Consider the following 114064-nt stretch of genomic DNA (forward strand, 5'->3'; position numbering starts at 1 on the left):
CAGTGCACGGTGAGGACAATCCCGACCCGGGCCAGCCAATCCGCCTCAAGCCCGAAATCCGCCTGTGTCAGTTGGTTCTCGTCCAGCCAATGTTCCGGGAACTCCACTTCCAGACTGTCGCCATTGGCATGCAGCACCACCTGCGGCATCGCCTGAGTGCCACGAATGTGGTGGAACAGAATCGCAAAGCGCAGCAGCACGCACAGGCGGATCAGCTTGATACCGTCATCGCCGAACTCGGCGAATTTGTCCTTGGGAATGTTGCGGCGGTGGCCGCGAACCAGCAGTGCGAGCATTTGCTGGTCTTCACGGGAGAACCCGGCCAGATCCGAGTGCTCGATCAGGTAGGCGCCGTGCTTGTGGTAGTGATAGTGGGCGATGTCCAGGCCGACTTCGTGCACTTTCGCCGCCCAACCGAGCAGTTCGCGCCAGATACCGTCATCCAGTTCCCAATCCACAGCGACCTGATCGAAGGCGTGCAGGGCTTTGCGTTCGACCCGTGCCGCTTGCTCCAGGTCGACGTGATAGCGCTCCATCAGCGAGGTCAGGGTGCGTTCGCGCACGTCTTCGTGATGATGACGGCCGAGCAGGTCGTAGAGCACGCCTTCACGCAGCGCGCCGTCGCAATGATCCATGCGTTGCAGTTCGAGGGCGTCGAAGATCGCCTCGAGAATCGCCAGACCTGCCGGGAAAATCGCCCGACGGTCAGGTTTGATGCCGTCGAAATCGATCTTGTCGACATCGCCGAGCTTGAACAGTCGGCGTTTGAGCCAGGCCAGGCCTTCGGCATTCACCTCGCCAGTACCATGCCCGCCGGCCTTTAGCGCCAGGCCGATGGCGCGGATGGTGCCCGAGGAGCCGATGGCTTCATCCCAGGTCAGGCGATGCAGGGCGTGTTCGATACTCATGATCTCCAGCCGCGCCGCCGTGTACGCCTGAGCGTAACGGGCCGGGGTGATCTTGCCGTCCTTGAAATAGCGCTGGGTGAAGCTGACGCAGCCCATTTGCAGGCTTTCACGCAGCAGCGGTTCGAAGCGCTGCCCGATGATGAATTCGGTACTGCCGCCGCCGATGTCGGCGACCAGACGCTTGCCCGGGGTGTCGGCGAGGGTGTGCGACACACCCAGATAGATCAGGCGCGCTTCTTCACGGCCGGAGATGACTTCCACCGGATGGCCGAGGATTTCTTCGGCGCGGTGGATGAATTCCAGGCGATTGCGCGCTTCGCGCAGGGCGTTGGTACCGACGATGCGCACGGCGCCCAGTGGCATGCCGTTGATCAGTTGGGCAAAGCGCTTGAGGCAATCGAGGCCACGCTGCATCGATTCTTCGTTGAGTTGGCGTTCATCGTTGATGCCAGCGGCCAACTGCACCTTCTCCCCGAGGCGTTCGAGAATGCGGATCTCGCCGTTCTGGGCCTTGGCCACGACCATGTGAAAGCTGTTGGAGCCCAGGTCGATAGCGGCGATCAGGGACAGATTCTTGGCTTGGGATTGCGGCATGGTCAGGGGGTCTCGGTCGATAACCCCGACATCGTGCCACGATCAAACGCTGACGCCAACGCGCAAGGTACAAACCGTTGATTCAGCGCATAAAAGCTTGAGACCGCGGCGTGGCCATTCGCGAGCAAGCCCGTTCCCACAGGTGACCGCGTTCCAATGTGGGAGCGGGCTTGCTCGCGAACAGGGCATCACAGGCAATGAGGATCCATCAGGCAGTCGCTTCGGCGGTACCAATGAAATTCGCCAGCTCCGCCGTCTGCGGATTGGCAAACAACACCTTCGGATCGCCCACCTCATGCACCTTGCCGTGGTGCATGAACACCAGTTTGTCGCCGACCTCGCGGGCAAAGCGCATTTCGTGGGTGACCATGATCAGCGTCATGCCTTCTTTCGCCAGTTGCCGCACCACGCTGAGCACTTCGTTGACCAGTTCCGGGTCCAGCGCCGAGGTGATTTCGTCGCACAGCAGCACCTTCGGCGACATCGCCAAAGCACGGGCAATCGCCACCCGTTGCTGTTGCCCGCCGGACAGCCGATCGGGGAACGCATCGAACTTCTCGCCCAGACCCACGCGCTCGAGCATCTTGCGCGCCAGTTCCGCTGCTTTGGCCTTCGGCACTTTTTGCACCACTTGTGGCGCAAGCATCACGTTCTCACCGACGGTCAGGTGTGGGAACAGGTTGAATTGCTGAAACACCATGCCGACTTTCTGTCGCAAGCTGCGCAGGTCGGCGCGGGCGGCGTCGAGGTATTCGCCGTCGACTTCGATCACGCCGTCGTTGATCGACTCCAGGCCATTGAGGGTGCGCAGCAAAGTGGATTTGCCCGAGCCGCTGCGACCGATGATCGCCACCACCTGGCCTTCCTCGACGCTGAGGTCGATGCCTTTGAGGACGTGGTGATCGCCGTAGTATTTATGCAGGGCGGAAATTCTAAGCAGAGGCATGCAGTCTCCTTTCCAGGTAGCGCGCACTGAGGGACAAGGGGTAACAAAGCAGGAAGTAGCCGAGGGCGACGAGGCCGTAGACCATGAACGGTTCGAACGTGGCATTGGCGAGCATGCCGCCGGTTTTGGTCAGCTCGGTAAAACCGATGATCGAGGTTACAGCGGTGCCTTTGACCACTTGCACCGAGAAACCCACGGTCGGCGCCACGGCGATGCGCAGCGCTTGCGGCAGGATCACATAGCGCAATTGCTCCAGAGGATTGAGCGCCAGACTCGACGAAGCTTCCCACTGACCGCTGGGAATCGCCTCGACACAACCGCGCCAGATCTCTGCCAGATAGGCGCTGGTGAACAGCGTCAGGGCAATCGCGGCGGCCATCCACGGCGAGATTTCAATCCCGGCCAGCGCCACGCCGAAAAACACCAGAAATAGCTGCATCAGCAGCGGCGTGCCCTGGAACAACTCGATCCAGGTGCGGGCGATGCTGCTCGGCAAGGTGTTTTTCGAGATGCGCATGATCAGGATCAGCAGCCCGACAATGCCGCCACCAATAAATGCCACCAGCGAAAGCGCCACCGTCCATTGCAGGCCGATGAGCAGGTTGCGCAGGATGTCCCAGAACGTGAAATCGCTCATTGGCTGCTCCTCGAAATGTAGCGCCGACCGATCCAGTTCAGCAGTTGGCGGATCAGCAGCGCCATGCACAGGTAGATCAGCGTGGTCAGCGCGTAGGTTTCAAAGGCGCGAAAGTTGCGCGACTGAATGAAGTTGGCAGCAAAGCTCAACTCTTCGGTGGCGATCTGCGAGCACACGGCCGAGCCGAGCATGACGATGATGATCTGGCTGCTCAGCGCCGGCCAGACCTTGCCCAGCGCCGGCAGCAGCACCACATGACGAAACGCCTCGAAGCGACTCATCGCCAGCGCCGCCGCCGCTTCCAGTTGCCCGCGAGGGATTGCCTGGATGCCGGCGCGGATAATCTCGGTCGAATAGGCCCCGAGATTGATCACCATCGCCAGCACCGCCGCTTGCCACTCGCAAATCTGCACGCCGAGCGACGGCAGGCCGAAGAAGATGAAGAACAGTTGCACCAGAAAGGGCGTGTTGCGGATCAACTCGACGTAGACGGCGAAGATCGCCGAGAACGGGCGGATGTTCCACGCCCGCACCAGCGCCCCTACGATGCCCACGCCCACCCCGAGTACCGCGCCGATGGCTGTCAGCTCAAGGGTAAACAGCGCCCCGCGCAACAGCAGGTCGGTGTTCTGCACCACCGGCATGAAATCGAACTGATAAGCCATGAAGGTCTCCCGCGCAGTCGATCAGAGATCGGCCGGCAGCGGCTCTTTCAGCCAGGTTTTTGAGTTCTTTTCCAGCGCGCCGTCAGCCTTGGCGGTGGTCAGGATGTCGTTGACCTTGGTCAGCAGCGCCGCTTCGTTCTTGTTCACGCCGACGTAGACCGGCGAATCCTTGAGCTTCACTTTCAGGGCCGGAACGCGTTTCGGGTTCTTCTCGCTGATGGCGACCATCACCACGTTGCCGCTGGCGATCAGGTCAACTTGCCCGGCCAGGTAGGCGGCGATGGTCGAGTTGTTGTCTTCAAAGCGCTTGATGGTCACGCCTGCCGGGGCAACCTTGGTCAGCTCGATGTCTTCGATGGAGCCACGGGTCACGCTGATGGTTTTGCCCTTGAGGTCATCGAGGTTGGTGATCGCCGCGTCCGGTGGGCCGAACACGGCGAGGTAGAACGGCGCGTAGGCGCGGGAGAAGTCGATGACTTTTTCGCGCTCGGGGTTCTTGCCCAGGCTGGAAATCACCAGATCGACCTTGCCGGTGGTCAGGAACGGGATGCGGTTGGTGCTGTTGACCGGCGTCAGTTCAAGTTTGACCTTCAACTGATCGGCCAGCAGTTTTGCCGTGTCGATGTCCAGTCCGCGGGGCTTCATGTCGGGACCGACCGAGCCGAACGGCGGGAAGTCCTGGGGCACCGCGACTTTCAGTGTGCCGCGTTTGATTACGTCGTCCAGACCGTCGGCGTGGGCGGGGACCTGGCTGAGCAACAGGCTGGAAAACAAGGCGGCGAGGAGGGCGCTGTAACGCTTGGTCATGGACAATCTCCGGATCGGCGGGAAGTGATTTCTGCGATCTGCCACAGCACGGGCCATGCCAATACGCAGGTTTCGTCCCGCAAGACCGCATTTTCAGTGGGTTTGCTCGGTCTTACTGGTCTGAACAGTCAGGATGTTTTTCGCACTCCGATGGCGCATCGGCGCTCAGCACCGAACCCTGCTGGGGCACGACTTGCCGGACTCGGTGAATAGCTTTACAACTAGCCGCACATTGGCCTGGCTCGTCTGAAAAACCATGAACTCGATCTCTCGCGCCGTACCTGAAGTGGCGCTTCAAGCGATTCGCAAACTGATCACCGAGCAGGGCTTCGGCCCGGGCGATGCCCTGCCGTCGCAACGGGATCTGGCATTGCAACTGGGCGTCAGTCGGGCGTCGTTGCGTGAAGCGCTGTCGTCACTGAGCGCGCTGGGCGTGGTCACTATTCAGCCGGGCAAGGGCGTCTTCGTGCAGTCGCCGGTAGAGCTGTCGCGTGGTGAGCATGCACCGGGCTGGTCGTTCGCCGCGCAGGCTTCGCCACTGGATATCTTCCAGTTGCGCTACGCGCTGGAGGGATTTGCGGCAGGGCTGGCGGCGGTGACGTTGAGCACGTTCGATCTGGATGCGCTGGAGGACAATGTCGCGGCGATGCGTGAACAACTGCGTGCCGGCGACTTTGAAGCGGCGGCGAAGCTGGATTTCGAATTTCACCGGCGGATCCTGCTGGCCAGCGGTAATCAGGCGATGCTGAGCATCCTCACGGCCAGTGCGGAGATCTTTCTGGAAAGCCAGAAGCTACCGTTCATCCGCGCAGAACGTGCCATGGAAACCTGGCAGGAACACCGCAAGATCCTTCGTGCGCTTGCCCGTCGGGCTTCTGGTGCGGCGCAAAAAGCCATGCAGGAACATGTGCGCAATGCCGCGCTGCGTACTGGAATCGCCTTCATCGCCCCCGCCACGGCGTGACTTGAGCTATACCCAAACTCATGGGGCACCATAGCAAGACTCAATCATCTGCGGCTTCCTGAACGGAGGAAGGGCGGATATGATGGGCCACGTTTTTTTGCTTACAACCTGGAGAATTCCATGAGCAGCGATCTTATCAAACACGTTAGCGACGCTAGCTTCGAAGCCGACGTACTCAAGGCCGAAGGCGCTGTATTGGTCGACTACTGGGCTGAATGGTGCGGCCCATGCAAAATGATCGCTCCGGTTCTGGACGAGATTGCCGAGACTTACAAAGGCAAGCTGACCGTTGCCAAACTGAACATCGACGAAAACCAGGAAACCCCGGCCAAGCACGGCGTGCGTGGTATCCCGACGCTGATGCTGTTCAAGAACGGCAACGTTGAAGCGACCAAAGTCGGCGCCCTGTCGAAGTCGCAACTGGCTGCTTTCCTCGACGCCAACATTTAAGCGTCGCCGTAAAAGGCCAAAAAAAGCCTCGCATTTTGCGGGGCTTTTTGCGTATTCAGGGCTAGACGCTCCGAAACTCAGGTGGTACATTCGGCCCCGCAATGGTTTCTCCACTGCCCCCTGCTAGCCGTCGCCGACGCACTCCTTTTCGAATAAGTACGCGATCCTGTCGCCTTCTCCGCGGCGCGGCCTCATTAAGCCAAAAGCTTAATTTCCCCCCCTCCATAAATGATTACGTCATTCCTATATGAATCTGACTGAACTCAAGCAAAAGCCGATTACCGAACTGCTCGAATTGGCCGAACAGATGGGCATAGAAAATATGGCCCGTTCGCGCAAGCAGGACGTGATTTTCTCCCTGCTCAAAAAGCACGCGAAAAGCGGCGAGGAAATCTCCGGTGATGGCGTGCTGGAGATTCTCCAGGACGGCTTCGGCTTCCTGCGCTCCGCTGACGCCTCCTATCTCGCCGGCCCAGACGATATTTACGTCTCGCCGAGCCAGATCCGCCGCTTCAACTTGCGCACCGGTGACACCATCGTTGGCAAGATCCGCCCTCCGAAAGAAGGCGAGCGGTATTTCGCTCTGCTCAAGGTCGACACGATCAACTTCGATCGTCCAGAGAACGCGAAAAACAAGATTCTCTTCGAGAACCTGACCCCGCTGTTCCCGACCGTGCGCATGAAGATGGAAGCCGGTAACGGTTCCACCGAAGACCTGACCGGTCGTGTGATCGACCTGTGTGCGCCGATCGGCAAAGGCCAGCGTGGTCTGATCGTGGCACCGCCGAAAGCCGGCAAGACGATCATGCTGCAAAACATCGCAGCGAACATCGCCCGTAACAACCCTGAAGTTCACCTGATCGTATTGCTGATCGACGAACGTCCGGAAGAAGTGACCGAAATGCAGCGCACCGTGCGCGGCGAAGTGGTTGCCTCGACCTTCGACGAGCCGCCGACCCGTCACGTCCAGGTGGCCGAAATGGTGATCGAGAAGGCCAAACGCCTGGTCGAGCACAAGAAAGACGTGGTGATCCTGCTCGACTCCATCACCCGTCTGGCCCGCGCCTACAACACCGTGATCCCGAGCTCCGGCAAGGTGCTGACCGGTGGTGTTGACGCCCACGCCCTGGAGAAACCGAAGCGTTTCTTCGGTGCTGCGCGCAACATCGAAGAAGGCGGCTCGCTGACCATTATCGCCACCGCACTGGTTGAAACCGGTTCGAAGATGGACGAAGTGATCTACGAAGAGTTCAAAGGTACCGGCAACATGGAACTGCCGCTGGATCGCAAGATTGCGGAAAAGCGCGTGTTCCCTGCGATCAACATCAACCGCTCCGGCACCCGCCGCGAAGAGTTGCTGACCGCCGACGACGAACTGCAGCGTATGTGGATCCTGCGCAAACTGCTGCACCCGATGGACGAAGTGGCTGCCATCGAGTTCCTGATCGACAAGCTGAAAACGACCAAGACCAACGACGAGTTCTTCTTGTCGATGAAGCGCAAGTAAGACGAAGCTGTTTAAAAAGAGCGCTCCCGGAAGGGGGCGTTTTTTTTTGCGCTGGATTATCGGTGTACGGGATTGAATTTTACGCGGCTGATAACGGTCTCCCTTTCTGGGTTTGTATCCAAAACAAAGAAAGGGCTTTCATGCATACGTTTGGCAATCGCCGTGATATCGACGGATTACGGGCTCTGGCGGTTATTCCCGTCGTACTGTTTCATTTCGGATTCAATACATTCAGCGGCGGCTTTGTCGGTGTTGATGTGTTTTTCGTCATTTCCGGGTTCCTGATCACGACTATCCTGTTCCGCGAAATCAGCGCTCAGCGCTTCAGCTTCATCGATTTCTGGGCGCGCCGTGCCCGCCGCATCATTCCTGCCCTGACCGTGGTCATGCTGGTGACGCTGGCGCTGGGCTGGTTGCTGCTGACGGCCAAGGACTTCTCCGAGCTGGGCCGAACGGTGCGCTATCAGTCTCTGTTCATCTCCAACATTCTGTTCATGCGCGAGGACGGCTACTTCCAGCCCGCCTCTGATCTCAAACCGCTGCTGCATACCTGGTCGCTGGCGGTGGAAGAGCAGTACTACATCTTCTTTCCACTGCTGATGGCTGCGCTGATCCGTTATGTCCGGCATTGGCGCTGGATGTTGTTCGCGGTGCTGCTGGTGTCGTTTGGCTTGAACATCACCTACATCGAACAAAAGCCGGACTTCGCGTTCTTCTCACTGCCGACTCGCGCTTGGGAGTTGTTGTGCGGCGCGATGCTCGCGGTGATGCCAGCGCCCAAACATGCTGTGCGTCCCTGGCTGTATCAGACAGTGGGTCTCGCCGGTCTGGCAGCGGTTTTGGGCGCGGTGTTCACCTTTGACAAGGCCACGGTTTTCCCGGGCTGGGCGGCGTTGTTGCCGGTGCTGGGCACAACGGCGTTGATCTGGTCGGGCGCGCAAGGGGCTGGTTGGACCGCACGGTTGTTGAGCCTGCCAGCATTGGTTTGGGTCGGGTTGCTCTCTTATTCCCTGTATCTGTGGCACTGGCCGGTGTATGTCTACGCCAACGCTATTTCGATCGACGGCATTCAGCCATTGGAGGCGATTGCCTGGATAGCCTTGGCGCTGGGCCTTGCGTGGCTGAGTTTGCGCTATGTCGAGTTGCCTTTGCGGGAAAAACGCCTGCTTGTCTCTCGCAATGCGGTGCTGGCGGGAGGTCTTGCGGCCATCGTTGTGCTCGTGGCAACGGGATCGGCGATCCGTTCGGCCGATGGTGTTCCTCAGCGCCTGACCGGTAAGGCGCTGGAGTACGCGCAGTCCCGTGAGTGGCATGCAGGGCAGATGAAATGCATGTTGGTCACCCAGGACAAGTCGCTGGACAAGGCCTGCCTGGTGGGTGGCAAGGCGAATGTCCCGGCCACTCAGTTGTTCTGGGGTGACAGCCATGCCGCCGCCTTGCTGCCGGCCATCGAGAGCAATGCCCGTCGCGAGGGGCGTCCGGTATGGCTGTACAGCATGAGCGCCTGTCCGCCGATTCTCAGTGATGACCCGCGTCAGCGCTGCAAGGATTTCAACGAACAGACCATGGAGCGGGTGCGCAGCCTTGGCATCAGGGATGTGGTACTGGCTTCCAACTGGAGCCTTTATGTGTACGGCCGCGAAGACGGTGACAAGAAGGTGCTGCTTAATTCACACGACGATACTGCCCAGGCCGAGCAACGCATGGCCGCTGCGCTGAAGGCGCGCGTGGCTGCGCTGCGAGAGGCGGGGGCGCAAGTCTGGTTGTTCAAGGAAGTGCCGCTGCAGCGCAAAGGCAGCATCAATCGACTGACCAGCCTGGCGCGGATTGGGCGTTCGACCGAGGGGCTTGGTCGTCCGCTGGAGGAGCATCTGGCGCGCCAGCATTTCATCGGTGCCTTGTTCAACGCCATGAGTGCCGCCGACCCAGGGGTGCATGTGATCGATCCAACGCCGCTGATGTGCGCCAGCGGCATCTGCAGCATTGAGGTCAACGGCCACTCCCAGTACAAGGATGAGGATCACCTGTCTGATGTGGGCAGCGCCAGACTGAGTCCCCTGTTTGCGCCATTGCTGCTGGGTACGAGCCACAATTGAGCGATGCCAGACGCTGACGGGCTGCTGTTTGCCCGTCAGAGCAGGTAGGATGTACGCCTATTTTGAGGGTGCCATCGTCAATGAAATTCAAGGATCTTCGGGATTTCGTGCAGCAGCTTGAGCAGCGCGGAGAGTTGAAACGCATCCAGATTCCCGTCTCGCCGGTGCTGGAAATGACCGAGGTGTGCGACCGTACGCTACGGGCCAAGGGCCCGGCGCTGCTGTTCGAGAAACCCACCGGCTACGATATCCCGGTGCTCGGCAACCTGTTCGGCACCCCTGAGCGGGTGGCGATGGGCATGGGCGCCGAGTCGGTCAGCGAGCTGCGCGAAATCGGCAAGCTGCTGGCGTTCCTCAAGGAGCCGGAGCCACCGAAGGGCTTGAAAGACGCATGGTCGAAACTGCCGATCTTCCGCAAGATCATCTCGATGGCGCCGAAAGTCGTCAAAGACGCGGTGTGCCAGGAAGTGGTCATCGAAGGCGACGACGTCGACCTGGCCATGCTGCCCGTGCAAACCTGCTGGCCCGGCGATGTCGGCCCGCTGATCACCTGGGGCCTGACCGTCACCAAAGGCCCGAACAAGGACCGCCAGAACCTCGGCATCTACCGCCAACAAGTGATCGGCCGCAACAAGGTCATCATGCGTTGGCTCAGCCACCGTGGCGGCGCGCTGGATTACCGCGAATGGTGCGAGAAACACCCGGGCAAGCCGTTCCCGGTGTCCGTGGCCCTTGGCGCTGATCCGGCGACCATTCTCGGCGCCGTGACCCCCGTGCCGGACAGCCTCTCCGAATACGCTTTCGCCGGACTGCTGCGTGGCAACCGCACTGAGTTGGTGAAGTGCCGCGGCAACGACCTGCAAGTGCCGGCCAGTGCCGAGATCATCCTTGAAGGCGTGATCCATCCCGGCGAGATGGCCGACGAAGGTCCGTATGGCGACCATACCGGCTACTACAACGAAGTCGACAGCTTCCCGGTGTTCACCGTTGAGCGCATCACCCACCGGATCAAGCCGATCTACCACAGCACCTACACCGGCCGTCCGCCGGATGAGCCGGCCATTCTCGGCGTGGCGCTGAATGAAGTGTTCGTGCCGATCCTGCAGAAGCAGTTCCCGGAGATCACCGACTTCTACCTGCCGCCCGAAGGCTGTTCGTACCGCATGGCCGTGGTGACGATGAAGAAGTCGTATCCGGGGCATGCCAAGCGCGTGATGCTCGGTGTCTGGTCGTTTTTGCGACAGTTCATGTACACCAAGTTCGTTATCGTCACCGACGACGATATCAACGCCCGGGACTGGAACGACGTGATCTGGGCCATCACCACGCGCATGGACCCCAAGCGCGACACGGTGATGATCGATAACACGCCGATCGACTACCTGGACTTCGCCTCGCCGGTCTCCGGCCTGGGTTCAAAAATGGGCCTGGATGCCACCCACAAGTGGCCGGGCGAAACCACTCGTGAGTGGGGCCGCGTGATCGTCAAGGACGACGCCGTCACTCAGCGGATCGATGCCATCTGGAATCAGTTAGGAATAGATTGATGCGTGTAACCCTGCAGCCCTCCGGAGCGGTGCTTGAGATACAACCCGGTGAGCGGATTCTCGATGGAGCGCGGCGCCTGGGCTACGACTGCCCGCAAAGCTGCCGCAATGGTAATTGCCACGTGTGTGCGGCGCTGCTGGTGGAAGGCCGTGTCGAACAGGCCGGCAAGGTGCACGATCATGGCGAGTTCTACACTTGCATAGCCGAGCCGCTGGAAGACTGCGTCCTGTTGTGGGATGGCGTGCTCGCGCTGGGAGAGTTGCCGGTGCGCAGCCTGTCGTGTCAGGTCATCGAATGCCGGGACGTCGGTGGCGACACCTGGCGTGTGCGCCTGCGCGCGCCGGCCGGTAAACCGCCGCGCTATCACGCCGGACAATATTTGATGATCGAGCGCGAGAACGGCGAAAAATCGGCGTTCTCCATGGCCTCGGCACCGCACGGCGGACGTGATCTGGAAATCCACGTACTGGCGCGCGAAGCCAGTGCGTTGAGCCTGATCGAGCAACTGCAACGCAACGCGATGGTGCGCGTCGAGCTGCCAATGGGCGACACCCACCTCGCCGAACTGCCCGACGGGCCGCTGGTGTTGATCGCCGCCGGTACCGGCATGGGCCAGATTCACAGCTTGATCGAACATTGCCGCGCCAATGGCTTCAAGCATCCCGTGCATCTGTACTGGGGCGTGCGCCGTCCGGAAGATTTTTATGACATCGAACATTGGGACGAATGGCTGAAGCTGCCCAATCTGTTTCTGCACAAAGTCGTCAGCGACCAATGCGGCTGGGAAGGGCGCTGCGGGATGCTGCACGAGGCGGTCTGTGAAGACTTTCCGGATCTCAAGCCTCTGCACGTCTACGCCAGCGGCTCACCTGCCATGGTCTACGGCACGCTCGACGCTTTGGTCGAGGCGGGGATGGATGCCCATCAGATGCGCGCTGATGTGTTTGCCTACGCCCCACGTGCCTGAGTCGTTATAACTCGCTATATAGCTGATCGGTATTTATGCAATTACATAAATACCGGTAGGTTATATATCCACCAGGCAATTAATTAAGAACCGTGCCATGGCACTTAAATTGCCTTTAAACATATGTGCCTTATTGTTTCAGCGGTGCGTTCTATTAAGTAATTCATCACCCGCGGGGAGCTGAACGCTATTCGCCATGAGCGCCATTGAAAACGCTTTTCTGAACCTGGCTTACCCTCCGCGGCTCGATCTTGGGCCGCCGCTGACGCACGAACAACTTCTCGCCTCCATGCAATCGACCATGGCGCGCCACAAGGGTGGGCCGGTGTGGCTGTTCGCCTACGGATCGTTGATCTGGCGGCCGGAATGCACAGCGGTGGAGCGCGTGCGCGGGCGTGTGCATGGCTACCATCGTGGCTTGTACCTGTGGTCGCACGAACACCGGGGTACGCCGGAAATGCCCGGATTGGTCTTTGGTCTGGATCGTGGCGGCTCGTGCAGCGGCTTCGCCTATCGGCTGCCGGAAGACAATCTCGACGCGGCGCTGTATGCGCTGTGGAAACGCGAGATGCCGTTCCCGTCTTATCGGCCACACTGGCTCAACTGCCGGCTCGAAGATGGCAGCCAGGTTCAGGCGTTGGGATTTGTTCTGGAGCGACACCTGCCCAGCTATGCCGGCAACTTGCCGGATCATGTGCTGAGCCAGGTGTTTGAAAGCGCTTGCGGACGTTACGGCACGACTCGCGATTATGTCGAGCAGACCGCCCACGCCCTGCGCAGCCACGCCATGCCAGACCGGAATCTGGAGGCGCGGCTCAAGCGCTGTCGATTAAAAGCCGATCAGGCGATGGCTTCGCGGCTCTGACTGGCGACTTGCTTGTGCCAGAGCGTTGGGGCCAGGAAGGCCATCGCCAACAGGCAAGCGCCGACCAGCAGGACGAAACCGCCGTCCCAGCCGAAGTGGTCCACGGTGTAGCCCATCGCGGCACTGGCCGCGACCGACCCCCCCAGATAACCGAACAGACCGGTGAAGCCCGCAGCGGTACCGGCAGCTTTCTTCGGCGCCAGTTCCAGCGCCTGTAAGCCGATCAGCATCACCGGGCCGTAGATCAGGAAGCCGATCGAGAACAGGGCAATCATGTCGACGGTCGGGTTGCCGGCCGGGTTGAGCCAGTAAACCAGTGTCGCGACGGTCACCATCGCCATGAACACCATGCCGGTCAGGCCGCGGTTGCCACGGAAGATCTTGTCCGACATCCAGCCGCACAGCAGCGTGCCCGGAATACCGGCCCACTCGTAGAAGAAATAGGCCCACGAGGTTTTATCCACGGTGAAACCCTTGGCTTCCTTGAGGTAGGTCGGTGCCCAGTCGAGTACGCCGTAGCGCAGCAGGTAGACGAAGACGTTGGCCATGGCGATGTACCAGAGCATTTTGTTGCGCAGCACGTATTTGACGAAAATTTCCTTGGCGCTGAATTCGTCTTCGTGGCTGGAATCGTAGCCTTCCGGGTAATCGTTCTTGTACTTCTCGATCGGCGGCAGGCCGACCGATTGCGGGGTGTCGCGCATGGTAATGAAGGCAAACACCGCCACGCCCAGCGCTACCGCTGCCGGTACATAGAACGCGGCGTGCCAGTCGTTGAACAGGCCCATGCCGATCAGGAACAGCGGGCCGATCAGGCCACCGCCGACGTTGTGCGCCACGTTCCACACCGAGACCACGCCGCCGCGTTCCTTCTGCGACCACCAGTGCACCATGGTGCGTCCGCTCGGCGGCCAGCCCATGCCCTGGGCCCAGCCGTTGATGAACAGAAGAATGAACATCATGGTCACGCTGGACGTCGCCCAAGGCGCGAAACCGAAAACGAACATCACCCCCGCCGACACCAGCAAGCCGAACGGCAGGAAGAAGCGCGGGTTGGAACGGTCGGACACCAGGCCCATGAGGAACTTCGACAAGCCATACGCAATGGCAATCGCCGACATCGCCAGACCCAGATCGCCACGGCTGTAGCCTTCGTCGATCAGATACGGCATGGCCAGGGAGAAGTTTTTGCGCAGCAGGTAATAACCCGCGTAGCCGATGAAAATACCGGCAAAGATCTGCCAGCGCAGGCGTCGGTAGGTACTGTCTATTTTTTCTTCAGGCAATGGAGCCTGATGTGCGGCAGGACGAAAGAAAGCAAACATTCAAGAGCTCCAGATTTCTTGTTTTGACTGCGGATGCGAATGTTACAGTTTCGTTACCGAAAATAGCACCGGTTCGCATTGGCAAAACAGCGGAAAATGTTGGAAGTCGCATGTTCTTTTACGAACCTGTCGCTCAGCTGTAAAAACAGGGCGTTTTTGTCGCGTCCAATACGTTGTGTCTTAGACTCGCCGTCAGTAACCCCCATTGCTTCAGCAGAGTTGAATGATGGCCCTGAAAATTCGCAGGTTGGTGCCCCGATTGTTAGTCGCGATAGCGCTCACTGTTTCGGTGCTGGCGCTGAGTTTCGCGCAGTACCCCGTTGCGCCGGGATTGCGCAATGTCACCGTGTTGATCGTTCGTCATGCGGAAAAGCCTGATGTAGGCAGAGGACTCAATGCTCGAGGCGAGCAACGCGCGGTTGCCTATGCCGACTATTTCACCCCGTTGAAACTGGCGGGCGAAATACTTACGCCCCAGCGCCTGATCGCGGCCGGCGATACCGCTGAGAGTGCCCGCTCGCGCTTGACCCTGACCCCGCTGGCCGAGCGCCTGCAGTTGCCCATCGAGCAGCCTTACGACAATGGCGACTTTGAGCAACTGGTCAAAACGCTGCGCAAGAGCAATCAGGCGCATACGCTGTTGATCGCCTGGCATCACGGTCACATCAATAAGCTGATCGCGGAGTTCGGCGGCGATGGCCCGGCACTCACTGGCCGGCCAAAGTGGCCGGATAACGTCTACGACTGGCTTATCGTGCTGAGCTTCGATGACAAGGGGCGTCTGATCCAGTCGCAAAGTCAGAAAATTCAGGAGCATCTGCTGCCGGGCGACCTCCAAGGCGCGTCCGGCGGCTGACGTCTGCGCAACAGCGTTTAGCGCACCTGCACCACCACCTTGCCCACCGCTTTTCGCTGGCCAAGATCATTGATCGCCTGCGCCGCATTGCTCAGCGGATACACCTGCGACACCAACGGTTTTAACTTGCCTTCGGCAAACCAGCCGAACAACTGCTGGAAGTTCGCTGCGTTGTCTTGCGGCTGGCGCTGGGCGAAGGAGCCCCAGAACACGCCGACCACCGCTGCGCCCTTGAGCAGGGCGAGGTTGACTGGCAGTTCGGGAATGCGGCCGCTGGCGAAGCCGACGACCAAGAGGCGGCCGTTCCAGGCGATGGCGCGCACGGCTTGATCAAAAAGATCGCCGCCGACCGGGTCATAGATCACATCAGCGCCTTGGCCGTCGGTGAGGCGTTTGATTTCGTCCTTGAGGCTGGTTTCGCTGTAGTTGATCAGTTCATCGGCGCCGGCTGCCTTGGCCACCGCGAGTTTTTCCGCGCTGCTGGCGGCGGCGATGACCCGGGCGCCCATGGCTTTGCCGATTTCCACGGCAGCCAGACCGACACCGCCGGATGCACCGAGCACCAGCAGGGTTTCGCCCGGTTGCAGGTTGGCGCGTTGCTTGAGCGCGTGCATCGAGGTGCCGTAGGTCATGCTGAATGCGGCGGCAGTGTTGAAGTCCATCGACGGCGGAATCGGCAGTACGTTGTAGCCCGGCACCGCCACTTGCTCGGCGAAACTGCCCCAGCCGGTCAGGGCCATGACCCGGTCGCCCACCTTCAGATGACTGACCTTTTCGCCGACGGCGCTGACCACGCCGGCCGCTTCACCGCCCGGGGAGAACGGGAAGGGCGGCTTGAATTGGTATTTGCCCTCGATGATCAGCGTGTCCGGAAAGTTGACCCCGGCGGCATGCACCTCCAGCAGGATTTCGTTCTTCTTGGCGACAGGACTGGCGACGTCTTCCAGCACCAGCGACTCGGCAGGGCCGAAGGCTTTGCACAGCACGGCTTTCATCAGGGCTATTCCTTTGGGAGTGATGGCCGATAAGTGTAGGTGTGTCAGTCAACGGGTCAACGAGCATACCCGGCCCTGATAGTCAGCCATAAGCTTGTGCTTGCGCGGCGGGCCGTTATGCTAGGCCGCAAACCGGATAAGGAGCGAATTGTGAAAGCGTGGATCATGTTGTTGCTGGCCCTGTCTCTGCCTGTGGCAGCGCTGGCCGAAGAAGCCAAAGAAGGCGAGGCGCCGAAGGTCAATTACATCACCCTGAGCCCGCCGTTCGTGGGCAACTACGGGTTGGACGGCACGCCAAAACTGAAGGTCTACAAGGCCGACGTGGCGCTGCGCGTAACGGGTGAAGAGGCGACCAAACTGGTCAAGGCCAATGAGCCGCTGATCCGCAATCAACTGGTGGCGCTGTTCGCCCAGCAAACCACCGAGGCGATGGGCAGCATCGATGGCAAGGAAAAACTGCGTCAGGAAGCGCTGAAGCAGACTCAGCAAGTGATGAATGACGAGACCGGTAAACCGGTGGTTGAGGATCTGTTGTTCAATAACCTGATCATTCAGTAAACCATCGCCTCGCCGCTGTTCAAGACGCCAGGCTCTTGCGGAATCGCAGCAGGGCAATGACGAAGAACAGCAGGCCGATGGCCGTCAGCGCCAGCAAGTCCGGCCAGACCACGCTCAGCCCGGCGTCGCGAAACAGTATCGCGGCGCTGAGGCTGACAAAGTGCGTGGACGGCGAGCCCTGCATGACCCACTGCAACCACTGCGGCATGCTGTCCAGCGGCGTGCTGCCGCCCGACAGCAGCAACATCGGGATGATCACCGGAATGGCCAGCAGGCCGAACTGTGGCGTCGAGCGCGCCAGCGTTGCCAGGAAGATGCCCAGCGCGGTACTGGCAAACAGATAAACCGCAGTCACCAGCAAAAACAGGCTCATCGAGCCCGACAAAGGCACGCCCAGTGCCCCTTTGACGACCACCTCCAGCGACAGCCAGGTGCACAGCACCACCACCAGCAGGTTGCTCCATATTTTCGCCAGCATGATTTCCATCGCCGTCAGCGGCAGCACCAGCAAGTGGTCGAGGGTGCCGTGTTCGCGTTCGCGCAGCAGTGCCGTGCCGGTCAGGATGATGGCCAGAATGGTGATGTTGTTGACGATCTGGATCACCGCCAGAAACCAGCCACCCTCAAGATTGGTGTTGAACAGGGCGCGACTGACCAGTTTCACCGGGGCTTTGGCCGCGGCCTCGCTCTGCCCGCCATAGGCCTGCAGTTCACGCTGGAATATCCGGCTGATGTAGCCGGCGCCCATGAACGCCTGGCTCATGGCCGTGGCGTCGACATTGACTTGAATGGCCGGTTGGCGTCCGGCGAGCAGATCGGTCTGAAAGCGCGCCGGGATGTTGATGACGAACGTGTACTGGCCGCTGTCCATGACCGGGTCCAGTTGCGCATAGGGCAGCAGCTCCGGTGTCTGGAACTCCGGCGGTTGCAACGCCTGAGCCAGTTGGCGCGAAAGGGCGCTGTGGTCTTCGTCGACGATGGCCACGCTGGCGTTGTGTACGCCGATCACCGAGCCGGCGGCGGGCATGTAGATCGCCACGGTGAAGGCGTAGAACAGGAACAGCAGCAACACGCTGTCGTGGCGCAGACTGGTCAGCTCTTTGAGTCCCAGGCGCAGGATGTGCGCAAACTTGTGCATCAAACCTCCTGCTTCTTCAGCATGACCAGGCTCAGGCCGGTGAACCCGACAAAGAATCCGAACAAGGCCAGGCATTGCGGCCAGAGCTGGCGCAGATTCAGCGCTTTGGTAAACGTGCCCACCGCGATGTCGAGGAAATGGCCGGCCGGAAACAGCATCCCCATGACCGCCGCCGCCCCTTCAAGCGAAGAGCGCGGCACGATCAGCCCGGAAAACTGGATGGTCGGCAGGCTGGTGATGATCATGGTGCCGAGGATCGCGGCGATTTGCGTGCGGGTGAAGGCCGAGATCAGCAGGCCCATGCTGGTGGTCGCCAACACGTACAGCAAACCACCGAACGCCAGGGTCAGCAGGCTGCCCTTGAACGGCACGCCGAACAGCCAGCGGTTCATCGCCACCAGCACGGCGAGGTTGACCAGACTGATCAGCAGATACGGTGCCTGTTTGCCCAACAGAAATTCCAGACGGGTCAGGGGCGTGGCGTAGAAGTTGGTGATCGACCCCAGCTCTTTCTCACGCACGATACCCAGCGCGGTCAGCATGGCCGGAATGAACGCCAGGATCAGCGCCATGACCCCGGGGCCGATGGCATTGACGCTGACCACATCCTGGTTATAGCGAAAGCGGGTTTGCAGGCTGGCGGCCGGCGGGCGGCTTAACGCCGGACTGCTCTGTTCGGCCAGTTGTTGAAGATTGGCCAGATGCACGGCTTCGACGTAGTTGCGGCTGGTTTCGGCGCGAAACGGCATGCCGCCATCCAGCCACGCCGCCACTTCGGGCTGGCGCCCGGCGTAGAGGTCACGGCCGAAGCCGGGCGGGATCTCCAGCGCCAGTTTGATTTCCGAGCGTTGCAATCGTCGATGCAGCGCTTGAGCGTCTTGAATGGCCGGCTGTTCCTTGAAGTAGCGCGAGCCGCGAAAGGCTTCCAGATAGGCCCGGCTCTGCGGCGTTTGATCCTGGTCGTAAACGGCGAACGCGAGGTTTTCGACGTCCAGGGAGATCCCGTAGCCGAAAATCACCATCATGAAAATCGCCCCCGCCAGCGCAAACACCATGCGTACCTTGTCGCGCAGCAATTCCTTGCCTTCGCGACGGGCCACCGCCAACAAGCGACCGAGGCTCAAACCTTGCTGCTTGACCGGCTCAGTCGCGGCCGCTGGCGCCATTGGCGGTTCGGCTGCGGGGTGCGATTCGGCCTTGCCCTGGGCCTGTTCCAGGCAGGTCACGAAGGCCGCTTCCAGCGTGTCGCCGGCGAACTGACGTTGCAGCGCGGCCGGCGTGTCGCAAGCCAATACTTTGCCCGCGTGCATCAGTGAGATGCGGTCGCAGCGCTGGGCTTCGTTCATGAAGTGGGTCGACAGGAAAATCGTCACGCCTTGATCGCGGGACAACTCGATCAGCAAACGCCAGAAGTCGTCGCGTGCTGCGGGGTCGACGCCTGAGGTCGGCTCATCGAGGATCAGCACTTCCGGGTGATGCAACACCGCCACCGCCAGCGAAAGGCGTTGCCGCAGCCCCAGAGGCAACGCGCCGGACGGCTGGTCAGCGACGTCGAGCAGATTGAAGCGCTGGATCAGCCCGTCAATGCGCTGCGCACTCTCGGTTTTGGGCAAGTCGAACAACCGGGCGTGCAGGTCGAGGTTCTGCCGCACACTGAGTTCGCCGTACAGCGAAAAGCTCTGGGACATGAACCCGACCCGCTTGCGCGTGCCCAGATCCTTGGCGTTCACCGGGTTGCCCAGCAACGTCGCGCTGCCTTCGCTGGCCGGCATCAGCCCGGTCAGGACTTTCATGGTGGTGGTCTTGCCGCAGCCGTTGGAGCCGAGAAAGCCGAAAATCTCGCCGCGACCGATGGCGAAGCTGACGTGATCCACTGCCGTGAAGTCGCCGAAACGCAGGGTCAGGTCATGGGCTTCGATGGCGATGTCGGTGTTGCCCTCGGCGCGGGGCGCAATCACCAGCGGCTGAGCATCGTGATCGCTGTCACCCTGAAAATGCGTAAAGGCGTCATCGAGTTTGCCACTCGGGGTCACGGCTGCCAGTTCATGGCTCAGCCCGGTGGCGATCAACTTGCCGCCATCGAGCATCAGGCACTGTTCGAACTGTTCGGCTTCTTCCATGTAGGCCGTGGCCACCAGCAGGGTCAATTGCGGGCGCTGGCGTCGCACATCGTCGATCAGCTCCCAAAAGCGCCGGCGCGAGAGTGGATCGACGCCGGTGGTCGGCTCATCGAGGATCAGCAGATCCGGTTCATGAATCAGCGCGCAGCACAGCCCCAGCTTCTGCTTCATGCCGCCGGACAACTTGCCGGCCGGGCGATCGGCGAACTTCAGCAGATCCGTGGCGAGCAGCAGGTTGTGCATGCGTTGCTCGCTTTCGGCATTCGACAGGCCAAAGAGTGTGGCAAAGAACTGAATGTTCTCGGTGATCGACAGTTCGGGATACAAGTTGCCGCCCAGCCCCTGAGGCATGAAGGCGATGCGGGCATAGAGCGTGTTGCGATGGTGGCGATCCTGAATCGGGCCGCCCAGGACGTCCAGTTGGCCTTGTTGCAGGGCTTTCACGCCGGCGATCAGTCCCAGCAGACTAGATTTGCCCGCGCCATCAGGGCCGATCAGCCCGCAACGGGTGCCGACCGGCAGGCTGAAGGCAATGTCGCTCAACGCCTGCTGTTTACCGTAGCGGTGGACGATACCGGTCGCCTGAACCGCGCAGTTGCTCATTGCAAATTGGCCGGCCAGGCAATCGGCGCGGTGCGCACATAGCCGGCACCGGGCATGCCGGGTTTGGCCTGCGGCACGGCGCTGGGTTGCACCAGTTGCAGCTTGACGCGGAACACCAGTTTTTGCCGCTCGTCGCGGGTCTCGACCTCTTTTGGGGTGAACTGCGATTTGGCGGCAACGAAGCTGATTGTCGCGGGCAACGGCTTGTCTGGCAGGGCATCGAGCAGGACGCGCGCTTCATCGCCCACCGCCAGGCGCCCAGCCACGGAGGCTGACAGGTAAAGATTCATGTATTGGTCGTTAGGGTCGATCAACAACAACACCCGACCGCCAGCCCCCAGCACCTCGCCGGGCTCGGCCATGCGCAACTGGATCACTCCGTCGATGGGCGCGCGCAAGCTGCTGTCATCGATCTCACTGGTCAGTTGCGCCACTTGCGCCTGCGCCGCCCCGATCGCCGCCCCCACCGCAGACACTTGGGCCCGGGCTGCGTTGACGGCGGCGTTACCGGTGCCGATGCGTGATTGCAACTGATCGATGACCTGGGCGCTGACGTAACCGTGCTTGAACAGCGATTGGGATCGGCCAATCTCTTGCTGGGCCAGCAGCAACTCACTCTGGCGCAATTGCACATTGGCCTGCGCGGCGTTGAGGTTTTCCCGGGCGCGCAAGACTTCGGCTTCGGCCTGGTTGCGCTCGGCCTCGAGGGTGCGGGTGTCCATGCGGGCGAGCAATTGCCCTTTGCTGACCTTGTCGCCTTCATCGACCAGCACCTCGGCCAGGCGGCCGGGCGTCTTGCTGGCGATCTGCACCTCGGTGGCTTCCAGTCGTCCATTGCCCAGCGAAAGGCCTTCGGGCAGGCGGTTGCTCACCGAAAGCCAGTAACCGAAGCCACCCGCTCCCGCCAGCAGAACCAGGAGAGCCCCGGCGTATATGAGTGAAGATCGGCTGTGCGTTGACATGAGGGCATCCTGCGGCTATTGCGTCCAGTCTGACGGTTCAAGCGACGGCGTCGCTTGATGTCAATCAAATGAGCGCCAAGCCTAGCCCTTTTTGCAGGTAAAAAACGGTGACCGAAGAGTTATCAGCGTAATCCGAGTACCGCTGCCCATTGCTGGGGTGTGACGGGCATGACTGAAAGGCGACTGCCTTTTTGCACGAGTGGCATTTCGGCCAGCGCGGTCTGCTGCTTGAGGTAGTCCAGCTTCAAGACCCGGGCAAATGTTTCGACATGGGCGACATCAATCGCGCTCCAGGCGTTTTTCTCTGGTGTGGCCTTCGCGTCGAAGTAATGACTCTGCGGCTCCAGAGCCGTCGGATCGGGGTAGGCCGCTTGAATGATTTTGCCAATCCCGGCAATGCCCGGCTCAGGGCAACTGGAATGGTAGAAAAAGAACTCATCGCCCACCGCCATCGCCCGCAGGAAGTTGCGCGCCTGATAGTTGCGCACCCCGTCCCAGCGCGCTTTGCCGAGTGTCTCCAGGCCTTTGATTGAGAGTTCGTCGGGCTCGGATTTCATCAGCCAATAGGCCATGTGTTTTTCTCCTGGCGGAATGGGTGGGCAAGTTGTCGGGCAATTTTATGACAAACCGACGGTCGGTTGACGTCAGCGTTTGCGCACAGGTTCACGTTGCCGCAAAATGCCGGCCTTTAAAGCTTGACGCTGCTGCACGGCCTACGAACGGAAACCGCTGCTGTCATCGTGATGAGGTGCCTTGAGGGGGGCAATCGATGAAACGCAAACCGGATTTGCTATGGACTTTGGTTATTTTGTTTGGCTTGGGCGTCGTGACCACCGGTTACGCGCAGAGCCTGTGGACCAACAAGACCGACGCACCAATCGAAGTCGCGCAACAGGTTCAACAGTCGACCGCGTTCAAACGCTGAACTGTCTTTTCGACGCCGCTGATCTGCGCGGCGTCTATCGCGCGAAATACCACGCCTTATCGGTGACCGTGCCTTGCAAGGGTACATCCCAGCTCGCCTGCGCCAATCGTTCGACTTTCTGACATTCATGGGCCAGCCCCAGCAGCGTCGGCTTGCGCCAGTTCTTGCGCCGCGCCAGATACGCGAGGCTGCGATCATAGAAGCCGCCGCCCATTCCCAGTCGACCACCGACGTCGTCGAATCCCACCAGCGGCAATAACACCAGATCCAGTGTCCAGATCTTGCGCTGGCGAGCCAGATTGGCGCGCGGCTCGAGAATGCGGAAGCGATTGGGTTTGAGTTTTTCGCCGGGACGGATGCGCTGGAAAACCATTTTGGTGCGTGGCCAGGCGCTGAGCACCGGCAGGTAGGTAGCCTTGCCCCGGCGCTGCGCTTCACGCAGCAGCATGCGTGGGTCGATTTCACCGTCGGTGGGCAGGTACAGGGAAATGTGTTTTGCCCGGCGAAAGTGCGGGTCTTGCGCCAGTTGCCGGAACAGCCCCTTGGCGGCCTGGCGTTGTTCGCCCGGTGTCAGTGAACGGCGTGCCTTGCGCAGCAGGCGGCGGAGTTGCGGGCGGGGCAGTAGCGCGGGTTCGGTCATGGTTCGGCTTCGGCAGGTTGGACGAAAACGTACGCATAAAAAATCCGATGTCGGCATTCACCGACATCGGATTCGAATCAGGCTCCCCGGATGAACCGCTGTCAACTTAGCCCTTGAACCCGAAAGTTCAAGGTGGAAGATGCAGTAGACTTTAAGGCTTTCCGTCTGGCGGACATGCACACCAGCCCAACGTGCAACTTCCAGGGTAGTGCGAATCGGCTCAGGGACATCGTCAACTGGCAAGCACCCCAGGGAGTGCGGCGAGTATACCTCAAGCGGCCTGGCGAATCAGCCTTTGCTGACGTCCGGATCTTCGGCCAGCACCAGATCGACACGATCGAGCAAGTCGCGTACCTGTTCACGGGTCGAGCCGCTGGCCTGAATATCCGGGCGCTCTTCTTTGTGCAAGAGATCGTGGGTGATGTTCAGCGCAGCCATCACGGCAATGCGGTCGGCACCGATGACTTTGCCGCTGCTGCGGATCTCGCGCATTTTGCCGTCCAGGTAGCGTGCGGCACTGACCAGATTGCTGCGTTCTTCCTGCGGGCAGATGATCGAATACTCTTTGTCGAGGATCTGCACGGTAACGCTATTGCTTGAACTCATGAGTCTTGCTCCAGGGCCTTGAGGCGCGAAATCATCGATTCGACCTTACGCCGGGCGATTTCGTTTTTTTCAATGAGGTGAGCGCGTTCCTCGCGCCAGGTCTTTTCCTGAGCAAGTAAGAGTGTATTTTGACTCTTTAGTTGCTCGACTCGGGTAATCAGTCTTTCGAGTCTGGCCATCAGCGCTTGCAGGTCGGTGTCTTCCATTGGGGTTCACTGAGTTCGTGTCTGACGGGAGGTGACAGCCGGACAGCCTTTAATAGTCTTGGCGAGTCTGTCGATGTAGGATACAAGGCCTTCATTCTAGACATAGCGCCGTCTGGCGCCTAGCTGCCCATGACCATTGCCAATTCCCCGTACCAAGCTTTTGCCACCCTGCTGACTGCCAGCGGCCACAACGTCTCGCCTGCCGAACTGCATGGCCTGCTGCTCGGACGCAGTTGCGCCGGTGCCGGCTTCAATGCCGAAGAGTGGCTGATCGATGCCGCCGAACTGCTGGAAAGCGAGCCCCAGGACAACGTCCGCAACGCCCTGATCGGCCTGCAAGAGATGGTCAAGGGTGAGTTGACCGGCGACGACGTGACGGTCGTTCTGCTGCTGCCAACCGACGATGCCCCACTCGCTGACCGCGCTGCTGCACTGGGCCAATGGTGCCAGGGTTTCCTCAGCGGTTTCGGCCTCAACTGCCGCGACAGCAGCATGCTCAGCACTGAAGCCACCGAAGTGCTGCAGGATCTGGCAGCCATTTCCCAGGTGCAAGATGCCCTGGAAGAATCCGAAGACGGCGAGACCGACTACATGGAAGTCATGGAGTATCTGCGCGTCGCGCCGCTGCTGCTGTTCTCGGAAACCAAGAAAGCCGATGTGCCGCCAGCCGCCAAGCCGTCGCTGCATTAATCGCGATCCAGGGAAGACCATCTGCCCATGACCCATATCCCGAAAGCGGAATACAGCCGTCGCCGCAAGGCCCTGATGGCGCAGATGGAACCCAACAGCATCGCGATCCTGCCCGCCGCCGCAGTTGCCATCCGCAACCGCGACGTCGAGCACGTCTACCGTCAGGACAGCGATTTCCAATACCTCAGCGGGTTTCCCGAACCTCAGGCCGTGATCGTCCTGATGCCCGGCCGCGAGCATGGCGAATACCTGCTGTTCTGCCGTGAGCGCAACGCCGAACGCGAATTGTGGGACGGCTTGCGCGCCGGTCAGGAAGGCGCGATCCGCGACTTCGGTGCCGACGACGCATTCCCGATCACCGACATCGACGACATCCTGCCGGGCCTGATCGAAGGCCGCGACCGGGTGTATTCGGCGATGGGCAGCAACCCTGAATTCGATCGGCACCTGATGGACTGGATCAACGTGATCCGCTCCAAGGCGCACCTCGGCGCCCAGCCGCCGAACGAATTCGTTGCTTTGGATCATCTGCTGCACGACATGCGCCTGTATAAATCGGCGGCAGAAGTGAAGGTGATGCGCGAAGCGGCACGAATCTCGGCCCAGGCGCACATTCGCGCGATGCAGGCCAGCCGCGCCGGGCTCTACGAGTACAGCCTCGAAGCCGAACTGGATTACGAATTTCGCAAGGGCGGGGCGAAGATGCCGGCCTACGGTTCGATCGTCGCCGCCGGACGCAACAGCTGCATCCTGCATTACCAGCAGAATGACGCGTTGCTCAAGGATGGCGATCTGGTGCTGATCGACGCCGGTTGCGAGATCGACTGCTATGCCAGCGACATCACCCGCACCTGGCCGGTCAACGGCAAGTTTTCGCCCGAGCAGAAAGCGATTTACGAACTGGTGCTGGCCTCCCAGGAAGCCGCCTTCGCCGAAATCGCCCCGAACAAGCACTGGAATCAGGCACACGAAGCCACGGTTCGGGTGATCACTACAGGTCTGGTGAAACTGGGCTTGCTGCAGGGCGAGGTTGACGAGTTGATCGCCAGCCAAGCCTATAAAGCCTTTTACATGCACCGCGCCGGCCACTGGCTGGGCATGGATGTGCACGACGTTGGCGAGTACAAGGTCGGCGGTGAATGGCGCGTGCTGGAAGTCGGCATGGCGCTGACCGTGGAGCCGGGCATCTACATCGCCCCGGACAATCAGAACGTAGCGAAGAAATGGCGTGGCATTGGCGTACGCATCGAGGACGACGTGGTAGTGACCAAGAGTGGCTGTGAAATCCTGACCCGCGGCGTACCGAAAACCGTCGCCGACATCGAAGCGCTGATGGCGCAAGCACGGACACACGCAGCATGAGTCGGGTCAATCTGGCAATCATCGGTGGCGGCCTGGTCGGCGCCAGTCTGGCCTTGGCCCTGCAGGCCGGAGCCAAGGCCCGCGGCTGGAAAATTGTCCTGATCGAGCCGTTCGCCCCCGGCGACAGTTGGCAGCCAAGCTATGACGCGCGCTCGTCGGCGCTGTCCTTCGGCTCAAGACAGATTTATCAACGGCTGGGCGTTTGGCAGGAAATCTCCCGCCGCGCCGAGCCGATCAAACAGATTCATGTGTCTGACCGTGGGCGCTTCTCCACCGCGCGTTTGTCGGCGATGGAAGAGGGCGTGCCAGCGCTCGGGTACGTGGTGGAAAACGCCTGGCTCGGCCAGTGCCTGTGGCAGCACATAGATAAAGAAGTGATCAGTTGGCGCTGCCCGGCTGAAGTCACGCGGATGGAGCCGCTGCCCGACGGCTATCGCCTGACCCTCAACGATGAAACCACCCTTGAATGCGACCTCGCGGTGTTGGCCGATGGCGGTCGCTCGGGCCTGCGCGAGCAATTGGGCATCAACGTGCGCAAGCGTCCGTACAACCAGAGCGCGCTGATCGCCAACATCACCCCGAGCGAAGCGCACAACGGCATGGCCTTCGAGCGCTTCACCGACGAAGGCCCGATGGCACTGCTGCCGCTGCCGGAAAACCGCTGCGCACTGGTCTGGACTCGTCTGGGCATGGATGCGCAACGGCTGGCCGACCTGAGCGAGCGCGACTTCCTCAGTGAGTTGCAGGGCGTGTTCGGCTATCGCCTCGGCACCTTGAAGCAGGTCGGTGCACGACATTTGTATCCGCTGTCGCTGGTGGAGGCCGAAGAGCAGGTGCGCTCGCATCTGGCCGTGCTTGGCAACGCTGCGCACAGCCTGCATCCCATTGCCGGGCAAGGCTTCAACCTGTCATTGCGTGATGCCGATGCCCTGGCTTGCGCCTTGCTCGGCAGTGACCAACCGCTGGGCGACTTCGCCACGTTACAGGCGTACCGCGAGCGCCAGCGTCTGGATCAAGACCTGACGGTGGGTTTCTCCGATCAGGTCACGCGTTTGTTCGGCAGTTCCCAGCCTTTGGTGTCGTTAGGCCGCAACATCGGTTTGCTCGGCCTTGATCTGCTGCCCCCGGCCAAGCGCTGGTTTGCCCGTCAGGCCATGGGTTTGGGAACGCGTCCGGATGCTTGAGCGGCTGGCCGGCACTTTCACTTTCAGGATCGCGCCGCCAACTGGCGTGGTCGGTAAAACCCTTTACGTGCGGCTCAAGCCGCAAGCGAGACAGGCTTAAAGCATGGAAATGCGCGCAGATCTGCTGATTGTCGGAGCCGGAATGGTCGGCAGCGCTTTGGCGCTGGCGTTGCAGGACAGCGGGCTGGAAGTCCTGCTGCTCGACGGCAGCCCGCTGAGCGTCAAACCCTTCGATGCCGACGCGGCATTTGAACCGCGGGTGAGTGCGCTATCGGCCGCCAGCCAGCGAATTCTCGAACGCCTTGGCGTGTGGGACGGCATCGCCAAACGACGCAGCAGCCCTTACACCGACATGCATGTCTGGGATGGCAGCGGCACCGGGCAGATCCATTTTTCGGCGAGCAGCGTGCATGCCGATGTGCTTGGCCATATCGTCGAAAACCGCGTAGTGCAGGATGCCTTGCTCGACCGCTTGCATGACTGCGACCTGGGCATGTTGGCCAACGCCCGACTGGAGCAGATGCGCCGCTCGGGTGACGATTGGTTGCTGACCCTGGCCGATGGCCGTCAATTGCGCGCGCCGTTGGTGATCGCGGCCGATGGTGCCAACTCGGCGGTGCGCCGCCTGACAGGCGTGGCCACTCGCGAGTGGGATTACCTGCATCACGCCATCGTCACCAGCGTGCGCAGCAGCCAACCGCATCAGATGACCGCATGGCAGCGCTTTACCGATCACGGGCCGCTGGCGTTTCTGCCGCTGGAGCGTGACGGGCAGCAGGATTGGTGCTCGATCGTGTGGTCGACCACGCCAAGTGAGGCCGAGCGTCTGATGGCGTTGGATCAGGCAAATTTCTGCCGCGAGCTGGAACGCGCCTTTGAAGGTCGACTTGGCGACGTGATCAGTGCTGATCCACGCTTGTGCGTGCCGCTGCGTCAGCGTCACGCCAAGCGTTATGTGGCCGAAGGCCTGGCGCTGATCGGCGATGCCGCACACACCATTCACCCGTTGGCCGGGCAAGGCGTGAACCTGGGCTTTCTTGATGCGGCGGTGCTGGCTGAAGTCCTGTTGCAAGCGGCGGAGCGCGGCGAGCGTCTGGCCGATGTGAAAGTGCTGAGCCGTTACGAGCGTCGGCGCATGCCACACAATCTGGCGCTGATGGCGGCGATGGAAGGCTTTGAACGGTTGTTCCAGGCCGATCCGTTGCCGGTGCGCTGGTTGCGCAATGCCGGGTTGAAGCTGGTTGAACAGATGCCGGAGGCCAAGGCGCTGTTTGTACGTGAGGCCCTCGGCCTGACCGGTGATCTTCCGGCCCTCGCCAAGCCCTGAGATTTTCATTGAGGCTACTGCCCCCTTCGCGAGCTTGCTCGCGAAGGGGGCAGAACCGACAGCACAAGTTACAGGCTGCGCAACATCTGGTAACTCCTTGGGAAAGTGTTCGATTGAGAACCTAAATGTGAGTCCTTATCATTTGGCCCACCTTTTCCGACCGAGAGATCACTCCCATGTTGGCACCCAAGCGTCTTCTGACCGCACTGGCCTTGACCCTGATCGGCACCGCCACCGCCCAGGCCGCCGACGAGGTAGTGGTTTACTCCTCGCGTATCGATGAACTGATCAAACCGGTATTCGATGCCTACACCGCCAAGACCGGGGTGAAGATCAAGTTCATCACCGACAAGGAAGCGCCGCTGATGCAGCGCATCAAGGCCGAAGGCGAAAACGCCACCGCCGACCTGTTGCTGACCGTCGATGCCGGCAACCTCTGGCAGGCCGAGCAAATGGGCATTCTCCAGCCGTTCACTTCCAAAGCCATCGATGCCAACATTCCCGCCCAATACCGCTCGTCCACCCATGCCTGGACCGGCCTGAGCCTGCGTGCGCGGACCATCGCCTATTCCACCAAACGGGTGAAACCGGGCGAACTGACCACCTACGAAGCGCTGGCCGACAAAAACTGGGAAGGCCGCCTGTGCCTGCGCACCGCGAAGAAGGTCTATAACCAGTCGCTGACCGCCACCATGATCGAAGTCCATGGCGCAGCGAAGACCGAAGAAATCCTCAAGGGCTGGGTCAACAACCTGTCCACCGACGTCTTCTCCGACGACGTCGCGGTGCTCGAAGCGATCAACGCCGGGCAATGCGATGCTGGCATCGTCAACACTTACTACTACGGCCGTCTGCACAAGCAGAAGCCGGATCTGGCGGTAAAACTGTTCTGGCCGAATCAGGCCGATCGCGGCGTACACGTCAACCTGTCGGGCATCGGTCTGACCCAGCATGCGCCGCACCCTGAGGCGGCCAAGGCGCTGGTCGAGTGGATGACCACCCCTGAGGCTCAGAAGATCTTTGCCGACGTGAACCAGGAGTTCCCGGCCAACCCGGCGGTGGCGCCGTCCGAAGAAGTGGCAGCCTGGGGCAAGTTCGTGGCTGACACCTTGCCGGTGGAAGTGGCAGGCAAGCGCCAGGCTGAAGCGATTCGGTTGATGGATCGTGCCGGCTGGAACTGAGTCTGTTGCTTGCTCACCGTTGATCGTGGCCACGCTCCGGGTGGAACGCAGCCCCCGACGCTGCGCGTCGATTTGCTGAAACCCTGACGCGGAACCTCATAAGATGTGTGCCCACGCAGAGCGTGGGCACAATCATTTAGCCCTCAGAGAGCCAAAAGTGGCCCACCCCGTCCAACGCCGCTGGTATCCCATCGTCTTCGCCATTGCTGCGCTGGTGCTGTTGCCCCTGAGCGTGTTGCTGCTCTCATGGCAGAGCATCGACCAGCAGATCTGGTCGCACCTGTGGCAAACCCAGATGCCGCGCCTGCTGGGCAACACCCTGACGCTGGTGCTGGGCGTCGGTGTCGGGGTGACGCTGCTCGGCGTCAGCCTCGCCTGGCTCACAAGCCTGTGCGAATTCCCCGGGCGACGCTGGCTGGACTGGGCGCTGATGTTGCCGTTCGCCATCCCGGCCTACGTGCTGGCGTTTGTCTTTGTCGGCCTGCTTGATTTCGCCGGCCCCGTGCAAACCCTGCTGCGCGAGTGGTTCGGTTCGGGCCTGCGACTGCCGCGGGTGCGTTCCACCGGCGGGGTGATTGTGGTGCTGGTGCTGGTTTTCTATCCCTACGTTTACCTGTTGGCGCGCACTGCGTTCCTCGCGCAGGGCAAAGGGCTGATGGAAGCGGCGCGGGTGCTTGGCCAATCACCGTGGCAAGCGTTCTGGCGCGTGGCGTTGCCGATGGCGCGTCCGGCCATCGGTGCCGGCGTGGCACTGGCGCTGATGGAAACCCTCGCCGATTTTGGCGCGGTGTCGGTGTTCAACTTCGACACCTTCACCACCGCCATTTACAAAACCTGGTACGGCTTCTTCAGCCTGTCGAGCGCTGCGCAACTGGCCAGCCTGTTGTTGTTGGTGGTGATGCTGGTGCTGTATGGCGAGCGCCGCGCGCGAGGGGCCAACCGGGCGGGCAACGAGCGGCCGCGGGTCAAGGCGTTGTATCACTTGCGTGGGTTGAAGGCGTTCGCGGCAATGAGTTGGTGTGGACTGGTTTTCGCCTGCGCGTTCGTCATTCCGCTGTTGCAACTGATCGTCTGGTTCTGGCAGCGCGGACGCTTCGATCTGGATGAGCGCTACGTCGGACTGATCATTCACACCCTGTACCTGGGGGGGATGGCGGCGTTGATGACCGTCAGCGTTGCGTTGCTGCTGGCCTTCGCCCGGCGTCTGGCACCCACTCGGGCGATTCGTTCCGGGGTGAGTCTGGCCAATCTCGGTTACGCCTTGCCGGGGTCGGTGCTGGCGGTATCGATCATGTTGGCGTTCAGTTATCTGGACCGGGAAATGGTGATTCCGCTCTCCGGCTGGCTCGGTGGCGCAGGCAAACCATTGTTGCTCGGCAGTCTGGCAGCGTTGCTGATGGCGTATCTGGTGCGGTTTATCGCTGTGGCCTATGGCCCGTTGGAAAACAGCCTGGCGCGTATACGGCCCTCTTTGCCCGAAGCGGCACGTAGCCTGGGTGTCAGTGGGCCACGACTGTTTTTCAAAGTGTATCTGCCGTTGTTGTTGCCCGGGACGCTGAGCGCGGCGTTGCTGGTGTTCGTCGATGTGCTCAAGGAAATGCCCGCGACCCTGCTGATGCGCCCGTTTGGCTGGGATACGCTGGCTGTGCGGATCTTCGAGATGACCAGTGAAGGGGAGTGGGCGAGGGCGTCATTACCGGCGTTGACCCTGGTTCTGGTCGGGTTGTTGCCGGTCATTGGCCTGATCAGACGTTCTGCACACAGAAACACTTAGTCGTCAGTCCTGAATCATGCGGCTACAATGCGCGGCATTCGGTGCGGATCGTCTGACAGACCCGTTCGCTGAACTCGGCTGAAAGCCTTCTATTTCAAGGCTTGAGCGCCGTGCAGCGGCTGTCCGCACCTTCGCCACGCCCGGAAGGAGAAACCCATGGGACAGCGTACGCCTCTGTATGACCTGCATCTCGCCCTCGGCGCGAAGATGGTCGATTTTGGCGGTTGGGACATGCCACTGCATTACGGCTCGCAGGTCGAGGAGCATCACGAAGTGCGCCGCGATTGCGGGGTGTTCGATGTGTCCCACATGACCGTTATCGACGTTGATGGTCCTCAGGCCAAGGCCTGGCTCCAGCATTTGCTGGCCAACGATGTCGAACGCCTGCACCGCCCCGGCCGTGCGTTGTACAGCACCATGCTCAACGAGCGTGGCGGCATCGTCGACGACATGATCGTCTATCGCCTCGACGACGGTTATCGCCTGGTGGTCAACGCCTCCACCCGCGATCAGGATCTGGCCTGGATGCAGGCGCAACTGGACGGGTTCGACGTGCAATTGCACGAACGTTCAGAGCTGGCGATGCTCGCCATTCAAGGCCCGCAAGCCCGACACAAGATTGCCGAACTGGTGACCCAGTCCCGCGCCACGCTGATCCAGCACCTCAAACCTTTCGAAGCTTACGCTGACGGCGACTGGTTCATTGCCCGCACCGGTTACACCGGTGAGGACGGTCTGGAAATCGCCCTGCCAGCGGATCAGGCGCCAGCGTTTTTCAACGATCTGGTCGGCGCCGGCATTTCCCCGATCGGCCTGGGCGCCCGCGACACTTTGCGTGTTGAAGCCGGGATGAACCTCTACGGTCAGGACATTCACCAAGACGTTTCGCCACTGGCCTCGAACATGGCCTGGAGCATTGCCTGGGAACCGGCATCGCGTCAGTTCATTGGCCGCGCGGCGCTTGAGGCGGAAAAAGCCGCTGGCATTGCGCAAAAACTGGTCGGCCTGGTGCTGGAAGAACGCGGTGTTTTGCGCGCTCATCAAGTGGTTCGTATCGCCGATGTTGGCGAAGGGGAGATCACCAGTGGTAGTTTCTCTCCTACGCTAAGCAAATCGATTGCCCTGGCGCGTGTTCCGATGGCCACCGCCGATCGCGCCGAAGTGGAAATCCGTGGCAAGTGGTATCCGGTTCGCGTGGTCAAACCGACCTTCGTGCGCCATGGCAAAACTTTGATCTAACCTTTTCCGGCGGGCACGACCGCTGACAATTTCCTGAGGACACCGAGCATGAGCAATATCCCCGCTGAACTGCGTTTTGCCGAAAGTCATGAGTGGGCGCGTCTGGAAGCTGACGGCACCGTTACCGTGGGCATCAGCGATCACGCGCAGGAAGCGCTGGGCGACGTGGTGTTCGTTGAGCTGACCGACGTGGGCAAAGTGTTTGCGGCTGAAGATCAGGCCGGTGTGGTCGAATCGGTGAAAGCGGCTTCCGACATCTACGCCCCGATCAGCGGTGAAGTGATTGCCGTCAACGAAGAGCTGAGCGGCTCGCCGGAACTGCTCAACTCCGATCCGTATGGCGCGTGGATCTTCAAGCTCAAGCCAAGCGACACCGCTGATCTGGAAAAACTGCTCGATGCAGCGGCCTACAAGGCTGTCATCGGCGAGTAAACCAAACGCAATACCCAAAGCCCCGATCCGTCGGGGCTTTTTGGTGGGCGATCGTCAGGCGCCGCCCAACACGGCTTTCACTGCCGCCACCGAGCGCTCGACATCTTCCATGGTCATGGTGGTGAACATCGGCAGCGACACAATCAGTCGCCCGACCCGCTCGGCCACAGGTAGCGTTCCTTCCTTGAAGCCGCGCTCGCGGTACAGGCTCAGCAAGTGGATCGGCGGGTAGTGATAGCCGATGCCAATGCCACGCGCCTGCATCTGCTCCATGAACGTGGCCCGCGCCGGCAAGCCATCCTGGCGCTCCGGCAATACCAACTGAAACAGGTGCCAGTTGCTGTTCTCGAAATCCGCGGGCGGTAATTGCGCGCCATAGGTGGTTTCGAAATCCTCGCCGAAGCATTTGAAATAGTGTCGGGCCAGTTCACGTCGATGGGCGGTCAACGCCTCGATATGGGCGAATTGACCAAGGCCGATGGCGGCGGCGATGTCGGTCATGTTGAATTTGCCACCGAGCACGTCGACGTCCAGACCGTCGAAACCATGGCGGGTCACGCCCTGCAAGCGGTACTTCTGCGCCAGCCGTGCTTCCTCGGGCGTGTTCAGCACCAGGCAACCGCCCTCGGAGCAGGTCACGTTCTTGTTCGCCTGAAAGCTGAACGACACGAAGTCGCCGGTTGCGCCAATGCGCTGGCCATTCCAGCTCGAACCCAGGGCCTGAGCCGCGTCTTCGACAATGCGCAGATTGTGTTGGGCGGCGATGGCGTACAGGCGATCCATGTCCACTGGCAAACCGGCCAGATACACCGCAATCACCGCTTTGGTACGCGGTGTAATGGCGGCTTCGAGTTGATCCAGGTCGATGTTGCGGGTTATCGGGTCGATGTCGGCAAACACAGGCGTGGCGCCGACTTCAAGGATTACATTGGCCGTGGCCACCCAGGAAATCGGTGTGGTGATCACCTCGTCGCCCGGGCCGATGCCGGCAATGCGCAAGGCGATTTCCATGGTACAGGTGCCGGAGTTGAACGTGCGCACCGGGCGCCCGCCAAAGTATTGCGAGAGCTGCGCTTCAAAGGCCTGAACTTTCGGCCCGCTGGTAATCCAGCCGGAGCGCAGCACGTCGCCTACAGCGGCAATCGTTGCTTCATCGATAACGGGTTTGGAAAACGGCAGGAATGGCAGTTGGCTCATGGGGCGTCGATCATCCGCTGGTTGGATGCCTGAGGCAGGCGCGCCACAGCATGGCCCGAAACCGCCGTCGGCGCCAAGCCGTGCGCGTCGATATCGACTGCTATGCTGGTTTGACCGTGTTGCATTGACGCCGAGCGCCAGCCAAGAGAGAGCCCGTCATGTCCCAATTGCCGTCCCTGAGCCAGTTACGTGATCCAGATGCCTTCCTGCGCCGTCACTTGGGCCCCGATGCCGCCGAGCAGCAGGCGATGCTCGACAGCCTGGGGCTCGGCAGTCGGATCGAACTGATCGAGCAAACCGTGCCGCCGAGTATCCGCCTCAATCGTGCGCTGGATTTGCCGCCAGCCCTCGATGAGCAAGCGGCGCTGGCCAGGTTGCACGGTTATGCCGAGCAAAATCAGGTCTGGACCAGCCTGATCGGCATGGGCTACCACGGCACCCTCACGCCGACCGTCATCCTGCGCAACGTGCTGGAAAATCCCGGCTGGTACACCGCGTACACGCCCTATCAACCGGAGATCGCCCAAGGCCGGCTCGAAGCGCTGCTGAATTTCCAGCAACTGACCATCGACCTCACCGGCCTCGAACTGGCCAATGCCTCGCTGCTCGACGAAGCCACGGCGGCAGCGGAAGCCATGGCGTTGGCCAAGCGCGTGGCGAAGTCCAAGAGCAATCTGTTTTTCGTCGACGAAAACTGTCATCCACAAACCCTTTCCGTTGTGCAGACCCGCGCCGAGGGCTTCGGTTTTGAAGTGATCGTCGACGCTGTGGATAACTTGAAGCAGCACCAAGTGTTTGGTGCGCTGCTGCAATACCCCGACACGCACGGCGAGATCCGTGATCTGCGGCCGTTGATCGATCACCTGCATGCGCAACAGGCACTGGCCTGTGTCGCCACCGATTTACTGAGTTTGCTGTTGCTGACGCCGCCGGGTGAACTGGGCGCGGATGTGGTGTTCGGCTCATCCCAGCGCTTTGGCGTGCCTATGGGGTACGGCGGCCCGCACGCCGCGTTTTTTGCCAGTCGCGAGGCATACAAACGGGCGATTCCCGGGCGGATCATCGGGGTGTCGAAAGACGCCCGGGGCAACGTGGCGTTGCGCATGGCCCTGCAAACCCGCGAACAACATATCCGCCGCGAGAAGGCCAACTCGAATATCTGCACCGCGCAGGTTCTCCTGGCCAACATCGCCAGTTTCTATGCGGTCTATCACGGGCCGGAAGGTTTGAAACGGATCGCCCAGCGCGTGCATCGGCTGACCTGCATTCTTGCCGCCGGTCTTGAGCGTCACGGCATCAACCGGGTCAACACACAGTTTTTCGACACGCTGACGCTGGAGGTGGGCGGCGCGCAAACCGCGATCATCGAAAGTGCTCAGGCGGCGCAGATCAACCTGAGGATTCTTGGCCGTGGCCGAGTCGGTCTGAGCCTCGATGAAACCTGTGACGAACGCACCGTCGCCAAACTTTTTGATGTGCTGCTGGGTGCCGATCATGGGCTGATCGTTGACGATCTTGACGCTGAAGTGCTGCTTTCCGGCATACCCGTTCCGCTCCAGCGCAACACGCCTTACCTGCGTCATCCGGTGTTCAACGCCCATCACAGCGAAACCGAGATGCTGCGTTACCTCAAGCAATTGGAGAACAAGGATCTGGCGCTCAACCAGTCGATGATCCCGCTGGGCTCCTGCACCATGAAGCTCAACGCCACCAGCGAGATGATCCCGATCACCTGGTCACAGTTCGCCCACCTGCATCCGTTTGCGCCGCGAGAACAGGCGGTCGGTTACACCTTGATGATCGAGGAGCTGGAGCGCTGGTTGTGCGCGATCACCGGGTTCGATGCAATCTGCATGCAGCCCAACTCCGGGGCTCAGGGCGAGTACGCCGGGCTGCTGGCGATCCGCAAGTATCACGAGAGTCGTCAACAGGGCGCGCGGGATATCTGCCTGATTCCGTCCTCGGCCCACGGCACTAACCCGGCCTCGGCGCAGATGGCCGGGATGCGCGTGGTGATCGTCGAGTGTGATGACGCGGGTAACGTTGATCTGGAGGACTTGAAGGCCAAAGCCGCCGAGGCGGGGAATAAGCTGTCGTGCCTGATGGCGACCTATCCGTCGACCCACGGCGTGTACGAGGAGGGCATCAGCGAGATTTGCGAGGTTATCCACCAGCACGGCGGTCAGGTGTACATGGATGGCGCCAACCTGAATGCGCAGGTTGGACTGACGCGGCCAGCAGACATCGGCGCCGATGTCTCGCACATGAACTTGCACAAGACTTTTTGCATTCCCCATGGCGGTGGCGGGCCGGGTATGGGGCCGATCGGCATTCGCGCGCACTTGGCGCCGTTCGTCGCCAATCATCCGGTGGTGCCGATTGACGGGCCAATGGCGCAGAACGGCGCCGTGAGCGCGGCGCCGTGGGGCAGTGCGAGCATTCTGCCCATCAGTTGGATGTACATCGCGATGATGGGGCCGCAACTGGCGGACGCCAGCGAGGTGGCGATTCTGGCGGCGAATTATCTGGCCCAGCATTTATCCGGTGCTTTTCCGGTGCTGTACACCGGACGCAACGGTCGGGTAGCCCATGAATGCATTCTCGATCTGCGGCCACTCAAAGCGCAGACCGGTATCAGCGAGGAAGACGTCGCCAAGCGTTTGATGGACTACGGCTTCCATGCGCCGACCATGTCGTTCCCGGTGCCGGGTACGTTGATGGTTGAACCGACCGAGAGTGAATCCAAGGCTGAACTGGACCGCTTCATCGGCGCGATGCTGAGCATCCGCGCCGAAATCAACGAAGTGCAAAATGGCAACTGGCCGGCCGAAGACAATCCGCTCAAGCATGCGCCGCACACGTTGGCGGATGTCACCGGGGTGTGGGAACGGCCCTATAGCATCGAGCAGGGCATCACCCCGGATGCCCATACCAAAGCGCACAAGTATTGGCCGGCGGTGAATCGGGTGGACAACGTTTACGGGGATCGCAACCTGTTTTGTGCCTGCGTACCGGTGGACGACTACCGCTGAACTGACGGTTGAACCGGATCCACTGTGGGCTGGCTCGCGAAAGCGGTGTGTCAGTCAGTAGAGATATTGGCTGGGTTGACGCCTTCGCGAGCCAGCCTGCTCCCACAGGGTTCTATGGTGAATGTGAAATAGCGAGCAAAAAAATGCCGCCCAATCGAGCGGCATTTTTGTGGGCGAAAGGCTTATTCGGAAGCCACGGCGTTCTTCGCCAGAATCGCATTCGCCAATTCCATGTCCGTCGCTTGCAGGCCCGGGTTGTCGGCGCGGACTTTCTGCATCGCTGCTTCCAGATACGGACCGCGAATGCCGCCGTCACTGGCAACGAAACTGCCGGCATCGTCCTGTGCCGCGACGATCAATTTGTGATCCTTGAAGGTCAGGTAAGTCGAACCGGTGGTGGCACCGGACGAAATGACGTTACGCCAAAAGCTGTCCGCCATGGCCGAACCAACGGGAAGGGACAGCAAGGCCAGCGTGGCGACAGCAAGTTTGAGACGCATGATGAGGTGACTCCTGGGGGTTAACTACGGCGTTGGATCGTCATTTTCCCGATCCGGTTCCGTACGCAATCATTCGGCACGCTCAACCAACAAAATCGCGCCTTGTTGCCCGGTCACGCGAACACGCTCGCCAACCGGTGTATCAGGCCCTCTGGCGATCCACACGCCATCAGCAACCTTGATCTTGCCGTGACCGTCGGCAATCGCTTCGCTGACCACGAACACGTTGCCGATCAATTCCTGCCCCCGCAGGTTCAGGAGTGGTTGATCACTGCGACGCACCGCGGTGCGTTGGCGTCGCCACCAATACAGCGCGGTCAGGATCGAAAACAGCGCAAACAGCACCAGCTGGATTTCCCACGGCAGCGTCGGCAAGACAAACGTTGTGACCCCGACAGCGGCAGCCGCCATGCCGATCCACAACAGATAGCCGCCAGCCCCGAACACTTCGAGGATCAGGAACACCGTGCCCAGCCCCAGCCAACTCCAGAAGGTGAACAGTTCGGTCGGCATGACTCAGACCTTCTTGCCGTCAAAAGTCGCTTTGACAATTTCGGTAATCCCACCCACCGCGCCGATCATCGAACTGGCTTCCAGTGGCATGAGGATGACTTTGCTGTTGTTGGCCGAGGCCAGTTTGCCCAGTGCGTCGATGTATTTTTGCGCGACGAAATAGTTGACCGCTTGTACGTTGCCGCCGGCGATGGCTTCGGACACCACTTTGGTCGCCTGGGCTTCGGCTTCGGCCTGGCGCTCGCGGGCTTCGGATTCAAGAAACGCGGCCTGACGGCTACCTTCGGCTTCCAGAATCTGTGCCTGCTTCTTGCCCTCTGCGGTGAGGATCGCCGAGGCTCGCAGGCCCTCGGCTTCGAGGATCTGCGCACGTTTGATACGTTCGGCTTTCATTTGTCCGGACATGGCAGCCATCAGGTCAGCGGGCGGGCTGATGTCCTTTATTTCGATCCGGGTGATTTTGATGCCCCAGGGGGCGGTGGCTTCGTCGACGGTGCGCAGCAGCCGTTCGTTGATGTTGTCACGCTGGCTGAGCATGGCGTCCAGCTCCATGGAACCGAGCACAGTGCGGATGTTGGTCTGCAGCAAATTGCGAATGGCGTGTTCGAGGTTGTTCACCTCGTAGGCGGCCTGGGCCGTGTTGACCACCTGGAAGAAACACACGGCGTCGATCTGCACCGTGGCGTTGTCGGAGGTGATGACTTCCTGAGGAGGGATGTCCAGCACGCTTTCCATCACGTTGATCTTGCGACCGATACGATCCATCACCGGAATGATGATGTTCAGGCCAGGTTTGAGGGTGTTGGTGTAGCGCCCGAAGCGCTCGACCGTCCACTCGAAACCCTGGGGCACGACTTTGAAACCCATGAACAGAATGGCGATTGCCAGGGCCACAAACAGTAAAAGCACACTTCCGGTCTGCATAACGATTCCTTGTTGGATGGATCAATGGGGTTGCGATGGCGCCAGTGTAACGGCGTGGCCCGGGCTTAAGAACAGCTTGATGGCAATCTGATTATTTGTGCTCGCTCTGCGGCGTCACCCGCAGCACCTCCTCAATCGTCGTCAACCCTGCCGCCACTTTCTGTGCGCCGGACAGGCGCAAGCTGCGCATGCCTTCCTTGAACGCCTGGCGGCGGATCGCAGTGAGGTCGGTGTCCGGGGTGATGAAGGCTTTGAGGCTGTCGCTCAGTTGCATGATTTCGTAGACCCCCGCGCGGCCGCGATAACCGGTGTCGCGGCACTCCAGGCAACCGATGGCGCGATGGGCACTGCCCGGCAGCGGCGCCTGCCAGGGGCGGGTCAGGGTTTGCCAGTCCTCATCTTCGAGTGTCAGCGGCGCCTTGCAATGAGGGCACAAGGTGCGCACCAGTCGTTGCGCCATGACCCCGAGTACGGTGGCTTTGATCAGGTAATGCGGTACGCCCAGTTCGAGTAAACGGCTGATCGCACTCGGTGCGTCGTTGGTGTGCAAGGTCGACAGCACCAGGTGCCCGGTCAGTGCAGCCTGAATCGCCATTTCGGCGGTTTCGAGGTCGCGGATCTCGCCGATCATGATGATGTCCGGGTCTTGCCGCATCAGCGCGCGCACCCCGGCGGCGAAACTCAGATCGATGTTGTGCTGCACCTGCATCTGGTTGAATGCCGGCTCGACCATTTCGATGGGGTCTTCGATGGTGCAGAGGTTGACCTCCGGCGTCGCCAGCTTCTTCAGCGTGGTGTACAGCGTGGTGGTCTTGCCCGAACCGGTCGGCCCGGTGACCAGAATGATGCCGTTGGGCTGTCGGGTCATGTCCTGCCAGCGGCGCAGGTCGTCGGCGGAAAAACCCAACTGATCGAAGTTCTTGAGCAGCACTTGCGGGTCGAAGATGCGCATGACCATTTTTTCGCCAAACGCGGTGGGCAGCGTTGATAACCGCAACTCGACTTCACCGCCGTCCGGGGTCTTGGTCTTGACCCGGCCGTCCTGGGGTTTGCGCTTTTCGGCGACGTTCATCCGGCCGAGGCTTTTCAGGCGGCTGACAATCGCCATCGTCACCTGTGGCGGGAATTGATAGACGTTGTGCAGCACCCCATCAATGCGAAAACGCACCGTGCCTTGCTCGCGGCGCGGTTCGATGTGGATATCACTGGCGCGCTGTTGAAAGGCGTACTGGAACAGCCAGTCGACGATGTTGACGATGTGCGCGTCGTTGGCGTCCGGCTCCTGATCGCTGGCACCGAGGTTGAGCAGTTGCTCGAAGTTGCCCAGGTTACCGTTCTGCTGATCGCCGCTGCTCGCGCCGCTGACCGATTTGGCCAGGCGAAAGAACTCGACGCTGAAGCGCTGGATATCTACCGGGTTGGCGACCACCCGTCTGATCGGCAGCTTCAGTACGTGAGTCAGGTCGGCTTCCCAGCCGTTCACATAGGGCTGGGCGCTGGCCACGGTCACCGAGTCGCGGTCGACTCCAACCGCGAGGATCTTGTGCCGTTGGGCAAAGGCGTAGGACATCAGCGGGGTGATGGCGGCGACGTTGATCTTCAGCGGATCGATGCGCAGGTACGGCTGGCCGGCCTGCTGCGCCAGCCACAGGGTCAGGCTTTCAAGATCGAGGTGCTTGCCCGGACGGCTGAGGTCGTCCAGTTGTTGGCTGGCGATGAACTCCAGCGGGTGTATCTGACCGTGGGCGGCATGACGGCGGCGCGCAATCAGCGCCTGCTCCGCCGAGTCCTGGCTGATGAAGCCTTGGGCGACCAGTTCGCGCAGCACATCGTTGAGTTCCAGCCAGCGGTCCTGAATAGCGAGTTGAACGGACATGCGGGCTTCCTTTTAAGCGACGTTGCGCCAAAGGATAGTCGCGGCCCGGCAGACCGTTGGGCCACTACCCGACGAAGCCGTTGCCGGATTTGTCAGCCGGCAGCCTGCGCTGGCGCCTCCCACGCGCTGTCGGCGTTTTGCAGATTCACCGAGCAGACGCTGATCAGGTTACGAAGCTTTTGCGCGATGACCTGAGCGCGATGCCAGCTCAGGCCGCCCATGATCAGATCGATCGACAGCAGATCGTCCAGCCGCTGCACGTTGACCTGCTCGGGCGTGAGCAATTGCAGTGCGAACAGGTTCAGCACTCGCACCAGCAAATCCGGCTCGGCCTCGGCGAGGATCTGATAGTGCGCCAGGCAATGGGCGTTGCTGACGTTCCAGACGTCGGCGCGGGTGGGTGGGGGGGTTACGGCTTCGAGGTGCGGCATGACGAGTCTCCAAAATCGCTGGAGGAATTTTTACATTCGGTGCCGGGTATTTCTTATCTATGATTGGCGTTAATGGCGGCTGATCGGGAAGATCAATTCGCAAAGTTGTCTATTTGAGGTTTTTTTATGCATAGCGAACTGGACGGCTACGACCGCAAGATTCTCGCCCTGCTGCAAGAGGACGCTTCGCTGTCCAGTGCGCAGATCGCCGAACAGGTGGGGCTGTCGCAATCACCGTGCTGGCGGCGGATTCAACGGATGAAGGAGGAAGGGATCATTCGCGGGCAGGTGACGTTGCTGGATCGCAAGAAAATCGGCCTGAACACGCAGATCTTTGCCGAGATCAAACTCAATGCGCACGGGCGTTCGAACTTCACCGAATTCACCGAAGCGATTCGTGGTTTTCCGCAAGTGCTGGAGTGTTATGTGCTGATGGGCGCGGTCGACTTTCTGCTGCGCATTGTTGCGGCGGACATCGAGGCCTATGAGCGGTTCTTCTTCGAGAAGCTGTCGCTGGTGCCGGGGATTCAGGAAGTGAACTCGATTGTGGCGTTGTCAGAGATCAAGTCCACAACGAGCCTGCCGGTTTGAGTTTTCAGGCGTCTGTAATGGCCGCTTCGCGAGCGGGCTCGCACACATTTGGAATGAGTTTCCCTGTGTGCGAGCCTGCTCGCGAAAGCGGTGTTACATGCGCAGCAGCATTTTCCACGCACGATTCTGATAAACCGCAATCGCCTGCTGCTTGCGCGCATCGAGCAATTCGTCAGTGATGGTTGGCTCGTTGGCCAGTTGCGCCAGTTTGTTCAGCTCGCCGTACAGGCGATCCATTTCCGGGATCTCCAGCACGTTGCGCGCGTGGTGCAGCCAGACCTGAATGCGCTCGATACGCGGCAGTTGCTCGGCCAGATCTTCCGGCTGTTGCTGATAGCGCTGCAATTGCAGGGACGTGGCTTCTTCGCCCAACAGGCGCGGCAACCAACTGTGCAACTGCGCGCCACCCTGACGATTGCCACGCGTGTTGCGCTCGGCGGTCCAGGTGCGGGCCAGCAACCAGCGCGAGGTGTTCAGCGAGAACAGGCCCCAGCGTGGGTCTTGGAGTTCTTCGAGGAACTGCTCCGGCGCGGCTTTGCGCACGTCTTCGTCTTCGATACCGGCCTGAACCAGCGGACGCCAGTCTTCCAGCAATGCATCCAGCGCGACGCGCAGGTCGTGGGTCGATGGACGCGGCGCAGCCTGACCGAGGCTGCTGAGCAGGGCGCGCATTTCCGCCAGGTTTTCGACCCAGTCCAGCAACAGGCGCCAGTGACCGTTGAAACGGTACTGTTCAGCCAGACGCTGGCTGCTGCCGAGCAAGTGCCAGCACAGCGCGGCGAAGGCGTCGTCCAGTGGCGTTTCGGTTGTCAGTTGCGGCGCCGGCAGGCTCAGCGAGTAGCTGTTGGCGTCATATAGACGGTAGCCACGCTCGGCCTTGCTGATGTCGCACGGCATCAGAGCCAGGGTTTCGGCCAGTTCGGCGGCCAGTTCCAGCAGCGCGGCAGGCTCGCCTTCGCGCAGTTCCAGTTCCAGCTCGCAGATTTCTTCTTTCTGTTTGCCGACCACGACGTGGCCCAGATCCAGAGCGGCTTCGATGACCACTTTGCTCTTGCCACGGCCCCAGGCGATTTCGGCGCGCTCGCGAACGAAATCGGTGGTGAAGATCGGCTTCAGGGTTTTCTTGTCCAGTTCGGCCAGTTCCTCGGGCCAGCATTCGCCGTCGAGTTTCTTCACGTCGAGCTTGGCTTTGGGCAGGTTCCAGTCGTATTCGTTACGCTCGGACAGACCGGCAACGCTCTGGCCACGGGTCTTGAGGGTCTGAATCACCTCATCGCCATCCTTGCGCAGGCGCAGGGCAACTTTGGCCTGGGCCAGGTCGCGCTCGGGGGTGTCGAAGTACTGGTTCATCAACTCACGGCGTTCCCAGCCACTTTTGTTGCGTTTTTTCAGTAGCGGGTGCTCGCGCAGGGCAGCGAGGGTTTCGCGGCTGACGCGGAGTTTGATTTCGGTTTCTTTCTGCATGGCCGGAAAATCCAGGATCGGGAGCGCAGCCGGGGGAATGTGTGGCTGCCAAGGCCGTGCAGTGTACAGGACTGATTCGTCCTACGCCCTGCGGCGGTTTATTCCTGGCGCCGGATGGTTCTATGATGGACTTCAACTCGGGAGTTGGAGTCAGCGATGCCTTTGCCGTCCATGAAAGACCAGTTCACTGCGCTGATTGCCGCGCCGTCGGTCAGCTGCACCCAACCGAACCTGGATCAGTCCAACCGGGCGGTCATCGATCTGCTTGCCGGCTGGCTGGGTGATCTGGGTTTCAGCTGTGATATCCAGCAGGTCACTCCCGGCAAATTCAACCTGCTCGCCAGTTTCGGCAGCGGCCCCGGCGGGCTGGTGCTGGCCGGGCACAGCGACACGGTGCCGTACGACGATGCGTTGTGGCAGACCGATCCGCTGACTCTCACCGAAGTCGATGGCCGCTGGGTCGGTCTGGGCAGTTGTGACATGAAGGGCTTCTTCGCCCTGATCATCGAAGCCGTGCGCCCGCTGCTCGACCAACCGTTCAAGCAACCGCTGCTGATCCTCGCCACTTGCGATGAAGAGAGCTCGATGTCCGGCGCCCGTGCGCTGGCCGAGGCTGGGCGGCCGCTGGGCCGTGCTGCCGTGATCGGCGAGCCGACCGGGCTCAAGCCGATCCGCATGCACAAAGGCATCATGATGGAGCGCATCGACATTCTCGGGCAGAGCGGCCATTCGTCGGATCCGCGCCTGGGCCACAGCGCCCTCGAAGCGATGCACGATGCCATCGGCGAACTGCGTGGCCTGCGCCTGCTGTGGCAGCGTGAATTCAACAACCCACAGTTCAGCGTGCCGCAACCGACGATGAACTTCGGTTGCATCCATGGCGGCGACAACCCCAACCGTATCTGCGGCCAGTGTTCCCTGGAATTCGACCTGCGCCCGTTGCCGGGCATGGACCCGAACGTGCTGCGCGCCGAGATTCTGCGCAAGCTCAACCCGGTCGCCGAACGGCATCAGGTGAAGATCGACTACAAACCGTTGTTCCCGGAGGTGCCGCCGTTCGAGCAGGCTGAAGATGTCGAATTGGTGCGTATTGCCGAAAAGCTCACCGGTCACCGTGCCGAAGCAGTAGCGTTTGGCACCGAAGCGCCTTATCTTCAGCGCCTGGGCTGCGAAACCATCGTGCTCGGCCCTGGCGACATCGCTTGTGCGCATCAGCCCGGCGAGTACCTTGAAATGTCACGTTTGCAGCCTACCGTGCATCTATTGCGACAGTTGATTGAACATTACTGCCTGAGCCCGGACAAACCCTGATGTTTCCTTGCGGGAGCGGGCTGTGTTTTGTCCGATCAAACGCTGTAAATTGCCAACATCCCAACCCGTATTCATGAGGAGAGCGCGCGTGTCGCCAAGCCTGTTCCGACGATAACCACCAGCCCGCTGTGCGTTTTCCGTTTCGCCCTTTTTTCCGGCTGCTATTTATTACAGGCCCAGGTTCATGCCCGAATACGTTAATTGGCTTCGTCACGCGTCCCCTTATATCAATGCCCACCGCGATTGCACCTTCGTCGTCATGCTGCCCGGCGACGGCGTTGAGCATCCGAATTTCGGCAACATCGTCCACGACATCGTGCTGCTGCACAGCCTCGGCGTGCGTTTGGTGCTGGTGCACGGTTCGCGTCCGCAGATTGAAACCCGCCTCGCCGCTCGCGGCCTGACTCCGCATTACCACCACGGCATGCGCATCACCGATGCGGCGACGCTGGAATGTGTGATCGACGCCGTTGGCCAACTGCGGATCGCCATCGAAGCGCGCCTGTCGATGGACATGGCTTCCTCGCCCATGCAGGGCTCGCGTCTGCGCGTGGCCAGCGGCAATCTTGTTACCGCGCGGCCGATCGGTGTGCTGGAAGGGGTCGACTATCACCACACCGGCGAAGTGCGCCGGGTCGACCGCAAGGGCATCAACCGTTTGCTGGACGAGCGTTCGATTGTGTTGCTGTCGCCGCTGGGGTATTCGCCGACCGGCGAGATTTTCAACCTGGCTTGCGAAGACGTCGCTACTCGCGCCGCCATTGACCTGGGCGCCGACAAGTTACTGCTGTTCGGCGCTGACCTTGGCCTGATCGACGAGAACGGCAAACTGGTGCGTGAGCTGCGCCCGCAGCAAGTACCGGCGCATTTGCAGCGTCTGGGCAGCAGCAATTATCAGGCGGAGTTGCTCGATGCCGCCGCTGAAGCCTGCCGTGGCGGCGTGGCGCGCAGCCATATCGTCAGTTACGTCGAGAACGGCGCGCTGCTGACCGAACTGTTCACCCGTGACGGTGGCGGTACGTTGGTGGCCCAGGAGCAATTCGAGCTGGTACGCGAGGCGGCGATTGAAGACGTCGGCGGCTTGCTCGACCTGATCAGCCCGCTGGAAGAGCAAGGCATTCTGGTGCGTCGTTCGCGCGAAGTGCTGGAGCGCGAAATCGAGCAGTTCAGCGTGGTTGAGCGTGAAGGCATGATCATCGCCTGTGCGGCGCTGTATCAGATTGCCGAATCGGATGCCGGCGAACTGGCCTGCCTGGCAGTAAACCCGGAGTACCGCCACGGCGGTCGCGGTGATGAACTGCTGGAGCGCATCGAGACTCGTGCCCGGGCCCAAGGCTTGAAGACATTGTTCGTCCTCACCACGCGTACTGCGCACTGGTTCCGTGAGCGTGGGTTTGAGCCAAGCAGCGTTGAGCGTCTGCCGGCAGCGCGGGCCTCGTTGTACAACTTTCAGCGCAATTCGAAGATCTTCGAAAAGACGCTTTGATTCATCAGGGGGTGGGGAGCCGGTACAGGCTGCAAGCTCCCCATCCCATCGTGTTTCTTCTGACACTCTCCTCCTGATTTCCCACCACTGAAAACGACGTCTGAATCGAGCCGGGTCATGCCGGCAAGGACGGCGGCTGCGCTGTGAGCGGAAAAAATCTTCCGATACACAAACTGTAACAATTGACCCGGATAGTGCGCTGGGTTGGCTGTTGGGGTGACGGAATTGTGTCTGGATTGCTTCAGTGCAAAACGGACTAAACAGGATGCTCTTAATACCCTTCAGGAATTGACTGGCGCGTTGTCGTGGGGAGCACCATAGCGCGCAAATGCGGGGTTCAAATTCCTAAAGGGTATTAGAAAAGAAGGTATCCATTCTTTTCAGGTTCATGACGAATTCATGAACCTGCATGGACCAAAAAACCGGAGATTAGACCATGGTCGTAGACACACAAAGTTACGATTGACTTGTGGGTCACGCTCTGGCGCTAATCGCGAACCTTCGGACTCGGGCATCGATCCGGGCCAGGAAAACAAGAATTAGAAACGAGAGGAGCTTAACAATGAATAAGTCCACTTTGGCCGTGGCTGTGGCCGTAGGGGTTTTGGCGCAGCAGGCAGGCGCCGCGGGTTTCATCGAAGACAGCAAGGCGTCCATCAGTTCTCGCACCATGTACTTCAATGCCGACAATCGTGACGGCGGATCGGATCAGAAAGAAGCCGCGCAGGGCTTCAAGTTCGATTACCTGTCCGGTTTCACTCAAGGCACGGTCGGTTTTGGTCTTGATGTCCAGGCGCTCAGCGGTATTCACCTGGACGGTGGCCGTGGTCATCACCCAAACAATAATTCGTTCAATCCAAGTGATTCCGACGGCTCGGCCACGCAGTCGTGGAGCCGCATCGCAGGTAACGTCAAGGCACGTCTGTCCAAGACCGAAGCTCACTTGGGTGGCGCGCTGCAACCTAGCTTGCCGATTCTGGTCGCTAACGATAGCCGTCTGCTGCCTCAAACCTTCGAGGGTGGCACGATCACCTCCAAGGAAATCGACAACGTCACCTTCAACGCCGGTCAGCTCGAGCACGCGGTGGGTCGCGCCTCGTCAAACAGTACCGGCCTGGCCGTGGCCGGTGGTACGCAGGACAGCAATCAGTTCCGTTATGCCGGTGCTGACTGGAAGGTCACCAAAGACCTGACCCTGCAGTACTACCACTCGAACCTGAAAGACTATTACAAGCAGAATTTCTTCGGTCTGGTGCACGTTCTTCCGATCAGCACCAACCAGTCGTTCAAGACCGATATCCGCTATTTCGACAGCAGCTCCGACGGCAAGAACGGCGAAGCCGGCTATCAGTTCAACAACAACGGTGGCTATGCCAAGAACGCCGGTGAAGTTGACAACAAAACCTGGAGTGCGATGTTCACCTACACCTTGGGTGGCAGTGCCTTCCTGGTGGGTCATCAGCGCGTCAACGATGACGGTGGTTTCGTCTTCCTGAACCAAGGCAACGTGGTCGATGGCAATGGTCGTAACGAAGGTGCGGGGGGCGCGAGCTTCTACCTGTTCACTGATGCGATGGTCAACAGCTTCATTCGTGCTGGTGAAAACACCACGTTCGGTCAATACAGCTATGACTTCGCTGCGCTGGGCGTGCCTGGCCTGAAAGCCTCGGTTGCCTACTTGTACGGTGATGACATCAAAGCCAAGAACGGTGGCGCCGATCAGTCCGAGTGGGAACGTGACCTGCGTGTGGACTACACCATTCAGCAAGGTGCTCTGAAAGGGTTTGGCACGACGGTGCGTCATGGTACTTACCGTGGCAGCGGTACCGGCATCGCCAGCCAGGATCAAACGCGTCTGATCTTCAACTACACCTATAGCTTCATGTAAAAAGTTCTCGAAAAAGAACCTCGCCCTTTGGCGAGGTTTTTTTTGCGTTTTTTTTGATATTCCTTAATTAGAGCTTCTAATTGTTTTTTATTCTTTTTTTGCTTTTTATGCGGGGGGCTAAAGTGAGCCCGTCCGGAGCCGGTGATCTGCCCGGTGTTTTGGCCATTTTGTCCCTCGACAATCCTGGCATTCAGGAATCGGCGCTTCAGCCGATACCTCGGATCGGTGGTGCGTTTGTATATACCCTAACGCTATGAAAAAGAGCTGGATAATTCTTTTTGGGATTATGCCGGGGTATTCTTCCGCGGCTTTGGCTGGGGGGTAAACGGCCAGCCGCGAATGACACGTTGAGGATTGCGGGCAATCGATCCGCAACCGCCAACAAAAGAACTAGAAACGATAGGAGCGATACATGAACAAGTCCACCTTGGCCCTGGCTGTGGCCGTAGGGGTTTTGGCGCAGCAGGCAGGCGCCGCCGGTTTCATCGAAGACAGCAAAGCTACCTTGGGGCTGCGTAACTTCTACATCAATAACGATAACCGTGACTCGGGTGCTCACTCCACCCAGAGCAAAGCTGAAGAATGGGGCCAAGGCTTCGATCTGCGCTTCATCTCCGGTTACACCCAAGGCACCGTCGGTTTCGGTATCGATGCCATCGGCCTGTTGGGCGTGCGTCTGGATTCGGGTGGCGGCACCAATGGGGCAACCAGCAGCACGTCGTACGGCGGCACGGTTTTCCCAAGTGAGTCCAATGGCAAAGCGGTTAACAACTTCTCCAGCCTGGGCCTGACTGCCAAAGCCAAGATCTCCCAGACTGAACTCAAGCTCGGCACCCTGCAGCCAAAGCTGCCAGTCATCGTGACCAACGATGGCCGTCTGCTGCCGCAAACCTTTCAAGGTGGCCAGATCACGTCCAACGAGATCAAAGACCTGACGCTGATTGGCGGTCAGATCGAAGCTGTGAAGGGGCGTAACTCCAGCAATAACGAGAACCTGGCCATTGGCGGTGCAAGTGCTCGTACGGCTAACAGCAACAAGTTCATCTACGCCGGTGGTGATTACAAAATCACCAAAGACCTGACTGCCCAGTACTACTACGGCAATCTGGAAGACTTCTACAAACAGCACTTCCTGGGCCTGGTTCACAACTGGGCAATCGGCCCTGGCGTGTTGAAATCGGACTTGCGTTATTTCAACAGCTCCGATGACGGCTTGAACGGCCACGACTCGGCTTATTTCAGTAACGGTAACTACACCGGTTTCAATGCGGGTAAGGGCAAAGTCGACAACAACCTTTACAGCGGCTTGTTCCTGTATAGCGTTGAAGGTCATACCTTCGGCGGCGGCTACCAGGTCAGCAACGGCAGCAGTGACTTCCCTTGGCTGAACCAGGGTGATGGGTCCTCGGCTTACATCACCACCGACATGCAGATCGCCAAGTTTGCCCGTGCTGGCGAACGTACGTGGCAGGCTCGCTACTCCTATGACTTCGCCAAGGTTGGCGTGCCTGGCCTGACCGCGGGTGTGGTTTACCTGCGTGGCGATAATATCGACACCGTGGGTAAAAATGGCCGTGAAAACGGCCATGGCAACTCCGAGTGGGAACGCGACCTGACCATCGGTTACGTCGTACCAGAAGGCCCGCTGAAGAACGTTGGCGTGATGTGGAAAAACGCTATGTGGCGCAACGACATCCCAGGTCAGCGTGACCAGGATGAAAACCGCCTGATCGTCAGCTACTCGATCCCGCTGCTGTAATCGCGCGTCTCGATTCGCTGAAGTAAAAAAAGCCCCGTCCGGCATCGCGCCGGACGGGGCTTTTGCGTTTTCGAGTCAGACTCACCCCCGTAAGCCCTCCCCGAAGTTCCACTCTTTTGCAGCTACTCAAGGCCTTCTCGAACCTTGCGAGCGATGTTCGGCGCGATGCCCTCGAGCGTCCAGTGAACGATGTTTAATATTCTTTTTTGGTATTGATGTCTTCTTATTTATTCTTTTATTAAAGGACGAAAGCCGAGCTACAGTTTAGGTCTCCAAACATTGATCAGGAGCAGCACCATGAGCCTCAGACTCGGCGACATCGCCCCCGATTTCGAACAAGACTCCAGCGCCGGCAAGATTCGTTTCCACGAATGGCTCGGCGATAGCTGGGGCGTGCTGTTCTCTCACCCGGCGGACTTCACCCCGGTGTGCACCACGGAGCTGGGCTTTACCGCCAAGCTCAAGGACGAGTTCAGCAAACGTGGCGTCAAAGCCATCGCACTGTCGGTCGACCCGGTGGATTCGCACCAAAAATGGATCGAAGACATCAACGAAACCCAGAACACTCTCGTCAACTTCCCGATCCTGGCCGATGCCGATCGCAAGGTGTCGGATTTGTACGACCTGATCCACCCGAACGCCAGCGACACCTTGACCGTGCGTTCGCTGTTCGTGATCGATCCGAACAAGAAGATTCGTCTGACCATCACCTACCCGGCGAGCACCGGGCGCAACTTCCACGAGATTTTGCGGGTGATCGATTCGCTGCAACTCACCGACAACTACAAAGTGGCCACACCGGCCAACTGGCAGGACGGTGATGAGGTGGTGATCGTGCCGTCGCTCAAGGATGAAGACGAGATCAAGCGGCGCTTTCCGAAGGGCTACCGCACGGTGAAACCCTACCTGCGCCTGACGCCGCAGCCGAACAAGTGAATCAATGAAGTTTGCGGTGTAGCCACCACCGCTTTCGCGAGCAAGCCCACACACATTTTGAAATGCGTTCCCCCCCCCTGTGGGAGCGGGCTTGCTCGCGAAGGCGTCAGTTCAATCAGCACAGGGTTCAGCATTTTCAGCACCCAACAGCAGGGGATTTCAGGCCGTTTGACGGCCTGTTTTTTTGCCTGGGGGAACGTCAATCGCATAGCTCTAAAGTGCATAACCAAATAAATAAATATGATTTATGGATATATAAATCAACTGGTAAGGTCACTCACATCGACGCGAGATCGCATCCTGCGAATCGCCTGTAACGCTTAAGGAATGGTCTCAATGCTGGTCGTCTCTCTCGGTGGCAGTCCCAGCCTGCGCTCCCGCTCCGGGGTGCTGCTGGAGCGCTCGCAACGCTGGTTGCAGGCGCAAGGGGTGGAAGTGGTGAGTTATCAGGTGCGGGACTTTCCCGCCGAAGATTTGCTTCACGCCCGTTTCGACAGCCCGAAGGTACTCGACCTGCTGGCGCAGATTGAAAACGCCGACGGCCTGCTGATCGCCACGCCCGTATACAAGGCTTCGTTTTCCGGTGCCCTGAAGACCGTGCTGGACCTGCTGCCCGAGCGCGCCTTGCACCACAAGGTTGTTTTGCCGATGGCCACGGGCGGTAGCATCGCCCACATGCTGGTGGTCGATTACGCGCTCAAGCCTGTGCTGTCGGCATTGAAAGCCCAGGAAATGCTGCAAGGGATTTTTGCCGAGGACAGCCAGATCGCTTACGGCCAAGGCAGTGCCGTGGCGCAACTGGCACCGGCGCTGGAGCAGCGTCTGCATGAGGCGCTGGAGCAGTTTGTCAGCGCCATCGCCCGCCGACCGAAGCCGCTGGAGCCGGGCCTGTTGAATGAACGTTTGTTGAGTGCTCGCTGGAGCATTTGAGCCGATTGTCCAGATACATCGAAACATGAAGTACTCGCCTTACTCGCCCGCCAACGGGCAAGCAGGTGCAGCCAAAACCCAACAGCAAAAAGGAGAGCGCTATGCGCACTGTATTTTTGCGTCGTGGTCTGGTCGCTCTGTTTGCTGCGGCTGTCACCTTCGGCGCTATCACTCAAGCTCAAGCCGAGACGTTGCGGATCGGTTATCAGAAGTACGGCACGCTGGTGCTGCTCAAAGCCAAAGGAACCCTGGAAAAACGCCTCGCCGGCCAAGGCGTGGACGTGCAATGGACTGAATTCCCCGGTGGCCCACAACTGCTGGAAGGCCTGAACGTCGGCTCGATCGACTTTGGCGTCACGGGCGAAACCCCACCGGTCTTCGCTCAAGCCGCCGGCGCCGATCTGCTCTATGTCGCCTATGAACCGCCGGCGCCGAACAGCGAGGCGATCCTGGTGCCGAAAGACTCGCCGATCACCTCGGTGGCCGATCTCAAGGGCAAGAAAGTCGTCCTGAACAAAGGCTCCAACGTTCACTACCTGCTGGTGCGCGCTCTGGAAGACGCCGGCCTCAAATACACCGACATCCAGACCGTATTCCTGCCGCCAGCCGATGCGCGTGCGGCGTTCGAGCGTGGCAGTGTCGACGCTTGGGTCATCTGGGATCCGTACCAGGCCGCCGCCGAAAAACAACTGCAGGCGCACACCCTGCGTGACGGCCAAGGCATTGTCGACAACCACCAGTTCTATCTCGCGACCAAGCCTTACGCGCACAAACATCCCGAGGTGATCAAAGCCCTCATCGAGGAAGTGCGTGCCGTGGGTCAATGGTCCAAGGCCAACCCTGAAGCGGTGACCCAACAGGTTGCGCCGCTGCTCGGGCTGCCGGCGGATATCACCCTGACGTCGATGAAGCGCCAGGGTTTTGGGGCGCTGTTCCTGACCCCGGACGTGGTCGCCGCACAACAGAAAATCGCCGACACGTTCTTCCAGCTCAAGCTGATTCCCAAGCCGTTAAGCGTCAAGGACGTGATCTGGACCCCTGCGCCCGCCGTGGCCCAACGCTCAGTCAGCCAAGCCCAGTAATTCCAATTCCCAAGGAGACCACTCCATGAGCCTCAATATCTTCTGGTTCTTGCCTACCCACGGCGACGGCCATTACCTGGGCACCGCCGAAGGCGCCCGCGCCGTCGACCACGGTTATCTGCAACAGGTCGCGCAAGCGGCGGATCGCCTGGGTTTTGGCGGTGTGCTGATTCCCACCGGGCGTTCCTGCGAAGACTCCTGGCTGGTGGCGGCGTCGCTGATCCCGGTGACCCAGCGTCTGAAGTTCCTCGTCGCCCTGCGCCCCGGGATCGTTTCCCCGACGGTGGCGGCGCGCCAGGCCGCGACGCTGGATCGCCTCTCTGGCGGTCGCGCGTTGTTTAACCTGGTGACCGGCGGTGACCCGGAAGAATTGGCCGGTGACGGTTTGTTCCTCAGTCACGAAGAGCGCTATCAGGCCTCGGTGGAATTCACCCGCATCTGGCGCCGTGTGCTGGAAGGCGAAACCGTGGACTACGACGGACAGCACATCAGTGTGAAGGGCGCCAAGTTGCTCTATCCGCCGATCCAGCAACCGCGTCCGCCGCTGTACTTCGGCGGCTCGTCGGAAGCAGCGCAGGACCTGGCTGCCGAGCAGGTTGAAATGGTGCTGACCTGGGGCGAGCCGCCAGCGGCAGTGGCCGAGAAGATTGAACAGGTGCGCGCCAAAGCGGCCAAGCTCGGACGTACCGTGCGCTTCGGCATTCGTCTGCATGTGATCGTCCGTGAAAGCAACGCCGAAGCGTGGCAAGCGGCGGATCGCTTGATCTCGCATCTGGACGACGACACCATCGCCCGTGCTCAAGCTTCGCTGGCGCGTTTCGATTCGGTCGGTCAGCAACGCATGGCGGCATTGCATGGCGGCAGTCGCGACAACCTCGAAGTCAGCCCGAACCTGTGGGCCGGTGTCGGTCTGGTGCGCGGCGGTGCCGGGACGGCGCTGGTCGGCGATGGCCCGACCGTGGCGGCGCGGGTGAAGGAATACGCGGATCTGGGCATCGACACCTTTATCTTCTCCGGTTATCCACACCTCGAAGAGTCGTATCGCGTGGCGGAACTGCTGTTCCCGCACCTGGACATCGAGCGCCCGGAACGGCCGAAAAGCACCGGGTATGTCAGCCCGTTCGGCGAGATGGTTGCCAACGACATTCTTCCCAAAACCGCGTCGCAAAGCGTGGGCGCGCCATGAAGAAAATTATCCACAGCCTCGCGCCCTGGGCGTTGCCGGTGTTGTTGCTGGCGGTGTGGCAGTTGTCGGTGTCGGCCGGTGGGTTGTCGACACGGATTCTGCCGGCACCGGTGGCGGTGATCGAGGCCGGCGTGCGCCTGGTGCGCAGCGGTGAAATCTGGACGCACCTGGCGATCAGTGGTTGGCGCGCGGCACTCGGTTTCACCCTCGGGGGCAGCATCGGTCTGGTGCTGGGGTTCATCACCGGGCTGTCGACATGGGGCGAGCGCCTGCTCGACAGCTCGGTGCAGATGATCCGCAACGTGCCGCATCTGGCGCTGATTCCGCTGGTGATCCTGTGGTTCGGCATCGATGAGTCGGCGAAGATTTTTCTGGTGGCGCTGGGCACGCTGTTTCCGATCTACCTCAACACCTACCACGGCATTCGCAATGTCGACCCGGCGCTGGTGGAGATGGCGCGCAGTTATGGGTTGTCCGGTTTCAGCCTGTTCCGGCAGGTGATTCTGCCGGGCGCGTTGCCTTCGATTCTGGTCGGGGTGCGCTTCGCGCTGGGCTTCATGTGGCTGACGCTGATCGTCGCTGAAACCATTTCTGCCAGTTCCGGCATCGGCTATCTGGCGATGAACGCCCGGGAGTTCTTGCAAACCGACGTGGTGGTGCTGGCAATCCTGCTTTACGCGGTGCTCGGCAAACTCGCCGACCTCGCCGCCCGTGGACTTGAACGTGTGTGGCTGCGTTGGCATCCGGCCTATCAGGTTGCCAGGGGAGGTGCAGCATGACGGCTCAACAACCTCCACGCCTGCTGCGCGGTATACCGCTGGCGGTGCGCAACCTGCAAAAGACCTTCGGTTCACGCCAGGTTTTGCGTGACATCGATCTGCACATTCCGGCGGGGCAGTTCGTCGCGGTGGTCGGGCGCAGTGGTTGCGGCAAAAGTACCTTGCTGCGCCTGCTCGCCGGGCTCGATCAACCGACTGGCGGCGACTTGCTTGCGGGCTGCGCGCCGCTCGGCGATGTGCGGGAAGACACCCGGCTGATGTTCCAGGAAGCACGGTTGCTGCCGTGGAAAAAGATCATCGACAACGTTGGCCTCGGTCTCGCGGGCAACTGGCGTCCCAAGGCGCTCGAAGCACTCGACGCGGTCGGGCTGGCGGATCGTGCCAACGAATGGCCGGCAGCTTTGTCCGGAGGGCAAAAGCAGCGTGTTGCTCTGGCCCGGGCGCTGATCCACCAACCGCGACTGTTATTGCTCGACGAGCCACTCGGCGCGCTGGATGCGCTGACCCGGATCGAGATGCAGCAACTGATCGAACGCCTCTGGCAGCAACACGGCTTCACCGTGTTGCTGGTGACCCACGATGCCAGCGAAGCGGTGGCGATTGCCGACCGTGTGATTCTGATCGAGGACGGCGAAGTCGGTCTCGATCTGCCTGTGGAACTGCCACGCCCTCGCGTGCGCGGTTCGCACAGGCTGGCCGCACTGGAAACCGAAGTGCTCAACCGCGTTCTTTCCCTGCCTGGCGAACCGCCGGCGCCGGAACCTGTTTCACCACTGCCTGCGCAACTGCGTTGGGCGCAATAACTCAAGCAAACGACAGGAATCATTGCCATGACTATCAAAGCCATCAACGTGCGTAACCAGTTCAAAGGCTCGATCAAGGAAATTGTCCTTGGCGACGTGCTGTCGGAAATCGACGTGCAGACCGCCTCGGGCATCGTCACTTCGGTGATCACCACCCGCTCGGTCAAGGAGCTGGAACTGGTGGTCGGCAGCGAGGTGATTGCCTTTGTGAAATCCACCGAGGTGTCGATCGCCAAGTTGTAAGCCGCTGTTTGTACCTGGCTTGAAGTCTGCGGCGTGCTCGCGAAGAGGGCGCTAGCGAATTCTCTTGGGCAGATAGGGCGGTAAATACAAACCGATATAGGCATCGAACACCCGCATCCCTTCTTCAGCCATGCGCGGTGTGATTTGTCCGTGTTGCTGCACCGAGCGTGCATAGACGCGGTCACCCAGTTCCATCGCCAGGGCAAACACGTCGACATCCTCCGGCAGTCTCGGCAGTTCGAAATGATGCTCGAACAGCTTGTGCATCAGGTCGCCCAGTTCGAGGTCGTGTTGCCGGTCGGCCTGGGTGACTTCGGTAAGACCGTGCTGGGCGAGGATCAGTTGGCGCGCCGCGGCGTCCTCGTCGTAGATCTCCAGCATCCGTTGTTCGACCAGTCGTGACAGGTCGCGCCAGTCGCGCAGGGTTTCATGGTCGATTGGCGCTTGCAGGCAGGCGCGAAAGGCTGCGTGAACATCGGCTGTCAGTGCTTCGAGCAGCGCCGGGACGCTGGCGAAAAAGTGGTAAACGGAGGAGGGCGGAATCTGTGCGCGCTCGGCCACGCTGTAGATCGACAGACTGGCCACACCCTCGGCGGCCAGCAGCGTGCGTGCGGCGTCGAGTATCGAATCGATCCGTGCCTGACTGCGGGCGCGGGGTTTGCGAATGGTGGCGGGTCGCGTCATGGAAGTCTCCTGCGGGGCAGCGGGCATTGTACGAGCCAGTGTGTGTGTTGTCTGCCAGGACGCCTTCGGGAGCGAGCCCCCTCCCACAGTTGATCTCTGTGTACTCACCATTCATCCCGAGGGTGCGGGCCATAAAAAAACGCCGTTGGCTGCAATAGCCAACGGCGTTCCTTTTGGCGCCACAACCGCTTAAACGGTATGCAGGTACCAGTTGTACTCGAGGTCGGAGATGGAGTGTTCGAACTCCTCCAGCTCGCTCTCTTTACAGGCGACGAAGATATCGATGTATTTCGGATCGATGTACTTGGCCATCACCTCGCTGTCGTCCAGCTCACGCAGTGCATCGCGCAAGTTGTTCGGCAGGCTTTGCTCGTTCTGCTCGTAGCTGTTGCCTTCGACGGGCGCGCCTGGCTCGATCTTGTTGGTCAGGCCGTGATGCACGCCTGCCAGTACCGAAGCCATCAGCAGGTACGGGTTGGCGTCGGCGCCGGCCACGCGGTGTTCGATACGCACGGCATCTGCAGAGCCGGTCGGTACGCGAATCGCCACGGTGCGGTTGTCCAGGCCCCAGCACGGCGAGTTCGGCACGTAGAACTGTGCGCCGAAACGACGGTAGGAGTTGACGTTCGGGCAGAGGAAAGCCATCTGCGCCGGCAGGGTCTCGAGCACACCGCCGATCGCATGACGCAGTGCGGCGTTCTGCTCGGGATCCTCGCTGGCAAAAATGTTTTTGCCATCTTTATCAAGAATCGAAATGTGGACGTGCAAACCGTTGCCCGCCTGGCCCGGGTAAGGCTTGGCCATGAAGGTGGTGTCCATTTCATGGTCGTAGGCGATGTTCTTGATCAGACGCTTGAGCAATACAGCGTAATCGCATGCCTTGATCGGGTCGGCGACGTGGTGCAGGTTCACTTCGAACTGCGCCGGGGCACTTTCCTTGACGATGGCGTCGGCCGGGATGCCTTGCTCTTTGGCACCTTCCAGAATGTCCTGGAGGCAGTCGACGTATTCGTCGAGGTCGTCGATCAGGTAAACCTGCGTCGAGTGCGGGCGCTTACCGGAGATCGGCGAGCGTGGCGGCTGCGGACGGCCGTTCACGTTTTCCTGGTCGATCAGGTAGAACTCGAGTTCGAATGCGGCGCAGATGGTCAAGCCCATCTCGTCAAACTTTGCAACAACTTGACGGAGCACTTCGCGCGGATCGGCGAAGAACGGATCACCTTCCAGTTCGTGCATGGTCATCAACAGTTGCGCGGTCGGGCGCTTCTGCCAAGGCTCGTTGCACAGGGTGTCGGGGATTGGATAGCAGATACGATCGGCGTCGCCGATGTCCAGGCCCAGACCGGTGCTTTCCACCGTCGAACCATTGATATCCAGAGCAAATAGAGAGGCCGGCAGGTTGATGCCTTTCTCGTAAACCTTGTGGAGGCTGGTGCGTTCTATGCGCTTGCCGCGCACCACACCATTCATATCCGCAATCAGAAGGTCAACGTACAGAACCTCAGGATGTTCCTTAAGGAACGCGTTCGCTTCATTAAGCTGAACGGCACGCGGGGGTACCGACATGATGCAACACCTTTGTTGTTAAAAATATCAATCATTGATCTTTTCTGGTTTCAGTCAACCCGAACGGCCTGCCGAAGTCAAGCGAGGCCTTTTTTGCCCTAAAAAAGCGCTGCAAGGGCATTTATGGGGCACTTTGGGGCGGTTTTTTGCCTTTGGCACGCTTGGCACCCGCGGGCTTGAGCAGGCCGTGTTGTATTTTTTACGGGGGTGTTGTGTAAAAAAATGAACAAGGCTAAGCTCCGATCAAACCCATAACAGCAATAATACCGGGGTGCTTCATGTCTCGCCTGCCGTTAATCGGCATCACCGACTGCTCGCAACAGTCCGGTCTGCATGCTCATCACATCAGTGGCGACAAATCCGTCCGTAGCGTAGCCAGCATGGCGCGTGGCCTGTTGACGATGTTCTCGCAAGCAGCCGGCCATACGGCACCGTCCGATATTCTGGACGTACGGGCAAGCATCCTCTTTATGGCGTCTCCTTCCAATATAGTTCTCTTTCTCTTCCAAAGCCTGCGCCGCTCCCCACGTCGTGCTCATGATTCTGCACGCGCGGCTGCACGTTTCCAGAGTGCACAAGAAATGCAACGCCAGCGTAAAGGGCAGGTAAGCTCTTCTTTCATTGTCTATGCGCGGTGCCAGGCGTAAGCCGGCACTGCGCGCAAGCAAGCCCCCTTTAACGCGACGCACAAGCGTCAAACTTTGCCTGACCTAGCGTCAGGAGACTCAGCCCAGAGGCATTTATGAGTAACAACCTCGACCAGCTCACCGATTGGTTGAAAGACCACAAGATCACAGAAGTCGAATGCATGGTCGGCGACTTGACCGGCATCACCCGGGGCAAGATCTCGCCGACCAACAAGTTCATCGCCGAGAAAGGCATGCGCCTGCCAGAGAGCGTGCTGTTGCAGACCGTGACCGGCGACTATGTCGAAGACGACATCTATTACGAACTGCTCGACCCGGCCGACATCGACATGATCTGCCGCCCCGACCAGAACGCCGTGTACCTGGTGCCGTGGGCCATCGAGCCCACCGCGCAGGTGATCCACGACACCTACGACAAGCAAGGCAATCCGATCGAGCTGTCGCCGCGCAACGTCCTCAAGAAAGTCCTGAAACTCTATGCCGACAAGGGCTGGCAGCCGATCGTGGCGCCGGAAATGGAGTTCTACCTGACCAAGCGCAGCGACGACCCTGACTATCCGTTGCAGCCGCCGGTCGGCCGTTCGGGTCGTCCGGAAATCGGTCGCCAGTCGTTCTCCATTGAAGCGGCGAACGAATTCGATCCGCTGTTCGAAGACGTCTATGACTGGTGCGAACTGCAGGAGCTGGACCTCGACACGCTGATCCACGAAGACGGCACGGCGCAGATGGAAATCAACTTCCGTCACGGCGACGCGCTGTCGCTGGCCGATCAGATTCTGGTGTTCAAACGCACCATGCGCGAAGCCGCGCTCAAGCACAACGTGGCCGCCACCTTTATGGCCAAGCCGATGACCGGCGAGCCGGGCAGTGCGATGCACTTGCACCAGAGCATCATCGACATCGAGACCGGCAAGAACGTTTTTTCCAATGAAGACGGGACCATGAGCCAGTTGTTCCTGCACCACATCGGTGGTTTGCAGAAACTGATCCCTGAGCTGTTGCCGCTGTTCGCGCCGAACGTCAACTCGTTCCGTCGCTTCCTGCCGGACACCTCGGCACCGGTGAACGTGGAATGGGGCGAAGAAAACCGCACCGTGGGCCTGCGCGTACCGGATGCCGGCCCGCATAACCGCCGGGTGGAAAACCGTTTGCCGGGCGCTGATGCCAACCCCTATCTGGCGATCGCGGCGAGCCTGCTCTGCGGTTACATCGGCATGGTCGAGGGTCTGAACCCGAGCGCACCAGTCGTTGGTCGTGGCTATGAACGCCGCAACCTGCGTCTGCCGCTGACCATTGAGGATGCGCTGGAACGCATGGAAAACAGCGCGACCATCGAGAAATACCTCGGCAAAACTTTCATCACCGGCTATGTCGCGGTCAAGCGCGCCGAGCATGAAAACTTCAAGCGCGTGATCAGTTCGTGGGAGCGTGAGTACCTGCTCTTCGCCGTCTGATACGCCAGGCGCGGCGCTCAGGCGGCGCGCCTTCACCTCTGACAAGGAGAATTGGCATGACCAGCAACAACCCGCAAACCCGTGAGTGGCAAGCGCTGAGCAGCGATCATCACCTGGCCCCGTTCAGCGATTTCAAGCAGTTGAAAGAGAAGGGCCCACGGATCATCACCAACGCCAAAGGCGTTTACCTGTGGGACAGCGAAGGCAACAAGATCCTCGACGGCATGGCCGGGCTGTGGTGCGTGGCCATCGGTTACGGTCGCGATGAACTGGCCGACGCCGCCAGCAAGCAGATGCGCGAACTGCCTTACTACAACCTGTTCTTCCAGACCGCGCATCCTCCAGCGCTGGAACTGGCCAAGGCCATCGCTGACGTCGCGCCAGCAGGCATGAACCACGTGTTCTTCACCGGTTCCGGCTCCGAAGGCAACGACACCATGCTGCGCATGGTTCGCCACTACTGGGCGATCAAGGGCCAGCCAGACAAGAAAGTCATCATCAGCCGCAAGAACGGCTATCACGGTTCGACCGTGGCCGGCGCGAGCCTGGGCGGCATGACGTATATGCACGAGCAGGGCGACTTGCCGATCCCGGGCATCGTCCACATCGAGCAGCCGTACTGGTTCGCCGAGGGCGGCGACATGTCGCCAGAAGAGTTCGGTGTCTGGGCGGCCAATCAACTGGAAGAGAAGATTCTCGAAGTCGGCGTCGACAACGTCGGTGCCTTTATTGCCGAGCCGATCCAGGGTGCCGGTGGCGTGATCATTGCGCCCGACACCTACTGGCCGCGCATCAAGGAAATCCTCGCCAAGTACGACATCCTCTTCGTTGCCGACGAAGTGATCTGCGGTTTCGGTCGTACCGGTGAGTGGTTCGGTAGCGATTTCTACGACCTTGCGCCCGACATGATGACCATCGCCAAGGGCCTGACGTCCGGCTATATCCCGATGGGTGGTCTGATCGTGCGTGACGAAGTGGTCGCGGTGCTCAACGAAGGTGGCGATTTCAACCACGGCTTCACTTACTCCGGCCACCCGGTGGCGGCGGCGGTGGGTCTGGAAAACATCCGGATTCTGCGCGAAGAAAAAATTATCGAGACCGTGCGCAACGAAACGGCACCGTATTTGCAGAAACGTCTGCGGGAACTGAACGATCACCCATTGGTAGGTGAAGTTCGCGGTGTTGGTCTGCTGGGGGCGATCGAGCTGGTGCAGGACAAGGCCACTCGCAAGCGTTACGAAGGCAAGGGTGTCGGCATGATCTGCCGTCAGTTCTGCTTCGACAACGGGCTGATCATGCGCGCTGTGGGCGACACCATGATCATTGCGCCGCCGCTGGTGATCAGCAAAGCGGAGATCGATGAGCTGGTGACCAAGGCGCGCAAGTGTCTGGACCTGACCCTCAGTGCGGTACAAGGCTAAGTGCTAGGCTCTGAGCGGGGGAGCCGCGGCGCTCTTGCTCAAAGCTGTCACAAAGGCGGGTCTTTTCTTGAAAGACCGCCTCTGAACTTGCCAGACTAGTCGCGGTTCCAGTTGTCCGGGTTCGGCCGCTGAACAAAGTGGTTCAAAAAAGAAAAAATTTGGAGCATCAACGCATGAAGGCATTAGGCAAAAAGCTCGCTGGCAAGACTCTGCTCGCCATGTCCCTGATGGGAATCATGGCCGCTGCGGCTCAGGCGGACGACAAGGTGTTGCACGTCTACAACTGGTCCGACTACATCGCCCCGGACACCATCAAGAAGTTTGAAGACGAGTCGGGCATCAAAGTCGTCTACGACGTTTTCGACAGCAACGAAACCCTCGAAGCCAAATTGCTGGCGGGCAAATCGGGCTACGACATTGTCGTGCCGTCGAACAACTTCCTGGCCAAGCAGATCAAGGCTGGCGTCTACCAGAAACTGGACAAGTCCAAGCTGCCTAACTGGAAAAACCTGAACACCGACCTGCTCAAGGCTGTGTCGGTCAGCGACCCGGGCAACGAGCACGCCTTCCCGTACATGTGGGGCTCGATCGGCATCGGCTTCAATGCCGAGAAGGTCAAGGCTGCACTGGGTGCCGATGCGCCGGTCAACTCCTGGGACCTGATCTTCAAGCCTGAAAACGCTGCCAAGCTGAAATCCTGCGGCATCAGTCTGCTCGACTCGCCAACCGAGATGATTCCGGTGGCGCTGCACTACCTGGGCCTGCCAACCGACACCCAGAAGAAAGAAGACATCGCCAAGGCTGAAGCGCTGATCATGAAGGTGCGTCCTTCGATCGCCTACTTCCATTCTTCCAAGTACATCTCTGACCTGGCCAACGGCAACATCTGCGTCGCTATCGGTTACTCGGGCGACATTTACCAGGCCAAGTCCCGCGCGGCTGAAGCCGGTGGCAAGGTGAAAGTCAGCTACAACATTCCGAAGGAAGGTGCCGGCAGCTTCTACGACATGATCGCCATCCCTAAAGATTCCGAAAACGTCGAAGGCGCCTACAAGTTCATGACCTTCCTGCAGAAGCCGGAAATCATGGCTGAAATCACCAACGCCGTGCGTTTCCCGAACGGTAACGCCGCTGCAACGCCACTGGTTGATAAAGACATCACCAGCGACCCGGGCATTTACCCACCGGCCGACGTGCTGGCCAAACTGTACGCGATTGCCGACTTGCCGGCCGCGACCCAGCGTTTGATGACTCGCAGCTGGACCAAGATCAAATCGGGCAAATAAGCCGGTTTGAGGCAGCAACCGCTGGCCGTCGTCTTTGCGAGGCCGGTCAGCGGGACAAATAAATGACAGAAAGTTTTGCTGGAACGGTTTTTCGAGGGTAAGTTGCGCGCCGGTTTTGTTGTCGGGCAGCCATGGCTGTCATGCCGCGCGGGGCAACTTGGGCCCACCTAATCTAGAGGACCTCCACGTGCCTGTTTTTTCTTCTTTGCGCAATGCACTGCTGGTTGCTACCGGCCTGACGATCGCTGTTGGTGCCCAGGCCGCCGGTACCGTGCACATTTATAACTGGTCGGATTACATCGGCGAGAACACGCTGGCCGACTTCGAGAAAGAGACTGGCATCAAACCGGTCTATGACGTGTTCGACTCCAACGAAACCCTGGAAGGCAAGCTGCTGGCCGGGCGTACCGGTTACGACGTGGTCGTGCCGTCGAACCACTTCCTGGGCAAGCAGATCAAGGCGGGCGCGTTCCAGAAGCTCGACAAGTCGCAACTGCCCAACTATTCCAATCTCGACCCTGCGCTGCTCAAACGTCTTGAGCAGAACGATCCGGGTAACCTTTACGCCGTGCCTTACCTGTGGGGCACCAACGGCATCGGTTACAACGTCGACAAAGTCAAAGCGGTATTGGGCATCGACAAGATCGACTCCTGGGCCGTGCTGTTTGAGCCAGAGAACATCAAGAAGCTGCAAAGCTGCGGCGTAGCGTTCCTCGATTCGGCCGATGAAATGATGCCGACCGTGCTCAATTACCTGGGGCTGAATGCGAACAGCACCAATCCTGAAGATTACAAAAAGGCTGAGGCCAAGTTACTGGCGGTACGGCCTTATGTGACTTACTTCCACTCCTCCAAATACATTTCGGATCTGGCCAACGGCAACATTTGTGTGGCGGTCGGCTTTTCCGGTGACGTCTTCCAGGCCAAGTCCCGGGCGGCTGAAGCCAAGAAGGGCGTGAACATTGCGTACTCGATTCCGAAAGAGGGCGGTGCGCTGTGGTTTGACATGTTGGCGATCCCCAAGGATTCGGACAACGTCAAAGAGGCCCACGCCTTCATCAACTATTTGCTCAAGCCTGAGGTGATCGCCCAGGTCAGTGATTATGTCGGTTACGCCAACCCCAATCCGGGTTCGGACAAGCTGATGGAACAGTCCATTCGCACCGACGAAGCGGTTTATCCACCGCAAGCAGTCCTCGACAAGACCTACGTGTCGACCGAATTGCCACCCAATATTCAGCGTTTGATGACCCGCAGCTGGACCAAGGTCAAGTCGGGCAAATAAGGCACAAACATCCTGGGTTCGTCCGCATTGGACGAACTGCACTCTTTTTTCTGGGAGTTTCGTAAATGGCAGTTGCCTCCGGCGCCTACAAGAAAGCCCTCGAGGGCGACCAGACACCTAAACAGGTGTTGGTCAAAATCGACCGGGTCACGAAGAAGTTCGACGAGACGATTGCCGTGGACGATGTGTCCCTGGAAATCAAAAAGGGCGAAATTTTTGCCCTGCTCGGCGGTTCGGGATCGGGCAAATCCACTCTGTTGCGGATGCTGGCAGGGTTCGAACGGCCCACGGAGGGGCGCATTTTCCTCGACGGCGTCGACATCACCGACATGCCGCCTTACGAACGACCGATCAACATGATGTTCCAGTCGTACGCCTTGTTCCCGCACATGACGGTGGCGCAGAACATTGCCTTCGGCTTGCAGCAGGACAAGATTCCCAAGGCTGAGGTCGAGGCCCGCGTGGCCGAGATGCTCAAGCTGGTGCAGATGAGCCAGTACGCCAAGCGCAAGCCGCATCAACTGTCCGGCGGTCAGCGTCAGCGTGTGGCGCTGGCACGTTCGCTGGCCAAGCGGCCGAAGCTGCTGCTGCTCGATGAGCCGATGGGCGCACTGGATAAAAAACTGCGTTCGCAGATGCAGTTGGAACTGGTCGAGATCATCGAGCGCGTCGGCGTGACCTGCGTGATGGTGACGCACGACCAGGAAGAGGCCATGACCATGGCCGAGCGCATCGCGATCATGCACCTGGGCTGGATCGCCCAGATCGGCAGCCCGATCGACATCTACGAAACCCCGACCAGCCGCCTGGTCTGCGAATTCATCGGCAACGTCAACATCTTCGAAGGCGAAGTGATCGACGACGCCGAGGGCCACGCGACCATCACCTGCAATGACCTCGACCGGCAGATCTACGTGGGTCACGGGATCAGCACCTCGGTGCAGGACAAGTCGGTCACTTACGCGATCCGTCCTGAGAAGCTGCTGGTCACCGCCGATCAACCGACCTGCGAATACAACTGGTCGAGCGGCAAGGTGCATGACATTGCTTATCTGGGCGGTCACTCGGTGTTCTACGTCGAATTGCCGAGCGGCAAACTGGTGCAGTCCTTCGTTGCCAACGCCGAGCGTCGTGGCGCACGTCCGACCTGGGGCGATCAGGTTTACGTGTGGTGGGAAGATGACAGCGGCGTGGTACTTCGCTCATGAACATGCGCAAGTTCAAACGACGGCTTAACCGAATAATTCCCAATGGCCGTCAACTGGTCATCGGGGTTCCGTTCATCTGGCTGTTCCTGTTCTTCATGTTGCCGTTCTTCATCGTCCTGAAGATCAGCTTCGCCGAAGCCGATGTGGCCATTCCGCCGTACACCGAGATCTACACGTTCGCCGAGCAGAAGCTGGAACTGCTGCTGAACCTGGGCAACTACGCGTTGCTCGGTGACGACGAACTCTACATTGCCGCGTATCTCGGTTCGCTGAAGATGGCGTTTTTCAGCACGCTGTTGTGCCTGCTGATCGGCTACCCGATGGCCTACGCCATCGCCAGCGCCCGTAAAGAGCTGCAAACGGTGCTGGTGCTGCTGATCATGATGCCGACCTGGACCGCAATCCTGATCCGCGTTTACGCGTGGATGGGCATCCTCAGCAACAACGGTCTGCTCAACGGTTTCCTGATGAGCATGGGGTTGATCGATCAGCCGCTGCAAATCCTCAACACCAACCTGGCGGTCTACATCGGCGTGGTCTATTCGTACCTGCCGTTCATGATCCTGCCGCTGTACGCCAATCTGGTGAAGCACGATCAGAGCTTGCTGGAAGCGGCTTCCGACCTCGGTTCGAGTACCTTCAACAGCTTCTGGAAAATCACGATTCCGCTGTCCAAGAACGGGATCATTGCCGGCTGCATGCTGGTGTTCATCCCGGTGGTGGGCGAGTTCGTGATCCCGGAACTGCTCGGCGGTCCGGAAACCCTGATGATCGGTAAAGTGCTCTGGCAAGAGTTCTTCAACAACCGTGACTGGCCGGTGGCGTCCGCGCTGGCGGTGGTGATGCTGGCGATCCTGATTGTGCCGATCATCCTGTTCAACCGCAGTCAGGCCAAGGAAATGGAGGGTAAAGAATGAAGCGCTTCCGTTTCTCCAGCCTGATGCTGGTTCTGGGTTTGTTGTTCATCTACCTGCCGATGCTGATCCTGGTGATCTACTCGTTCAACGCCTCGAAACTGGTGACGGTGTGGGGCGGCTGGTCGATCAAGTGGTACGTCGGCCTGCTCGACAACAGCCAACTGATGGGCTCGGTGCTGCGCTCGCTGGAAATCGCCTGCTACACCGCGGTTGCCGCGGTGGCGCTGGGCACACTGGCGGCGTTCGTGCTGACCCGTATCACCCACTTCAAGGGGCGTACGCTGTTCGGTGGTCTGGTGACCGCGCCGTTGGTTATGCCAGAGGTCATCACCGGTCTGTCGCTGTTGCTGCTGTTCGTGGCCATGGCGCAGATGATCGGCTGGCCGCAGGAGCGTGGCGTTGTCACCATCTGGATCGCTCACACGACGTTCTGTGCCGCGTATGTGGCGGTGGTGGTGTCGGCGCGTCTGCGTGAGTTGGACTTGTCGATCGAAGAAGCAGCGATGGATCTGGGGGCACGGCCATGGAAGGTGTTTTTCCTGATCACCATCCCGATGATCGCGCCGTCGCTGGCGGCGGGTGGCATGATGTCGTTCGCTTTGTCGCTGGACGATCTGGTACTGGCGAGCTTCGTTTCCGGCCCGGGTTCGACGACCCTGCCAATGGAAGTGTTCTCAGCGGTGCGTCTGGGCGTGAAGCCTGAGATCAACGCTGTGGCCAGCCTGATTCTGCTGGCGGTGTCGATCGTGACGTTTTTGGTCTGGTTCTTCAGCCGCCGCGCCGAAGAAGCCCGCAAGAAAGCCATCCAGCAAGCCATCGAAGAAAGCGCTGCCGATTCGTGGAAGCAGCCGGACGTGCGCCGCGCACAGGCGCCGGAAGCGGTGTAAGCCATGCCGGGTTGGCCTCATTGCGCAGGCCAACCCAATCATAACGGTGGGAGCGGGCAGGCTCGCGACGAGGCCCCTCCAGCCAGCCTGGAACTACTGGGCAGCCCGCGCCGGTAACAGCTTCAAGGTACTGCGGGTATTGGCCATGACTTCCTCATCGCTGAAATGCGCCTGCATATACATCCCTTCCACATACGCTTCAGCCTGATCGTCATAGTGACTGTCGAACGGCACGCCGCTCTGGCCGACCGGGTTGATGGTCAAGCCGTGAGCCGGGTCGGCGAAGTCCACCAGGCGCCGCGTCGAGGGCCCGTAAGTCACTGGCCACGGCGCCGGGCCGATCTTCGCCGAGAGGTTGTTCGGCACTTCATGGCTGCCCGGCGCCGCGAAAGGGCCGACGTTGAAGATGCGATCCAGGGGCTTTTGCTGTCCCAGCGGATGCCCGTGGGTCAGGGTGTGCGCCATGCCCCATTTCCACCCGCCAACGTCGTCGCCGAGGGTCAGCTTCAGGTGCTTCATGCTCGCCTGCCACGCCGCTCGCACGGTATCGGCGCGGGTCTCTTTGTTCGGCGTGTTGCGGTTGTCCCACCACGGCGAGTCGGCGTTGGCCGCCAGGCGTGGCAGCGCGGCATCGATCACCCGCGTCGACAGCAGCGTCTGGAAAAAATCATTGCCCAACTCGTCACGCATCGCCGCATCAGCCAGGTCATAGAGAAACTGGTTGAACACCGTCGCACTGACCGAATCCAGCGGATAGTCGCCTTGCCACTGCGCCAGTTGCTCGATCAGTTTGCGCTCGGCCGGGTCCGTCACCACTTCGCGCAACACTGGCAATAGCGGCGCCAATAGACGCGGGCCGTAGCCGGTGGTGGTGCCCAGTTGCAGCTTCTGGTTGGCTTCGTTGGTCCACTTGATGTTCTTGTCACTGAGTTGACGATTGAGTTGCTGGCCACGATCGGCCAGGTTGTAGTAACCGGGAATCTCCATGCCGGTCGGCGACACAGGCTGGAAATTGGCCGAGACGATGTAGCCGCGCGCCGGGTTTTCCTCCTGCGGGTTGGCGCTGAACGGGTAGTAACCGTCCTTGTCTGCCTGATTGGTGCTGCCGTCGAGAATGAAACCCGGTTTGACCCCGGCCGGGCGCTTGGGCAACAGCGCAGAAGCCCACCAGGCGATATCCCCTTTGGCATTGGCGTAGACGAGGTTCAGCCCCGGTGCCTGCACCTTGGCCGCGGCGGCACGGGCCTTGGCCAGCGTGTCGGCGCGGTTGAGCTGATAGAAACCTTCGAGGATCGGGTTCGGCGTTTCGAGGAAGGCCCACCACATGGCAATCGGCGTTTTCCCGGCGGCGCTGCCGAGTGCGTCGTTGACGATCGGGCCGTGGGGCGATTGGCGCAGGGTGATCGTCACCGGTGCCTGGCCCTTCACCGCAATCTGCTGCTCGGTGCTGACCATGTCGGTCCACTGCCCGCGATACCAGACCTGGTTCGGATTGTCCGGGTTGACCTTCTCGGCGATCAGATCCAGATCGTCGTTCTGGAACATCGTCAGGCTCCAACCGAAATCCATGTTGTGCCCCAGAAACGCGAACGGCACCAGCGCCTGATGGTGGCCGTAGAGTTCAAAACCCGGCGCCGACAACTGCGCCTCGTACCACACCGACGGCACCGAGAAGCGAATATGCGGGTCACCGGCCAGCAGCGGTTTGCCACTCTGGCTGCGGTTGCCGGCAATCACCCAGGCGTTACTGCCTTCGAACTGCGGCAGACCATTGTCGATCAGCGCCTGTTCGCTGAGGCGGGCGAGGGCGCTGAGGTCTTTCCAGTCGCCAGCCGCGAGGGCTGGCGTCGGGTTGCTGCGGCCCTTGGCCAAGACACCCTTGGGCTGCCAGTCGAGGTCGAAGACGTTGAGGTAATCGGCACCGAGTTGATCGCGCACATAGCTCAGCAACGGCTCGGTGCGAAACGCGGCGGCAAAGCTGTAAGCCATGTAACCGGCGACGCTGATGCTGTCTTCAGCCGTGAACGGCCGTTTGGGGATGCCCAGTACGTCGAACTCAATGGGCGCTGCGTGCGTGTCCTGATATTGGTTGATGCCATCCAGATAGGCTTGCAGGCCCTTCCACGCCGGTGACTGCTGATCGAGGCTGGCCACGTAACTGGCGGCGCGCTCACGAATGCGCAGGCTGCGGAACAGTTTGTCGGTGTCGAGCAGTTTCGGCCCGAGCACTTCGGCCAGTTCGCCACGGGCGAGGCGGCGCATGGCTTCCATCTGGAACAGACGATCCTGGGCGTGGACATAGCCGAGGGCGCGGTAGAGATCGGTTTCGTTCTCGGCACGAATATGCGGCACGCCGCGCTCGTCGTAACGCACGGTCACCGAACCTTGCAGGTGGCGCAGTTCAACCTGGCCCTTTCGCGTTGGCTGCTTGCTGTAGACGTACCAGCCGCCCGCACAGAGCAGGACAACGATGAGCAAGGCAAGAACGGTGAACACGCGCTTCATGGTGACTCCTTGTGAATGCGGGATTGCCGCCCGTGCGGGCTGCAAACAATTAGCACAGAGCTTCCGTGCCGTGCATCGCTGTCCTTGAAAAGTCCGGAACGCCTTAATGCGTCTCGACCGGCCACGGACAATAACAACCGACCGCCAAGGTGTGTGTGGCATTGACCGGGCGATCATCCGTCAGTGCGTTCAGGATCGGTTCGATAAAGCTGTTACTGGCGTTGCAGGTCAGGCCCTCGCTGTAGGGGCCGAAGTACGCCAGTTTGCCGCTGCGGTCCCAAATCGCCACAGCGGGGCTGGCGGGAACCTGTTCGGAGCCGGGCAATATCGCAATGGTTTTCAGGCGGCTCAACGTGGCGGGCAACTGGCCGTGGCTGCCGGGCTTTTGCACGGCAAAGAACTCCACGCCTTTGCCGCTGAACTGCTCGACCATCTCGCTCAGGTGCTGTTGGTTGCCAACGTTGCACGGGCAGGCGGGGTCCCAGAAGTGCACCAGTCGAATCGGCCCGGGGCCGGCAAGATCATCCGGCAGGCGCAACGGGTCGCCGGAAAACACCGCGGTGTGTTCGCTGAACGCCCGCAGATAGCGGCCCTGAAACCAGTCGTACGCCATCCACAGCACCCCGGCGCAGACAAGCGCGATCAGGCTGGCAAACAGTGCGGTGCGGTAGGGCGAACGCATGGATTTTGCTCCTCGGAGGGCGGCTAGCTTGCCATGCTTGCTTCTACAGATGAATATCGCAGGCCGATAAAGTCTGTTTACCGCTCTGGAATTGCCTCATGCCTGCTACCTTCGATCCCGATCATTTACGTGCCAGCCTCAAGCCTTTGGCCCGGTGGCAGCCGTTGTCGGAGGAGGCAAAGGCCTATCAGCGGTTCTATAAAACCGATTTCCCCGGGCGGGATGTCTGGCGCGGCATCGGTCGATTCGAGGTGGACGGTTATGAACTGGTCAGCCATTGCTGGTGGCCGGAAAAGGTCAAGGGCACGCTGTTTCTGCTGCACGGTTTTTACGATCACACCGGGCTTTATCGACATGTCATCGAGTGGGCGCTGGATCAGGATTTTGCCGTGATCGCCTGCGACTTGCCGGGGCACGGTCTGTCGAGCGGTGTGCGGGCGAGCATTCGTGACTTTTCCGAGTATCAGGACACCCTGCAAGCCCTGTTTGCCGAGGCGCATTCGATTGCCCTGCCGCAGCCGTGGCACTTGTGCGGGCAAAGTACGGGCGGGGCGATTGTGGTCGATCATGTGCTCAACCATGGCGAGAACAGTCCGGCGCAAGGCCAGTTGATTCTGTTGTCGCCCCTGGTGCGGCCGCGGGCGTGGGGCTGGTCGCAGTTGAGTTATTACCTGCTGCGACCGTTTGTTCGAGGCATTGCCCGGCGCTTCAGCGAGAACTCCAACGATCCGGATTTCCTGCCGTTTCTGCTGGCCGATCCGTTGCAGCCCAAGCGCTTGCCGACCGCATGGGTCGGCGCATTGTCACGCTGGATCAATCGGGTCGAGTACGCGAAAAAAAGTCCGCGCCGGCCGCTGATCATTCAAGGGCAGGCGGACATGACCGTGGACTGGCAGCACAACCTGCAGGTGTTGAAGTGGAAGTTTGATCGGCCGCAGATTTTGCTGCTGCCGCAGGCGCGGCATCATCTGGCGAATGAGACGGCTGATATGCGCGAGGAGTATTTCGAGTTTCTGAACAAGCGGATCAGGGGGCGTAATCCTCAGTGATTCCAAGGGCCTCTTCGCGAGCAGGCCCGTTCCCACAGGAGACCGCGATCACAGTGGGAGCGGGCTTGCTCGCGAAGGCGGCTTGTCAGGCGACGCAGTTTACTGGCCGAGGTTCGAAGTGTTTTGCCCCACCGCCAACCCCGCCCGAATCGCCGCCAGCGCCGCTTGATAATAAGCCTTGCCCTCCGTCGACTCGGCAAACGTCGCAAACTCTTCGAGTTCTTCATCCGACAAGTCGCGATAAACGTAGAGCAGTGTGTTGTTCATGTCGGCGCCGATCTGATCCATCAGCCGCTGGCGCTGACCATTCAACATCCCTTGCGCCTGGCCACCGCCGAGCAGTCCCGGAATCATCGAACTCAAACTGTCGGCCGCCACACCCGCAATGGCGAGGCTGACCTCGGCGCCAGCTTCACGAGCCGGCAGCGCCTGGGCGAGGTGGCCGATGATCAGCAGACGGCTGTCGCTGACCTGCATCTTGGGCAGACCTTTGGCATTTTTCGCCAGTTGGTCGCGCCGGGTCGCCAGCAATTCAGCGGCGACGATTTTTTTACCCAGCGGCGATTGGAAGAAGGACAGCGCCGGTTTCGGATCGGCAAGGTTCTGGCGCAACTGGGCTTCGGCGCGTTGATCCATGGCTTGTGGCGCAAAACGCTGGTTGCTGTTGCTCACCAATGCTTGAAAAACCGCAGGCGGCAGGCTGTTTTGATAACGCTGCTGGGCAGCACTCAGGGCGTCATTGAAGTGCGCACGTTGATCTGGCCAGCCGGCGACCTTGTAAAGCTGATCATGGCCGTCCGCCCAGGCGGGCAAAACGCAGAACATCAACAGTGAAAAAAACAAACGGCGCATAGGGACTCCTGTCAGCAGCGCACTATTCTCCGTGCGGTGTCGGTACTTGTCGAGAATTCGTAGCAAGCCGCTGCGTGGCTCTGTCGGATTTCTTGTCGCAGGCATACTATGCGCGCCATGCAAATATCCTCTGAACACCCGATGCTGTTACGTATCGTCGACGACCTGGCCGAGCATGGCTGGTCGCAGCAGAACATTTTCCTGCCCGCGGGTTTGACCCGCGAGCTGGCGGCCGAGTGCCGTAAACGTGAGGCCGAGGGGGAACTGGCGCCGGCGGCGGTCGGTCGCGGGCCCTTTTCAGAGATTCGCGAGGGTATTCGCGGCGATCATATCCAATGGATCGACCCGGGGCAGGCCGAGGCCAGCGACCGTTATCTGCACCTGATGGACAGCCTGCGCGAGGCGCTCAACCGGGGGCTGTTCCTCGGACTTGAAGACTTCGAGTGCCACTTTGCGCTGTATCCGCCGGGCGCGTTCTATCGCAGGCACGTCGATCGTTTTCGCGACGATGACCGGCGCATGGTTTCGGCGGTGATCTATCTCAACGAGGCCTGGCTGCCTGAGGATGGCGGTCAGTTGCGCATGTACCTGGGTGATGAGCGCGTTCACGACGTACAACCCATCGGCGGTTGTCTGGTGGTGTTTCTTTCTGGCGAAGTGCCGCATGAGGTGCTTCCGGCAAACCGCGAGCGCTTGTCGCTGACCGGCTGGTTCCGCCGCCGTGGCAACGAGCCTTTCTGAGATGCACAAGATTCTGGTCAGTCGCTGCCTGTTGGGCCATCGCGTGCGCTACGACGGCGGGGCCAGTGGGCCGTTTGATTTGCTCGGACAGTGGCTCGACGAAGGGCGGGTGGTGCCGTTGTGTCCGGAAGTCGCGGGTGGTTTACCGACGCCACGGGCGGCAGCGGAGATTCCGGGCGGGCAGGGTGGCGAGGTGCTGGATGGCGTTGCTTCGGTCATCACCACCGACGGTGAGGATGTCAGTGCGCAGTTTCTCGATGGCGCGCGGCAGGCACTAGAGTTGGTGCGCAAGCACGGTATTCGGGTGGCGGTGCTCAAAGCCAATAGCCCGTCGTGCGGCAATCTGCTGACGTATGACGGCACGTTCAGTGGAGTGAAAGTCAGCGGTGAAGGCGTGACAGCTGCGCTGCTCAAACGCCATGGCGTGCAAGTGTTCAGTGAACTTGAATTGCCGCAGGCTGCAACAGCCCTGACACAACTCGATTAAAAGCCCACCCCAGATTCCCGTGTGGGAGCGGGCTTGCTCGCGAAAGCGGTGGGTCATTCAACATCTGCATTGACTGACACGACGCCTTCGGGAGCAAGCCCCCTCCCACAGGTTTTGTGTTCACTCGGGTTTGGTGAACCACTTCTCGGACAACGCCGCCAACCGCCCATCCGCCTTGATCCGCTGCAACGCACTCTCAAGGCTGGAGTGAAACGCCGGATTACCCTTTTGAAACGGAATCGCCAGGTCTACCGGCGTGGCCGCTTTCGGCTTGTCCTCGGTCAGTGACTGCACCAGCATCATCGATTGTGGTTGCTCATCCTTCTTCGCCAGCCACTGCGAATCGATCTGGCTGTATGGCTGGCTGAAGTCGAAACGATCCTTGAGTTCGGGTGTCAGTGCTATGTGATTGAGCGCGACGTCGTACTTGCCGCTTTCAACGCCCTGGAGCAGATCGTCCTCGTCGGTGACGATGAAATCGACGCGAACATCCAGTTCGCTGGCCAGCATTTGCCCAAGCTCAACCTCGAACCCTGTGAGTTTGTCGTCGTGCTTGTAATTGAAGGGCGGTGTATTAGCTTCAAGGGCGATGCGCAACTCGCCACGGTCGTTGACGTCATCAATCAGTTCGGCGTGAGCCAGCGGGCTCAGAAGGGGTAGCAGGCAGATCAGGCCAGGCAGAAAACGCATGGTCACTCCTTTGAAATCATTATCGCGATGCTCTGAGTCAGGCTCGCTTTGCTATGGTTGTCGAGTGCCTTCGACAACGAATGGTCATGAAGTTGTCATGACCACGCGGATTTTACGGAAAAACTGGAGAAGAGAATGAAAACGTTTATGTCACGAGCCGCGTTGGCTGGTCTTCTGTTGAGCGCGTCGATGATGGCCAGCGCTGCCACGCCAGCGCCGGCGGGAGCTTCCGTAAGCATCGTCGAGCCGAGCAGCGGCGCCGTTGTCGACAAGACCTTCAAGGTCAAATTTGCAGTAAAGGGCATTGCGTTGGCGCCCGCTGGCGATCTCACGACTAACACTGGCCACCATCACCTGCTGGTCGACGCCAAGAGCAGTGTTCCTGCGGGCGCTGTGATTCCGGCAGACGCCAACCATATCCATTTCGGCAAGGCCCAGACTGAAACCGAACTGACGCTGACGCCAGGCAAGCACACTTTGCAGTTGGAACTGGGTGACAAGAGCCACATGGCTTTCGATCCGCCCATCGTTTCGGAAAAGATCACCGTAACGGTGAAATAAAAAAAGGGAGCCGCTGGGCTCCCCTTTTTTTAGTTGCAAGCTTGAAGCTGCTCTTAGAACAACACACGGCTACGAATAGTGCCGTTGATGTGCTGCAGCTTCTCTTGCGCCAGGTCCGAGTACTCGGCGTCGACGTCGATCACCACGTAACCGACTTTCTCGTTGGTCTGCAGGAACTGACCGGAGATGTTGATGCCGTTTTCGGCGAAGACCTTGTTGATCTCGCTCATCACACCCGGGATGTTCTCGTGGATGTGCAGCAGGCGGTGCTTGCCAGGGTGAGCCGGCAGGGCCACTTCCGGGAAGTTCACCGACGAAACGGACGTACCGTTGTCGCTGTACTTGACCAGTTTTTCCGCCACTTCCAGACCGATGTTGGCTTGCGCTTCAGCGGTCGAACCACCGATGTGCGGGGTCAGGATCACGTTGTCCAGGCCACGCAGCGGGCTTTCGAACTCTTCGTCGTTGGAGCGTGGCTCCACCGGGAAGACGTCGATGGCCGCGCCGATCAGGTGCTTGTCCTTGATCGCGTCCGCCAGGGCGTCCAGTTTGACCACGGTGCCGCGTGCTGCGTTGATCAGAATGCCGCCCTTCTTGATGGCGCGGATTTCCTTCTCGCCGATCATCCACTGGGTCGCAGCGGTTTCCGGAACGTGCAGGGTCACGATGTCGGACATGCCCAGCAGCTCGTTCAGGTTGCCGACCTGGGTCGCGTTGCCCAGCGGCAGCTTGGTCACGGTGTCATAGAAGAACACCTGCATCCCCAAGCCTTCGGCCAGAACCGACAACTGAGTACCGATCGAACCGTAGCCGACGATGCCCAGCTTCTTGCCGCGGATCTCGAAGGAGTTGGCTGCGGATTTGATCCAGCCGCCACGGTGGCAGGACGCGTTTTTCTCAGGGATGCCGCGCAGCAGCAGGATCGCTTCGGCCAGCACCAGCTCGGCCACGGAGCGAGTGTTGGAGTACGGCGCGTTGAACACGGCGATACCGCGCTCGCGAGCCGCGTCCAGGTCAACCTGGTTGGTGCCGATGCAGAAGCAACCGACCGCTACCAGCTTCTTCGCGTGATCGAAGATCTCTTCAGTCAGTTGGGTGCGCGAACGAATGCCGATGAAGTGAGCGTCAGCGATCTTTTCCTTGAGCTGGGCTTCCGGCAGAGAACCTGTGAGGTACTCGATGCTGGTGTAGCCCGCCGCCTTGAGGACGTCGACAGCCGATTGGTGGACGCCTTCGAGAAGAAGGAACTTGATCTTGCTCTTATCGAGAGAAGTCTTGCTCATCTGCGTAAACCTGTATCCCGGAGAAAAATGGCAGGAAATGGTCAACAGACATTGACCTGGACGACAAGAAAGCCGTCACCGCAGAACAGGCGTTTGGGCACTGGCCGGCGGGGTCGGTATGCTAGCATAACGACCCCGCTAAACACTCATTCCTGCGACGTGAAGCGTTCTCAGGATGACCATGAATTGTTCGAGAGTTCTGTCGATGACCAATCCTGCCCTGATTGATGAACTGAAGACCCTGGTCGAGCCTGGCAAGGTCCTGACCGACGCCGACTCCCTGAACACATATGGCAAGGATTGGACCAAGCACTTCGCCCCCGCGCCGAGCGCCATCGTGTTTCCCAAGACTATCGAACAGGTGCAGGCCATCGTCCGTTGGGCCAATACGCACAAGGTTGCGCTGGTGCCTTCGGGCGGGCGCACCGGGCTGTCCGCCGCTGCGGTGGCCGCCAACGGCGAAGTGGTCGTGTCATTCGATTACATGAACCAGATTCTCGACGTGAACCTCACTGACCGCACCGCCGTGTGTCAGCCGGGCGTGGTCACCGAGCATTTGCAGAACGTCGCTGAAGAAAAGGGCCTGTACTACCCGGTGGACTTCGCATCGGCGGGTTCCAGCCAGATTGGCGGCAATATCGGCACCAATGCCGGCGGGATCAAGGTCATTCGCTACGGAATGACCCGCAACTGGGTTGCCGGCATGAAGGTGGTCACCGGCAAGGGTGACGTGCTGGAGCTGAACAAAGATTTGATCAAGAACGCCACCGGTTACGACCTGCGCCAGTTGTTCATTGGCGCCGAAGGCACCCTTGGATTTGTCGTTGAAGCGACCATGCGTCTGGATCGTGCGCCGAAAAACCTCACGGCGATGGTCCTCGGCACCGCTGATTTCGACTCGATCATGCCGGTGCTGCACGCCTTCCAGGGCAAGCTCGACCTGACCGCGTTCGAATTCTTCTCCGACAAGGCCTTGGCCAAAGTGCTGGGTCGCGGTGATGTGCCGGCGCCGTTTGAAACCGATTGCCCGTTCTACGCGCTGCTGGAGTTTGAAGCGACCACTGAAGAAGTGGCCAACAGCGCGCTGGAAACCTTTGAACATTGCGTCGAGCAGGGCTGGGTACTGGACGGCGTGATGAGCCAGAGCGAAACCCAGCTGCAGAACCTATGGAAGCTGCGCGAGTACATCTCCGAAACCATCTCGCACTGGACCCCGTACAAGAACGACATCTCGGTCACCGTTTCAAAAGTGCCGGCGTTCTTGCAGGAAATCGACGCGATTGTCGGCGAATACTATCCGGACTTTGAAATTGTCTGGTTCGGCCACATCGGCGACGGCAACCTGCACCTGAACATCCTCAAGCCCGAAAGCCTGAGCAAGGACGAGTTCTTCGCCAAATGCGCCACCGTCAACAAGTGGGTGTTCGAAACCGTCGAGAAGTACAACGGCTCGATCTCCGCCGAACACGGCGTGGGCATGACCAAACGCGATTACTTGACCTACAGCCGCTCGCCGGTCGAAATCGAATACATGAAAGCGGTCAAAGCGGTGTTCGACCCGAACGGCATCATGAACCCGGGCAAGATTTTCGCGGTTTGATTGGCAATCTCTGATGAATCAATGAAGGCAGGAGTCGGTAAATGAGCTATCAGCACCAGTATGTCGACGGCACGCGTATTCACTTCCCGCTGGGAAAAGTGGTGTGCATTGGGCGTAATTACGCCGAACACGCCAAGGAACTGGACAACCCGGTGCCTACCGAGCCGTTGCTGTTCATCAAGCCGGGCAGTTGCGTGGTGTCGCTGGAAGGCGGTTTCAGCATTCCGACCGAGCGCGGTTCGGTGCATTACGAAGCGGAAATTGCCGTGTTGATCGGCAAGCCGCTGTCGACCAAGCCAAGCCGTGAAGAAGTGCTCGATGCGATCTCCGGTTTCGCTCCGGCGCTGGATCTGACCCTGCGCGACAAGCAGGCCGAGCTCAAAGCCAAGGGCTTGCCGTGGGAAATCGCCAAGTCGTTCGACGGCGCGGCAGTGCTTGCACCGTTCGTGGTCGGCAGCACCTTCGCTGACCTCACCGACATCGGCATCCGCCTGACCATCAACGGCGAAGTCCGTCAGGACGGCAACAGCAGCGCGATGCTCAACCCGATCGTGCCGATGATCCAGCACATGGCCGGCTGCTTCTCGCTGCAGGCCGGTGACGTGATTCTCACCGGCACGCCAGTAGGCGTCGGCCCGCTGAACGTCGGCGACGACATCGTGCTGGAACTGGTCGGCGCCAGCCGCTTTACCAGCAGCGTGCGCTAACCGCCACACTGCAAAAACCTGTGGGAGCGGGCTTGCTCGCGAAAGCATTTTGTCAGTCAACGAAGATGTCGACTGATCCGACGCCTTCGCGAGCAAGCCCGCTCTCGCATTGGTTTGTGGTGACCCGAATATCGGGGACAAACCACGACAATCTCGCCATTTGCCGTTTTTTTCACATCCCGTCTGGATAATTTCCGTCATTCTGGCGTCTGAGCCGGCCTCTTTGTGCTATTACCCATAGCCTGAATTTTCGGAACGCATCCCTCGATGGCATCTCAAACTCAGCTCAAAACCCCTCGCCGCTCACGTTTCGCCCTGCGCTGGTATTCCTGGCTATTGCTGGTGATCGTCGCAGCGTATGGGCTGGCGTATCTGATGCATTGGGATGATCGCGGTGCGCTGTGGGTACTGGAGCGTTTCGAAAGCCCGGCCGAGCAAAAGGGAAGTGTCTGGCTGCCGGATTACCGGGTGGTCATCGATGCCAAGCCGCTGCCGGGCATGGAGAAGGATGAGGCGTCGGATCTGGCCTACAACCCGCAGACCAAAACCCTGTTCTCGGTGATGGGCAAGAACCCGTTTCTGGTCGAACTGACCCTGCAAGGCGATGTGCTGCGCAAGATGCCGCTGGTGGGCTGGGCCAACCCGGAAGGCGTCACGATCATGGAAAACGGCCTGATGGCCATTGTCGATGAGCGTCTGCACATGCTGTCGATCGTCAAGGTCGACGCCGATACGCGTGAGCTGAACATCGCCAATTTCCCCAAGTACGACCTTGGCCCCTCGAAAGACCAGAACAAAGCTTTCGAAGCGATTACCTGGGATGCGCGCAACCAGCAGTTCCTGCTGGGCGAGGAGCGTCCACCGGTGCTGTTCACCTGGAAAAGCGATGGCAGCCAGACGCTCAAAGGCGACAAGCAGAAGCTGGACAGTGATGAGCTCGACATTCGCAATCTCTCGGCGTTGGCGATTGACCCGCGCACCGGTCACACATTAGCGTTGTCGGCTGACTCGCACCTGTTGCTGGAGCTGGACGAGAAGGGCGAGCAAGTCAGTTTCATGACCCTGCTTGGCGGCTTCAACGGTTTGAAGAACACCATTCCCCGCGCCGAAGGCGTGGCCCTGGACGAGGCAGGCACGCTGTATATGGTCAGCGAGCCGAACCTGTTCTATCGCTTCGAAAAGCAGAAGTAATGCCCTTGCTGGGGAGGCTCTTGTCGTCCAAGGCAAGTGGCCATTAAGCTTCATTTCAGACAGGCGTGATATTTCATCCGCCTGTTTTGATTCCGAGCCCTCCTGCATGCGTCGATTTGCCCGTCCCAAGCCTCTCCTTGTCACCCTTTCGGTGATTGCTCTGATCGCGTTGATCGCGATTGGCCAATACCTGCGCCTGTTCGAGCGCGCCTGGTTCAATCTGCACACCCTGTGGCAACCGCTAAGCAGCGAGGCCATTGGTCTGGATCAATATCGGGTGGAGATCGAGGCGCGGGTAATCGAGGGGCTGGACGATGACGTGTCGGCGCTGACCTACGATCCGGTGCGCAACAGTCTGTTCACAGTCACCAACAAACATGCCGAACTGGTCGAACTGTCGCTGGAGGGCAAAATCCTGCGCCGCATCGCACTGATCGGCTTTGGTGATCCGGAGGCGGTTGAGTTCATCAGTGCCGATACTTATGTGATCACCGACGAGCGCCAGCAGCGGTTGATCAAGATTCACCTGGAAGATGTCACCACGTTCCTCGATGCGGCGGACGCCGAGCAAATGACCCTGGGTGTGCACGCGAGCAGCAACAAGGGTTTTGAAGGGCTGGCTTATGACTCGGTGGGCAAGCGCTTGTTTGTCGCGAAAGAGCGCGACCCGATGCTGATCTACGAAGTGCACGGTTTCCCGCACTTCAACCCGGAAAAGTCCTACGCGGTGCATGTGATCAACAATCCCAAACGGGATGCCGGCATGTTCGTGCGTGATCTGTCGAGCCTGCAATACGACGAGCGCAGCGGGCATTTACTGGCACTGTCGGATGAGTCGGGGCTGATTCTGGAGCTGGATGTGGGTGGGCGCCCGTTGAGCACCCTGTCGCTGAGCAAGGGCCGACAAGGCTTGCAGAAAACCGTGCCGCAGGCAGAAGGCATTGCGATGGATGACGACGGGACGCTGTACCTGGTGAGTGAGCCAAACCTGTTTTACGTCTTCAAAAAGCCCGCCCAGAACTGACTGACACTGCAAAATGGGGCTTGCTCGCGAAAGCGGTGGACCAGACAACGCAGATGTCGACTGATCCACCGCTGTCGCGAGCAAGCCCGCTCCCACAGGTGGGGGCATGCATCTGCCCACAAAAATGTGGGCAGTCTGGCTTACTCAGCCTTCAGCGTTTTCACACCTTCACTCGTACCCAGCAGCAGCAGATCCGCCGGACGCGCGGCGAACAAACCGTTGGTGACCACGCCGACGATGGCGTTGATCTGCGTTTCCAGCTCCACCGGATTGGTGATCTGCATATTGAACACGTCGAGGATGATGTTGCCGTTGTCGGTCAGTACACCTTCGCGGTACACCGGGTCGCCGCCCAGTTTCACCAGTTCGCGAGCGACGTGGCTGCGAGCCATCGGGATGACTTCCACCGGCAGCGGGAATTCGCCCAGCACCGGCACCAGTTTGCTGGCGTCGGCGATGCAGATGAAGGTCTTGGCCACGGCGGCAACGATCTTCTCGCGGGTCAGGGCCGCGCCGCCGCCCTTGATCAGGTTCAGGTGCTCATCGCTTTCATCAGCGCCGTCGACGTAGAACTCCAGGTCGCTGACGGTGTTCAGTTCATAGACGGGAATCCCGTGGCCCTTGAGGCGCGCGGCGGTGGCTTCGGAGCTGGCGACCGCGCCATCGAATGCGCCCTTGTGCTGGGCCAGTGCGTCGATGAAGCAGTTGGCGGTGGAGCCGGTGCCGACACCGACGATGCTTTTGTCGTCGAGTTTCGGGAGGATGAAGTCGACAGCGGCCTGAGCCACTGCCTGTTTGAGTTGATCCTGGGTCATGCGGGCTCCGGAAGCGGGCGAGGTGAGTACGGAAAGGCCGGCATTATAGCCCCAAGCGGGTCTAAAACCTCTGCAATCGTGTGGTCGCCCGGGCAAAAGCCGGGTTAGACTCCTTGGCCCTGCCCAACCGCTCAGTGATGCTTTCCGATGCTCGAACAGTACGTCAAAAAGATCCTCACCTCGCGCGTTTATGACGTTGCCGTAGAAACCCCGCTGCAGAACGCTCGCCAGCTCTCCGAGCGGCTGGGCAATGACATCTGGCTCAAGCGCGAAGACTTGCAGCCGGTGTTCTCGTTCAAGATTCGGGGCGCCTACAACAAGTTGACCCAACTGAGCGACGAAGAACGCGCCCGTGGTGTGGTCACCGCTTCAGCGGGCAACCACGCGCAGGGTCTGGCCCTGGCGGCGAAAGTGCTGGGCGTCAAAGCCACCATCGTCATGCCCAAGACCACCCCGGAGATCAAGGTCGAAGGCGTGCGTTCGCGTGGCGGCAAAGTGGTGCTGCACGGCGATTCGTTCCCGGAAGCGCTGGCCTATTCGCTGAAACTGGTCGATGAAAAAGGCTACGTCTACATCCACCCGTACGACGATCCGCACACCATTGCCGGGCAGGGCACCGTGGCGATGGAGATTCTGCGTCAGCACCCGCAGCCACTGGATGCGATTTTCGTCCCGGTCGGCGGCGGCGGCCTGATCGCCGGTATCGCGGCGTACGTGAAATACCTGCGTCCGGACATCAAAGTCATCGGCGTCGAGCCCGACGACTCCAACTGCCTGCAAGCCGCCATGGCTGCCGGCGAGCGCGTGGTGTTGCCGACCGTGGGCATCTTTGCTGACGGCGTCGCGGTGGCGCAGATCGGCCAGCACACCTTCGACATCTGCAAAGATCATGTCGATGAAGTGATTACCGTCAGCACCGACGAGATCTGTGCGGCAATCAAGGATATCTACGACGATACCCGCTCGATCACCGAGCCTGCCGGCGCCTTGGGCGTGGCCGGGATCAAGAAGTACGTCGAGTTGCGCGGCGTCAGCGGCCAGACCTTTGTCGCCATCGACTCCGGTGCCAACGTCAACTTCGACCGCTTGCGTCACGTTGCCGAGCGCGCCGAACTGGGCGAAGGCCGCGAAGCGATCATCGCCGTGACCATTCCCGAAAAGGCCGGCAGCTTCAAGGCGTTCTGCGAGGCCATCGGCAAGCGTCAGATCACCGAATTCAACTACCGCTACAACACCGGCAGCGAAGCGCACATCTTCGTCGGCGTGCAGACCCACCCGGAAAACGACCCGCGCAGCGCACTGCTGGCGAGCCTGGCCGAGCAGGGCTTCCCGGTCATTGACCTGACCGACAACGAATTGGCCAAGTTGCACATCCGTCACATGGTCGGCGGGCGTGCGGCGCAGGTGGTTGATGAAGTGGTGCTGCGCTTCGAATTCCCGGAGCGTCCGGGCGCGCTGTTCAACTTCCTCAACAAACTTGGCGGGCGCTGGAACATCTCGATGTTCCACTACCGCAACCACGGCGCGGCGGATGGCCGGGTGGTCGCCGGGCTGCAAGTGCCCCACGATGAGCGGCATCTGGTGCCGCAGGCGCTGGCGCAAATCGGTTATCCGTACTGGGACGAAAGCGACAACCCGGCCTATAAGCTGTTTCTTGGCTGAACGGCTACGCTGATGGGCATGGCCCAAGGAAAAGAAACCCATGGAAACCCTGACCACCCTGAAAGTCCTTCACGTCGCTGCAACCGTGGTGATACTCACCAGCGGCCTGGGGCTCGCCGCGCTGACCTGGCGTAATCGCAGTCAAGGGCCGGCCAGCACGATGCAGCGTCCGTGGTTGTTTGTCTGGTGTCTGATGCTGATCGGCATGTTGAGCATGCCCTTCACCGGCTGGTGGCTGGTGCATCTGATTGGCTGGCCATTGGGGCAGTTCTGGATTCTGGGCTCCAGCGTGATCTATGCCGTGGCCACATTCAGTGCCGTTTGGTTGCTTGTTCGGCTGAATCGACGGTGGACGAGCGGGGGCGGTAACTGGAAATTCAGTCTGGCGCTGGCGATTGTCAGTGGTGTCGGATTTCTCGCCATTGCGGCGTTGATGGGGGCCAAGCCTGTTTAAGGCTTGAGACCGGGTTGCCCCTTCGCGTGCAAGCCCGCTGCCACAGGGGAACGCATTCCAGTGTGGAGCGGGCTTGCTCGCGAAAGCGATTTCAGTCGCGCAGTGTGATGACCGGCCAGCCACGCTTTTCGGCTTCAGCGCGCAGGTTCGGATCCGGATCCACGGCCACCGGGTTCGCCACTTGCTCCAGTAGCGGCAAGTCATTCATCGAGTCGCTGTAGAAGTAGCTGTCTTGCAGCGAATGCCCGGTTTCTTCCAGCCAGCGATTCAGGCGCGTCACCTTGCCTTCACGGAAGCACGGGATATCGGTGCTGCGCCCGGTGTAACGGCCATCGACCATTTCGCACTCGGTGGCGATCAGGGTTTCGACGCCCAAACGAACGGCAATCGGCGCGGTCACGAAACGGTTGGTCGCGGTGATGATCACCAGTTTGTCGCCGGCATCGCGGTGTTTTTTCAACAGGTCGAGCGCCTTGGGCAACACGATGGGCTCGATGCAGTCACGCATGTAGTCGTTGTGCCATTGATCGAGCACGGCCATTTCGGTGCGGCCGAGAATCTCCAGGCAGAAATTCAGGTACGCGGCGTTATCCAGCTTGCCGGCCAGGTAATCCTGATAGAACTCGTCGTTGCGCGCTTTGTACGCGACCGGGTCGAGGAAGCCGCGTTCACACAGATAGTCGCCCCAAGCGTGGTCGCTGTCGCCGCCCAGAAGGGTGTTGTCCAAATCGAATAGAGCCAGGCGCATTGCAGTTACCCGCTGAAAAGTCAGTAAAAAGGCGACAAGAATACGGTCTTTTCACAAGAGTGCACATAAGGTAGGAACCTTCGTTGCCGCCTTATCAAGCTTTGTGGAACAATGCGGCGACATGCGTTTGCGAGGTTGTTGCCGTGATCGACCCCGATGGTTTCCGCCCCAATGTCGGGATCATTCTGACGAATGACGCCGGCCAGGTGCTATGGGCTCGCCGTATCAATCAAGATGCCTGGCAGTTTCCACAAGGGGGAATCAACCCTGAAGAGACGCCGGAAGACGCCTTGTACCGCGAGCTGAACGAAGAAGTTGGCCTGGAACGTGAAGATGTTGAAATACTCGCCTGCACACGGGGCTGGTTGCGCTATCGTTTGCCGCAACGTCTGGTGCGTACCCACAGCCAACCGCTGTGCATCGGCCAGAAACAGAAGTGGTTTCTCCTGCGCCTGATCTCCAACGAGCAGCGGGTGCGGATGGATTTGACCGGTAAACCGGAGTTCGATGGCTGGCGCTGGGTCAGCTATTGGTATCCGTTGGGCCAGGTGGTGACATTCAAGCGCGAGGTGTATCGCCGCGCCCTCAAAGAGCTTGCCCCGCGCCTTTTAGCGCGCGACTGACGACGGAGTTCGACCCCGAGCCATGCTCAATACGCTGCGCAAGATCGTCCAGGAAGTTAACTCCGCCAAGGATCTCAAGGCGGCGTTGGGGATTATTGTGTTGCGCGTCAAAGAGGCCATGGGCAGCCAGGTCTGCTCGGTCTACCTGCTTGATCCCGAGGCCAACCGCTTCGTCCTGATGGCCACCGAGGGCTTGAACAAGCGCTCGATCGGCAAAGTCAGCATGGCACCCAACGAAGGTCTGGTGGGTCTGGTCGGCACGCGTGAAGAACCCCTGAACCTCGAAAACGCCGCGGATCACCCGCGCTACCGCTACTTCGCCGAGACTGGTGAGGAGCGCTATGCCTCCTTCCTTGGCGCACCGATCATTCACCACCGCCGCGTCGTCGGCGTGTTGGTCATCCAGCAAAAAGAGCGCCGCCAGTTCGATGAAGGTGAAGAAGCCTTCCTCGTGACCATGAGCGCGCAGCTCGCCGGCGTTATCGCCCACGCCGAGGCCACCGGTTCGATCCGGGGTCTGGGCCGTCAGGGCAAAGGCATTCAGGAAGCCAAGTTCGTTGGCGTGCCGGGTTCGCCGGGTGCGGCGGTCGGTACGGCGGTGGTCATGTTGCCGCCGGCGGATCTGGACGTGGTGCCGGACAAGACCATCACCGATATCAACGCCGAACTGGCACTGTTCAAGACCGCCATCGAAGGCGTGCGCGCCGACATGCGTGCCTTGTCGGCGAAACTGGCGACACAACTGCGTCCCGAAGAGCGCGCGCTGTTCGACGTTTATCTGATGATGCTCGACGATGCCTCGCTCGGCAGCGAAATCACCACTGTGATCAAGACCGGCCAGTGGGCGCAGGGTGCGTTGCGTCAGGTGGTCACTGAACACGTCAACCGTTTCGAACTGATGGACGATGCCTACCTGCGTGAGCGAGCGTCGGACGTCAAAGACCTCGGCCGCCGCTTGCTGGCCTACTTGCAGGAAGAGCGGCAACAGAACCTCGTCTACCCGGAAAAAACCATTCTGGTCAGCGAAGAACTGACGCCGGCCATGCTCGGCGAGGTGCCGGAAGGCACGCTGGTTGGTCTGGTTTCGGTACTCGGTTCGGGGAACTCCCACGTTGCGATCCTGGCCCGGGCCATGGGTATTCCAACGGTGATGGGCCTGGTCGATCTGCCGTACGCCAAGGTCGACGGCATTGAAATGATCGTCGATGGCGTTCGTGGCGAGGTTTACACCAACCCCAGCGAAGTGCTGCGCAAGCAGTTCGCCGAAGTCGTCGAAGAAGAGAAACAACTGGCGCTGGGCCTCGATGCCCTGCGTGATCTGCCCTGCGTGACCCTCGATGGGCACCGCATGCCGCTGTGGGTCAACACCGGCCTGCTGGCGGATGTGGCGCGGGCGCAGAAGCGTGGCGCCGAAGGTGTCGGTCTGTATCGCACCGAAGTGCCGTTCATGATCAACCAGCGCTTCCCGAGCGAGAAGGAACAACTGGCGATCTACCGCGAACAGCTCGCCGCGTTCCATCCGCAACCGGTGACCATGCGCAGCCTGGACATCGGCGGTGACAAGTCGCTGTCGTACTTCCCGATCAAGGAAGACAACCCGTTCCTCGGCTGGCGCGGCATTCGCGTCACCCTCGACCACCCGGAAATCTTCCTGGTGCAGACCCGCGCCATGCTCAAGGCCAGCGAGGGCCTGAACAACCTGCGGATTTTGCTGCCGATGATTTCCGGCACCCACGAACTCGAAGAAGCCCTGCACCTGATTCACCGGGCGTGGGGCGAGGTGCGCGACGAAGGCACCGACGTGCCAATGCCGCCAATCGGGGTGATGATCGAGATTCCGGCAGCGGTCTACCAGACCAGGGAACTGGCGCGGATGGTCGACTTCCTCTCGGTCGGCTCCAACGACTTGACCCAATACCTGCTGGCGGTGGACCGTAACAACCCACGGGTGGCGGATCTCTACGACTACCTGCACCCGGCCGTGCTGCAAGCGTTGCAAACCGTGGTGCGCGACGCCCATGCCGAGGGCAAACCGGTGAGCATTTGCGGCGAGATGGCCGGTGATCCGGCGGCGGCGGTGCTGTTGATGGCGATGGGCTTCGACAGTCTGTCGATGAACGCCACCAACTTGCCGAAGGTGAAGTGGATGCTGCGTCAGGTCAATCTGGACAAGGCCAGGCAATTGCTGGGCGAATTGATGACCATCGATAACCCGCAAGTTATCCACAGTTCGCTGCAACTGGCGCTGAAGAACCTTGGGTTGTCGAAGATCAATCCGCCGGCGGTCAACAAAGCCCTTTAAAAGGCTGATCGCCCCCTCGCGAACAAGCCCGCTCCCACAGGGGATTTGTGTCGATCACAGATCCAATGTGGGTGCGGGCATGCTCGCGAAGGTTTCAGTCCAGATACCGCTAAACCACAATCTCGACTTCCCCCAGATGCCCGCCATACGGCCCGAAGCTGCGCTCCACCATCCTGCGCGTCCCATCCGCCTGCACCACCAGCGCCGTACTTGCCCGCGTCCCGTAACTCTGGCTGGCAATAAACACACTCGACAGCAGTGATTCCGTCGCCAGCCCCACGCCGGTGTCCGGCAACTCGGCAAACGGCGCCGTTTGCGCATCGCCAAGTAACGCCAGCAACCGTGCAGGCTGCGGATCCTCCAGCACTGCACTCAACGCCGCCTTGGCCTTGAGCAGCTTCGGCCACGGCGTGTCCAGTCCGGCATTGGATAATCCGTAGACCCCGGACTGCAGCATCACCGGCTCCGACATCCGTGCGTTGTAGTGCCATAGCTCATGGCTGTTGCCCAGCAGCAGGTTGAACCCGGCGTACTCTGGTGAGCGACCGACAACGCCGGCCAGATAGTCATCAATCGCCTCATCGCCCGCGAGAAACCCCGCCACCAGCTCCCCCCGCGATTTACGCGCCGGCGGCTGATGCGGGTCGCGGATATTGGTCAGCGCCGCAAAGCGCCCGTTGGCGCCGATCCCCAGCCAGGTGCCACCGGCTTCGAGATCGCGTCCGGCGTGCACATGCGGTGCCTCAGGCCATTGCCCCAGCGGCAGACTGGGGCGGGCGTAAAACTCGTCACGGTTGGCCGCAACGATCAGCGGCTGGGCATGGCCCGGGCGCCAGGCAAAAACGATCAGGCACATAAGGTGGTCCTTGTGTGTTTTTTGTCCACTCTACGCATCCGGCGTCCGTGCATCCATCGCCAGTTCCGCCTAAGGGTATGCATCCGTTACCATGCCGCTCCGGTTTGGGGAAAGCGTCTGGGAGACGGTCATGGAATTTCTGCTCTATCTGGCGCTGGGCGCCTGTGCAGGCGTGCTGGCCGGGCTGTTCGGGGTGGGCGGCGGGATCATTATTGTCCCGGTGCTGGTTTACAGTTTCACGTTGCAGGGCTTCGACCCATCGATTCTGACCCACCTGGCGGTCGGCACGTCGTTGGCGACGATCATCTTCACCTCGGTCAATGCCGTGCGTGAGCACCATCGACGTGGTGCGGTACGCTGGCCGGTTTTTGCGTGGATGACCGTGGGTATTCTGGTCGGCGCCGGTTTCGGTGCGCTGACGGCCGAAGCGATTTCCGGGCCGCATTTGCAAAAAATCATCGGCGTATTTGCCTTGGTGATTTCCGTGCAGTTGGCGCTGGACGTCAAACCCAAGGCCAGCCGAACGGTGCCGGGCAAACTCGGTCTGTCCGTGGCTGGCAGTGTGATTGGCTGGGCCTCGGCGATTTTTGGCGTCGGCGGCGGATCGCTGACCGTGCCGTTCCTGACCTGGCGCAGCGTGCCGATGCAGCAAGCGGTAGCGACCTCGTCGGCCTGCGGTCTGCCGATCGCCCTGGTCAGTGCATTAAGTTTCATGATTCTGGGCTGGCACGATCCGCTGCTGCCGGCCCATAGTCTCGGTTTTGTCTATTTGCCGGCGCTGTTGGGCATCGCCCTGACCAGCATGGTGTTCGCCCGTCTCGGCGCACGATTGGCACATAGATTATCGCCACGCTTGCTCAAACGGCTGTTCGCCGCTTTGCTGTTTTGCGTTGGCTTGAGTTTTCTGCTTTGAGCAGGTCGCAATCCTGGCTTAATCCTGAGGTGACAGCGTCGCCCGGGAATTCTGGTTTCAACTTCTAACGAGGAGTCGCAATGCTGCCTTACCCGCAGATCGACCCGGTGGCCCTGGCCATCGGTCCGCTGAAAATCCACTGGTACGGTCTGATGTACCTGATCGGCATCGGCGGCGCCTGGCTGCTGGCGTCCCGGCGGTTGAACCGCTTCGACCCGACCTGGAGCAAGGAGAAACTCTCCGACTTGATTTTCTGGTTATCGATGGGGGTCATTGTCGGCGGGCGGTTGGGTTACGTGCTGTTCTACGATCTGAGCGCCTACCTGGCCAACCCGTTGCTGATTTTCGAAGTGTGGAAGGGCGGCATGTCGTTCCACGGCGGCTTTATCGGCGTGATGCTGGCCGCGTTGTGGTTCGGCAAAAAGAACAACAAGTCGTTCTTCCAGTTGATGGACTTCGTCGCACCGATGGTGCCGATCGGCCTGGGCGCCGGGCGTATCGGCAACTTTATCAACGCCGAGTTGTGGGGCAAGCCGACCGACGTGCCGTGGGCGATGATCTTCCCGCCGTTCAGCGACCCGGCGCAGTTGCCGCGTCACCCGTCGCAGCTGTATCAGTTCGCCCTTGAAGGCGTCGCGCTGTTCCTGATCCTGTGGTTGTTCTCGCGTAAACCGCGGCCGACCATGGCGGTATCGGGGATGTTCACGCTGTTCTACGGCATCTTCCGTTTCATCGTCGAATTCGTCCGTGTACCGGACGCGCAACTGGGCTATCTGGCCTGGGGCTGGCTGACCATGGGTCAGGTGCTTTGCGTGCCGATGGTGCTTGCCGGTCTGTACCTGATCTGGCTGGCTTATCATCGCGCCCCGGCAGCGCCCGCGGCGGCCGTATAAATTCGAAGGCCGGGGGCGACGGCCCCCGGGTTCAAGGACACAGGTAACTCATGAAGCAATATCTCGAACTGGTCTCGCACGTCATCCAGAACGGCACCAAACAGGCCAACCGCACCGGCATCAACACCATCAGTTTCCCGGGGGCGATGCTGCGTTTCGATCTGCAGGAAGGTTTTCCGGCGATCACCACCCGCAAGATGGCCTTCAAATCGGCCATCGGCGAGATGTGCGGTTTTCTGCGTGGTGTGAACAACGCCGCTGAATTCCGCGCGCTGGGCTGCAAGGTCTGGGACCAGAACGCCAACGAAAACGCCCAGTGGTTGGCCAACCCATTCCGTCAGGGCGACGACGACCTCGGCGAAATCTATGGCGTGCAATGGCGCAAATGGCCGGCGTACAAGCAGATTCCGTTGAGCAACACCGCGGCCATCGAACAAACCTTGAGCAATGGCTACAAGCAGATCGCTCAAGGCGAAGAAGACGGCCAGGCCTACGTGGTGCTGTACAAAGCCATCGACCAGGTGCGCCAGTGCGTCGACACGATCATCAATGATCCGGGCAGCCGCCGCATCCTGTTCCACGGCTGGAACTGCGCCCAACTCGATGAAATGGCCCTGCCGCCGTGCCATCTGCTGTACCAGTTCCACCCGAATGTCGAGACCAGGGAAATTTCCCTGACCCTATACATCCGCTCCAACGACTTGGGCCTGGGCACGCCGTTCAACCTCACCGAAGGCGCCGCGCTGCTGAGCCTGATCGGTCGCCTGACCGGTTACACGCCGCGCTGGTTCACCTATTTCATCGGTGACGCGCACGTCTACGAAAACCATCTGGACATGCTCAACGAACAAATCAAGCGCGAACCGTTCGCCATGCCGAAACTGAAGATTTCGGATCGCGTGCCGGAGTTCGCCAAGACTGGCGTGTATCAGCCGGAATGGCTGGAACTGGTGGAACCGAGTGATTTCTCGCTGGAAGGCTACGAGCACCACGCGCCGATGACCGCGCCGATGGCGGTCTGAGGTTTCACGCAATACCCTGTGGGAGCGGGCTTGCTCGCGAAGAGGGTGTGTCAGTCAATTATGTGTTGGCTGACACACCGCTTTCGCGAGCAAGCCCGCTCCCACTTTGGTTATCGGGTGTTCTTAATGGCCGTGACTACGGCCCACATGCGAATGCTCCACCTCCGTCGCCACCACCCCGCCACTCACTTCCAGCCGCTGCAAAATCCCGCATTGATCGGCCCCCGGCCTTTCGCCACAGCGTTGGCGCAGGTCGAGCAGTTGTGTCTGCAACGCCAATAACCCGTCAATTCGTGCCTTCACATGCTGGATGTGTTCATCGATCAGCGTGTTGACGCTTTCACACTGATCCTGCGGGCTGTCACGCATGGCCAACAGGCTGCGGATTTCTTCGAGGGTCATGTCGAGGGTGCGGCAGTTGCGGATGAAGGTCAGGCGTTCGGCGTGGGCCTGGGTGTAGACGCGGTAGTTGCCGTCGCTGCGGGCGGGCTCTGGCAGCAGGTTTTCGCGCTCGTAGTAACGAATGGTTTCGACGGCGCAATCGGTCAGCTTGGCCAGTTCTCCGATCTTCATGACGGCAATCTCCAAAAGGGTGCTTGACCCTATAGTGGCTACAGGGTCTTTACTTGGCAACAGGCACCTTCATGGACGCGACCAATGAGCGATTCCCTGCACTCCCACAAACCCCACGCGGGGCACGACCACAGCCATAAATTGCAGCCTGTGCATAAACATGACCACGGCGGCGACGCTTGCTGCGCATCGAAAGCCGCCGCACCTGCACGGGTGCTACTGAGCGAAAAAACCAGCGCCGACGCCCGGCTGAGCAGCTTTCGCATCGAGGCGATGGACTGCCCGACCGAACAGACGCTGATCCAGAACAAACTCGGCAAACTGGCCGGCGTCGAGCAACTGGAATTCAACCTGATCAACCGCGTGCTCGGTGTGACCCACACGCTGCCAGGCACCGAGCCCATCACTGAGGCAATCAAATCCCTCGGCATGCACGCCGAACCGCTGGAGGCGGGCGTCGAGTCGCCAGCCCCGGCCCCCGTGAAAAAACACTGGTGGCCATTGGCGCTGTCCGGCGTCGGTGCGCTCGCCGCCGAAGTGATCCACTTCACCAACGCCGCGCCGACCTGGGTGGTGGCGATCATCGCGCTGGTGTCGATCCTCAGCGGTGGCCTCGGCACCTACAAAAAGGGCTGGATTGCCCTGAAGAACCGCAACCTCAACATCAATGCGCTGATGAGCATCGCCGTGACCGGTGCCGTGTTGATCGGCCAATGGCCGGAAGCGGCGATGGTGATGTTCCTGTTCACCGTGGCCGAGTTGATCGAAGCACGTTCGCTGGATCGTGCGCGCAACGCGATCAGCGGTCTGATGCAAATGACCCCGGAGCAGGCGACCGTATTGCAGGCTGACGGTCGCTGGCTCGAACAGGAAGTGAAAAGCGTCGAACTCGGCGCCCGCGTGCGGGTAAAACCCGGCGAGCGTATTGCGCTGGACGGTGAAGTCGTCAGCGGCCGTTCGACCATCGATCAGGCGCCGATCACCGGGGAAAGCCTGCCGGTGGAGAAAACCGTGGGCGATAAAGTGTTCGCCGGCACCATCAATCAGGCCGGTTCGCTGGAATACGCGGTGACCGCAGCGGCGAACAACTCGACCCTGGCGCGGATCATTCACGCCGTCGAGCAAGCCCAGGGCGCACGCGCACCGACCCAGCGCTTCGTCGATCAATTCTCGACAATCTACACCCCAGCGGTGTTCGTCCTGGCCCTGGCCGTGGCGATCATTCCGCCGCTGTTCATGGGCGCGGTGTGGTTCGACTGGATCTACCGCGCGCTGGTGTTGCTGGTGGTCGCGTGCCCATGTGCCTTGGTGATTTCCACCCCGGTGACCATCGTCAGCGGCCTCGCGGCGGCGGCGCGCAAAGGCATTCTGGTCAAGGGCGGCGTGTACCTGGAGGGCGGTTTCAAGCTCGATTATCTGGCGCTGGATAAAACCGGAACCATCACCCACGGCAAACCGGTGCAGACCGATTACCTGTCCCTCGATCCGACGGCCGACGCCACCGCCCCGGCGATTGCTGCCGCGTTGGCCGGCCGTTCCGATCACCCGGTGTCGCTGGCCATCGCCAACGCCGCTGTGGATAAAAACCTCGCAGCGCAGATTGTGGATAACTTCGAAGCGCTGGCCGGTCGTGGCGTCAAAGGCGAGATCAACGGCCAGGTCTACTACTTGGGCAACCATCGCCTGGTTGAAGAGCTGAACCTGTGCTCCCCGGCGCTGGAAGAAAAACTCTTCGCGCTGGAGAAACAGGGCAAATCCGTGGTGCTGTTGCTCGACAAGTCCGGACCGCTGGCGCTGTTTGCGGTGGCCGACACCGTCAAGGAGACCAGTCGCGAAGCGATCCGCCAGTTGCATGCGCTGGGCGTGAAAACCCTGATGCTCACGGGCGATAACGTCCACACCGCGCAGGCGATTGCCGCGCAGGTCGGCATCGATCAGGCTCAGGGCGATTTGTTGCCGACCGACAAGCTGCAAGCCATCGAAGCGCTTTACGCACAGGGCCACCGGGTCGGCATGGTCGGCGACGGTATCAACGATGCCCCGGCATTGGCCCGCGCCGAGATCGGTTTTGCCATGGCCGCAGCGGGCACCGACACGGCTATCGAAACTGCCGATGTCGCCCTGATGGACGACGATCTGCGCAAGATTCCGGCATTCATCAGCCTGTCTCGCGATACCGCCAGCATCCTGAAACAGAACATTGCATTGGCGTTGGTGATCAAGGCTATCTTTCTTGGGGTAACCTTCGCCGGGCTCGCCACCATGTGGATGGCGGTGTTTGCCGACATGGGCGTGAGCCTGCTGGTGGTGTTCAACGGTTTGCGCCTGTTGCGCAAATAGACGATGAGGGGTGGTTGTGCTGAGTGCCGAGCTGAAGGCGTTTTACATGGTGGCCCGTCTGGGCAGCATCACTTTGGCGGCGAAAAAACTCGGCCTCAGCCAACCGACCGTGACCACGCAGATTCGTAACCTCGAAAGCCACTATTCGGTAGAGCTGTTCTACCGTGGCGGTCGCCGATTGAGTGTCAGCGACGAAGGCGCGCGGCTGCTGCCGATGGTCAAGGCGTTGTTGCAGCAGGAAGCCGATATCGAGTTTTTCCTGCGCAACAGCGGCCAGGTGCAAGGCACGTTGAGAATCGCCGCGACCGCGCCGTATTACATCCTCGATCTGGTGAAGACTTTTCGCGAACGCCTGCCGCAGGTGGACGTGTCGGTGGAAATCGGCAACTCGCAGCAGGTGCTCGAAGCGCTGGAGGATTACCGGGTCGATGTCGCCGCGTCGTCGCAGTTGCTGGATGATGCGCGGCTGATTCGTCGGGTGCTCGGCACGGATCCGCTGGTATTGGCGGTGCATCGCAATCACCCGCTGGCGGTGCATGAGCATGTGTCGCTGAGTGCGTTGGTCGGGCATACGTTGCTGATGCGCGAGTCGGGTTCGACCACGCGGCGGTTGACCGAAGAGTTGCTGGCCAGCGCCGGGGTGAGTTTCGGGCCGCTGCTGGAGATCGGCAGCCGTGAATCGATTCGCGAGGCGGTGTTGCGCAACATTGGCATCAGCATCATTGCCCGCCAGGAAGTGCCGCATGATCCGCAGCTAAAGGTGCTGACCCTTGAGCATGCGCCGCAGATTCCCGAGTACCTGTACTGCCTCAAGGAGCGCAAGAATGCGCGGTTGCCGGCGGCGTTTTTGGGGTTGGCGCAGGAAATGTCCCCGGCCTGAGATCTTTCAGTGCCTGTGCCGGCCTCTTCGCGAGCAAGCCCGCTCCCACATTGGCATGCGTTCCCCCCTGTGCGAGCGGGCTGCTCGCGAAGGGGTCAGTCGCCGCAGCAAAATCCGACAGGTAAATCCCCAATCTCTGTAGGGCACTAAACCCTTTCCAGCGCAGGTGTTTAAAGACACTCGGTGTTACGCCCGGCAGCCTACAAATCCTTGCGCCGCTGCCTACGCATGCACCAGAATCCGCCGGCTTGTGCGCCTTGGGCTGGCTGCGTAACTTGGTTCGCATCACTGATTTCCAGTGATCGGGTTTAGTAGCCCGGATCAGTTGACTTACGGCTGCACAAGAATCATCCAGTCGGGCGCTTGCTTGCACTTGATGGTGGCTGTGCGCATGGCATCTTCGGGTGCGCCGGGTCTTGAGTCTTCTGCCGGTCTACTAACTTGCGCACAGCTGCCACCCCTTTCGTTTAGTAGCGAGATGGCTGCGGCTCTACTGGAGAAAGACTCAATGTTCAAACCAACGCCAAACCCGCCGATCTCCGATCCGGCATCCCCCTACGAATCGCCCGATTCAAAGAAATTCCACGAAGCCGCCGAGCGCGCCCTCGACCACTATCTCTGCCCACCGGTCGCCGCCATCATGGCCGCGTCCTACACCCCCAACACGCTCTACATGGCACACCCTGAGGCTGACACCGAATCCCTGCTGGCCGACGCCAGTGAAACCCTCGGCTCCGCCACCGTCATGCTCCACAACCACGCGGCACTGGTGGAAGGCTCGCACCGCAAAACCCTGCAAGGCATCGCTCAGGTGGTGATGCTGGCCGAGTTGGCGGTCAATCGTGTGCTGGACAGGTTAGTGCCGACCGAATGATCAACGCGCTCAGCGGCGCATGCCCATGTGCCGCTGAGTGGAGGCTAGAGGTGTCGATCGCCGGAATCTTTTGGTGAATGTCTGGGCCTCTTCGCGAGCAAGCCCGCTCCCACATTGGCATGCGTTCCCCCTGTGGGAGCGGGCTGCTCGCGAAGGGGGCAGACCAGGCAATGCAGAACCTCAGCCCAAACCAAAATCCCCGAATACCACTATCAGCCGTTTTTGCCTCACTGCCACATGACGGACGCATTACAACGCTAGGATTTGCCTCATCTGCTTGATGAGGTCTGTCCCATGAATCCTGCCATCGCAACCACCCTGACTCACCCAGGCGCACCGATGAACGTGCGTGGCGTGCAGAAGCGCTTTGGCGCGTTCACCGCACTGGATAACGTCTCCCTCGACGTCGCGGCCGGTGAACTGGTGTGCCTGCTCGGCCCGTCCGGGTGCGGCAAGACCACGTTGCTGCGTTGCATCGCCGGTCTGGAAAAGCAGGACAGCGGCGAGTTGTACCTCGGTGACCGCGATGTCTCGAATCTCGCCCCGCAGGCCCGGGACTACGGGATTCTGTTTCAGTCCTACGCACTGTTCCCCAATCTGACGGTGGAGGCGAACATTGCCTACGGCCTCGCCGGCAGCGGTCGCGATGAAGTGCGCCGCCGCGTCGGTGAGATGCTGGAACTGGTCGGCCTCACCGGCAGTGAGAAAAAGTACCCCGGCCAATTGTCCGGCGGCCAACAGCAACGGGTGGCACTGGCCCGCGCTCTGGCCCCGGCACCGTCGCTGCTGCTGCTCGACGAACCGATGTCGGCCCTTGACGCCCGGGTGCGTGAGCATTTGTGTACCGAACTGCGCCAACTGCAACGCAACCTCGGCATCACCACCCTGATGGTCACGCACAATCAGGACGAAGCCATGCTGATGGCCGACCGCATCGCCGTGATGAATAACGGTCGGGTCGAGCAGTACGCCACCCCGCAGGACATCTACAACCGCCCGGCCACACCGTTTGTGGCCGAGTTTGTCGGGCAGGGTAACTGGCTGCCGTTCCAGCGCAGCAGCGCCAGCCACGCCCGGGTGGGCGGGATGGATGTGCGTCTGGCGGATGGCAGCGTGAGCGGCGCCTCGGGCCGATTGTTCTGCCGCCCGGAAGCGATCAACGTCAATCCGCTGGTGCACGAAGAAAACCTGTTCCCGGCCAAAGTCCGCGAGATCACCTTCCTCGGCAACCGCTGCCGCATGAGCTTCGAACTCGATCAACTGCCCGGCCACGCGCTGCTCGCCGAACTGGCGCCGGAGGCCATGCCGCGCCTCGGCGCCCAGCAGATCATGGTTGCGTTGCCGCCGCGCAGCCTGCAGGTGTTTGCCTGATGAGCAGCCACCTCGCGCTGCCGCTCCCGCATAAGCAGGTGCGTCAGACGTCCCGTGCCGAGATCGGCGACCGCATCTTCGTCGTCGGCGGCAAACTCCTGCTGCTGGTACTGCTTGGCGTTGCGGTGCTGTTGCCGTTGCTGGCGATCTTCTGGCGCGGCTTCAGTAGCGAAGCCGGGCAGGGCGGTGGCTGGCTCGCCGCGAAAGAACTGGCGACCAGCGAGAACTTTCACTGGCTGCTCGGCAACAGCCTGAAAGTTTCCCTCAGCGTCGCGGCCATCGTCGTACCGCTGGCCTACCTGTTTGCCTACGCCCTGCAACGCACGTTGATTCCGGCCAAAGGCATCTGGCGCGGGATATCCCTGCTGCCGCTGATGGCGCCGTCGATGCTGCCGGGGATTGCGCTGGTCTATCTGTTCGGCAATCAAGGCCTGTTGCGCGGGCTGCTCTCGGACAACATCTACGGGTTCTGGGGGATTGTGCTGGGTGAGGTGATCTACACCTTTCCCCATGCGCTGATGATTCTGCTGTCGGCGCTGTCCCTGGCCGATGCGCGGCTGTTCGATGCGGCGTCGAGCATGGGCGCCAGTCCGGCCAAGGCGTTTCGCAGCATCACCTGGCCGGCGACCCGACAGGCTGTGTTCGCCGCGTTCTGTCTGGTGTTCACCCTGACCATCACCGATTTCGGTGTGCCGGTGGTGGTCGGTGGCGACTATCAAGTGTTGGCGCTGGAGGCTTATAAAGCCGTGGTCGGCCAGCAGCAATTCGGCCGTGGTGCGTTGATCGGCATGGTGCTGTTGCTGCCGGCGCTGCTGAGCTTTGGCGTCGATGCGTGGTTGCGTCGACGTCACGGCGACTCCATGAGTGGCCGCGCCCAGGTGTTCAAACCGGCGCCGTCGAAAGTGCGTGATGGCTGCTATCTGGTCATCGTCCTGCTGATCTGCGCGGCGTTGCTGCTGGTGTTCGGCATGGCGGTGTTCTCCTCGCTGGTGAAGTTCTGGCCGTACAACCTGTCGCTGTCGCTCAACCACTATCAGTTCAACGAAACCGCCGGCGGTGGCTGGCTGGCCTACAGCAACAGTTTGAAGATGGCGCTGGGTACGGCGCTGATCGGCAGCGTGCTGATCTTCACCGGCGCGTATCTGATGGAAAAAACACGCACGCAACGCGGCCTCAATCTGGCGTTGCGCATGCTCAGTTTCGTGCCGATGGCGGTGCCGGGGTTGGTGCTTGGTCTGGGTTACGTGTTCTTTTTCAACCTGACCGGCAACCCGCTGCATGTGCTCTACGGGACGATGACCCTGCTGATCGTCTGCACCATTGCGCACTATCTGACCACCGCACAAATGACCGCAACCACCGCGCTGCGCCAGCTCGATGCCGAGTTCGAAGCCGCCGCGCTGTCGCTCAAGGCGCCGCTGTATCGGCATTACCTGCGCGTGACCGTGCCGATCTGCCTGCCGGCGTTGCTGGACATCGTGCGCTACCTGTTCGTCTCGGCGATGACCACGGTGTCGGCGGCGATCTTCCTCTACAGCCCGGACACCATTCTTGCGGCGGTGGCGGTGCTGAACATGGATGACGCCGGCAACGTCGGCGGCGCGGCAGCGATGTCGACCCTGATTCTGTTCACCTCGGCGGGCGTGTCCTTGCTGCTGGCGTGGGCTTCGCGCGGTTTGCTGCGCCGTTCCCAGGCCTGGCGGCAAACCGCGCCCGGTCACTGATGTTTCCCGTAACCCTCAACTCAAAAAGACAGGAAAACGATCATGTTCAAGCCTATGGCCCTGGCCGCTGCTGTGCTCGCCACTTTCAGCCTGAATGCCTTCGCGGCGAAAACCGAGTTGACGGTGTACACCGCCCTCGAAGCCGAGCAACTGAAGTCCTACAAGGACGCCTTCGAAAAGGCCAACCCGGACGTCGAGATCAAATGGGTGCGCGATTCCACCGGGATCATCACCGCCAAACTGCTGGCCGAAAAGGCCCGTCCGCAGGCTGACGCCGTGTGGGGCCTGGCCGCCTCGAGCCTAGCGATCCTCGACCAGCAAGGCATGCTGCAAAGTTACGCACCGAAGGATCTGGGCAAGATCGGCGCGAACTACCGCGACGCCGCCAACCCGCCGGCCTGGGTCGGCATGGACGTGTGGGCCGCGACCATTTGCTTCAACACCGTCGAAGCCGAGAAGCAGGGCTTGAGCAAACCGGTGAGCTGGCAGGACCTGACCAAGCCTGAGTACAAGGGCAAGATTGTCATGCCCAACCCGGCGTCGTCCGGCACCGGTTTCCTCGACGTCAGCGCCTGGCTGCAAACCTTCGGCGAGAAGCAGGGCTGGGCGTACATGGACGGCCTGCACCAGAACATCGGCCAGTACGTTCACTCCGGCTCCAAGCCTTGCAAACTGGCGGCGGCGGGCGAGTTCCCGATTGGTATTTCCTTCGAATACCCGGCCGTTCAGTTGAAGCGCCAGGGCGCGCCGCTGGACATCATCCTGCCGAAGGAAGGCCTGGGCTGGGAGATCGAGGCGACTGCCGTGATCAAAGGCACGCCGCATGAAGAAGCCGCGAAGAAACTCGCGGACTTCTCCGCCAGCGCCGAGGCGATGGACCTGTACAAGGAGAACTTCGCTGTTCTTGCCCAGCCGGGGATCGCCAAGCCGCAGACCGAACTGCCGGCCGACTACGAGCAGCGCCTGATCAAAAACGACTTTGCCTGGGCCTCGAAGAACCGCGACGAGATCCTGGCCGAGTGGCGCAAGCGCTATGACGGCAAGTCCGAGAAAGTCGTCGCCAAGTAAGCTCTTTATCGACTGACAGGGCCGCTTCGCGAGCAAGCCCGCTCCCACATTGGATCTTCAGTGAACACACATTCTGTGGGCACCCAAAATCCCCTGTGGCAGCGGGCTTGCTCGCGAAGGCGGTCTCCCATTCAGGGAAAATTTCCATGACACAACACAACGACCTGCTGATCGTCGGCGCCGGCATCCTCGGCCTGTCCCACGCCTATGCCGCCGCCAAACGCGGTCTCAAAGTCACGGTTTTCGAACGCACGGCCACGCCCCTCGGCGCCTCGGTGCGCAACTTCGGCCAGGCACTGGTCACCGGCCAGCCACCCGGGCCAATGCTCGAACTGGCCAAGGCCAGCCGCGAGATCTGGGGCGACTGGGCGCAGCTCGCCGGCCTGCAAATCAAGCGTAACGGCTCGTACCTGTTTGCCCGCACTGAAGCTGAAGAACACCTGCTCGAAGCCTTTTGCGCCGGCCGCGCCGTGGAAAACGGTTACAACGTCGACTTGTTGCGCGGCGCCGCGTTGCGCGACCTCTACAGCGGTCAGTTCAGCCATCACCGTGCAGCCTTGCACGGGAGGGACGATCAACAGTTGTATTCGCGTGAAGCGATTCCAGCATTGATCGATTACCTGCGCCGCGACCTCGGCGTCGAATTTCATTTCTCGACGCTGGTGCGCGATGTGGAGCCGGGGCGTCTGCACAGCACGGCCGGTTCGTTCACCGCCAAACAGATCATCGTCTGCTCCGGCCATGATTATCAGACGCTGCTGGCCGAACCGATTGCCACGCTCGACCCGCAAATCTGCCGCCTGCAAATGCTCCGCGCCAAACCGCACGTCGACCTGAACCTGCAACACGCCTTGCTCACGGGGTTGAGCGGCGTGCACTACGGCGCCTTCGCCGACTTGCCGGAAGCGGCGGCGGTGCAGGCGCAGATCCTGCGCGAACAACCGCACCTGCATGAAAACGGCATTCACCTGTTGATCAGTCCGACACCGTATGGCGAGTTGATCATCGGCGATTCGCACCACTACGGCAGCGATCCGTCGCCGTTCAACGCCGAGCAAGTCGACACCTGGATGCTCGAACTGGCCGAACACACCCTCGGCTGCAAGGTGCAAGTGATCGAGCGCTGGCAGGGTGTCTATGGCGCCCGTGGGCCGGGGCCGTTTTCGTTCCTGCGCCCGGCACCGGGGCTGAGTGTGGCGCTGATGCACACCGGCGTCGGCATGAGCGTCGGTCCGGCCATGGCCGAGCGCAATGTCGCGCAGTTGCTGGGGGACATTTGATGGCAGGTCACAAGACCTTCATTCGCGAGCAAGCCCGGGGGAATGCGTTTTTCTGTGGGAGCGGGCTTGCTCGTGAAGAGGCCGGCTCAGGCGCTACAAATCCTCAGCCAAAGACTCAATTTGCTCCTGCCGCTGCGCCTGATTCAACTTCGCATGCGGGTTGAGCGACGACCATTGCGGATGCGCCCGCGCCTTGCTCAGCGCCTCCGGCAACTTGCCCTGTCGCCAGGTTTTGTCCTGCGGTGCGGCAACCTGAACCGCGTCCAGCGCCGCATGCCCGCGCTGATCCAGGGCCAGCAGCAACTGGCGCTGGCGCAACGCCAACAGCCGCAACACGGCATCATCCACCGTCAACTCGCGCTGGCCTTTGATCTTGCCGAGCAAGCGACTGCCATAACTGCGCGCCGTTTGCAGCGCACCGCCAGCAATTGCCCCGGCCAATGCCGCCGCGCCGAGGGTGATGCCGCCCACCAGCAAATCCACGCCAGCCCCGGCGGCTGCCCCGGCAGCGATCCCGCCCCCCACACGCACACCGAGTTGCTTCAAGGTTTCCGGGTTGAACAGGTCATCGCCCCAGCGGCCATCGAGCAACGGTAGATCACTCGCCGCCGCATCCTGCGGGCGAAACGCATACAGCTTGAGCAGCGCTTCGACGCACTTCTGTTCGCGCTGGCGCACAGCCTTGCGCAGTTCGCTGATGGCTTGCTGTTCCTGCTCGGCTTCGCTGACCACGCTGCGGCGGCACGCGGCGCAGTCGATCAGCAATTCGGCAATCAACCGCGCTGCACTGTGCTGCCGGGCGAGTCGCTGTGCCTGCTGATCTGCAATCAAGCGTTCCAGTTGCGGCCGGGCGTTTTCCAGCAACAAGGCGAGGCTTTCATACAGCCGTCGCGCACCATCCTCGGGCGGCGCCACGCTGTCGAAACGCACCAGCGCATGCAGACCAAGACGCGCCAACGCGTCACGCCAATCCGGTTCGCGGTGGTTGGCGCTGCTGACGAAATTGAGCACCGGCAGCAGCGGTTTGCCGCAACTGGCCAACACTTCCAGTTCATCGCGGTACTTGGCCAGCACCGGCTCGCGGGCGTCGATCACATACAAACCGGCGTCGGAGGCGAGCAGTTGCCGCAACACTTTGGCTTCCTGTTCGAAACGCTGGCGCGCCTCGCTGCCGTCGAGAAACCGCGTCAGTCGTGCCGGGCCGTCGAGGCGCTCGCCGGGGCGCTCCAGACGTTCGAGAAAATCCAGCAGGGCGATGGCGTCTTCCAGCCCCGGCGTGTCGTAGAGGTCGAGCAACGGCTCGCCGTCCACCGACAGCCGCGCGCCCTCGACATGCCGGGTGGTACTCGGCCGATGCGAGACTTCGCCGAAACCGACATCGCGGGTCAGCGTGCGCAACAGCGAAGTCTTGCCAACGTTGGTGTGGCCGACCACGGCGAGTTTCAGCGGCGCTTTGAAGGCATCAGTCATGACCGTTCTCCAGCCAGTTCAACGGCGCGCAATCAGCAAAGGGTAGTTCCAACTGTTGCAGTGCGATGTGCCAGTCGCCGAGGCGTTCGGCGTCCAGCGCTTCACCGGGCGGCGCTTGCAGCAGCCAGACGCGGGTGGCGCTGGCGTTGCGCGCCAGTTCGGCGATCAGCGCGAGGCTGCCGCGATCCGGCGAGCGCCGTGGATCGCAAGCGATAACCAGACGTGCCGGGGGAAAGCGGCTGAGTTGTTCGAGCAGTTTGTTGCGTGACTCGCGGCTGTCGAGGATGCCAGCGTTGCTCACGGTTTTCGGCAGGGCCGGCGGCCATGGGCGTTGCTCGTCGAGTTCGATCGCCACCAGCAATGCGCCTTCGCTGGCGTGTTCGCTGACGCTGCTTTCGACGCGGTGCAATTGCTCAGGCGCGGCGTCGGTGACGCCCAGGCGTTCGCTGGTCGGCATCAGGCGTTCGCGCAATTGCGTGTAGCCGGGCAGGTTCAGGTCCAGACGCAAGCGGTCACGTCCCCGTTTCCAGCGCCAGCGGCAGAACAACATCAGTATCAGACGCGGCAAGACGCCATAGATCAGCACCGCGCCCACCAGCCAGATGGCCCACCACTGGCGAACCAACGCACGGTTGTAGTCGGTGTCCAGCGTCACGCGAATCATGTCGACGCGCGGCGCACTCCAACCCAAGGCATGGGGAATGACCGTCAACGCATCCTTCAGGGCGGCGAAGAAGTCGGCGCCTAACAGCGTGCTTTCCCAAATGAAGTCATAGCGCCGGGCAGCCATCATCAACACCAGCATGCTCAAAGCGCTGAGCATGATCAGCAGCCACAGGCCATTGACCAGCGTGCCGATCGCCCAACGATTGAGTTTTTGGCGTTGCAACAAGACGAGCAACGCTGGGGGCAACTGCGCGGCTTTGGCGTCACGGGCGAATTTTTCGCTGAGCCAAAGCCAGAGCCGGCCGAGTGCGGCGCCATGTTCCCCGGCGAACAACAGTCCCAGCGCCCAACTCAACAGCAAAATCAGATTCACCCCGAGCAACGTACCCAACGCCCAGAAAATATTCACCGGGCGCGTGCCGTCACCCAGCGTGGAAAACGCCATGCCGGCACCGGTCACGCAGGCCAGCACCACCATTAACAGCAGCGCCAGACGCGCGCCTTGCAGCCAGTGCTTGAGTGCGTTGGTCAGCCCGTCACGCTCGGCCAGCCACAAGGCACGGCGCTGAATACGGCTCGGCAAATCACCGCCAGCCGCGCGGGCCAGACGATTGGCTTCCAGATCATCCAGAGGCCCCGCGTGTTCTTCGCGCAGGCGCACGGTTTCGGTCAACCAGAGGTTTTGCAGTGGAGTCAGTTGTGTCACGCGGCATCCCGTCGCTCAATTGAGCCGTGAGCATAACCGCTGTGGCGCTTATCGGGTCAAGCGAGGCTCTGGTATCCTCGCCGGCATGACTAAAATACTCCCCTTAAGCCTGATCGCAGCCCTCGGTGAAAACCGTGTGATCGGCGTCGATAACAGCATGCCCTGGCACCTGCCGGGGGACTTCAAATACTTCAAGGCCACGACCCTCGGCAAGCCGATCATCATGGGGCGCAAGACCTGGGATTCCCTCGGTCGTCCGCTGCCCGGGCGCTTGAACATCGTGGTCAGTCGTCAGGCCGATCTGGTGTTGGAAGGCGCTGAGGTTTATCCATCACTCGAAGCCGCGGTGGTTCGCGCCGAGCAATGGGCGAAGGAACAGGGCGTCGATGAACTGATGCTGATTGGCGGCGCGCAGTTGTATGCGCAAGGGTTGGCGCAGGCGGATCGTCTGTACCTGACCCGTGTGGCGCTGAGCCCGGAAGGTGATGCGTGGTTTCCGGCGTTCGATCTTAACCAGTGGAAGCTGGTGTCGAATGTGCCGAATGCGGCCGAGGGCGACAAACCGGCGTACACCTTCGAGGTCTGGGAAAAAGCTTAAGAGCTTCGTCGGAACGCCGCCCGGAGCAAGCCCACACACATTGGATCTGTGATCGACACAAATCCAATGTGGAAGAGGGCAGGTCAGGCAAAGAACAACTCAAGCCTGTGCCAACTGCCCATGTTCATCGGCATCGAGCAGTGCTTTATCGGTCTGCTGCATCACCTGACTGGTAATCGCACCGGCGGTGATTGCTCCACTCACGTTCAACGCTGTACGCCCCATGTCGATCAGCGGCTCAACCGAAATCAGCAAGGCCACCAGTGACACCGGCAAGCCCATCGCCGGCAGCACGATCAGCGCGGCAAACGTCGCACCGCCACCTACGCCCGCCACACCGGCCGAACTCAGGGTCACAATCGCCACCAGCGTCGCGATCCACAGCGGGTCCAGCGGGTTGATGCCTACGGTCGGCGCTACCATCACCGCCAACATCGCCGGGTACAGGCCTGCGCAGCCGTTCTGGCCGATGGTCGCGCCGAACGATGCGGCAAAACTGGCTACCGATTGTGGAATGCCCAGACGGCGGGTCTGCGCTTCGATGCTCAGCGGAATGCTCGCTGCACTGGAACGGCTGGTGAATGCAAACGTCAGCACCGGCCAGATCTTGCGGAAGAAACGCAGCGGGTTGATCCCGGCCGCCGACACCAGCAGGCCATGAACGACGAACATCAGGCCCAGACCGAGGTACGACACCGCCACGAAACTGCCGAGTTTGATGATGTCTTGCAGGTTGGAGCCAGCCACCACTTTGGTCATCAGCGCCAGTACACCGTACGGGGTCAGCTTCATCACCAGGCGCACCAGGCGCATCACCCAGGCTTGCAGGGTGTCGATGGCGTTGATCACTTTCTGACCTTTCTCGACGTCATCCTTGAGCAGTTGCAGCGCGGCGACACCAAGGAACGCGGCGAAAATCACCACGCTGATGATTGAAGTCGGTTTGGCCCGCGCCAGATCGGCGAACGGGTTCTGCGGGATGAACGACAGCAGCAGTTGCGGCACATTCAGTTCGGCGACCTTGCCGGCGTAGTCGGTCTGAATGGTTTGCAGACGGGCCATTTCCTGGGTGCCGGCCACCAGACCTTCAGCGCTGAGGCCGAACAGGTTGGTCAGGCCGATACCGACCAGCGCCGCAATCGCGGTGGTGAACAGCAGCGTGCCGATGGTCAGGAAACTGATCTTGCCCAGCGACGAGGCGTTGTGCAGGCGGGCCACCGCGCTGAGGATCGAAGCGAACACCAGCGGGATGACGATCATTTGCAGCAACTGCACATAACCGTTGCCGACCAGATCGAACCAGCCAATCGAGGCTTTCAGCACTGGATTGCCCGCCCCGTAAACGGCGTGCAGAGCTATACCGAACGTGACACCGAGCACCAGCGCGAGCAGGACTTTTTTCGCCAGGCTCCAATGGGTGCGGCGGGTTTGTGCCAGACCCAAGAGCAGGGCGAGGAACACCAGCAGGTTGAGAATCAACGGTAGATTCATGAGAACTCCAGGAAAGACTTTGCCAGCAGCCTTGCGGGGCTGCTGCGAACCGGCAAGCCTAACAGTTTGATTTCAAATGAATTAATACCGAAAACGCAGGGTAATAGTCGCTTTTGGAATAAGTAGGCGTCGCTCTGGGGAATGCATCTGGCGTGATGGAGACGTGGACGGTCGCTGACAGATGAAAACGGTCACACTTATTTGTTACCGTCGGTCTCTTTGATCAGGGAGAAGGGCTTATGAAGTTTGCACCGAAATTTCTGGCTGTCGCACTGACTGTGGGGTTGGGCCTGGCCGGTCAGGCATTCGCCACCGATTTGAAACACTGGCCAGCCGATCAGGCCAAGGCGCTGGACGCGATGATTGCCGCCAATGCCAACAAAGGTAACTACGCGGTGTTCGACATGGACAACACCAGTTACCGCTATGACCTGGAAGAGTCCTTGTTGCCGTTCATGGAAAACAAGGGCCTGATCACCCGCGACAAACTCGACCCCTCCCTGAAACTGATTCCGTTCAAGGACACCGCCGACCACAAGGAAAGCCTGTTCAGTTACTACTATCGCCTCTGCGAAGTCGACGACATGGTCTGCTACCCGTGGGTGGCGCAGGTGTTCTCCGGCTTCACCCTCAAGGAACTCAAAGGCTACGTCGATGAGCTGATGGCTTCGGGCAAACCCGTGCCGGCGACTTATTACGACGGCGATGTGGTCAAGACGCTCGACGTCAATCCGCCGAAAATCTTCACCGGGCAGCAAGAGCTCTACAACAAGCTGATGGAGAACGGCATCGAGGTCTATGTGATGACCGCCGCGTCTGAAGAACTGGTGCGCATGGTCGCCGCCGATCCGAAGTACGGCTACAACGTCAAACCACAGAACGTGATTGGCGTGACGACGATGCTGAAGAACCGCGAGACCAACGAACTGACCACCGCGCGCAAGCAGATCACCGCCGGCAAATATGACGAGAAGGCCAACCTCGGCCTCGAACTGACGCCATACCTGTGGACCCCGGCGACGTGGATGGCCGGCAAGCACGCCGCCATTCTGACTTACATCGACGAGTGGAAAAAACCAGTATTGGTGGGCGGCGACACCCCTACCAGTGACGGTTACATGCTGTTCCACGATGTCGACGTGGCCAAGGGCGGCATTCACTTGTGGATCAACCGCAAAGACAAATACATGACGCAGTTGAACGGCATGATGGCCAAGCACGCTGCGGCGCAGGCCAAGGAAGGGTTGCCGGTGACGGCAGACAAGAACTGGGTGATCGTCAAACCCGAAGACATCCAGTAAGCCCCGATCTTCTGTGGGCGCCCGGATTCCGGGTGCACTGACAGTCCCACAGTTTTGATCTTCAGTGTCTGGGGAATCTGGCCAGACAAAAAAATGCCTCGCACTTGGCGAGGCATTTTTGTTCCTGCGATTGACGCTTACAGCCCATCAAGCATCGCCTTGTTACGCACAGCACCTTTGTCGGCACTGGTCGCCAGCAGGGCGTAAGCCTTGAGCGCGGTGGTCACTTTGCGTGGACGCACTTCCACAGGTTTCCAGCCTTTCTTGTCCTGCTCGACCCGGCGAGCCGCCAGTTCTTCGTCGCTGACCAACAGATTGATCGAGCGGTTCGGAATGTCGATCAGCACTTTGTCGCCATCGCGCACCAGACCAATCGCACCGCCAGCAGCGGCTTCTGGCGAAGCGTGGCCGATGGACAGGCCCGAAGTGCCGCCGGAGAATCGGCCGTCGGTGAGCAAGGCGCAGGCTTTGCCCAGGCCTTTGGATTTCAGGTACGAGGTCGGGTAGAGCATTTCCTGCATGCCCGGGCCGCCTTTCGGACCTTCGTAGCGAATGATGACGATGTCGCCTTCTTTCACTTCGTCGGCGAGGATGCCGCGCACGGCGCTGTCCTGGCTTTCGAAGATCTTCGCGTTGCCTTCAAACACATGGATCGACTCGTCGACACCGGCGGTTTTCACCACGCAGCCGTCCATCGCGATGTTGCCGTACAGCACGGCCAGGCCACCCTCTTTCGAGTAGGCGTGTTCGAAACTGCGGATGCAGCCATTTTCACGGTCGTCATCCAGGGTTTCCCAACGGGTCGACTGGCTGAACGCAGTCTGGGTTGGAATGCCCGCCGGGCCTGCCTTGAAGAAGTGGTGCACGGCCTCATCGGTGGTCTGGGTGATGTCCCACTTGGCGATGGCTTCTTCCATGCTGCGGCTGTGTACGGTCGGCAGATCGGTGTGCAACAGGCCGCCACGGGCCAGAGAACCGAGGATGCTGAAGATACCGCCGGCGCGGTGCACGTCTTCCATGTGGTACTTCTGGATGTTCGGCGCAACTTTGCACAGTTGTGGAACGCTGCGCGAAAGACGATCGATGTCGCGCAGGTCGAAATCGATCTCGGCTTCCTGAGCGGCTGCCAGCAAGTGCAGGATGGTGTTGGTCGAACCGCCCATGGCGATGTCGAGCATCATCGCGTTCTCGAACGCCTTGAAGTTGGCGATGTTGCGCGGCAATACCGCCTCATCGTTGTCGCCGTAGTAACGCTTGCACAACTCGACGATGGTGCGGCCGGCCTGCAGGAACAGTTGTTCGCGATCGCTGTGGGTGGCCAGGGTCGAACCGTTGCCCGGCAATGCCAGGCCCAGGGCTTCCACCAGGCAGTTCATCGAGTTGGCGGTAAACATGCCGGAGCAGGAACCGCAGGTCGGACAGGCGCTGCGCTCGTACTCGGCAACCTTCTCGTCAGAAGCGCTGGAGTCGGCGGCAATCACCATGGCGTCGACGAGGTCGAGGCCGTGGGACGCGAGTTTGGTTTTGCCGGCTTCCATCGGGCCGCCGGAAACGAAGATCACCGGAATGTTCAGGCGCAGGGCGGCCATCAGCATGCCCGGAGTGATCTTGTCGCAGTTGGAAATGCACACGATGGCGTCGGCACAGTGGGCGTTGACCATGTATTCGACGGAGTCGGCGATGATTTCACGGCTCGGCAGCGAATAGAGCATGCCGTCGTGACCCATGGCGATACCGTCATCCACCGCGATGGTGTTGAATTCTTTCGCTACGCCACCGGCGCGTTCGATCTCGCGAGCGACCAGTTGGCCCAGGTCTTTGAGGTGCACGTGGCCCGGCACGAACTGGGTGAACGAGTTGGCAATGGCGATGATCGGCTTTTTGAAGTCGTCATCTTTCATCCCGGTGGCGCGCCACAGTGCGCGGGCGCCGGCCATGTTGCGGCCGTGGGTGGATGTTTTCGAACGGTAATCAGGCATTGAAGCACTCCGGGCGGCTAATCAGGTATCAAAGGGGAAGTGAGCTTCTATTGACGTCTGGAACACCCGGTAATGGCCGTGTGTCTGGAAGTGGCCGATGACGTTGCGGGATCGCCGCTGGTCTCAGCCTGAGCTCATAAACCCGCCGGGGGATGAATGGCGATGAATCTGGCGATTCTACACCGCTGGCGTCTGGAGGGAATGGCGCAAAGTGTTGTTGCAGTGCCAGCGGCGGTTGCGGGATGACGACTGGCAGGATTATTCGCCATCCGGTTGCGCGGTCGTGTTGATCTTGAGCATGTTGGCGCGGCGGCTCACCCCCCTGTTCAACGCCAGAGCCACGCCACTGAGCAAAACAAAGCAGTAACCCAGCGTGGATTGCAGGTTGGCCGGGCTCAGGCTGATCAATGCACTGATTATTCCGCCGCAAATGAAAATGATCGTGCTGCCAGCCGAAGCCGACGTGCCGGCGTTTTCGGGAAACAGGCCCATGGCCCGCGAGGTGGCTGCCGGTCGTGCGATGGTGGTGCCGGCCGTGCAGATCAGCATCGGAATCAGAACGGTGGCTGGGGCCAGTGCATGGTTGGCCGCCAGATAAAGCATCACCAAACCTGACAGCAGGATCAGACTCAGCCCGGTGATGATCTGCCGGCCCGGCGTGATGCGTCGGTTCAGTACGGTGGCGATGATGCCACCGACGACATACGCAGCGCCGTACACCAGCAGGATCAGCGAAAAATCATAGGCCGACAGTTGCAGTTGATCCATGAAGATCAGTGGGGAAATCACGATAAAGGAGAAATGACAGGCGAATGCGAAGGCTGAAATCAGCCAGTAGCCGACAAAGTCGAAATCTCCCAGCACCCGTCGATAGGCCTTGAGGAAACCCGGGTGCGTGCCGCTGACGACAGGGCGAGTGTTCTCCAGAAACAGCCATGCCTTGATCAGCACCGTGGCGGACAGCGCGATGAACACCCCGAAACTGCCGCGCCAGCCAAGGGTGGCTTGCAGAAAGGTGCCGGCCAGCGGCGACACGGAGATAAAAATCCCGGTGGCGGTGACCATCAGAATACGCAAGCGATCACGCTCCTCGCCTTCGAACAGGTCCTGCACCAGTGCCTGGGACAGCACAAAACAGCCGCAACCCAGTGCCTGCACCACCCGGAATATCAGGAACAGCGTGTAGTCGCCGGTCAACACGCAACCGAGGGCGCCGAGCATCGATACGCTCATACCGGCGAGCAACAAGCCCTTGCGTCCGATCACATCGGATAGCGGGCCGATCAACAACTGGGCAAATGCGATGCCCACGGCGAACAGACTGATTGAAAGCGCGATGTCCGCCGGTGTGCTGCGGAAATGCGCCGCCAGTGCCGGAAATGATGGAAGCAGGACATCCAGTGGAAACACGCCCAGCAGCACCATGGCCAGTAAAAGGCCGACAGCCCCGCGACGCTGGCGTGTGATTACCGCGTACTTTCCGTTATCCATCGATCAGTCCTGCCTTGGCAAAAAGTGTCTGGTTATGGGGCGTTGCGAAAAATCCGGCCTTGCGCAGTGCATCCAGCGTAGCGATGGAGCCTGAACGTGCGCGCGCGCGGTTGGCCTGCACCGTTGCCATGCTGGCGACAATGTCCATCACGTCGCTGTCGGCAATGCCCGCACCGCGCAGGCTCTGTTGCAGCCAGCGTTCGTCGACCTCGAAGAAAAGCCCGATGATCTCCAGCAGCGTTCTGCTTGCAAACGTGCGCTGGCGACTGTTCATCGAAAGCCAGAAGTAATGGAACACTTCGGCAAAGTAGCGGCTGTGGCGGGCTTCGTCGGCCAGGTGATCGCGCAGCATGTCGTTCACGCTGGACACCAGACTGTCGCGACAGACGTCCAGCAGCTCCCGGGCAATGATGGTCTCCGAGACGAAGCCAAGCAGAAGCCATGCCAGTGCACGGTGCTTCTGCGGGGTGCGGACGATCAGTGCGTTCATGCGAGTGATCCGCTTCGGAATCGCCGGACGTGCGCTCATCCCGTAGAACCCGGCGATCTGCTCCGCGAGACGATTGGAGAACAACGCGTGGTAGCCCTCGTCGGTATAAAGTTGCAGCGCCGCGTGTTTCATTGGCAGAGGCACGTAGATAGGCAGTTCCCGATGAACGATGACCTCAACCGCGCGATTGACGATGCGATGTTCGAGCAGGGTGGTGTAATCGAGAAAGTGCACCAGATGGTTGGCCGTCAGTCGGTGTTGCACTTCGCGTCCGGCGGCCTCGATGGCCGGGTGGGCCAGATAAGGCAAAAAGGCCGGTGGAAACCAGTAGCGGGTTTGCAGTTGCTGCAGCACGTCGTCCGGCAATTGATAGTCGTGGGTACTGCTGCGTACCGAGGCGCGGCTGTCCCAATCCCCCAGGGTGAATTTAAGCGCCCATGACACCGGTACTTCGTTCGAATCCGGGATAGGGAGGGTCATGCTTGTACCTCGCGCAAGAGATCGCGCATTTCCTGGCACATCACCTGCCCGTTGCTTTCTCCGCAGCCAACAAAGAACAAAGGTTGTTCAGCGCTTCCCTCGATTTTGAGGAGCGTTTCGACCTGCTTGTCGGCAAATGCACCGGTCAACCAGGTGTTGAGACCCAGTGCTGTGGCGATCAGTTGAAAGGTCTGCGACAGATGACCCGCCTCAATGAATGCCATGCGATAGGCGCGTGAGTGCTCGTACTTCCACCAGAGCCGATCGAATCGAGCGGTGATGAACAATCCCAGCGGCAGGTTGTTGATGAAGTGCTGGCCGCCCAGCAAGTCGCCCAGCGCCGGTTGAGGCAAGGGATTGACCCGGCTAATGGTGTGTTCGGCAGGGTGGTAGGCGTAAATGCCGGGCTCCAGGTCGTCGACGTTGCGCACCAGCAGAAACCCTTCGCATGCATTCAGGCCACCACCGGACGGACTGCTGCGGCGTGCGCCAAGGTCTTGGGCAATGCTGTCGTCGCGATTGAGGTCGCGCTCATGGAGGTAACCGAGAGAAAGGTAAAGCAGGGTGCCGACGTCATCGAGCGTCATCGCTGCGCCGGTGTAGGAGCGACAGGTTTTGCGCTGGAGCAGTGCGTTACTCAGGCTGTCGTCGTTCAAACTGCGCGGGAGGGGCAAAGCGATGCGCTGTCCGGCCACATGCATGGGCCGGTCTGTTGCGGGAGCCGGGGTGGCCAATACTTCGTTGCAGTGCGCCAGATATAGCCTGGACCACTCATGAATATTCTGCGGGCTGTGTTCGCAGGGAATGTTTTGAGTGCCGATGTGATAGATCTTCGACAGTTCATCCCAACCCCATGGCGGGTTGTCTATTTTTGAAACGGTTAGAATGCCGGCGCTTAATAGTTGCGTGTCTATTATGTTGTGTGGGTCGAAGAGGTCTGGGTTGTTTATTAGTTGTGCAAGGCGGGTCGAATAGTTCAGGTCAAGTTCATGTTGGGTGTGCTCTTTGTAGTTCCAGACTATTTGTCCGGGCGAGCGCGGCAATATAAATAGATAAGGGTTTATGTGCATGGTATTCATTCACTCTGGATAAAGTCGAAAGGACGCCGCGTTGCCGGCACTCCACGGCGTCCTGACTCACTTAGCGGGCTTTAGGTGCAACCAGAAAAGCCAGGTTTGCGATTTTGTTGGTTTCCAGAGAAATGCTTTTCATGATGTGAACTCCTTGTTCGTTGATAGTTGAAGTCACCTCGTGGTGACAACTTCATAATAGTTTGTAATGGAATATTGGCAAGTGGATATTAAGTAGGAATGTTCCAGTAATTTTGTCGGAACTATCTTTAGCTGGAGTTGGACTTTGTAGGGTGTTTTTCAATAATTTAAGGGCGTAAGGAAATATCCTTCACGTTAGTAGGAAAGTCCGTGTAGGAAGTCGTGATTGTTGACGTAGAGGTGACGCAGAGTTCGCCAGGGGCAGGCGTAAAGCAAACGGGGAGCCTGCTGGCTCCCCGTCATCCGCATTGATCAGCTGTTAGGCAGCAGGCGGCAGGTGATGCTCTTGATGTAGCGGGTTTCGTTGATCGCCGGGTGTACCGGGTGATCCGGGCCTTGGCCGCCGCGCTCCAGCAACTGGATGTTGCGATCCAGGTGACGTGCACTGGTCAGCAGGATGTTTTGCAGGTCATCTTCCGGCAGGTGCATCGAGCACGAAGCGCTGACCAGGATGCCGTCCTTGTTGAGCAGGCGCATGGCTTGTTCGTTCAGGCGACGGTAGGCGCCTTCACCGTTTTTCATGTCTTTCTTGCGTTTGATGAACGCCGGCGGGTCGGCCACGATCACGTCGAAGCGTTCTTCACTGGCCTTGAGCTCTTTCAAGGCTTCGAAAACGTCACCTTCGATGCAGGTCATTTTGTCGGCGAAGCCGTTCAACGCGGCGTTGCGCTCGACACCGTCAAGGGCAAAGGCCGAGGCATCGACGCAGAACACTTCGCTGGCGCCGAACGCTGCAGCCTGCACGCCCCAGCCACCGATGTAGCTATAGAGGTCGAGGACGCGTTTGCCTTTGGCGTAAGGCGCCAGGCGTGCGCGGTTCATGCGGTGATCGTAGAACCAGCCGGTTTTCTGGCCTTGAATGACCGGGGCTTCGAACTTCACGCCGTTCTCTTCCAGTGCCACCCACTCCGGCACCAGGCCGAATACCGTTTCGACGTAGCGGTTGAGGCCTTCGGCGTCACGGGCGGCGGAGTCGTTCTTGAACAGA

103 protein-coding genes and 1 other RNA gene (2 of these 104 only partly in view) are annotated in these 114064 nt (G+C 60.3%); 63 read left to right on the forward strand and 41 right to left on the reverse strand.

Annotated features, from left to right (window positions below):
* From ppx to AACY18_RS08035, 5 genes are all read right to left on the reverse strand, one after another.
* Window positions 1–1502, reverse strand: the 5' portion of a protein-coding gene (gene ppx / locus AACY18_RS08015) for an exopolyphosphatase (RefSeq protein WP_339430450.1). 1 nt of this gene lie to the left of the window's left edge; the window shows 1502 of its 1503 coding nt (coding positions 1–1502); the start codon lies at window positions 1500–1502; the stop codon is cut by the window's left edge — 2 of its three bases fall inside, at window positions 1–2.
* Between the two features lie 208 nt (window positions 1503–1710).
* Complete coding sequence (locus AACY18_RS08020; RefSeq protein WP_339430449.1) at window positions 1711–2448, reverse strand: amino acid ABC transporter ATP-binding protein; 738 nt, start codon at window positions 2446–2448, stop codon at window positions 1711–1713.
* Window positions 2435–3085 (reverse strand): amino acid ABC transporter permease, encoded by a 651-nt coding sequence (locus tag AACY18_RS08025; RefSeq protein WP_339464650.1) that lies wholly within the window; start codon window positions 3083–3085, stop codon window positions 2435–2437. The genes AACY18_RS08020 and AACY18_RS08025 overlap by 14 nt, the downstream gene beginning before the upstream one ends.
* Complete coding sequence (locus tag AACY18_RS08030) at window positions 3082–3750, reverse strand: amino acid ABC transporter permease (RefSeq protein WP_339464651.1); 669 nt, start codon at window positions 3748–3750, stop codon at window positions 3082–3084. The genes AACY18_RS08025 and AACY18_RS08030 overlap by 4 nt, the downstream gene beginning before the upstream one ends.
* A 21-nt stretch (window positions 3751–3771) precedes the next feature.
* Entirely contained in the window at window positions 3772–4557 is a 786-nt protein-coding gene (locus AACY18_RS08035; protein ID WP_339464653.1) for a transporter substrate-binding domain-containing protein, read from the reverse strand.
* Window positions 4558–4813: 256 nt separating this feature from the next.
* Between AACY18_RS08035 and AACY18_RS08040 the strand changes: the two genes are divergently transcribed.
* The 7 genes from AACY18_RS08040 to AACY18_RS08070 all read left to right on the forward strand — a co-directional run bounded on the left by AACY18_RS08040 (window position 4814) and on the right by AACY18_RS08070 (window position 12954).
* Entirely contained in the window at window positions 4814–5521 is a 708-nt protein-coding gene (locus AACY18_RS08040) for a FadR/GntR family transcriptional regulator (RefSeq protein WP_339430447.1), read from the forward strand.
* Window positions 5522–5641: 120 nt separating this feature from the next.
* Window positions 5642–5971, forward strand: coding sequence for a thioredoxin TrxA (gene trxA, locus AACY18_RS08045; RefSeq protein WP_003206727.1), 330 nt, complete (start codon window positions 5642–5644; stop codon window positions 5969–5971).
* 247 nt (window positions 5972–6218) lie between these two features.
* Window positions 6219–7478, forward strand: coding sequence for a transcription termination factor Rho (gene rho / locus AACY18_RS08050; protein ID WP_042561678.1), 1260 nt, complete (start codon window positions 6219–6221; stop codon window positions 7476–7478).
* 140 nt (window positions 7479–7618) lie between these two features.
* The gene (locus AACY18_RS08055) at window positions 7619–9574 is read left to right on the forward strand and encodes an acyltransferase family protein (RefSeq protein ID WP_339464655.1); all 1956 of its coding nucleotides are present in this window, start codon (window positions 7619–7621) and stop codon (window positions 9572–9574) included.
* 80 nt (window positions 9575–9654) lie between these two features.
* On the forward strand, window positions 9655–11121 hold the full coding sequence (gene ubiD, locus AACY18_RS08060) for a 4-hydroxy-3-polyprenylbenzoate decarboxylase (RefSeq protein ID WP_339464656.1): 1467 nt from the start codon (window positions 9655–9657) through the stop codon (window positions 11119–11121).
* Complete coding sequence (locus tag AACY18_RS08065) at window positions 11121–12089, forward strand: CDP-6-deoxy-delta-3,4-glucoseen reductase (RefSeq protein WP_339430444.1); 969 nt, start codon at window positions 11121–11123, stop codon at window positions 12087–12089. The genes ubiD and AACY18_RS08065 overlap by 1 nt, the downstream gene beginning before the upstream one ends.
* A gap of 196 nt (window positions 12090–12285) precedes the next feature.
* Complete coding sequence (locus AACY18_RS08070; RefSeq protein WP_339430443.1) at window positions 12286–12954, forward strand: gamma-glutamylcyclotransferase; 669 nt, start codon at window positions 12286–12288, stop codon at window positions 12952–12954.
* Here the strand turns inward: AACY18_RS08070 and glpT are convergent.
* Window positions 12930–14279: a glycerol-3-phosphate transporter gene (gene glpT, locus AACY18_RS08075; protein ID WP_339430442.1), complete on the reverse strand. Its 1350-nt coding sequence runs from the start codon at window positions 14277–14279 to the stop codon at window positions 12930–12932. The two genes, AACY18_RS08070 and glpT, sit on opposite strands and share 25 nt — an antisense overlap.
* A gap of 226 nt (window positions 14280–14505) precedes the next feature.
* On the opposite strand from glpT, the gene AACY18_RS08080 reads away from it, so the two are divergent.
* The gene (locus AACY18_RS08080; RefSeq protein ID WP_339464698.1) at window positions 14506–15135 is read left to right on the forward strand and encodes a flagellar basal body-associated protein FliL; all 630 of its coding nucleotides are present in this window, start codon (window positions 14506–14508) and stop codon (window positions 15133–15135) included.
* Between the two features lie 17 nt (window positions 15136–15152).
* On the opposite strand, the gene AACY18_RS08085 is transcribed toward AACY18_RS08080, so the two are convergent.
* A complete protein-coding gene (locus AACY18_RS08085; RefSeq protein ID WP_221730797.1) occupies window positions 15153–16130 on the reverse strand; it encodes an NADPH:quinone oxidoreductase family protein in 978 nt (325 codons plus the stop codon).
* Between the two features lie 150 nt (window positions 16131–16280).
* On the opposite strand from AACY18_RS08085, the gene AACY18_RS08090 reads away from it, so the two are divergent.
* Window positions 16281–16688 (forward strand): flagellar basal body-associated protein FliL, encoded by a 408-nt coding sequence (locus tag AACY18_RS08090; RefSeq protein ID WP_221730796.1) that lies wholly within the window; start codon window positions 16281–16283, stop codon window positions 16686–16688.
* Window positions 16689–16707: 19 nt separating this feature from the next.
* On the opposite strand, the gene AACY18_RS08095 is transcribed toward AACY18_RS08090, so the two are convergent.
* From AACY18_RS08095 to AACY18_RS08110, 4 genes are all read right to left on the reverse strand, one after another.
* Window positions 16708–17826, reverse strand: a complete 1119-nt coding sequence (locus AACY18_RS08095; protein WP_339430441.1) for an ABC transporter permease — start codon at window positions 17824–17826, stop codon at window positions 16708–16710.
* Complete coding sequence (gene rbbA / locus AACY18_RS08100; protein ID WP_339430440.1) at window positions 17826–20549, reverse strand: ribosome-associated ATPase/putative transporter RbbA; 2724 nt, start codon at window positions 20547–20549, stop codon at window positions 17826–17828. Before rbbA ends, AACY18_RS08095 begins: the two co-directional genes overlap by 1 nt.
* Window positions 20546–21511: an HlyD family secretion protein gene (locus AACY18_RS08105; RefSeq protein WP_339430439.1), complete on the reverse strand. Its 966-nt coding sequence runs from the start codon at window positions 21509–21511 to the stop codon at window positions 20546–20548. Before AACY18_RS08105 ends, rbbA begins: the two co-directional genes overlap by 4 nt.
* 122 nt (window positions 21512–21633) lie before the next feature.
* The gene (locus AACY18_RS08110) at window positions 21634–22083 is read right to left on the reverse strand and encodes an EVE domain-containing protein (RefSeq protein ID WP_339464657.1); all 450 of its coding nucleotides are present in this window, start codon (window positions 22081–22083) and stop codon (window positions 21634–21636) included.
* 197 nt (window positions 22084–22280) lie between these two features.
* On the opposite strand from AACY18_RS08110, the gene AACY18_RS08115 reads away from it, so the two are divergent.
* The gene (locus AACY18_RS08115) at window positions 22281–22436 is read left to right on the forward strand and encodes a hypothetical protein (RefSeq protein ID WP_339430437.1); all 156 of its coding nucleotides are present in this window, start codon (window positions 22281–22283) and stop codon (window positions 22434–22436) included.
* 34 nt (window positions 22437–22470) lie between these two features.
* Here AACY18_RS08115 and AACY18_RS08120 read toward each other — a convergent pair whose 3' ends face one another.
* The 4 genes from AACY18_RS08120 to AACY18_RS08135 form a co-directional block, all read right to left on the reverse strand.
* The gene (locus AACY18_RS08120; protein ID WP_339430436.1) at window positions 22471–23076 is read right to left on the reverse strand and encodes a 5-formyltetrahydrofolate cyclo-ligase; all 606 of its coding nucleotides are present in this window, start codon (window positions 23074–23076) and stop codon (window positions 22471–22473) included.
* Between the two features lie 79 nt (window positions 23077–23155).
* Window positions 23156–23334, reverse strand: a non-coding RNA gene (gene ssrS / locus AACY18_RS08125) — 6S RNA.
* A 30-nt stretch (window positions 23335–23364) separates the two neighbouring features.
* A complete protein-coding gene (locus AACY18_RS08130) occupies window positions 23365–23682 on the reverse strand; it encodes a cell division protein ZapA (RefSeq protein WP_339430435.1) in 318 nt (105 codons plus the stop codon).
* Window positions 23679–23888, reverse strand: coding sequence for a TIGR02449 family protein (locus AACY18_RS08135; RefSeq protein ID WP_221730788.1), 210 nt, complete (start codon window positions 23886–23888; stop codon window positions 23679–23681). The genes AACY18_RS08130 and AACY18_RS08135 overlap by 4 nt, the downstream gene beginning before the upstream one ends.
* A gap of 129 nt (window positions 23889–24017) precedes the next feature.
* Between AACY18_RS08135 and AACY18_RS08140 the strand changes: the two genes are divergently transcribed.
* The 8 genes from AACY18_RS08140 (at window position 24018) to gcvH (ending at window position 33077) form a co-directional block, all read left to right on the forward strand.
* Window positions 24018–24578: a YecA/YgfB family protein gene (locus tag AACY18_RS08140; RefSeq protein WP_221730787.1), complete on the forward strand. Its 561-nt coding sequence runs from the start codon at window positions 24018–24020 to the stop codon at window positions 24576–24578.
* A 27-nt stretch (window positions 24579–24605) separates the two neighbouring features.
* Window positions 24606–25940, forward strand: coding sequence for a Xaa-Pro aminopeptidase (pepP, locus tag AACY18_RS08145; protein WP_339430434.1), 1335 nt, complete (start codon window positions 24606–24608; stop codon window positions 25938–25940).
* Window positions 25937–27124, forward strand: a complete 1188-nt coding sequence (gene ubiH / locus AACY18_RS08150; RefSeq protein WP_339430433.1) for a 2-octaprenyl-6-methoxyphenyl hydroxylase — start codon at window positions 25937–25939, stop codon at window positions 27122–27124. Before pepP ends, ubiH begins: the two co-directional genes overlap by 4 nt.
* Before the next feature lie 109 nt (window positions 27125–27233).
* Entirely contained in the window at window positions 27234–28451 is a 1218-nt protein-coding gene (locus AACY18_RS08155) for a 2-octaprenyl-3-methyl-6-methoxy-1,4-benzoquinol hydroxylase (protein ID WP_339464699.1), read from the forward strand.
* 176 nt (window positions 28452–28627) lie between these two features.
* On the forward strand, window positions 28628–29632 hold the full coding sequence (locus AACY18_RS08160) for an extracellular solute-binding protein (protein ID WP_339464658.1): 1005 nt from the start codon (window positions 28628–28630) through the stop codon (window positions 29630–29632).
* 157 nt (window positions 29633–29789) lie between these two features.
* The gene (locus tag AACY18_RS08165) at window positions 29790–31406 is read left to right on the forward strand and encodes an ABC transporter permease (RefSeq protein WP_339430431.1); all 1617 of its coding nucleotides are present in this window, start codon (window positions 29790–29792) and stop codon (window positions 31404–31406) included.
* A gap of 156 nt (window positions 31407–31562) precedes the next feature.
* Window positions 31563–32645: a glycine cleavage system aminomethyltransferase GcvT gene (gcvT, locus tag AACY18_RS08170; RefSeq protein WP_339464659.1), complete on the forward strand. Its 1083-nt coding sequence runs from the start codon at window positions 31563–31565 to the stop codon at window positions 32643–32645.
* A 48-nt stretch (window positions 32646–32693) separates the two neighbouring features.
* Window positions 32694–33077, forward strand: coding sequence for a glycine cleavage system protein GcvH (gcvH, locus tag AACY18_RS08175; protein ID WP_339430429.1), 384 nt, complete (start codon window positions 32694–32696; stop codon window positions 33075–33077).
* A gap of 54 nt (window positions 33078–33131) precedes the next feature.
* Here the strand turns inward: gcvH and AACY18_RS08180 are convergent, their stop codons facing one another.
* Entirely contained in the window at window positions 33132–34274 is a 1143-nt protein-coding gene (locus AACY18_RS08180) for a DegT/DnrJ/EryC1/StrS family aminotransferase (protein WP_339464660.1), read from the reverse strand.
* A gap of 158 nt (window positions 34275–34432) precedes the next feature.
* Here AACY18_RS08180 and gcvP point away from each other — a divergent pair, with 158 nt between their 5' ends.
* Window positions 34433–37306, forward strand: coding sequence for an aminomethyl-transferring glycine dehydrogenase (gcvP, locus tag AACY18_RS08185; RefSeq protein ID WP_339464661.1), 2874 nt, complete (start codon window positions 34433–34435; stop codon window positions 37304–37306).
* A 182-nt stretch (window positions 37307–37488) separates the two neighbouring features.
* Here the strand turns inward: gcvP and AACY18_RS08190 are convergent, their stop codons facing one another.
* The 5 genes from AACY18_RS08190 to AACY18_RS08210 all read right to left on the reverse strand — a co-directional run bounded on the left by AACY18_RS08190 (window position 37489) and on the right by AACY18_RS08210 (window position 41550).
* Window positions 37489–37809, reverse strand: coding sequence for a DUF2388 domain-containing protein (locus AACY18_RS08190; protein WP_169843014.1), 321 nt, complete (start codon window positions 37807–37809; stop codon window positions 37489–37491).
* 66 nt (window positions 37810–37875) lie between these two features.
* Window positions 37876–38319, reverse strand: a complete 444-nt coding sequence (locus tag AACY18_RS08195) for an NfeD family protein (protein ID WP_339464662.1) — start codon at window positions 38317–38319, stop codon at window positions 37876–37878.
* 3 nt (window positions 38320–38322) lie between these two features.
* Complete coding sequence (locus AACY18_RS08200) at window positions 38323–39243, reverse strand: SPFH domain-containing protein (protein WP_339430425.1); 921 nt, start codon at window positions 39241–39243, stop codon at window positions 38323–38325.
* Window positions 39244–39334: 91 nt separating this feature from the next.
* Window positions 39335–41119 (reverse strand): GspE/PulE family protein, encoded by a 1785-nt coding sequence (locus tag AACY18_RS08205; protein ID WP_339430424.1) that lies wholly within the window; start codon window positions 41117–41119, stop codon window positions 39335–39337.
* A 92-nt stretch (window positions 41120–41211) separates the two neighbouring features.
* Window positions 41212–41550 (reverse strand): hypothetical protein, encoded by a 339-nt coding sequence (locus AACY18_RS08210; protein ID WP_339430423.1) that lies wholly within the window; start codon window positions 41548–41550, stop codon window positions 41212–41214.
* Window positions 41551–41676: 126 nt separating this feature from the next.
* On the opposite strand from AACY18_RS08210, the gene AACY18_RS08215 reads away from it, so the two are divergent.
* On the forward strand, window positions 41677–42141 hold the full coding sequence (locus AACY18_RS08215) for an Lrp/AsnC family transcriptional regulator (RefSeq protein ID WP_221734057.1): 465 nt from the start codon (window positions 41677–41679) through the stop codon (window positions 42139–42141).
* Between the two features lie 93 nt (window positions 42142–42234).
* Here AACY18_RS08215 and AACY18_RS08220 read toward each other — a convergent pair whose 3' ends face one another.
* Window positions 42235–43605, reverse strand: coding sequence for a CYTH domain-containing protein (locus AACY18_RS08220; protein WP_221734056.1), 1371 nt, complete (start codon window positions 43603–43605; stop codon window positions 42235–42237).
* 156 nt (window positions 43606–43761) lie between these two features.
* Between AACY18_RS08220 and argE the strand changes: the two genes are divergently transcribed.
* The 11 genes from argE to AACY18_RS08275 all read left to right on the forward strand — a co-directional run bounded on the left by argE (window position 43762) and on the right by AACY18_RS08275 (window position 56008).
* Window positions 43762–44916: an acetylornithine deacetylase gene (gene argE / locus AACY18_RS08225; RefSeq protein WP_339430422.1), complete on the forward strand. Its 1155-nt coding sequence runs from the start codon at window positions 43762–43764 to the stop codon at window positions 44914–44916.
* A gap of 184 nt (window positions 44917–45100) precedes the next feature.
* The gene (gene argA / locus AACY18_RS08230) at window positions 45101–46402 is read left to right on the forward strand and encodes an amino-acid N-acetyltransferase (protein ID WP_339430421.1); all 1302 of its coding nucleotides are present in this window, start codon (window positions 45101–45103) and stop codon (window positions 46400–46402) included.
* A gap of 562 nt (window positions 46403–46964) precedes the next feature.
* Window positions 46965–48290 carry an OprD family porin gene (locus AACY18_RS08235; protein ID WP_339464663.1) on the forward strand — a complete coding sequence of 442 codons (1326 nt, stop codon included), beginning with the start codon at window positions 46965–46967 and terminating at the stop codon, window positions 48288–48290.
* A gap of 412 nt (window positions 48291–48702) precedes the next feature.
* Window positions 48703–50049, forward strand: a complete 1347-nt coding sequence (locus AACY18_RS08240; RefSeq protein ID WP_339464664.1) for an OprD family porin — start codon at window positions 48703–48705, stop codon at window positions 50047–50049.
* A 297-nt stretch (window positions 50050–50346) separates the two neighbouring features.
* On the forward strand, window positions 50347–50985 hold the full coding sequence (locus AACY18_RS08245) for a peroxiredoxin (RefSeq protein ID WP_339430418.1): 639 nt from the start codon (window positions 50347–50349) through the stop codon (window positions 50983–50985).
* A 336-nt stretch (window positions 50986–51321) separates the two neighbouring features.
* On the forward strand, window positions 51322–51915 hold the full coding sequence (gene ssuE / locus AACY18_RS08250) for an NADPH-dependent FMN reductase (protein WP_339430417.1): 594 nt from the start codon (window positions 51322–51324) through the stop codon (window positions 51913–51915).
* A gap of 101 nt (window positions 51916–52016) precedes the next feature.
* Window positions 52017–52997: a sulfonate ABC transporter substrate-binding protein gene (locus AACY18_RS08255; protein ID WP_339464665.1), complete on the forward strand. Its 981-nt coding sequence runs from the start codon at window positions 52017–52019 to the stop codon at window positions 52995–52997.
* 25 nt (window positions 52998–53022) lie between these two features.
* A complete protein-coding gene (ssuD, locus tag AACY18_RS08260; protein ID WP_339430415.1) occupies window positions 53023–54183 on the forward strand; it encodes an FMNH2-dependent alkanesulfonate monooxygenase in 1161 nt (386 codons plus the stop codon).
* A complete protein-coding gene (ssuC, locus tag AACY18_RS08265; protein WP_339430414.1) occupies window positions 54180–54962 on the forward strand; it encodes an aliphatic sulfonate ABC transporter permease SsuC in 783 nt (260 codons plus the stop codon). The genes ssuD and ssuC overlap by 4 nt, the downstream gene beginning before the upstream one ends.
* Complete coding sequence (gene ssuB / locus AACY18_RS08270) at window positions 54959–55765, forward strand: aliphatic sulfonates ABC transporter ATP-binding protein (protein WP_339430413.1); 807 nt, start codon at window positions 54959–54961, stop codon at window positions 55763–55765. Before ssuC ends, ssuB begins: the two co-directional genes overlap by 4 nt.
* A gap of 27 nt (window positions 55766–55792) precedes the next feature.
* Window positions 55793–56008, forward strand: coding sequence for a TOBE domain-containing protein (locus tag AACY18_RS08275; RefSeq protein WP_003229256.1), 216 nt, complete (start codon window positions 55793–55795; stop codon window positions 56006–56008).
* 51 nt (window positions 56009–56059) lie between these two features.
* Here the strand turns inward: AACY18_RS08275 and AACY18_RS08280 are convergent, their stop codons facing one another.
* A complete protein-coding gene (locus tag AACY18_RS08280; protein WP_339430412.1) occupies window positions 56060–56692 on the reverse strand; it encodes a TetR/AcrR family transcriptional regulator in 633 nt (210 codons plus the stop codon).
* A gap of 189 nt (window positions 56693–56881) precedes the next feature.
* Window positions 56882–58258, reverse strand: a complete 1377-nt coding sequence (locus AACY18_RS08285) for a glutamine synthetase family protein (protein WP_339430411.1) — start codon at window positions 58256–58258, stop codon at window positions 56882–56884.
* A 278-nt stretch (window positions 58259–58536) separates the two neighbouring features.
* Here AACY18_RS08285 and AACY18_RS08290 point away from each other — a divergent pair, with 278 nt between their 5' ends.
* From AACY18_RS08290 to AACY18_RS08325, 8 genes are all read left to right on the forward strand, one after another.
* Entirely contained in the window at window positions 58537–58905 is a 369-nt protein-coding gene (locus tag AACY18_RS08290) for a glutamine amidotransferase (protein ID WP_339464666.1), read from the forward strand.
* Window positions 58906–59000: 95 nt separating this feature from the next.
* Window positions 59001–60359, forward strand: coding sequence for a glutamine synthetase family protein (locus tag AACY18_RS08295; RefSeq protein WP_339430409.1), 1359 nt, complete (start codon window positions 59001–59003; stop codon window positions 60357–60359).
* 56 nt (window positions 60360–60415) lie between these two features.
* A complete protein-coding gene (locus AACY18_RS08300; RefSeq protein ID WP_339430408.1) occupies window positions 60416–61780 on the forward strand; it encodes an aspartate aminotransferase family protein in 1365 nt (454 codons plus the stop codon).
* 173 nt (window positions 61781–61953) lie between these two features.
* Window positions 61954–63066: a polyamine ABC transporter substrate-binding protein gene (locus AACY18_RS08305; RefSeq protein ID WP_339430407.1), complete on the forward strand. Its 1113-nt coding sequence runs from the start codon at window positions 61954–61956 to the stop codon at window positions 63064–63066.
* Between the two features lie 187 nt (window positions 63067–63253).
* Entirely contained in the window at window positions 63254–64351 is a 1098-nt protein-coding gene (locus AACY18_RS08310) for a polyamine ABC transporter substrate-binding protein (RefSeq protein WP_339430406.1), read from the forward strand.
* A gap of 65 nt (window positions 64352–64416) precedes the next feature.
* Complete coding sequence (locus AACY18_RS08315) at window positions 64417–65559, forward strand: ABC transporter ATP-binding protein (RefSeq protein WP_339430405.1); 1143 nt, start codon at window positions 64417–64419, stop codon at window positions 65557–65559.
* 35 nt (window positions 65560–65594) lie between these two features.
* Window positions 65595–66476: an ABC transporter permease subunit gene (locus AACY18_RS08320; RefSeq protein WP_221734061.1), complete on the forward strand. Its 882-nt coding sequence runs from the start codon at window positions 65595–65597 to the stop codon at window positions 66474–66476.
* On the forward strand, window positions 66473–67363 hold the full coding sequence (locus tag AACY18_RS08325; protein ID WP_221734038.1) for an ABC transporter permease subunit: 891 nt from the start codon (window positions 66473–66475) through the stop codon (window positions 67361–67363). Before AACY18_RS08320 ends, AACY18_RS08325 begins: the two co-directional genes overlap by 4 nt.
* Window positions 67364–67456: 93 nt before the next feature.
* Here the strand turns inward: AACY18_RS08325 and AACY18_RS08330 are convergent, their stop codons facing one another.
* Window positions 67457–69868, reverse strand: coding sequence for a penicillin acylase family protein (locus AACY18_RS08330; RefSeq protein WP_339464667.1), 2412 nt, complete (start codon window positions 69866–69868; stop codon window positions 67457–67459).
* Between the two features lie 103 nt (window positions 69869–69971).
* Window positions 69972–70550, reverse strand: coding sequence for a DUF6436 domain-containing protein (locus tag AACY18_RS08335; RefSeq protein WP_339430403.1), 579 nt, complete (start codon window positions 70548–70550; stop codon window positions 69972–69974).
* A gap of 98 nt (window positions 70551–70648) precedes the next feature.
* On the opposite strand from AACY18_RS08335, the gene AACY18_RS08340 reads away from it, so the two are divergent.
* Window positions 70649–71599 (forward strand): alpha/beta hydrolase, encoded by a 951-nt coding sequence (locus AACY18_RS08340; RefSeq protein ID WP_339464668.1) that lies wholly within the window; start codon window positions 70649–70651, stop codon window positions 71597–71599.
* A gap of 99 nt (window positions 71600–71698) precedes the next feature.
* Here AACY18_RS08340 and AACY18_RS08345 read toward each other — a convergent pair whose 3' ends face one another.
* Window positions 71699–72451 carry a DUF2059 domain-containing protein gene (locus AACY18_RS08345; protein ID WP_339430401.1) on the reverse strand — a complete coding sequence of 251 codons (753 nt, stop codon included), beginning with the start codon at window positions 72449–72451 and terminating at the stop codon, window positions 71699–71701.
* Window positions 72452–72559: 108 nt separating this feature from the next.
* Between AACY18_RS08345 and AACY18_RS08350 the strand changes: the two genes are divergently transcribed.
* A complete protein-coding gene (locus AACY18_RS08350) occupies window positions 72560–73192 on the forward strand; it encodes a 2OG-Fe(II) oxygenase (protein ID WP_339430400.1) in 633 nt (210 codons plus the stop codon).
* 1 nt (window position 73193) lies between these two features.
* A complete protein-coding gene (locus AACY18_RS08355; RefSeq protein ID WP_339430399.1) occupies window positions 73194–73679 on the forward strand; it encodes a DUF523 domain-containing protein in 486 nt (161 codons plus the stop codon).
* 120 nt (window positions 73680–73799) lie between these two features.
* Here AACY18_RS08355 and AACY18_RS08360 read toward each other — a convergent pair whose 3' ends face one another.
* Window positions 73800–74369: a transporter substrate-binding domain-containing protein gene (locus AACY18_RS08360; RefSeq protein WP_339464670.1), complete on the reverse strand. Its 570-nt coding sequence runs from the start codon at window positions 74367–74369 to the stop codon at window positions 73800–73802.
* Window positions 74370–74504: 135 nt separating this feature from the next.
* Between AACY18_RS08360 and AACY18_RS08365 the strand changes: the two genes are divergently transcribed.
* The gene (locus AACY18_RS08365; RefSeq protein ID WP_221734096.1) at window positions 74505–74930 is read left to right on the forward strand and encodes a DUF4399 domain-containing protein; all 426 of its coding nucleotides are present in this window, start codon (window positions 74505–74507) and stop codon (window positions 74928–74930) included.
* Between the two features lie 53 nt (window positions 74931–74983).
* Here AACY18_RS08365 and serA read toward each other — a convergent pair whose 3' ends face one another.
* Window positions 74984–76213: a phosphoglycerate dehydrogenase gene (gene serA / locus AACY18_RS08370; RefSeq protein ID WP_339430396.1), complete on the reverse strand. Its 1230-nt coding sequence runs from the start codon at window positions 76211–76213 to the stop codon at window positions 74984–74986.
* Window positions 76214–76418: 205 nt separating this feature from the next.
* Between serA and AACY18_RS08375 the strand changes: the two genes are divergently transcribed.
* From AACY18_RS08375 to AACY18_RS08390, 4 genes are all read left to right on the forward strand, one after another.
* The gene (locus AACY18_RS08375) at window positions 76419–77813 is read left to right on the forward strand and encodes an FAD-binding oxidoreductase (RefSeq protein ID WP_339430395.1); all 1395 of its coding nucleotides are present in this window, start codon (window positions 76419–76421) and stop codon (window positions 77811–77813) included.
* 41 nt (window positions 77814–77854) lie between these two features.
* A complete protein-coding gene (locus AACY18_RS08380) occupies window positions 77855–78520 on the forward strand; it encodes a fumarylacetoacetate hydrolase family protein (protein WP_339464671.1) in 666 nt (221 codons plus the stop codon).
* A 267-nt stretch (window positions 78521–78787) separates the two neighbouring features.
* Window positions 78788–79711 carry an SdiA-regulated domain-containing protein gene (locus AACY18_RS08385; RefSeq protein WP_339430394.1) on the forward strand — a complete coding sequence of 308 codons (924 nt, stop codon included), beginning with the start codon at window positions 78788–78790 and terminating at the stop codon, window positions 79709–79711.
* 106 nt (window positions 79712–79817) lie between these two features.
* Window positions 79818–80735 (forward strand): SdiA-regulated domain-containing protein, encoded by a 918-nt coding sequence (locus AACY18_RS08390; RefSeq protein ID WP_339464673.1) that lies wholly within the window; start codon window positions 79818–79820, stop codon window positions 80733–80735.
* Between the two features lie 140 nt (window positions 80736–80875).
* Here AACY18_RS08390 and rpiA read toward each other — a convergent pair whose 3' ends face one another.
* Entirely contained in the window at window positions 80876–81550 is a 675-nt protein-coding gene (gene rpiA, locus AACY18_RS08395; protein WP_339430392.1) for a ribose-5-phosphate isomerase RpiA, read from the reverse strand.
* Between the two features lie 147 nt (window positions 81551–81697).
* Here rpiA and ilvA point away from each other — a divergent pair, with 147 nt between their 5' ends.
* Together ilvA and AACY18_RS08405 are read left to right on the forward strand one after the other, a co-directional pair.
* Window positions 81698–83212, forward strand: coding sequence for a threonine ammonia-lyase, biosynthetic (gene ilvA, locus AACY18_RS08400; protein ID WP_339430391.1), 1515 nt, complete (start codon window positions 81698–81700; stop codon window positions 83210–83212).
* A gap of 40 nt (window positions 83213–83252) precedes the next feature.
* Window positions 83253–83666: a DUF2269 family protein gene (locus AACY18_RS08405; protein ID WP_339430390.1), complete on the forward strand. Its 414-nt coding sequence runs from the start codon at window positions 83253–83255 to the stop codon at window positions 83664–83666.
* Window positions 83667–83757: 91 nt separating this feature from the next.
* Here the strand turns inward: AACY18_RS08405 and AACY18_RS08410 are convergent, their stop codons facing one another.
* Window positions 83758–84414 carry an HAD family hydrolase gene (locus AACY18_RS08410; protein ID WP_339430389.1) on the reverse strand — a complete coding sequence of 219 codons (657 nt, stop codon included), beginning with the start codon at window positions 84412–84414 and terminating at the stop codon, window positions 83758–83760.
* A gap of 143 nt (window positions 84415–84557) precedes the next feature.
* Between AACY18_RS08410 and AACY18_RS08415 the strand changes: the two genes are divergently transcribed.
* Together AACY18_RS08415 and ptsP are read left to right on the forward strand one after the other, a co-directional pair.
* Window positions 84558–85037 carry an RNA pyrophosphohydrolase gene (locus AACY18_RS08415; protein WP_003229203.1) on the forward strand — a complete coding sequence of 160 codons (480 nt, stop codon included), beginning with the start codon at window positions 84558–84560 and terminating at the stop codon, window positions 85035–85037.
* 22 nt (window positions 85038–85059) lie between these two features.
* The gene (gene ptsP, locus AACY18_RS08420; RefSeq protein WP_339430388.1) at window positions 85060–87339 is read left to right on the forward strand and encodes a phosphoenolpyruvate--protein phosphotransferase; all 2280 of its coding nucleotides are present in this window, start codon (window positions 85060–85062) and stop codon (window positions 87337–87339) included.
* Between the two features lie 109 nt (window positions 87340–87448).
* Here the strand turns inward: ptsP and AACY18_RS08425 are convergent, their stop codons facing one another.
* Complete coding sequence (locus AACY18_RS08425) at window positions 87449–88195, reverse strand: NRDE family protein (protein WP_339464675.1); 747 nt, start codon at window positions 88193–88195, stop codon at window positions 87449–87451.
* 130 nt (window positions 88196–88325) lie between these two features.
* On the opposite strand from AACY18_RS08425, the gene AACY18_RS08430 reads away from it, so the two are divergent.
* The 3 genes from AACY18_RS08430 to AACY18_RS08440 all read left to right on the forward strand — a co-directional run bounded on the left by AACY18_RS08430 (window position 88326) and on the right by AACY18_RS08440 (window position 91023).
* Complete coding sequence (locus AACY18_RS08430; protein ID WP_339430386.1) at window positions 88326–89108, forward strand: sulfite exporter TauE/SafE family protein; 783 nt, start codon at window positions 88326–88328, stop codon at window positions 89106–89108.
* A gap of 80 nt (window positions 89109–89188) precedes the next feature.
* Window positions 89189–90001: a prolipoprotein diacylglyceryl transferase gene (gene lgt / locus AACY18_RS08435; protein ID WP_339430385.1), complete on the forward strand. Its 813-nt coding sequence runs from the start codon at window positions 89189–89191 to the stop codon at window positions 89999–90001.
* Between the two features lie 50 nt (window positions 90002–90051).
* Window positions 90052–91023 carry a thymidylate synthase gene (locus AACY18_RS08440; RefSeq protein WP_339464676.1) on the forward strand — a complete coding sequence of 324 codons (972 nt, stop codon included), beginning with the start codon at window positions 90052–90054 and terminating at the stop codon, window positions 91021–91023.
* Between the two features lie 123 nt (window positions 91024–91146).
* Here AACY18_RS08440 and cadR read toward each other — a convergent pair whose 3' ends face one another.
* Window positions 91147–91596, reverse strand: a complete 450-nt coding sequence (cadR, locus tag AACY18_RS08445; protein ID WP_339430384.1) for a Cd(II)/Pb(II)-responsive transcriptional regulator — start codon at window positions 91594–91596, stop codon at window positions 91147–91149.
* An 84-nt stretch (window positions 91597–91680) separates the two neighbouring features.
* Here cadR and AACY18_RS08450 point away from each other — a divergent pair, with 84 nt between their 5' ends.
* The 7 genes from AACY18_RS08450 (at window position 91681) to AACY18_RS08480 (ending at window position 101133) form a co-directional block, all read left to right on the forward strand.
* Entirely contained in the window at window positions 91681–93936 is a 2256-nt protein-coding gene (locus AACY18_RS08450) for a heavy metal translocating P-type ATPase (protein WP_339464677.1), read from the forward strand.
* A gap of 16 nt (window positions 93937–93952) precedes the next feature.
* Window positions 93953–94816 (forward strand): LysR family transcriptional regulator, encoded by an 864-nt coding sequence (locus AACY18_RS08455; protein WP_339430500.1) that lies wholly within the window; start codon window positions 93953–93955, stop codon window positions 94814–94816.
* A gap of 508 nt (window positions 94817–95324) precedes the next feature.
* A complete protein-coding gene (locus AACY18_RS08460; RefSeq protein ID WP_339464678.1) occupies window positions 95325–95690 on the forward strand; it encodes a DUF6124 family protein in 366 nt (121 codons plus the stop codon).
* Window positions 95691–95984: 294 nt separating this feature from the next.
* Window positions 95985–97061, forward strand: coding sequence for a putative 2-aminoethylphosphonate ABC transporter ATP-binding protein (locus AACY18_RS08465; RefSeq protein WP_339430381.1), 1077 nt, complete (start codon window positions 95985–95987; stop codon window positions 97059–97061).
* Window positions 97061–98785 (forward strand): putative 2-aminoethylphosphonate ABC transporter permease subunit, encoded by a 1725-nt coding sequence (locus AACY18_RS08470; protein WP_339430380.1) that lies wholly within the window; start codon window positions 97061–97063, stop codon window positions 98783–98785. The genes AACY18_RS08465 and AACY18_RS08470 overlap by 1 nt, the downstream gene beginning before the upstream one ends.
* A 42-nt stretch (window positions 98786–98827) precedes the next feature.
* A complete protein-coding gene (locus AACY18_RS08475; RefSeq protein ID WP_130900350.1) occupies window positions 98828–99853 on the forward strand; it encodes a putative 2-aminoethylphosphonate ABC transporter substrate-binding protein in 1026 nt (341 codons plus the stop codon).
* A 146-nt stretch (window positions 99854–99999) separates the two neighbouring features.
* Window positions 100000–101133, forward strand: coding sequence for a TIGR03364 family FAD-dependent oxidoreductase (locus AACY18_RS08480; RefSeq protein ID WP_339464679.1), 1134 nt, complete (start codon window positions 100000–100002; stop codon window positions 101131–101133).
* Between the two features lie 93 nt (window positions 101134–101226).
* Here AACY18_RS08480 and AACY18_RS08485 read toward each other — a convergent pair whose 3' ends face one another.
* Both AACY18_RS08485 and AACY18_RS08490 read right to left on the reverse strand, forming a co-directional pair.
* Window positions 101227–102603 carry a GTPase/DUF3482 domain-containing protein gene (locus tag AACY18_RS08485; protein ID WP_339464680.1) on the reverse strand — a complete coding sequence of 459 codons (1377 nt, stop codon included), beginning with the start codon at window positions 102601–102603 and terminating at the stop codon, window positions 101227–101229.
* Window positions 102596–103975, reverse strand: a complete 1380-nt coding sequence (locus tag AACY18_RS08490; protein ID WP_339464681.1) for a DUF2868 domain-containing protein — start codon at window positions 103973–103975, stop codon at window positions 102596–102598. Before AACY18_RS08490 ends, AACY18_RS08485 begins: the two co-directional genes overlap by 8 nt.
* An 85-nt stretch (window positions 103976–104060) precedes the next feature.
* On the opposite strand from AACY18_RS08490, the gene AACY18_RS08495 reads away from it, so the two are divergent.
* Window positions 104061–104573 (forward strand): dihydrofolate reductase, encoded by a 513-nt coding sequence (locus tag AACY18_RS08495; RefSeq protein WP_339464682.1) that lies wholly within the window; start codon window positions 104061–104063, stop codon window positions 104571–104573.
* A gap of 99 nt (window positions 104574–104672) precedes the next feature.
* On the opposite strand, the gene AACY18_RS08500 is transcribed toward AACY18_RS08495, so the two are convergent.
* Window positions 104673–106064, reverse strand: coding sequence for an L-cystine transporter (locus AACY18_RS08500; protein ID WP_339430375.1), 1392 nt, complete (start codon window positions 106062–106064; stop codon window positions 104673–104675).
* A 239-nt stretch (window positions 106065–106303) separates the two neighbouring features.
* Here AACY18_RS08500 and AACY18_RS08505 point away from each other — a divergent pair, with 239 nt between their 5' ends.
* On the forward strand, window positions 106304–107365 hold the full coding sequence (locus tag AACY18_RS08505; RefSeq protein ID WP_339430374.1) for a haloacid dehalogenase-like hydrolase: 1062 nt from the start codon (window positions 106304–106306) through the stop codon (window positions 107363–107365).
* 137 nt (window positions 107366–107502) lie between these two features.
* On the opposite strand, the gene ilvD is transcribed toward AACY18_RS08505, so the two are convergent.
* The 5 genes from ilvD to AACY18_RS08530 form a co-directional block, all read right to left on the reverse strand.
* Complete coding sequence (gene ilvD / locus AACY18_RS08510) at window positions 107503–109344, reverse strand: dihydroxy-acid dehydratase (protein ID WP_339430373.1); 1842 nt, start codon at window positions 109342–109344, stop codon at window positions 107503–107505.
* Window positions 109345–109602: 258 nt separating this feature from the next.
* Window positions 109603–110835 (reverse strand): MFS transporter, encoded by a 1233-nt coding sequence (locus AACY18_RS08515; RefSeq protein ID WP_339430372.1) that lies wholly within the window; start codon window positions 110833–110835, stop codon window positions 109603–109605.
* The gene (locus tag AACY18_RS08520; RefSeq protein ID WP_339464683.1) at window positions 110828–111805 is read right to left on the reverse strand and encodes a diiron oxygenase; all 978 of its coding nucleotides are present in this window, start codon (window positions 111803–111805) and stop codon (window positions 110828–110830) included. The genes AACY18_RS08515 and AACY18_RS08520 overlap by 8 nt, the downstream gene beginning before the upstream one ends.
* The gene (locus AACY18_RS08525; protein WP_339464700.1) at window positions 111802–112875 is read right to left on the reverse strand and encodes a SagB family peptide dehydrogenase; all 1074 of its coding nucleotides are present in this window, start codon (window positions 112873–112875) and stop codon (window positions 111802–111804) included. The genes AACY18_RS08520 and AACY18_RS08525 overlap by 4 nt, the downstream gene beginning before the upstream one ends.
* Window positions 112876–113328: 453 nt before the next feature.
* Window positions 113329–114064, reverse strand: the 3' portion of a protein-coding gene (locus AACY18_RS08530; protein WP_339430370.1) for a class I SAM-dependent rRNA methyltransferase. Its footprint extends 461 nt past the window's final position; only the last 736 of its 1197 coding nucleotides appear in the window; the start codon falls outside the window, past its right edge — the gene reads right to left on this strand; it ends in the stop codon at window positions 113329–113331.

It is taken from the genome of Pseudomonas sp. EA_65y_Pfl2_P74 (genome assembly GCF_963970575.1).
Taxonomy (GTDB): Bacteria; Pseudomonadota; Gammaproteobacteria; order Pseudomonadales; family Pseudomonadaceae; genus Aquipseudomonas; species Aquipseudomonas baetica_A.

What these genes read in the sequence shown, in the direction of transcription:
- rbbA (WP_339430440.1), bottom strand. Translation starts at nt 20,549, where the DNA reads ATGAGCAACTGCGCGGTTCAGGCGACCGGTATCGTCCACCGCTACGGT.
- AACY18_RS08290 (WP_339464666.1), top strand. Translation starts at nt 58,537, where the DNA reads ATGTCTCGCCTGCCGTTAATCGGCATCACCGACTGCTCGCAACAGTCC.
- lgt (WP_339430385.1), top strand. Translation starts at nt 89,189, where the DNA reads ATGCTGCCTTACCCGCAGATCGACCCGGTGGCCCTGGCCATCGGTCCG.
- AACY18_RS08305 (WP_339430407.1), top strand. Translation starts at nt 61,954, where the DNA reads ATGAAGGCATTAGGCAAAAAGCTCGCTGGCAAGACTCTGCTCGCCATG.
- AACY18_RS08035 (WP_339464653.1), bottom strand. Translation starts at nt 4,557, where the DNA reads ATGACCAAGCGTTACAGCGCCCTCCTCGCCGCCTTGTTTTCCAGCCTG.
- AACY18_RS08055 (WP_339464655.1), top strand. Translation starts at nt 7,619, where the DNA reads ATGCATACGTTTGGCAATCGCCGTGATATCGACGGATTACGGGCTCTG.
- AACY18_RS08285 (WP_339430411.1), bottom strand. Translation starts at nt 58,258, where the DNA reads ATGTCGGTACCCCCGCGTGCCGTTCAGCTTAATGAAGCGAACGCGTTC.
- AACY18_RS08405 (WP_339430390.1), top strand. Translation starts at nt 83,253, where the DNA reads ATGGAAACCCTGACCACCCTGAAAGTCCTTCACGTCGCTGCAACCGTG.
- AACY18_RS08410 (WP_339430389.1), bottom strand. Translation starts at nt 84,414, where the DNA reads ATGCGCCTGGCTCTATTCGATTTGGACAACACCCTTCTGGGCGGCGAC.
- AACY18_RS08460 (WP_339464678.1), top strand. Translation starts at nt 95,325, where the DNA reads ATGTTCAAACCAACGCCAAACCCGCCGATCTCCGATCCGGCATCCCCC.
- cadR (WP_339430384.1), bottom strand. Translation starts at nt 91,596, where the DNA reads ATGAAGATCGGAGAACTGGCCAAGCTGACCGATTGCGCCGTCGAAACC.
- AACY18_RS08235 (WP_339464663.1), top strand. Translation starts at nt 46,965, where the DNA reads ATGAATAAGTCCACTTTGGCCGTGGCTGTGGCCGTAGGGGTTTTGGCG.
- argE (WP_339430422.1), top strand. Translation starts at nt 43,762, where the DNA reads ATGCCTTTGCCGTCCATGAAAGACCAGTTCACTGCGCTGATTGCCGCG.
- glpT (WP_339430442.1), bottom strand. Translation starts at nt 14,279, where the DNA reads ATGTTTGCTTTCTTTCGTCCTGCCGCACATCAGGCTCCATTGCCTGAA.
- AACY18_RS08470 (WP_339430380.1), top strand. Translation starts at nt 97,061, where the DNA reads ATGAGCAGCCACCTCGCGCTGCCGCTCCCGCATAAGCAGGTGCGTCAG.
- AACY18_RS08525 (WP_339464700.1), bottom strand. Translation starts at nt 112,875, where the DNA reads ATGCACATAAACCCTTATCTATTTATATTGCCGCGCTCGCCCGGACAA.
- rho (WP_042561678.1), top strand. Translation starts at nt 6,219, where the DNA reads ATGAATCTGACTGAACTCAAGCAAAAGCCGATTACCGAACTGCTCGAA.
- AACY18_RS08245 (WP_339430418.1), top strand. Translation starts at nt 50,347, where the DNA reads ATGAGCCTCAGACTCGGCGACATCGCCCCCGATTTCGAACAAGACTCC.
- ilvD (WP_339430373.1), bottom strand. Translation starts at nt 109,344, where the DNA reads ATGCCTGATTACCGTTCGAAAACATCCACCCACGGCCGCAACATGGCC.
- AACY18_RS08085 (WP_221730797.1), bottom strand. Translation starts at nt 16,130, where the DNA reads ATGAAAGCCGTGCTGTGCAAAGCCTTCGGCCCTGCCGAGTCGCTGGTG.
- argA (WP_339430421.1), top strand. Translation starts at nt 45,101, where the DNA reads ATGCCCGAATACGTTAATTGGCTTCGTCACGCGTCCCCTTATATCAAT.
- ilvA (WP_339430391.1), top strand. Translation starts at nt 81,698, where the DNA reads ATGCTCGAACAGTACGTCAAAAAGATCCTCACCTCGCGCGTTTATGAC.
- AACY18_RS08255 (WP_339464665.1), top strand. Translation starts at nt 52,017, where the DNA reads ATGCGCACTGTATTTTTGCGTCGTGGTCTGGTCGCTCTGTTTGCTGCG.
- AACY18_RS08440 (WP_339464676.1), top strand. Translation starts at nt 90,052, where the DNA reads ATGAAGCAATATCTCGAACTGGTCTCGCACGTCATCCAGAACGGCACC.
- AACY18_RS08375 (WP_339430395.1), top strand. Translation starts at nt 76,419, where the DNA reads ATGACCAATCCTGCCCTGATTGATGAACTGAAGACCCTGGTCGAGCCT.
- AACY18_RS08135 (WP_221730788.1), bottom strand. Translation starts at nt 23,888, where the DNA reads ATGGAAGACACCGACCTGCAAGCGCTGATGGCCAGACTCGAAAGACTG.
- AACY18_RS08220 (WP_221734056.1), bottom strand. Translation starts at nt 43,605, where the DNA reads ATGCAGAAAGAAACCGAAATCAAACTCCGCGTCAGCCGCGAAACCCTC.
- AACY18_RS08500 (WP_339430375.1), bottom strand. Translation starts at nt 106,064, where the DNA reads ATGAATCTACCGTTGATTCTCAACCTGCTGGTGTTCCTCGCCCTGCTC.
- AACY18_RS08465 (WP_339430381.1), top strand. Translation starts at nt 95,985, where the DNA reads ATGAATCCTGCCATCGCAACCACCCTGACTCACCCAGGCGCACCGATG.
- AACY18_RS08160 (WP_339464658.1), top strand. Translation starts at nt 28,628, where the DNA reads ATGTTGGCACCCAAGCGTCTTCTGACCGCACTGGCCTTGACCCTGATC.
- ssuB (WP_339430413.1), top strand. Translation starts at nt 54,959, where the DNA reads ATGACGGCTCAACAACCTCCACGCCTGCTGCGCGGTATACCGCTGGCG.
- gcvH (WP_339430429.1), top strand. Translation starts at nt 32,694, where the DNA reads ATGAGCAATATCCCCGCTGAACTGCGTTTTGCCGAAAGTCATGAGTGG.
- gcvT (WP_339464659.1), top strand. Translation starts at nt 31,563, where the DNA reads ATGGGACAGCGTACGCCTCTGTATGACCTGCATCTCGCCCTCGGCGCG.
- AACY18_RS08205 (WP_339430424.1), bottom strand. Translation starts at nt 41,119, where the DNA reads ATGTCCGTTCAACTCGCTATTCAGGACCGCTGGCTGGAACTCAACGAT.
- AACY18_RS08505 (WP_339430374.1), top strand. Translation starts at nt 106,304, where the DNA reads ATGAAGTTTGCACCGAAATTTCTGGCTGTCGCACTGACTGTGGGGTTG.
- ubiH (WP_339430433.1), top strand. Translation starts at nt 25,937, where the DNA reads ATGAGTCGGGTCAATCTGGCAATCATCGGTGGCGGCCTGGTCGGCGCC.
- AACY18_RS08360 (WP_339464670.1), bottom strand. Translation starts at nt 74,369, where the DNA reads ATGCGTTTTCTGCCTGGCCTGATCTGCCTGCTACCCCTTCTGAGCCCG.
- trxA (WP_003206727.1), top strand. Translation starts at nt 5,642, where the DNA reads ATGAGCAGCGATCTTATCAAACACGTTAGCGACGCTAGCTTCGAAGCC.
- AACY18_RS08380 (WP_339464671.1), top strand. Translation starts at nt 77,855, where the DNA reads ATGAGCTATCAGCACCAGTATGTCGACGGCACGCGTATTCACTTCCCG.
- AACY18_RS08030 (WP_339464651.1), bottom strand. Translation starts at nt 3,750, where the DNA reads ATGGCTTATCAGTTCGATTTCATGCCGGTGGTGCAGAACACCGACCTG.
- AACY18_RS08105 (WP_339430439.1), bottom strand. Translation starts at nt 21,511, where the DNA reads ATGTCAACGCACAGCCGATCTTCACTCATATACGCCGGGGCTCTCCTG.
- AACY18_RS08325 (WP_221734038.1), top strand. Translation starts at nt 66,473, where the DNA reads ATGAAGCGCTTCCGTTTCTCCAGCCTGATGCTGGTTCTGGGTTTGTTG.
- AACY18_RS08180 (WP_339464660.1), bottom strand. Translation starts at nt 34,274, where the DNA reads ATGAGCCAACTGCCATTCCTGCCGTTTTCCAAACCCGTTATCGATGAA.
- AACY18_RS08335 (WP_339430403.1), bottom strand. Translation starts at nt 70,550, where the DNA reads ATGCGTTCGCCCTACCGCACCGCACTGTTTGCCAGCCTGATCGCGCTT.
- AACY18_RS08345 (WP_339430401.1), bottom strand. Translation starts at nt 72,451, where the DNA reads ATGCGCCGTTTGTTTTTTTCACTGTTGATGTTCTGCGTTTTGCCCGCC.
- AACY18_RS08330 (WP_339464667.1), bottom strand. Translation starts at nt 69,868, where the DNA reads ATGAAGCGCGTGTTCACCGTTCTTGCCTTGCTCATCGTTGTCCTGCTC.
- AACY18_RS08520 (WP_339464683.1), bottom strand. Translation starts at nt 111,805, where the DNA reads ATGACCCTCCCTATCCCGGATTCGAACGAAGTACCGGTGTCATGGGCG.
- AACY18_RS08240 (WP_339464664.1), top strand. Translation starts at nt 48,703, where the DNA reads ATGAACAAGTCCACCTTGGCCCTGGCTGTGGCCGTAGGGGTTTTGGCG.
- ssuC (WP_339430414.1), top strand. Translation starts at nt 54,180, where the DNA reads ATGAAGAAAATTATCCACAGCCTCGCGCCCTGGGCGTTGCCGGTGTTG.
- rpiA (WP_339430392.1), bottom strand. Translation starts at nt 81,550, where the DNA reads ATGACCCAGGATCAACTCAAACAGGCAGTGGCTCAGGCCGCTGTCGAC.
- serA (WP_339430396.1), bottom strand. Translation starts at nt 76,213, where the DNA reads ATGAGCAAGACTTCTCTCGATAAGAGCAAGATCAAGTTCCTTCTTCTC.
- AACY18_RS08430 (WP_339430386.1), top strand. Translation starts at nt 88,326, where the DNA reads ATGGAATTTCTGCTCTATCTGGCGCTGGGCGCCTGTGCAGGCGTGCTG.
- AACY18_RS08070 (WP_339430443.1), top strand. Translation starts at nt 12,286, where the DNA reads ATGAGCGCCATTGAAAACGCTTTTCTGAACCTGGCTTACCCTCCGCGG.
- AACY18_RS08215 (WP_221734057.1), top strand. Translation starts at nt 41,677, where the DNA reads ATGCATAGCGAACTGGACGGCTACGACCGCAAGATTCTCGCCCTGCTG.
- gcvP (WP_339464661.1), top strand. Translation starts at nt 34,433, where the DNA reads ATGTCCCAATTGCCGTCCCTGAGCCAGTTACGTGATCCAGATGCCTTC.
- AACY18_RS08385 (WP_339430394.1), top strand. Translation starts at nt 78,788, where the DNA reads ATGGCATCTCAAACTCAGCTCAAAACCCCTCGCCGCTCACGTTTCGCC.
- AACY18_RS08195 (WP_339464662.1), bottom strand. Translation starts at nt 38,319, where the DNA reads ATGCCGACCGAACTGTTCACCTTCTGGAGTTGGCTGGGGCTGGGCACG.
- AACY18_RS08495 (WP_339464682.1), top strand. Translation starts at nt 104,061, where the DNA reads ATGACTAAAATACTCCCCTTAAGCCTGATCGCAGCCCTCGGTGAAAAC.
- AACY18_RS08115 (WP_339430437.1), top strand. Translation starts at nt 22,281, where the DNA reads ATGAAACGCAAACCGGATTTGCTATGGACTTTGGTTATTTTGTTTGGC.
- AACY18_RS08450 (WP_339464677.1), top strand. Translation starts at nt 91,681, where the DNA reads ATGAGCGATTCCCTGCACTCCCACAAACCCCACGCGGGGCACGACCAC.
- AACY18_RS08350 (WP_339430400.1), top strand. Translation starts at nt 72,560, where the DNA reads ATGCGCGCCATGCAAATATCCTCTGAACACCCGATGCTGTTACGTATC.
- ptsP (WP_339430388.1), top strand. Translation starts at nt 85,060, where the DNA reads ATGCTCAATACGCTGCGCAAGATCGTCCAGGAAGTTAACTCCGCCAAG.
- AACY18_RS08040 (WP_339430447.1), top strand. Translation starts at nt 4,814, where the DNA reads ATGAACTCGATCTCTCGCGCCGTACCTGAAGTGGCGCTTCAAGCGATT.
- AACY18_RS08480 (WP_339464679.1), top strand. Translation starts at nt 100,000, where the DNA reads ATGACACAACACAACGACCTGCTGATCGTCGGCGCCGGCATCCTCGGC.
- AACY18_RS08155 (WP_339464699.1), top strand. Translation starts at nt 27,234, where the DNA reads ATGCGCGCAGATCTGCTGATTGTCGGAGCCGGAATGGTCGGCAGCGCT.
- AACY18_RS08065 (WP_339430444.1), top strand. Translation starts at nt 11,121, where the DNA reads ATGCGTGTAACCCTGCAGCCCTCCGGAGCGGTGCTTGAGATACAACCC.
- AACY18_RS08515 (WP_339430372.1), bottom strand. Translation starts at nt 110,835, where the DNA reads ATGGATAACGGAAAGTACGCGGTAATCACACGCCAGCGTCGCGGGGCT.
- pepP (WP_339430434.1), top strand. Translation starts at nt 24,606, where the DNA reads ATGACCCATATCCCGAAAGCGGAATACAGCCGTCGCCGCAAGGCCCTG.
- AACY18_RS08120 (WP_339430436.1), bottom strand. Translation starts at nt 23,076, where the DNA reads ATGACCGAACCCGCGCTACTGCCCCGCCCGCAACTCCGCCGCCTGCTG.
- AACY18_RS08300 (WP_339430408.1), top strand. Translation starts at nt 60,416, where the DNA reads ATGACCAGCAACAACCCGCAAACCCGTGAGTGGCAAGCGCTGAGCAGC.
- AACY18_RS08095 (WP_339430441.1), bottom strand. Translation starts at nt 17,826, where the DNA reads ATGCACAAGTTTGCGCACATCCTGCGCCTGGGACTCAAAGAGCTGACC.
- AACY18_RS08020 (WP_339430449.1), bottom strand. Translation starts at nt 2,448, where the DNA reads ATGCCTCTGCTTAGAATTTCCGCCCTGCATAAATACTACGGCGATCAC.
- AACY18_RS08275 (WP_003229256.1), top strand. Translation starts at nt 55,793, where the DNA reads ATGACTATCAAAGCCATCAACGTGCGTAACCAGTTCAAAGGCTCGATC.
- AACY18_RS08475 (WP_130900350.1), top strand. Translation starts at nt 98,828, where the DNA reads ATGTTCAAGCCTATGGCCCTGGCCGCTGCTGTGCTCGCCACTTTCAGC.
- AACY18_RS08340 (WP_339464668.1), top strand. Translation starts at nt 70,649, where the DNA reads ATGCCTGCTACCTTCGATCCCGATCATTTACGTGCCAGCCTCAAGCCT.
- AACY18_RS08355 (WP_339430399.1), top strand. Translation starts at nt 73,194, where the DNA reads ATGCACAAGATTCTGGTCAGTCGCTGCCTGTTGGGCCATCGCGTGCGC.
- ssuD (WP_339430415.1), top strand. Translation starts at nt 53,023, where the DNA reads ATGAGCCTCAATATCTTCTGGTTCTTGCCTACCCACGGCGACGGCCAT.
- AACY18_RS08280 (WP_339430412.1), bottom strand. Translation starts at nt 56,692, where the DNA reads ATGACGCGACCCGCCACCATTCGCAAACCCCGCGCCCGCAGTCAGGCA.
- AACY18_RS08200 (WP_339430425.1), bottom strand. Translation starts at nt 39,243, where the DNA reads ATGCAGACCGGAAGTGTGCTTTTACTGTTTGTGGCCCTGGCAATCGCC.
- AACY18_RS08295 (WP_339430409.1), top strand. Translation starts at nt 59,001, where the DNA reads ATGAGTAACAACCTCGACCAGCTCACCGATTGGTTGAAAGACCACAAG.
- AACY18_RS08425 (WP_339464675.1), bottom strand. Translation starts at nt 88,195, where the DNA reads ATGTGCCTGATCGTTTTTGCCTGGCGCCCGGGCCATGCCCAGCCGCTG.
- AACY18_RS08130 (WP_339430435.1), bottom strand. Translation starts at nt 23,682, where the DNA reads ATGAGTTCAAGCAATAGCGTTACCGTGCAGATCCTCGACAAAGAGTAT.
- ssuE (WP_339430417.1), top strand. Translation starts at nt 51,322, where the DNA reads ATGCTGGTCGTCTCTCTCGGTGGCAGTCCCAGCCTGCGCTCCCGCTCC.
- AACY18_RS08110 (WP_339464657.1), bottom strand. Translation starts at nt 22,083, where the DNA reads ATGGCCTATTGGCTGATGAAATCCGAGCCCGACGAACTCTCAATCAAA.
- AACY18_RS08315 (WP_339430405.1), top strand. Translation starts at nt 64,417, where the DNA reads ATGGCAGTTGCCTCCGGCGCCTACAAGAAAGCCCTCGAGGGCGACCAG.
- AACY18_RS08365 (WP_221734096.1), top strand. Translation starts at nt 74,505, where the DNA reads ATGAAAACGTTTATGTCACGAGCCGCGTTGGCTGGTCTTCTGTTGAGC.
- AACY18_RS08080 (WP_339464698.1), top strand. Translation starts at nt 14,506, where the DNA reads ATGGCCCTGAAAATTCGCAGGTTGGTGCCCCGATTGTTAGTCGCGATA.
- AACY18_RS08025 (WP_339464650.1), bottom strand. Translation starts at nt 3,085, where the DNA reads ATGAGCGATTTCACGTTCTGGGACATCCTGCGCAACCTGCTCATCGGC.
- AACY18_RS08390 (WP_339464673.1), top strand. Translation starts at nt 79,818, where the DNA reads ATGCGTCGATTTGCCCGTCCCAAGCCTCTCCTTGTCACCCTTTCGGTG.
- AACY18_RS08210 (WP_339430423.1), bottom strand. Translation starts at nt 41,550, where the DNA reads ATGCCGCACCTCGAAGCCGTAACCCCCCCACCCACCCGCGCCGACGTC.
- AACY18_RS08485 (WP_339464680.1), bottom strand. Translation starts at nt 102,603, where the DNA reads ATGACTGATGCCTTCAAAGCGCCGCTGAAACTCGCCGTGGTCGGCCAC.
- AACY18_RS08140 (WP_221730787.1), top strand. Translation starts at nt 24,018, where the DNA reads ATGACCATTGCCAATTCCCCGTACCAAGCTTTTGCCACCCTGCTGACT.
- ubiD (WP_339464656.1), top strand. Translation starts at nt 9,655, where the DNA reads ATGAAATTCAAGGATCTTCGGGATTTCGTGCAGCAGCTTGAGCAGCGC.